The sequence below is a fragment of the Auraticoccus cholistanensis genome (assembly GCF_009742705.1).
Lineage (GTDB): Bacteria > Actinomycetota > Actinomycetes > Propionibacteriales > Propionibacteriaceae > Auraticoccus > Auraticoccus cholistanensis.
On record NZ_WPCU01000005.1, the window covers coordinates 335,961 to 450,872 of the forward strand.

The following is a 114,912-nucleotide window of genomic DNA, read 5'->3' on the forward strand; positions in this document are numbered from 1 at the left end:
TCAGCTCGTCGAGCCGGTCGTCGGTCAGCTCGTCGAGCAGCCGCTGGACGGTCCGGGCCCGGTCCTCCCGCAGCGCCAGCACCTGCGCCAGCTCCGGCCGGGCCTCCCGGTCGCGCGGGACGCCGGGCACGTCGGGCATCTCGTCGAAGGGCAGGTCGAGGGGGTGCCACGGCGCCGGGTCCTGCAGCAGCACCCGCAGCACCCAGGCGTCGGTGGCGAACAGCAGGTGACGCAGCGTCTCGACGAAGGACCACTCCTCGTCCACCTGCTCGTGCAGCAGCGCGGGGTCCAGGGTCCGGGCCTTCGCCACCGTGGCCGCCCACAGCCGTCGCAGCTCGGCCCAGGCGCGGCGGAACCCCTCCGCGTCGGACGGCCGCATCAGGACCCGCTCGGGGTGGCGTCGGTCGAGCTCGGCCTCCACCAGGGGCACCACGTCGATGCCGTAGATCCGCAGGTCGCGGATGTCGCCGCTGAGGTCGACGTCGGACAGCAGCGCCCCGCGGACCCGGGCGCCGGTGAGGTCGACGTCGGCGAAGCGGGCGCCGGACAGGTCGACCTGCCGGAAGGTGGCCCCCCGCAGGTCCACGTCGACGAAGGTGGGGGCCGCGGCGCCGCTGCGGGGCGTCTCGTCGCTCATGACCTGACGGTACGGCCTGTGGTGCCGCCCGTGACCATCAGCCCCGGGACAGCAGGGCCGCCAGGCCCGCCAGCAGGAGTCCGATGCCCACGACCACGCCGCCGACGACCTTGAAGAACCCACCCCGGTGGTAGAAGGTGTCGATCACGGCCCGCCGGGGGCGGCGCGGGTCGTAGCGGACGGGGACCGTCCCCGACTGCGTGAGGCCGAGGGCGTCCATCGACGGGAACACCCGGTGGGTGCTGCCGTCCTCGGCCCGGTACTCGACCTGCCAGGAGCGGCTCCACCTGCCCTCGAAGGGCACCCACCTCCCCTGGGTGCTCCGCCAGCCGGAGCGACGGCCCTTGCCGACGGCGAACCCGACGGTCCAGAAGACCAGCCCGAGGAGGCAGGCCCCGCCGCCGAAGCCCAGCAGGAGCTCGGTCACCGGCCTCATGGGCGCCCAGCCTAGAGCCGCCCGGTCCACCCCGGGCCTTCCCCGGCGCCCGGGTCGCCCGCGGACGACGGCCGCCGTCGCCTGACGGCGTACCGGGATCGAGCGTGCGCGCGGATGTGGTGACGGCCGCTGCTTCCTACCGTCGGAGCATGAACTCCACCACCTCGTCCCCACCGCACGCGACGACCTCCCGTCGCCCCCGCCTGGGCCTGTCCTGGCCGGCCCTCGTCGGGCTGGCCCTGCTGGCCGCGCCCCGTGTCGTGCTGCACGACCTGGACCTCATCCAGGAGGGCACCTCCGTCAACGCCCTGTTCGTCTTCGTGCCCCTGCTCATCTGGGTCGCGGTGGTGTGGGCGGCCCGGGTGCCGAAGCCGTTCCTCACCCTGCTCGTCGTCGGTGCCCTGTACGGCGTGATCCTGGCGGTGGGTCACCAGCTCCTGTGGGAGACCGCCGTCGGCGCCCGGCTGCCGGACGCCGCCAGCACGGGCATGTCCCCGGCCGCCCTCGAGCTGCTCGTGCGGGGCACCGGTGTGGTCTCCAGCCTGGTCACGGGCACCGTGGTGGGCGCCGTCACCGGGCTGGTGGCCTGGGGGCTGGCGGCCCTCACCGGCCGACGAGCCGGTGCCGCGGGTCGGGGACCGGCACCGCGTCCACCAGCTCCCGGGCGTAGCCGGTGACCGGCCGCGTCAGCACGCTCCCGCTGTCGCCCTGCTCCACCACCCGTCCGTGGCGCAGCACCAGCACCCGGTCGCTGACCTGGTGCACGACAGCCAGGTCGTGGCTGACGAAGAGGCAGGCGAAGCCCTGCTCGGCCTGCAGCCGGGCGAGCAGGGCCAGCACCGACGCCTGCACGGTGACGTCGAGCGCGCTGGTCGGCTCGTCGGCCACCAGCAGCGACGGCCGCAGCGCCAGCGCGCGGGCGACGGCCACCCGCTGGCGCTGACCGCCGGAGAGCTCGTGCGGCAGCCGGGAGGCCACCGCCCGCGGCAGCGACACCGACTCCAGCAGCTCGGCCACCCGGCCCCGGACCAGGGCCGGGCCGCCCCAGCGGTGCAGCTGCAGCGGCTCGGCGACGCAGTCGGCCACGCTGAGCCGCGGGTCGAGGCTGCTGGCGGGGTCCTGCTGGACCACCCCGATGCCCCGGCGCACCCGACGCAGTTCCTGCGACGACAGCCCGGCCAGCCGCTGCCCGCCGACCCGCACCTCCCCGCGCAGCGCGGGGAGCTGGCCCAGCACCACCCGGGTCAGCGTCGACTTCCCCGAGCCGGACTCGCCCACCACGCCCAGCACCTCACCGGCGCGCACGGCGAACGTGACGTCGTGCAGCACCGGGGTGCTGGCACGGCCGAACCGGCCCGGGTACTCGACGTCCAGCCCGTCGGCCTCGACCACCACCTCCCGCGGGTCCACCGCCCGCGTGTCGACCGCCGCGGCCGGGGCCGGCGCACCGGCGTCCGAGGTGGTCGGCAGCCGGGGCACCGAGGACAGCAGCAGCCGGGTGTAGGGCTGCTGCGGGCGGTCGAACAGCTCGTGCACGCCGCCGGTCTCGACGTGGCGGCCGTCGTGGACCACCTGCACCCGGTCCGCGAGGGAGGCCACCACCCCCATGCTGTGGGTGATGAGCAGCACGGCGGTGCCGAGCCGGTCACGCAGGTCGGCCAGCAGCTGCAGGATGTCCCGCTGCACGGTGACGTCGAGGGCGGTGGTCGGCTCGTCCGCCACCAGCGCCGCCGGCTGCTGGGCCAGCGCCAGCGCGATCACCACCCGCTGCTTCTGCCCGCCCGAGAGCTGGTGCGGGAAGCTGTCGACCCGCCGCCCCGGCTCGGGGATGCCGACCAGGTCCAGCAGCTCCACGGCCCGGCGGCGGGCGCTGCGCCGGTCGGTCCGGGTGTGCGCCCGCACCGCCTCGGCCAGCTGCCAGCCCACCGTCCGGACCGGGTTGAGCGCGGTCTGCGGCTCCTGGAACACCATGGCGGCGCACCGTCCCCGCACCTGCCGCCACTGCGACTCCGTGGCACCCACCCACTCCCGGTCCGGCACCCCGGCGACCTGCCAGCGCACCGACCCGGCCACCGTGGCGGTGCCGGGCAGCAGGCCGAGCAGGGAGCGGGCGGTCACCGACTTCCCCGACCCCGACTCCCCCACCAGGGCCAGCACCTCCCCGGGTGCGAGCTCGAGGGACAGCCCGTCCACCGCAGGACGCGGCTGCTCGGCGAAGTGGACCCGCAGGTCGCGGACCCGCAGCAGCGGCCCACGCTCCTCGACCAGGTGCTGGCCTCGCTCAGTCATGGATCCGTGCTCCTTCCAGCCACAGCCGGGCCAGCTCGCGGGGGTCCTCGGGGCTCGGGCGTCCCGGGGTGTAGGTGACGGCGTGCAGCACGCCGGTGAACGGGTCGTGGCGGCGGCTGAGGTGGCGCTCCCACTCGACCGGTCCGCCCCGGTCGGCGCCGACGCTGATCCCGGTGAAGGGGGCCATGCCCAGCAGCTGCGGGACGTCGCCGAGCTCGGCCTCGGCGCCGCCGGCGGCCAGCCGGAGCCGCCAGCGGAAGCCGGGGAGCGGCTCGAACCGCAGCAGCAGCCGCTGCGGCCCCAGCTGCAGCGCGAGCGGGCCGGTGCGGTGCACCCGGCCGTAGGCGTTGAGCACCAGCACCGCGGCCGGGCGGCCGTCGGGGAGCGGGTCGACGGCCAGCAGGTAGCCGCCGCCCTGGTCGCCGTGGGCCACCAGCACCCCGCGGTCGCCGGGACGCAGGGCCAGCTCGACCGTGACGTCGAGGTGGCGGTGCTGCAGCAGCCGCGCCGAGCGGACCCGTTCCAGCGTGGGCGTGCCCGGCAGCAGCCGGACCGGGTCGTCGAGGTGGTCGTCGGCCGGCCGGCGCAGCGCGGAGGCGGGGCCGTGGTCGTCGAGGGGGAACACCCGGTTGGCCCAGGCGGCCTCCTCCCAGCGGCGGGCCAGGTCGGCCACCAGCTCCGGCCGCCGGGCGGCGAGGTCGCGGGTCTCGGTGGGGTCCTCCGCCAGGTCGTGCAGCGCCCACTCCCGGTCGTCGAAATCCGTGCCCGGCAGGTGCCGGGTGACGATCTTCCACCGACCGGCCGTGTAGGACCGGTGGCCGCCGGACTCGGCGTACTGCTCGGTGTGGGTCGCGAGCGCGTCGGCGGAGCGCAGCACCGGGACCGCGCTGACCCCGTCGGGCGGCGTGGCGGGGATGCCGTGGCGGGCGGCCAGCCGCGGCACCCGGGCGAGCTCCAGCAGGGTGGGCGCCAGGTCGGTGGCGTGCACGTACTGGTGCCGCAGCCCCCGCTCGGGCAGCCCGGCCGGCCAGGAGACCAGCAGCGGTGCCCGCACCCCGCCGGCGTGGGTGTGGCCCTTGTAGAGCCGGAACGGGGTGTTGGACGCCCGTCCCCACCCCCGCGGGTAGTGCACCGCGGTCTGCGGGCCGCCCGCCAGGTCGAGGTCGCGCTCGACGTCGCGCTCCCACCGCTCGTCCAGCCCGGCCAGGTGCACGAACTGGCTGAAGTAGCTGCGGGTGCCGTTCACCCCGCCCTCGGCGGTGCCGCCGTTGTCGGAGGCGAACACGATGATCGTGTTCTCCAGGTCGCCGTGCTCGGCCAGCGTCGCCCGGAGCCGGCCCACGCTGTCGTCCACCGCCGTCACCGCAGCGGCGTAGACCTCCATGTAGCGGGCGAACAGGCGTCGCTGGTCGGGGCTGAGGGAGTCCCAGGCGGGGACGTCCACCCCCGGCTCGGGAGCGTCGGGCAGCCGGGTCCCCTCGGGGAACAGCCCTCGCTCGACCTGGCGGCGGAACCGCTCGGAGCGGACGTGGTCCCACCCGGAGTCGTAGACGCCGGCGTAGCGGTCGACGTCGCCGTCGCGGGCCTGGATGGGCCCGTGCACGGCGTGGTGGGCGAACCACAGGAAGAAGGGCTTGCGGGCGTCGCTGGACCGCAGCGCGCGGATCATGCCCACGGCCCGGTCGGTGAGCTCGTCGGTCAGGTAGTAGCCGTCGGGGTAGGAGTCGACCTCGTAGGGCGAGTTGTCCCACACCAGGCGGTGCGGCGCGTGCAGCGAGGTGAAGCCCTCGAGGCTGCCGAAGTAGCGGTCGAAGCCCCGCTGCAGCGGCCAGGACGACTTGTCCGCGGCGTCGTGCAGCAGCCGGTCGCCGGCCAGGTGCCACTTCCCGACCGCGAAGGTGGCGTAGCCCGAGGCCCGGAAGGACTCGGCCAGGGTGGGCGCGTCGTCGGGCAGCCGGAAGTCGAAGGCCGGGTGCCCGGGGTCTGAGTTCGCCGGGTAGGCGAAGCCGGCGCGGTGGGCGTTGACCCCGGTCAGCAGCGACGCCCGGGCCGGCGAGCACAGCGGCAGCGTGTGGTAGCCGGTGAGCTGCACCCCCTCCGCGGCCAGCTGGGCCAGGTGCGGGGTCTCGATCTCACCGCCGTAGGGCGCGGTGTCGGCGTAGCCCAGGTCGTCGACCAGCACGACCACCACGTTGGGTGCACCCGCCGGTGCCCGGACCTCCTCGGGCCACCACGGCCGCGACTGCGACATCGTGCGTCCCACCCGGCCCCCGAAGCCGTCGTAGGCGGCCGGCCGCGACCCGGCCCCCGCACCGGTGCCGGCCCCGGTGCTCACCGGACCCCCCGGGCGGCGCGGCCGAGGGCCTGGGCCACCAGCTGCAGACCGAGCACCACGACCACCACCACGACCAGCGGGGCCACCACGTAGGCCACGTTGGACTCGGCGTAGCCGATGCCGTCGGAGATCAGGCTGCCCAGCGAGGGCGCCGGTGGCCTGACGCCGATGCCGAGGAAGCTCATCGCCCCCTCGACGAAGACGGCCAGCGACAGCGAGAGGGCCAGCTGCACGGCCAGCGGGTCGCGGGCGTTGGGCAGCACGTGGCGACGCAGCACCCACCGCCGGGGCGCACCCATCGCCACCGAGGCCTCGACGTAGGGCTGGGCGGTGACGGTGAGCACCGCGCTGCGCAGCACCCGGCCGAACACCGGGGTCTCCAGCACCGCGATCACGGTCACCACCGTCCAGGTCCCGGGCCCGATCACCGCCGTCAGCGCGATCGCGAAGACCAGGGTCGGGAAGGACAGCAGCAGGTCGAACAGCCGCTGGACCGCGACGTCGACGACGCCCGACAGGGTTCCCAGCAGCGCCAGCAGGCTGCCGGCCAGGGCACCGAGGGGGACGCCGACGGCGAGGACCACCAGGTCGGCGCGGATGCCGTGCAGGGTGCGGGACCACACGTCCCGGTTGACCTGGTCGGTGCCGAGCAGGTGGTCCCCGCCCGGGCGCAGCAGGTTCGCACCGGGCACCTGCTGCAGCGGGTCCCAGGGCGAGAGCACAGGCGCCAGCAGCCCGGCCAGCACCACGAGGCCCAGCAGCACCAGCCCGACGAGCCCGCGGCCGCGGGTCAGCGCCCGCCAGCTCCGCGACCGGGTCCGGGAGGCGGCCGCGGCCTCCTCCGGGCGGTCGGGCTCGACCGCCGCCGGGGCCGGGACCACCGTCCCGTCCACGCCGGTGCGGGTCAGCAGCTCGGTCACGTCAGACCTCCGATCCGGACCCGCGGGTCCAACCAGGCGTGCACCACGTCGGTGGTCAGCTGGACCACCACGAACACCGCCACCGACAGCAGCAGCAGGACCTGGACCACCGGGTAGTCGCGGCGGTCGATCGCCTGGGCGGCGAGCTGGCCCAGCCCGGGCCAGCTGAAGATGGCCTCGACCAGCACCGCGCCGCCCAGCAGACCGCCGGCCTGCAGCCCCAGCACGGTCAGGTAGGTCGGCAGCGCCGCCGGCAGCGCGTGGGCCACCAGCAGCCGCGAGCTCCGGACGCCGGCGGCCCGCGCGGTGGTGACGTAGGGCGCGGCCAGCTCGGTCCGCAGCGCCTCGGTGAGGAAGCGGGTGAGCGCGGCGGAGGCGGGCAGCGCCAGGCAGACCGCCGGCATCAGCAGGTACTGCACGGCGATGTCGGGGTCGCGGGCGAACCCGGCCGGCGGCGTCCCCCCGGTGGGCAGCACGCGGAGCACGATGCCCAGCACCAGCACCAGCGCCACCCCGGTCACGAAGGTGGGCAGCGCCAGGGCCAGGGTGTTGACCGAGGTCAGCAGCGAGTCCAGCGGACCCCGCTCCACCCGGGCCCACAGCAGCGAGGTCACCAGGCTGCCCGCCACCGCCAGCAGCAGCGCGGCGGCGGTGAGCACCAGGGTGTTGACCAGGCCGCTGCGGACCAGGTCGGCGATCTGCCCGCCGATCAGGTAGGAGCGGCCGAGGTCGCCGGTGAGGACGTCGCCCAGCCAGGTCACGTACTGCGTCCCCAGCGGCCGGTCGAGACCCAGCTCGGCCCGGATGGCGGCCACCGCCTCCGGGGGCGCGTCCGCGCCGGCCAGCGTGGTGGCCGGGTCCCCCGGCACGAGCCGCAGCAGCCCGAAGATGGCCACCGAGGAGGCGAGCAGCACCAGCAGCGCGGACGGCAGCCGACGCAGGAGGTAGCGGCCCATCAGCCACCGCCGAGGTAGGCGTCGGTGAGCAGGATCTCGTTGCGCTTGGTCCAGTCCACGCCGCTGAGCCGGCGGGAGATCCCGTAGCGGGGCAGGACGACGGCGAGCTCGATGAGGAACAGCGCCTCGAGCAGGTCCTCCGACACCTCGCCGTAGGCCTCGACCGCCTCGGGCCCGGCCCCGTCGGGGATCCGCCAGGCCGCGTCGGCGTGCTCGGCGTACTCCTCCGACCGGTAGTTGGAGGCGTTCTTGGCGGCGTTGAAGGGGTAGGCGCTCACGGTCAGCGTGGAGGGCGTGTACTGCGCCCAGGAGTGGAAGGTGGTCCAGATGCCCTCGAGCTCGGCCCCGATCAGCCGCTTGGTGAACTGGGCCTGGTCGATCGGGTCGAGCTCGACGGTGATGCCGACCTCGGCCAGGTCGGCCTGCACGATCGCCGCCGTGGCCTCCACCAGCGGGTTCCCCACCGGGTAGGTGTAGGGGATGGTCTCGATCTCGCCGAGCTCGGCGACCAGGGCCCGGGCGGCCGCCACGTCACGGGCGTAGCGCTCGTTGCGGGCCTCGTCGAAGGCGCTGGAGTAGCGCGGCCAGGGCAGGTTGATGGGGTACCCGCCGCCCCGCAGCACCTCGTCCACCACCCGCTGCCGGTCGACGGCGTAGGCGATGGCCCGGCGCAGCCGGACGTCGGCCAGCGAGCCCGCCGTGACATCGGTGCCCACGTAGAGCTGCTGCTCCGCACCCTCGGCGGTGAGCACCTCGAAGGCGTCGCTCGGCAGGTTGTCCAGGTCGAGGTAGCTGAGGCCGTTGGCCAGCTGGATCTGCCCCGACCGCAGCGAGGACAGCAACGAGGTGGCGTCGGTGATCACCCGCACGTCCACGCCGTCGGCGTAGGGGCGCTCGGGCACCCAGTACCCCTCGTGCCGGTCGAAGGTGATGGCCGTGCCGGGCTCCCAGGAGGTCACCTTGAACGGGCCGGTCCCGACGAACGCCTCACCGGTGGCGAGCTGCTCCAGCGAGCCGGCGTCGACGACGGGGACGGTGTCGAGCAGGTCGAAGACGTTGCCCAGCGGGTGCTCGAAGCCGAGCGTGACCCGGTACGGCTCGCTGGTGTCGAAGAAGGTGATGGCCGCGGCCGTCCGCCGCAGCTGGCCGTTCCAGCGGGGGTCGGCGTAGGCCCGGATGGAGGACTCCACGTCGGCCGAGGTGAACTCGCGGCCGTTGTGGAACAGCACGCCCCGGCGCAGCTCGAGGGTGAGTGCGAGGCCGTCCTCGGCCAGCTCCCAGGAGGTCGCCAGCCGGGGCGTGGGCTCGACGGTGTCGTTGGGGTAGCGGATCAGGGACTCGAAGGCCAGCCCGACCACGGTGGTCACCCCGAGGGAGGAGTTGGTGAAGAAGTTGGCCGGCACCAGGTCGGTCAGGATGCCGGCGGCGATGCGACCGCCGTGGGTCGGTCCGCCGGCGGGTCCGGCGCTGGCCTGCTCGACCGCCGAGCGGCAGCCCGGCAGGGTCAGCAGCGTGGTGGCGAGGCCGGCACCGGTGGCGGCGAGGAAGGTCCGTCGGTCCAGACGGGTCATGGCTGTGTCCTCTCTCGGACGTGCGGGGGACGGTGGCGGCCGCCGCCGGGCGGCCGCCACCGTCGTGGGAGGGTCAGGCGACCTGGGAGAAGTGGCTGGCGTCGCCCTGGCGCGGGGTGGAGCTGACCCCGTCCACGCTGACCGGCACGTCGCCGGCCAGGGTGATGCGGTGCAGCAGGCGCTCCTGGTCGCCGTAGTCGGCGACGCCGTAGTGCTGGGTGGCGCGGTTGTCCCAGATGGCCAGGTCGCCCGGCCGCCACTGCCAGCGCACGGTGTTCTCCAGCCTGGTCACGTGGCGCTGCAGCAGCTGGAACAGGTCGTCGCTGTCGTGGGTGTTCAGCCCGACGATGCGGCGCACGAAGTGGCCGGCGAGCAGCACCTTCTCCCCCGTCTCGGGGTGGACGCGGACCAGCGGGTGCTCGGTCTCGAAGACCTGGCTGGCGAACTCGTCGCGGTAGGCCTGCTCCTGGACGTCGATGCCGCCGATGCGCTTCTCGTCGCGCTCGGCCACGTAGTCGTAGAGGTTGCTGTGGACGGCCCACAGCCGCTCGGCCAGGGCCTGCAGCGCCGGGTGCAGCGCGGCGTAGGCGGTGGCGGTGTTCGCCCACACGGTGCTGCCGCCGTGGCTGGGCAGCTTCACCGCACGCAGCAGGCTGATCGCCGGGATGCGGTCGACGAAGGTGACGTCGGAGTGCCAGCTGTTCGCCTTGCCGTGGCGGGAGTCGATCGGCAGCACGCCGGACTCGTTGCCCCGCACGGTCGGGTGCGGTGCGGTGGGACGCCCCAGCAGGCTGGCGAACTCGTACTGGGCGGTGTCGTCGAGGTGGTCCTGGCCGGAGAAGAAGACCACCTTGTGCGCCAGCAGCGCGCGGCGGATCTCGCCGACCACGTCCGGGTCGAGGTCGCCGCCGAGGCGGACGCCCTCGATCCGGGCGCCGATGTTCTCCCCGGTCCGTTGCACGCCGATCAGGCGGTAGCCGGCCTGGCCGGTCTGGGAACGGGCGGTCTGGGGCTGGGCGGTCTGGGGCTGGGCGGTCTGGGGACGGGCGTCGAGCAGGGTCATGGGAGGGTCTCCTCAGGTGGTGGTGTGGGCCCGGCGCACGGACGTCGTCGCCCTGCCGACGGCGGACGTCGGTGCGGGGGCCGGGGTGGAGCAGCCGGGTCACCGAGGGGTGAGCGGCGGTGACGCGTCGGGACGAGACGTCGGACGCGGGTGGTACCGGGGGCCCTGCTGCCCGGCAGCCGGGCTCAGGGCGAGCAGGTGGTCAGCGACAGCGACAACACGTGGCCGCTGGCTGGCAGACGCCGCTCAGCAGGACATTCCCGGTTTCCATGCTGGAACACTAGGGAATACCGCGAGGAGCTGTCCACGCCTGATCGGATCCTGAGACGGCGATCTCGTGCGGTCGCGGAAAACCGGGTGTGACCGACGCCGCAGGCCGCTAGCGTGCCGGCCATGTGCTCGGGTCCCGCGGCCGCTGCCGGCCGCCAGCTCACCGTTCGCGACCGCAGCGCCTGACGGCGCGGCGACGCACCTCGATCGCGCCGTCCTTCCGGATGCCCTCGGCACCCGGGAGCGGCCCGCTACGCCCGTACGGCCCCTCGGGTGCTCCACCTCGAACGACGGAGCACGTCATGCACGCCCGGTCCTCCTCCGGTGGCCGCCACGAGCTCGGCCAGAACTTCCCGATCCACCGTCCCACCATCCGCCGGGTCGTCGCCCTGGTCGAGCAGACCCACGGCCCCGTCCTCGAGCTGGGCGCGGGCGACGGCGCCCTCACCGTCCCGCTGGCCCGGCTCGGCCGCGACCTGCTCGCCGTGGACGTCGACGAGCACCGGGTCCGCGCGCTCGCCCGCCGCCTGCCCGGCGTGGCGGTGCGCCACGCCGATGCCCTCACCGTCCCGCTGGACCGGCCGGTCGTGGTGGGCAACATCCCCTTCTCGCTCACCACCCCGCTGCTGCGCCGGCTGCTGCGGTCGCCGGCCTGGCAGCAGGCGGTCCTGCTCACCCAGTGGGAGGTCGCCCGCAAGCGGGCGGGCGTCGGGGGGCGGCACGATGCTGACCGCCCAGTCCGCCCCCTGGTTCCGCTTCGAGCTGCACGCCCGGGTCGCGGCCCACCACTTCTCCCCCCGGCCGGGCGTCGACGCCGGGCTGCTGCGCGTGGTCCGCCGCGACCGGCCGCTGGTGCCGGCGGCCGAGCGGCGTCGCTACGAGGACTTCGTCCGCCGGGTGTTCACCGGCCGCGGGCGCGGGATGGCGCAGGTCCTCGACCGGCTGCCGGAGCGTCGTGCCGGGGTGGCTGGGCTGCTGTCGGCGGCCCGGGTGCCCCCGGGTGCGCTGCCCCGCGACCTCGGGCCGGAGCAGTGGGCGTCGCTGTGGGCGGGCCTCAGCGGGTCACGGCTCAGCGGGCGCCACCGGGACGGACCAGACCGGACTCGTAGGCGAGGACGACCAGCTGGGAGCGGTCCCGGGCGCCGAGCTTCGTCAGCAGCCGGCTGACGTAGGTGCGGGCGGTGGCGGGGCTGATGTAGAGGCTGGCGCCGATCTCGTCGTTGGACTCCCCCAGGCCGACCCGCGCCAGCACCTCGCGCTCCCGCTCGGTCAGCTGCTCGAGCAGCTCCGGCCGGGTCCGGCTGTCCGCGTGGTCGGCCACCACGGCCATCACCCGGCGGGTGACGGCCGGCGACAGCAGCGCCTCGCCGGCGGCCACGACCCGGATGGCCGAGCGCAGCTCGGCCGGGGTGACGTCCTTGAGCAGGTAGCCGGCCGCGCCGGCGCGGATGGCGGCGAGCACGTTCTCGTCCTCGTCGAAGGTGGTGAGCACGACCACCCGCACGGCGGCCAGCGAGGGGTCGGCCGCGACGGCGCGGGTGGCCGCGATGCCGTCCAGCCGGGGCATCCGGATGTCCATCAGCACGACGTCGGGCCGGTGCTGGCGCACGGCGGCGAGTCCGCTGCGCCCGTCGCCGGCCTCGGCCACCACCTCGATGTCGCCGTCGTGCTGCGCCAGCGTGCGCAGACCCGTCCGGACGAGCTCCTGGTCGTCGACCAGCACGATGCGGATCACGGCGACAGCCTCGCAGGCAGGCTGGCCTGCACCCGGAACCCGCCGGCCGGGCCGGGCCCGGTGGTCAGCGAGCCGCCGAGCAGCCGCACCCGCTCGGCCATCCCCGCCAGCCCGTAGCCGCCGCCGGTGCCGCCGGGCGGTGCGCCCCGGCCGTCGTCGGTGACGCTCAGCTCCAGCCGGCCCTCGCGTACCTCCGCCGTCACGCTGGCCCGGGTGGCGCCGGCGTGGCGCAGCACGTTGGTGATCGCCTCCTGGACCACCCGGTAGGCCGCCGCGTCGACCGGGGCCGACAGCTCCGCGGGGCTGGCGCCGACGGCGGTGGTCACCTCCAGGCCGGCCCGGCGGGCGCTGTCGACCAGCTCCTGGAGACCGGCCAGCGAGCGGACGCCGCGGCTCTCGTCGGCGGTGTCCTCCCCGGCCGAGCGCAGCAGGCGCACCATCGAGCGCAGCTCGCCGAGGGACTGCCGGCTGGCGGTGCCGATGCGCTCCAGCGCCTCGGCCACGGCGCGCTCGTCGCGGCCCACCGCCTCGGCGGCGACGCCGGCCTGCAGCGAGATCACCGACAGGGTGTGCCCGACGGTGTCGTGCAGCTCGCGGGAGATCCGCTCACGCTCCCCCTGCAGCCGCGAGGCGGCCTCGCGGGCCAGCTGGTCGCCGGTGAGCCGGGCGATCTCGGCCTGCTGCAGCGCCTGGATGCGGCGGCCGCGGACGCTGGCGCCGAGGGCGGTGGCCGCGGCGAACAGCGCCAGGTTGGACACCGTCTCGTAGCCGAGCAGGAAGCCGACGGCCTCCTCCCCGTCGCGCAGCCGGAAGAACAGCGAGACCACGAACACCACCAGCCCGCCGCCGACGGACCAGCGCAGCAGGCCGGCCTCCGCCACCGAGTACAGCGCGGGGACGACCGGGACGGCGACGCCGATCGGCGGGTAGTCGCGGGTGTAGTAGGCGAAGACCCCCAGCACGCTCAGCACCAGGACGGTGCGGGGCAGCCGGCGGCGCAGCAGCAGCAGCGCGCCGAAGCCGGCGGCGAAGAGGTAGGCGACCAGGTCGGGACGACGGGTGCCGCCCACCCCGATGGCGATGACGAGCGCGAGGGCGAGCGCGACGGCGGTGCCGAGCAGCGCGTCCACCACCCACGGCGGCGCCTGACCCGCGCCGCGGCCGTCCCGGGCGCCCGGGACCGGTGCCGCTGCCTCCTCCACGGTGCCCAGCGTAGGAGCCGGGCGGTCCGCGGTCATCGGCTCGCCGGCGGCGCGGCACGTCGCCTCTCGACGTAGCACGCCTGCGTCAGCGGTCGACCCGGGTCGAGCGCCGCAGCCGATGCCCGGCGAGGGCCCGCGACCCTAGCGTGACGGGCATGAGGACGCTCAGCTCGCTGCACTGGCCGCTCGTGGTGGGACTCGGTGCCCTGGCCCTGGTCCGCCCGCTCGTCAGCATCGTCGAGGACCAGCTCGGGGTCGGCGACCCGCCCGCCGTCCCCGTCGTCATCACGCTCGTCGTCTCCGCCGTCTGGGTGGCCGCCGTCGGGCTGGGTCGGGTGGCCCGACCCGTGCTGACGCTGGTCTGCGTCGGGCTGACCTACGCGGTGCTGTCGATCCTGCTCAGCGGCGTCCTCTCCCCCGTGCTGACCGGGCAGCTGCAGGGACCGCTGGCCAACCCGGTCGCGGTCGTCCCCGTGCTGGCCGTCAACGCCCTGTGGGGTCTGGCCACCGGCGGCCTCGCGCTGCTGCTGCAGCGCGCCCGGTCGGACCGCGGAGCCGGCGAGCACGCCCGGTCCTGACCGCCTCCCACCCCCGACCGGCGGAGCGCCGGCGGCCGGGAGAGCGGTAACGACCGGCCCGACGTCCACGGCGCGAGGTCGTCCACCTCACGGGTGCCGCGCAGCGCCAGGTGCAGCGGGACGGCAGCCAGCGTCAGCAGGGCACCCGAGACCACGAGCGTGGCACGTAGACCGAGGACCTCGCCGAGCACACCCCCGAGCAGGGCGCCGAGGGGAAAGCCGCCCATGACGAGGAAGCGCGTGCTGGCCGTCACGCGGCTGAGCAGCTCGTCGGGGCACAGCTGCTGGCGGAGGCTGGCGCTGGTGATGGCGTAGACCAGCTGGCCCGCACCACCCACCGCCGAGCCCACCACGGCGAGCACGGCGAGCCACCCCGGCTGTGCCAGCGGGGTGAGCAGGTTGACCGGTCCGGTCAGGGCCAGGGACAGCCAGATGGTGCGCGCCGATCCGAGCCGCCGCGACAGCCGCGGGGTGAGCGCGGCCGCCGCCATCGCGGCCACCGACCCCGCGGCGAGGAGCAGCCCGACCGTGGTGGGGCCGAGACCGAGGGTCCGCACCCAGAAGATGAACGTCACCGCGGAGGCGATCGCGAAGGCGACGTTGCTGGTCGCGCTGGTCGCGGCGGTCGCCCGCAGCACCGGGTTGCGCACGACGAAGGCGAGGCCCTCGCCGACCTGCGCCCGCAGCCGCACGCGTCCGGTGGCGGGTGCCGCCGGCGCCGGTTCGACGGTGCGGATGGCCAGCAGCGACGCCGCGGAGACCAGGAAGGTGCCGACCTGCACCAGGACGACCTGGGAGGCGCCCCAGACGCCGACCAGCCAGCCCCCGAGGGCGGGACCCACCAGCTCGCCCGAGGCCCGCACCGTCTCCAGCGAGGAGTTGCCGGCCAGCAGCCGGTTCCGGCCGACGACCGTGGGGGTGTAGCTCTGGTAGCCGACGTCGAAGAAGACCCGGGCGAACCCGGTCAGCAGCGACACCACCACGAGCTGGGTGATGCTGAGCAGCCCCAGCGCGGCGGCGACCGGGATGGTGGCCAGCAGCGCGGCCCGAGCCAGGTCGCTGGCGACCAGGACGGGTCGTCTGCGCAGCCGGTCGAGCCAGGCGCCGGCCGGCAGCCCGACCAGGGCGAAGGCCAGCGTCGAGGAGGCGGTGACCAGCCCCAGCTGCCAGGGCGAGGCGTGCAGGGTCAGGACGGCCAGCAGCGGCACGGCCACGCCGCTGACCTGGGCGCCGAGCTGGCTGGTGGTCTGGCCGAGCAGCAGGAGACGGAAGTCGCGGTGGGCGAGCAGGGACGGGGCGGGCACGAGGTACCTCCGGGAGCAGCGGGCGGGACGACCCCACCCACGTCAGCTCGACCGCGAGGCGTTGCTCGGGGGAGGACAGCATCGCCCGGTCCGGGCTCCCCCGTCAAGGCACCCGGACCGGTGGACCAGCCCGCCGGCTACTGCACCGCCTGGTTGTAGTTCTCGATGGTCAGTCCGACGTTCTGCCGGGCCTTGGTCATCGACTCCTGCGGGTCCCCGCCGATGAGGGCACGCTCCAGCCCGTCCTCGCTGGCCTTGCGTATCTGCGGCATCGACCCGGCGGCGCAGCCGGTTGAGGTCGGCGACAGCTCGGTGCGCCGCAGCGACTCGATGGCCACGGTGAAGCTGGGGTTCGCGGCCAGGTACTCCTTCTCCTGGGGCAGCTCGAGGGCGGCGGTGTTGATCGGGAAGTACCCGGTCTCGATGTGCCACTGCGCCTGGCTCTCGGGGCTGGCGAGGAACTGCACGAGCTGCCAGGAGGCCTCCTTCTCGGCCTCGGTGTGCCCGAGACCGGAGATCCACAGGCTGGCCCCGCCGATCGAGGGACCGGCGCCCGGGGCGAGCTCCCCCGACACCACCGGGTACGGCGCGACGCCCAGCTCGAACTTGCCCTCGGCGGCGGTGGCGAAGGACTTCAGCGCCCCGGTGGACTCCAGCGTGATGGCGGTCTGGCCGGCCTTGAAGGCGTCCTGGGCGTCCTTGGTGACCCGTCCGGTGTTCACCGCCAGACCGTCGGCGGTCATCTGCTGCCACCAGCCGACGGTCTCCACGACGGTGGGCTGGTCGAGCAGCGCCTGGGTGACCCGCTCGCCGTTGCGCCCGTTCTCGGCGTCGCACCACAGCTGCTGGGAGGTGGAGGCGAACTGCTCCAGCAGCCACCCGTAGATGGCCGCCCCGAAGCCGTACTGCACCGGGCCGCCGCGCGAGGCGCTCAGCCGCTCGGCCGCGGCGCGGATCTCGGCCAGGTTCCCGGGCGGGTCGTCCGGGTCCAGGCCGGCGGCCCGGAACGCGTCCTTGTTGTAGTACAGCAGCGGGACGGAGGAGTTGAGCGGCATCGACCACTGCCGTCTGGCCACCGAGTAGTAGCCGGCGATGTTGGGCTGGATCTGGTCGAGGTCGTAGCCGTCCCGCTCGGCGAAGTCGGCGATCGGCACCACCTGCCCGGAGTCGATCATGAACTGGGTGCCGATGTCGTACACCTGCACCAGCGACGGGGTGGTGTCGGACTGCACCGACGCCTTGTACTTGGTGATGGCGTCGTCGTAGGTGCCCTGGAAGACCGCGGTCACGTGGATGCGGCCGGCGTGCTCGGCGTTGAACTGGTCGACCAGCTTCTGCAGCGCGATCCCGTTGGTCGCGTCCATCGAGTGCCAGAAGGTGATCTCGGTCAGCCCCTGGGTGGTCTCCAGGGCGTCGGCCGCGGGGACGGCGGTGCTGCCCTCCGGGCGTCCGCCGCCGCAGCCCGACAGCGCCAGCACCACGGCGAGCACGGCGGCGAGCGCCGCCGCGGCCGTCCGGCTGAGCCGGTTCACCGCCCTGCTCCCGCCGTGAGCCCGCGGACGATGAACCGCTGCCCGAACAGCACCAGCAGCAGCGTCGGGAGCAGCGCCAGCGCCACCCCGGCGAGCACCATGCCGGGGTCGTTGGCGTCCACCGACTGCAGCTGGGTGATGCCGATCTGGATGGTCTGGTTCTCCGGTGCCTGGGTGATCAGCAGCGGCCAGAAGTACATGTTCCACGCCGAGAGGAACGCCCACACCCCCAGCGCGGCGATCGAGGGGCGGGTCAGCGGGGCCAGGATCCGCCACAGGAAGCCGAAGGTGCTGACCCCGTCCACCCGGGCGGCGTCGCGCAGCTCCATCGGGAAGGTGAGGAAGGCCTGGCGCATCAGGAAGACGCCGAAGCCCGCGGCCAGGTACGGCAGCGCCAGCGCCGCGATGGTGTTCACCAGCCCGAGCTCGGCCATCGCCAGGTAGTTGGGGATGATGATCGCCTCCCAGGGGATCATCATCGTGCTGAGCAGCAGGAAGAACCAGAAGGTGCGGGCCCGCAGCGGCAGGAACACCAGCGCGTAGGCGGCGCACACGCTGGTGACGAGCTGACCGGCGACGACCAGCGCGGCCACCACGAACGAGTTCAGGTACTGCCGTCCCAGCGGGATCACCTCGAGGGCGTTGGCGTAGTTCTCCGGGTGCAGCCCCGAGACCGGGAACAGCTTCGGCGGGAAGGAGGTCAGGTCCGCCGAGCCCATGAAGGAGCCCACCAGCCCGAAGTAGACCGGGAAGAGCAGCACCACGAACAGCACCCCCAGGCCGAGGTAGGTGCCCAGGGCCGACGGCGTCCGCCGACGGGTGCGGCGCTGCGGCGACGGGTCGTCGGTGGAGGTCGGCGGTGCGACGGTGGCGGTGGTGGTCATCAGCTGTAGTGGACCTTCCGCTCGAGGACCCCGAACTGGAACCCGGTGATCACCAGCACCACCAGCAGCAGGACGATCGCCTGCGCCGACCCGGCGCCGAAGTTGGAGTTGTTGTTGGCGAAGGCCACGTCGTAGATCGAGTAGACCAGCGTCGTGGTGGAGCGGTCCGGGCCGCCGCGGGTGAGGATGTGGATCTGCCCGAAGCTCTGCAGCGCCTGGATGGTGCCGGTGACGGCCAGGAAGAACAGCTGCGGGCTGATCAGCGGCATCACGATCCGGGTCTGCAGCCGCCAGCCGGTCGCGCCGTCGAGCCGGGCGGCCTCGAGGACGTCGTCGGGGACGGCCCCCAGCCCGGCCGAGAGCACGAGCAGGTTGTAGCCCACCTGCATCCACACCGAGGTCAGCGCCACCGACAGCAGCGCCCACGGCGGCTGGGTGAGCCAGCCGACCGGGCCCAGCCCCACCAGCGACAGCAGCCCGTTGAAGGCCCCGGTGGCCGGGTTCATCATGACCCCGAACAGCACCGCGGCGGTGGCCACCGAGTAGGCGAACGGCAGCGCGAACGCGGTCCGGAAGAAGCGGACGAAGCGGATGCGCTCCGACAGCAGCAGCGCCAGCACCAGCCCGATCAGCATGCTGGGGACCACGGTGAGCAGCACGAACGCGAACGTGGTGAGCAGGATGCGGCCGAACTCGCCGCTGGTCACCAGCAGCTCGTAGTTGCGCAGCCCGACGAACCCGTTGGGCCGGCCGAACAGGTCGCTGCGCTGGAACGAGAGGTAGATGGATCGGCCGAGCGGGAGGAAGAAGAAGGCGGCGAAGACGAGCAGCGCCGGCAGCAGGTACAGCAGCGCGACGGCGGACGAGCTGCGGTGCCGGACGCGTCGGACGGGGGTGGAGGCGACGGTGCCCATGGCAGCAACGTAGTTCACCTGCTGTTCACCTGGGCAGCCGCCCCGCCGGGGTGCCGGGACGGGCGGGGACGGCCGGGGCCGCCGCGGGTCAGCCGCGGGAGCTGACCGACCCCACCTCCGCGCCGTAGCGCAGCGACCACGTCGGGGACAGCGTGATCCGCCCGTCCGGCCGGGTGATCTCGTTGCCCAGCCGGTAGGTGGTGGTCCAGCTGCCCGCGGTGACGGTGTGGATGCTGAGCCCGTTGTACTGCGCCCAGCCCGCTCCCTCGCCGTACCCGTACGCCGCCAGGAACCCGGGTCCACCCTGCCCGGCCACGCGGACGGCCTCCCAGTTGTTGGCGCTGCCGCTGGTCATGGCCGCGTTGACGAACTCGGTGGCCACCGGCGTCGAGCTGACGTCGTCGGGGTCCCGCTGGACGTGGGTGACCATGGCGCAGTGGATGTCGCCCGAGAGCACCAGCGGGTTGAAGGTGCGCGGGTCGGCCTGCTTGCGGGCCAGCAGCGCCTCGGTCAGCCGGCCGCGGGTGCCGGCGTGGTCCTTCCACAGGCTGCCGAAGCCGGCGAAGCTGCTGATCGGGGTCTGCGTCCCGATGGCGGTGAAGCGGGCGGTGCTGGTGGTGACGAAGTCCAGCAGCTCGGCCTCCTGGGCGTCGCCGAGGAGGGTGTCGCGGCCGACGAACTGGCGCATGTCGGTGAGGAAGAGGTCGAGGGCGTCGCCCCACCGCACGCGCCGGTGCAGCGGCAGCCGCAGCCGTCCGCCCGCGTCGGGCTCGGGGCGTCCCCGCAGCGGCAGGTTCTCCCAGTAGGCGCGCAGGGCGGCGTTCCACCGCGGCGGCCGGGCGCCCAGGTTCCCGCCGCGGACGTCGTTGAAGAACTCGTGGTCGTCGGGCACCGCGTAGACGGGGAAGCGGCGGTGCAGCTCGCGCAGGCTCTCGCGGCTCTTGTACTGCCCGTAGCGGGTGCGGTAGCCGCCGAGGTCGTCCACCGGGGCCGGCGGCAGGTGCGCGGCCCGGCCGAACTCGTAGATGTAGTCGCCCAGGTAGACCACGAAGTCGACGTCGTGCGAGGCGACGAGGTCCGAGATCCCGTTGAAGTGCAGCTCGTTGTCCACCCCGGCCAGGTTCTGGCAGTTGATCACCGCGAACCGCACGGGGGTCGAGGTGCCGGCGGTCGGCAGGGTGCGGGTCTCCCCCACCGGGCTGCGGTGGTCCCCGACGAGGAACTGGTAGTGGTAGCGGGTCCGCGGCCGGAGCCCGGTCACCAGCGCGTGCACCGAGAACGCGTCGGCCCTCACCGCGGCGTAGGAACCGACGAAGACGCAGCGGCGCTCGTCGGCCAGCCGGTCCGCCGAGGTGGCGACGCGCAGCGTGACCGTCACCTCCTGGTGCGGGTCCATGCCGAACGAGGTCGCGCGGTCGGTGGGGTCCGGTGCCAGCCGGGTCCACAGCACCACCGAGGTGTCGTCGGCGTCGCCGGAGGCCACGCCGAGCCTGAAGGGGTCGGCGGCGACCGTCGCGTGCGCGCTCGCGGCCGGGGCCAGGGTGGCGGCCGCGAGGCCGACGCCGGCCGCGGACAGGAACCGTCGGCGGTCGAGCGAGGGGTCAGGGGATGTGGGGTGCATGGCGAGCCTTGCCGGTCGGCGGGCGGGGACGCCCACACCCTGCCCCTGCCAGGGGTCAGCCCGGCGACACCCGGGCGAACGTCCGGCGGCGGGACGACGACCTGCGGCCGACCTCGCGCCGGGCGGCACGCCGGCGGCTACCGCGGAGCCGGCCCCAGCTCCGCCACGACCGCCTGCCCACCGTCCCAGGTGGCGACCAGCGCCGGTCCCCGGCCCGCCGCCGGGCCGAGCTCGTCGGACACCCGCACGGTGCTCCGGTCGGCAGCCTCGGCCGTTCCCTCACCGGCGGCGACGGTCAGCGCGACCGTCGGCTCGCGGGTGCCGACGCGTTCCCCGTCGGCCCACAGCTCCAGGACCGCCTGCTCCTGCTCACCGAGGAGGGCGCGGCGGAAGCAGTCGAGGGCGACCGGGTCGGTGGTGCCGTCGTACACCCACCGCCGCCCGAGTGCGGAGTGCTCCATCGTGGCGACGAGCTGCGCGGCCGGGTCGTCCAGCGGGGCGCCGCGGTAGCTGAAGACGGTGTGCCGCAGCCGCCCGCCGGCCCGGACGACGAACGCCTCGACACCCACCTCGCCGGCGGGGTCGTCGAAGCGGTAGCTCCCCAGGATCTCGACGGGGCCGCCGAGGACGGTCTCGAGCAGCTCCTGCTTCGTCGGGGTGATCGAGGCCTGGTGGATGATCGCCATGGCAGCAGGATAGGAGGGCCGCGGTCAGCCGTCGGCGGATCGGAGCCGCGTGGTGTCGGAGCGCCGGCCGGAGCGGAAGGTCTCCAGCGCCTGGTGCGGCGGCACGGAGGAGGCGGCGAACAGCACCGACCCGTCCGCGGCCACGTAGAGGGTGCCGCCGCCCCGGACCAGGTGGGACACCGTCACCGCGCCGTCCTCTGGCAGCAGCCGGTACCCCAGCGGTGCGTCCTCGGGCACCATCCGCCGCCAGAGCGCGGAGCCCACCTCCAGCAGCCGCTGCTGCGCGGCGGTGGGCGTCGGGGCGTCACCAGCGGTGGACGGCTCGGGCCTCCCCGTTCCGGTCATCTCGTCCTCCACGTCCTCACCCCGCCGCCGGGGATCCCCTGCTCGCCTCGTCGAGCATGGTGCCGCACCGGCTCAGGTCAGCACCTCCCACAGCACCCCGAGGGACAGCATCGCCCCCGCGACGACGCCCAGACGGAGCAGCCACCGCCAGCTGGACACCGGCCGCAGCCGTCGGCCCTCCGCGGCGAGGTCGGGCGAGCCGGGCTGGCGCGGGTCGCACCACCGCGCCCAGGAGCCCACCGTGCCGCCGAGCAGCCCGACCAGCGTGGTGAGCCGCTGCCGGGTCGCCGGGTCCAGCGCCGAGACGGGACGGCGCACGTGCACCAGCAGCCAGTCGTCGACGACCTCCAGGTCGAAGGACCAGCCGTACTCGAGCACGACGGCCACCACGTCGGGGGTGAGCAGCTGCCGGGCGTCGTGCTCGTACCCCTGCGGGCAGTGCAGGGCGAACGTGGCGTCGAAGGGCTGCCCGAGCCGGAGCCGCTGGCCGCGGGCCACCCCCTCGGAGGCGTCGGTGGAGATGATCCCGCCGCCGCGGCGGTTCTCGAGCACGAGGTGGGGCAGCCGGCGGTCCAGCCGCACCGCGGCGAAGCCCCAGCTGGTGCGGTCACCGTTGCCGATCTGCCCTCGGGCGTCGCCGTACAGGACCTCGCGCGGTCGCTCCACCCGGTTCACCACCGTCACGACCGCCGTGGGGGCGTGCTCGAAGACCACCCCGGGCAGCGTCGGGACGGACGGGACGCTGCTCACCGCTGCCGCTCCTTCCTCAGGCTGTCATCCCATCCTGGCGGGCCAGCCGCGCGACCCGACGCCGGGGTCGGCGCGGACCGCTGCCGGCGTCACGCTCGGGCACGCGCCGGTCGACGTCCTCCTCAGCCGGGCCGTGGCTGTCAGGTCCGGGTCAGGTCGCGGCGCTGCAGCCCGAGTGCGCCGCCGACGGTGAGCGCGGCGGCCAGTGCGGTGACGACGAGGACGGGGGCGAGCTCGGGAGTCCCGGTGAGCAGCTGCGGGACCTGGGTGTAGGGCGAGATCCGCAGCACCTCCCCGTCGAGGTGGCCGAGCTCGACGAGGAGCTCGAGCAGGAGCAGGACCCCGAGGACGGTGTAGCTGACCGGGGCTGCGACCCTCGGCGCCCAGCCGTGGAGCAGCACCGCGATCGCGGTCAGCACCCAGATGGCGGGGAGCTCGACGAGGGTGGCGGCGACCATGAGGAGCAGGCCGCCCGGGTCCCCCGTCATCGCGGCGTAGCCGAGACCCAGACCCAGGCCGAAGGCGAGCTGGTTGACGGCGGTGCCTGCCAGGGCGGTCACGACCGATCCAGCCGCCCACCGGATGCGGGACACGGGTGCGGTGAGGACGTTCTCGGCCCGGCCGCTGGTCTCCTCACCACGCAGCCGCAGCACCGCCTGGATGCCGAAGACGGTCGCCACCTGGGCGAAGACGTAGACGACCAGGGCGATGAACCCGAGCGCCGGGTCGGGCCCGTCCGCGAGCCCGCTGAGGGCGCCGCTGTCCCGGAGCTGCCGCGCGGTGCTGTCGGCGAGGGTGGCGACCAGCGCTCCGAAGGCGAGCAGCGCGAGCGACCAGGCCGCCGACGTGCCGAGCTCCAGGCGGAGGGCGAGGCTGACGGGGCCATGCAGGCCCCGTCGCGCGCGGGGTCTGCCGCTCCGCCCGGGGAGCAGTCCGGCGCCCACGTCGCGGACGGCGAGCCGCGCCGCGGCGGCGAGCAGGCCCGCGGTGAGGGCGAGGGCCGGGAGGAGGGGGCGGCCGTCGTCGGCCGCGTAGGGCTCGACCGAGCTCAGCCAGCCGTAGGGGCTGGCCCACGCGAGTCCTGGCAGCCGGGCGGCGTCTGCGGTGCCGCGGACCACGTAGCAGGCGGCCATGACGACGACCGCGAGTCCGGTCGCGCCTCGCGAGGTGGCAGCGAGCATCGCGGTGACCGCCGCTACCCCGGTCATGAACGCACCGGCCGCGAAGAGCTGCGCGCCCATCCAGGACGAGCCGGCGGGAGGAAAACCCAACGCGGTGCAGCCGACCGCGATGGCGGCGCCGGTGACCAGGTTCGCGCCGACGGCGACGATCGCGGAGCCGGTCAGCGGGGTGAGGCGTCCGACGACGGCGCTGCCCATGAACTCCCGGTAGCCGTCCTCCTCGGCAGCCCTGGTGTGCCGGACCACGGTGGACGCGCTGGCGATGCCGAGGAGGAGCACGATGAAGCCCTGCACCCGCCACGCGGCCAGTCCCGGGACGGTGTCGGCGTCGATGCGGCCGATCATGAAGAGCTCGGCCGGGGAGCTGTTGATCTGCTCGGCGTATCCGGCCCGTGCGGCCTCGGTGGGATACGTCGCGCCGATGGAGGCGGCGATCCCGACCGCCAGCAGGACGGCGATGCCGTGCCAGAGCGCCAGGCGCAGGCGGTCGCGGCGCAGGACGAGGCGGACGAACGGTGCACAACCGGCCAGGACGTCCATCGTCAACGACCGTTCTCCGCTGCGGCGGGTGTCGTGTCGTAGAAGCGCATGAACAGCTCTTCCAGGGTCGGGGGCGCGACCGTGAGTGCCTGGATCCCGCCTCGTTCGAGCTCACCGAGCACGGCGTCGAACGAGTCGACGCGTAGCCGGACCCGGTGGCCGTCGACCTCGACGGAGGTGACCCCGGGCAGCTGGGCCAGATGGGGCGGGACCGTGGTGAGGGTCGCGGTGACCGACGTCGCGGTGAGGTGGCGCAGCTCGCCCAGCGAGCCGGACTCGACGACCCTCCCCGCACGGATGATGCTGACGCGGTCGCACAGCTCCTCGACCTCGGAGAGGATGTGGCTGGACAGCAGCACCGACCGTCCGTCTCGCTTCACCTCGGCGATCGTCTGCTTGAACACCGCCTCCATGAGCGGATCCAGACCGGACGTCGGCTCGTCCAGGACCAGCAGCTCGGCATCGGCGGCCAGGGCCGCGATCAGGCCGACCTTCTGCCGGTTCCCCTTCGAGTACGTCCGTGCCTTCTTGCTCGGGTCGAGCTCGAACCGCTCGACCAGCGCATCCCGGCGGGCCGGGTCGAAGCCGCCTCGGAACCGGCCCATCAGGTCGATGATCTCCCCGCCGGTGAGGTTCGGCCACAGGGCCACGTCGCCGGGCACGTAGGCCAGCTTCCGGTGCAGCCGGGTCGCGTCCTCCCACGGGTCCAGCCCCAGCACCTCGCAGCGTCCGCCGTCGGCGCGCAGGAGGCCGAGGAGGATCCGGATGGCGGTGGTCTTGCCCGCGCCGTTGGGCCCGAGGAAGCCGTGCACGGTGCCCTGCTCGATCTGGAGGTCGAGGCCGTCGAGGGCACGGGTGCGGCCGAACGACTTGACGACCGACGACATCGCGAGAACACTCTCCACGACCACAGGATACATATGGTTCACGAATTTTGTGAAAGGTGAACATCGATGCCGGATGCCGAGGAGCTGGCGGCCTTCGTCGAGCGGTACGCCGAAGCGCTGACGCTGGCCGGGTGGCCGCGCATGATGTCGCGGGTGTTCGCCCGTCTGATGGCCGCCGAGGGTGGCCGGAGCACGGCCGCCGAGCTCTCCCAGGCTCTCGGCGTCGGCGCGCCGGCCATCTCCGGCGGCATCAAGCCCCTCCTGCAGCTGGGCCTCGTCACCCGGGAGCGCGAGCCCGGCGACCGGCGCGACTACTACCGGGTCCAGGAGGACGCCTGGTTCCGCGCCGTCGCCGGCAACGACGCCACCCTGGCCCGCTGGCAGGAGGCGTCGGAGGCCGGGGTGCGGCTGCTGGGCACGGACACCGAGGCCGGCAGGCGGTTCGAGGAGACCCGACGCTTCTTCGCGTTCCTGCGTGAGGAGCTGCCCCGGCTGATGGACCGCTGGCACGACGCGCAGCGTTGAGCCGCAGTCGGCGGCGCGCGGCCGGTGCTCGACCAGCTCACCGACGTCGACGTGTCGCCCCGGCCACCGACCCCGGGGAACGTCCCGAGCACGACGAAGGCCCTGGTGAGAACCCCACCAGGGCCTTGACGTCGGGCTGACAGGATTCGAACCTGCGACCCCTTGACCCCCAGTCAAGTGCGCTACCAAGCTGCGCCACAGCCCGCCCGCTCCTCCGCATCACCGGCGGAGCGTCCGAAACACTACCGCAGGTGCCGCCCGGGCCACCAATCGACACCACGAGCCGGGCGGCGCCACCGATCACGTGGCCTAGCTGCGCTCCTTGCGCTTCTCCCGGGCGCGGACCTCGAGGTGGATCGGGGTGCCCTGGAAGTCGAAGTCCTCGCGCAGCCGGCGCTCGACGAAGCGGACGTACTGCGGCTCGATCTGGCCGGAGGTGAAGAGCACGAACGTCGGCGGACCGGCCTGGGCCTGGGTGCCGAACAGGATGCGGGGCTGCTTGCCGCTGCGGACCGGGTGCGGGTGGGCCGCCACCACGCGACCGAGGAAGGCGTTGAGCTTGCCGGTGGGGACCCGGGTCTCCCAGGCGGCGAGCGCGCCCTCGATGGCCACTCCCAGCCGGTCGACGTGGCGTCCGGTCAGGGCCGACATGTTGACGTGCCCGGCCCAGCCGAACTGCACCATGTCGCGCTCGATCTCGCGGTTGAGGTAGAAGCGGCGCTCGTCGTCGGTCAGGTCCCACTTGTTGAAGGCGACCACCAGCGCCCGGCCGGCCTCCTCGACCATGGTCAGGATCCGCAGGTCCTGCTCGGTGACCGGCGCGCTGGCGTCGATCACCACGATGCAGACCTCGGCCCGCTCGATCGCGCCCTGGGTGCGCAGGCTGGCGTAGTACTCGTGCCCCGAGGCCTCCTTCACCCGCCGCCGGATGCCGGCGGTGTCGATGAACTGGTAGGTGGTGCCGCCGATCTCCACCAGCTCGTCCACGGGGTCCACCGTGGTGCCCGAGGCGTCGTCGACCACCGCCCGCTGCTGGCCCGACAGCTTGTTGAGCAGGCTGGACTTGCCCACGTTGGGCTTGCCGACGATGGCCACCCGGCGCGGGCCGCGGGGCACCTCCTCGGCCTCCCGCGGCGCCTCGGGCAGCGCCTCCAGCACGGCGTCCAGCAGGTCGCCGCTGCCCCGCCCGTGCAGCGCCGACACCGGGTAGGGCTGGCCCAGCCCGAGGTTCCACATCGAGGCCGCCTCGGCCTCGGTGCGCTGGTCGTCGACCTTGTTCGCCGCCAGCACCACCGGCTTGCGGCTGCGGCGCAGCACCCGCACCACCGCCTCGTCGACGTCCTGCACGCCCACGGTGGCGTCCACCACGAGCAGCACGGCGTCGGCGGCGGCGATGGCCAGCTCGGCCTGCTCCGCGATCTGGGCGGCCATGCCCTGGGCGTCGGGCGCCCAGCCGCCGGTGTCCACCACCACGAACTCGCGGCCGTTCCAGCGGGCGTCGTAGGACACCCGGTCCCGGGTCACCCCGGGGACGTCCTGCACCACCGCGGCGCGGCGGCCGATGATCCGGTTGACCAGGGTCGACTTGCCCACGTTGGGGCGTCCGACCACGGCCACCACCGGACGCACGGTGGTGGTGCCCTGCTCCTGCTGCTCGTGCTCGCTCATCGTGCGACCTCCTCGGCCAGGGCCACGATCGTGTCGATGACCTCGTCCAGGCTCAGGTGGGTGGAGTCGACGAGGGTCACGCCGTCGGCGGCCTCGGTGAAGGCCGCGACGGTGGAGTCGTCGCGGTCGCGGCGGAGCACCTGGTCGGTGACCTGCTCGGTGTCGACCCGCTCCCCCAGCTCGGCCTGCCGGCGGGCCACCCGCGCCGCGGGGTCGGCCACCAGCAGCACCCGCACGGGGGCGTGCGGGGCGACCACGGTGGTGATGTCACGGCCCTCGGCGACGATGCCCCGGCGCGACTCGGCGATGATCTGCTGCTGGCGCAGCACCAGGTCGACGCGGACCTCCGGCACGGTCGCCACCCGGCTGACCGAGGCCGACACCTCCGGCTCGCGGATCGCCTGCGTGACGTCGGTGCCGTTGATGCTGATCCGCGGGTCGTCGGGGTCGGTGCTGACCCGCAGGTCGGCGCCGGTGACCACCGCGGCGATCTGCTCCGGGGTCTCGGCGCCGTCGCGGGCCGCCTGCCAGGCGCAGGCCCGGTACATCGCGCCGGTGTCCAGGAAGTCCAGCCCCNNNNCCGGGTTCTCTCGGTGTTCACGACCGACCAGCCTAGACGGCGACCCGCAGGCGGGGAGAATGCGAGCCCCGGCGCCGTCGCGTGGAGCTGCTCCCGCCCGGTCCCCGCGATGAGTCGCGACCACCTGCCGGGTCTGAGACGGCAGGTCCGCAGAGCCGGCGGACCCCCACCCACGGGATCTCAGGAGGAGCGGTCATGACGGAGCGGGGCAGGCAGGTCGCGGTGAACGGCGTCGAGCTCTGCGTGGAGACCTTCGGCGACCCGGCGGACCCGCCCGTGCTGCTGATCGGCACCACGATGATGAGCTGGCCCGACGAGCTGTGCACGGCGCTGTCCGGACGCCACGTCGTGCGCTACGACCAGCGCGACACCGGCCGCTCCACCGTCGTGGACCCCGACGCGCCCGCGTACGACCTGCGCGACCTGGTGGGCGACGCGTCGCAGCTGCTGACCGCCCTGGGGCTGCGACGAGCGCACGTGGTGGGGATGGGCGTCGGTGGCTTCGTCGCCCAGCTGCTCGCCCTCGACCACCCCGACCAGGTCGCGTCGCTGACCCTGGTCTCCACCCGCCCCGTCGCCCCCGGCCCCGTCGACCCCGACCTGCCCGGCCACGCGCCGCAGCTGGCGGAGCTGCTCGGCCGTCCGCAGCCGGACTGGACCGACCGGGACAGCGTGGTGGAGCACGTGACCGCCGCGGCAAGAACGCTGGCGGGTCCGCGGGGCTTCGACGAGCGGGACGTCCGGGCGGCCGCCGGTGCCGTCTTCGACCGGAGCCGGCCGACGGCGTCGGCGCAGCGCGCCAGCCACCTGGGCACGGTGTTCGCCGCCCTCGACTGCCGCCCCCGGTGGCGTGAGCGCCTCGGTGGCATCACCGCGCCGACCCTGGTGGTGCACGGCGACGAGGACCCGTTCTTCCCGCACGGCAACGCGGTGGCGCTGGCCTCGGAGATCCCCGGTGCCACCCTGCTCACCCTGCCCGGGACCGGCCAGGGTCTGCCGCGCGTCACCTGGCCGACCGTGGTGGACGCCCTGCTGCGTCACACCTCCTGACGCCGGCGGGCGCTGACACCGCGGCGTCGCCGAACCGCCGCCGACGCGTGGGGCTCGCGTCACGGTCCGTGCACCGCGACCTGAGGGCATGGGTGCCACCCCTACCCCAGGAGATCCCATGAGCACGAACCTGAACCGACGCCAGCTGATCGGAGCCGGTCTGGCCGGCGGGCTGGCCCTCACCTCGACCGCGACCCTGCCGTCCCTGGCCGACGAGAGCAGCGAGACCGACCTGTTCACCCTCGGCGTCGCCTCCGGCGACCCGCTGCCGGACTCGGTGGTGCTGTGGACGCGGCTGTGCCGCTCGCCGCTGGCCCCCGACGGCCTCGGCGGCATGGCGGCGCGCCGCTACCCGGTCCGCTGGGAGGTGGCCGAGGACGACGCCTTCCGCCGTGTCGTCCGTCGCGGCAGCACCGTCGCCGCCCCCTCGTGGGCGCACTCGGTGCACGTCGAGGTCGACGGGCTGCGTCCCGGGCGCGACTACTGGTTCCGCTTCCGCGCCGGCCGCCAGCTCTCCCCGGTGGGTCACACCCGCACCGCGCCGGGCTACGACGCCGACCCGGCCGCGCTCGCCTTCGCCTTCACCTCCTGCCAGAACTACCCGGCCGGGTACTTCACCGCGCTGCGGCACATGGCCCAGGACGACCTGGACGTCGTGCTGCACCTGGGCGACTACATCTACGAGGGCGGCGGCGGCGGCGCCCTGGGCCGTGCCCACGCCCCGGCCTCGGAGACCTTCGGGCTGGCGGACTACCGGGTGCGGCACAGCCAGTACAAGACCGACCCCGACCTGCAGGCGCTGCACGCCGCCCACGCCATGATCAGCGTCCCCGACGACCACGAGGTCGAGAACAACTGGGCCGGCGACATCTCCCAGGTCGACACCGAGCCCGACCAGGACCCGGCGGTCTTCCGGCAGCGCCGGGCGGCCGCCTTCAAGGCCATGTACGAGAACATGCCCTACCGGCGCGCCCAGCTGCCCGACGGCCCTGACATGCGGCTCTACCGCCGCGTCCGCTACGGCCGGCTGCTGGACTTCTCGATGATCGACACCCGCCAGTACCGCGACGACCAGCTCGAGGACTGCGTCGGCGACTGCGAGGCCCGCCGCGACCCCGGACGCACCATGCTGGGCGAGGCGCAGGAGCGCTGGCTGGTCGACGGCCTCGCCGACCCCGGCGCCGCCCGGTGGAAGGTCGTGGGCAACCAGGGCATCTCCTTCGAGGCCGACCGGGTGGCCGGCCCCGGGGTGGCCTACAGCCAGGACAACTGGGGCGGCTACGCCGGAGCGCGGCAGAGCCTCTACGACCAGGTCCACGAGGCCGGCGTGGAGAACCTCGTGGTGGTCACCGGGGACGCCCACCGCAACGCCTCCGCCGAGCTCAAGCTCGACTTCGCCGACCAGTCCTCGCCCACGATCGGCACCGAGTTCCTGGGCACCTCGGTCAGCTCCGGCGGCGACGGCGGCGACCAGTCCGCGCTGACCCGGACGTGGCTGGCGGAGAACCCCCACATCAAGTTCGCCAACGACCAGCGGGGCTACCAGCGGGTCCGGGTCAGCCGGGAGACCCTCGAGGTCGACTACCGGGTGCTGGAGTACGTCACCCGTCCCGGCTCGCCGGTCAGCACCCGGGAGACCATGGTGGTGGAGTCGGGGCGCCCCGGGATCGTCGCCGGCGGCCGGGTCTGAGCTCCTCCGCGGGACGCGGCCGGTCTAGTCGGTGGCCGGTTCCACCGACCAGCCGGCGTCGCTCAGCAGGGCGGCGAGGGTGGGCTGCACCTCGGCCTCGACGTCGAGAGACAGGTAGCCCACCCTGCGGGTCGGGTCGTGCTCGATGGTGATGTCCTCGACGTTGAGACCGGCGTCGCCGATGTCGGTGAACAGCCGGCCCAGCGCGTTGGGGGCGTCGGGGATCTCCACCACCAGCCGCGACCACTCGGTGTGCGCGCCGCCGTGCTTGCCCGGGATCCGCCGGGTGCCCTCCCGGCCCTGCTCGAGCCAGGCCACCAGGGCCTCCGGCCCCGACTCGACGGCCTCCCGGAGCCGCTCGAGGCGGCGCTGCAGCGACTGCAGCTCGACGCTGATCACGTCGGCGTTCATGCCCACGATCTGCTCCCACAGCCGCGGGTCGCCGCCGGCGATCCGGGTCACGTCGCGCACGCCCTGACCGGCCAGCGCCAGGTGCTCGGGCGGCAGGTCGGTCAGCCCGCCGGCCACCAGCGAGGACACCAGGTGGGGCAGGTGGGACACCCGCGCCACCGCGGCGTCGTGCTCGACCGGGTCCATCCGCACCAGGCGGGCCCGGCAGGCCTGCACCAGGGCCTCGACCGCGGCCACCGCCTCCGGCCGGGCCGAGGGGTGCTCGCACACCACCCAGGTGCGGTCGAGGAAGAGGAACGGGTCGGCGGCGACGGGCCCGGCGCGGTGCGAGCCGGCCATCGGGTGCGACCCGACGTAGCGGCCGAGGTCGACGCCGCGGCGCTCCAGCTCGGCCAGCGGGCGCGACTTCACCGAGCCGACGTCGGTGACGACCGCCCGCGGGAAGCGCTGCAGCGCGTCGGCGACCACGTCGGCCAGCAGCCGCGGCGGCACCGCCACCACGACCAGCCCGACGGCGTCGGGGTCGGCCGGCTCGGCGACCCCCGCGCCCAGCGAGGCGGCCACCTGCGCGTGCGTGGGGACGGCGTCCTCGAGGTGGACGCGGAAACCGGCCTCGGTCAGCGCGCACCCCACCGAGGAGCCCACCATCCCCGCGCCGACCACCACCACCGGCTGCGGCACCGCCGCGGCCCTGGCCAGCGCCCGGCTCACCCCGGCTGGCCCGGCCCAGCCAGCATCGGCTGGAGCACGCCGGCGGGCAGGCGACGGAACTTGCGGGTCCGGCTGCGGCTGCGGTCCAGCACCGCGACCTCGAGGGCCTCGGCGCCGATCGTCCGCGGCGGCTGCCCGGGCCCGGCGTCGGAGGCCAGCCCGCGCACGGCCAGCCGGACGGCGTCCTCCAGCGGCAGGTCGTCGGCGTGGGCGGCCGCCACGACCTCGGTGATCACGTCGGCCGAGCCGCCCATCACCGCCAGGTGCTGCTCGTCGCCGACGGAGCCGTCGTAGGTCAGCCGGTAGATCTGGTCCTCGCCGGGCGTGGCGCCCAGCTCGGCCACCACCAGCTCCACCTCGTAGGGCTTCTCGCCCGCGCTGGAGAAGATCGTCCCCAGCAGCTGGGCGTAGGCGTTGGCCAGCCCGCGGCCGGTCACGTCGGCCCGGTCGTAGGCGTAGCCGCGCATGTCGGCGTGCCGGATGCCGGCGATGCGCAGGTTCTCGAACTCGTTGTAGCGGCCCACCGCGGCGAAGCCGATGCGGTCGTGGATCTCGCTGACCTTGTGCAGCGCCTGCGAGCGGTTCTCGGCCACGAAGCAGATGCCGTCGGCGTAGCGCAGCACCACGACCGAGCGTCCCCGCGCGATGCCCTTGCGGGCGAAGTCGGCCCGGTCCTTCATCTGCTGCTCGGGCGCGACGTAGAACGGCGAGCTCATCAGATCACCCCCGCTGCCGGTCCGTCGGGACGTTCCATCCGGGCCTGCACCACCTCGGCGGCGATCAGGCTCGTCTCGGCCTCGCTGAGCCGGCTGACCCCCTCCTCGGTGGCCTGCATGACGATCGGGAAGATGCGCCGGGTCAGGTCGGGGCCGCCGGTGGCCGAGTCGTCGTCGGCGGCGTCGTAGAGCGCCTGGACCACCGCGGTGGCGCAGCTGTGGGCGTCCATGCCGGGCGAGTACAGCTTCTTCAGCGACCCGCGGGCGAACACCGAGCCCGAACCCACCGAGTGGAAGGCGGTCTCCTCGTAGCGGCCGCCGGTGGCGTCGTAGGAGAAGATCCGTCCCTGCCCCTGCGCCGGGTCCCAGCCGGCGAACAGCGGCAGCACGGCCAGGCCCTGCATCGCCAGCCCCAGGTTCTGCCGGATCATCGCCGCCAGCCGGTTGGCCTTGCCGTCGAGGGAGAGCGGCGCGCCCTCGATCTTCTCGTAGTGCTCGAGCTCGGTCTGGAACAGCCGCACCATCTCGACCGCGATCCCGGCGGCGCCGGCGATGCCGATCAGGGAGAACTCGTCGGCGGCGTACACCTTCTGGATGTCGCGCTGGGCGATCATGTGGCCCATCGTCGCCCGCCGGTCACCGGCCACCATGACGCCGCCGGGGAAGGTGCAGGCGACGATCGTGGTGCCGTGGGGGCTGAGCTCGGTGGCGTCGGTCACCGTCGTCCGGCTGGCCGGGGCCAGCTCGGGCGCGACGGCGGACAGGAACTCGCTGAACGACGACGACCCGGCGCGGAGGAAGGCCGGCGGCAGTCCGGCCCCGAAGGACCCGGCTCCGGAGGTGCTCACTGGCCCCCCTTCTGCACGAAGGAGCGCACGAACTCCTCGGCGTTGGACTCCAGCACCGAGTCGATCTCGTCCAGCAGGTCGTCGACGTCTCCGGACTGCTGCTGCGCGCGGGCCGGGGTGACGTCCTCCGGCTCGTCGTCGCGTCGGCTGGACCCGTGGGTCTGCTCGGACATGGCTAACTCCCTTCGCCTAGGCAGGGCCCAGCCTAGTGCTGGCCGGCGACGTCCCGCGGCGCCGGTCACGCCGCGCGGCGCGGACGCTCAGGACCCCAGCAGCGCCAGCAGCTCGCCGGCGTCGGCGGCGCGGTCGAAGAGCTCCCCGACGTGGGCCCGGGTGCCGCGCAGCGGGTCCGGCATCGGCAGCCGGATCCAGGACCGCTCCCGGTCGAGCTGGAAGATCACCGAGTCCCAGGAGGCCGCCACCACCTGGTCGGCGAAGCGGCGCATGCACTGGCCGCGGAACCAGGCCCGGGTGTCGGTCGGCGGGGAGGTGCGGGCGTGCTCGACCTCGGCCTCACCCACCAGCCGGCGCATCCGGCCGCGGGCCACCAGCGCGGCGTGCAGGCTCCGCCGGGGGTCGATGTCGGCGTACTGCAGGTCGACCAGGGCCAGCTTGGGGGCGTCCCAGGCCAGGCCGTCGCGTTCGCGGTAGCGCTCCAGCAGGTGCTGCTTGGCCACCCAGTCCAGCCGGTCGGCGCAGCGGGCGGGGTCGGTGCGCAGGTCGTCGAGCACCTGCTGCCAGCCGGTGAGCAGCTCCGCCGCCTCGGCGCCGGGGTCCTCCTCGGCCCGCGCCAGGTGGGTGCGGACGGCGTCCAGCACCAGCTGCTGCAGGTCGAGCCCGCTGAGCCGGCGGCCGTCGTCCAGCTCGACCGTGGCCCGCAGCGTCGGGTCGTGGCTGATCTCGTGCATGGCCCGCACCGGGTCCAGCAGCCGGGGTGGGTCGGGCCAGGTGCCGGCCTCGACCAGCGCCAGCACCAGCGCGGCGGTGCCCACCTTCAGCCATCCGGCGTACTCCGAGGAGCTGGCGTCGCCGGTGATGACGTGCAGCCGGCGCGAGGTGCGGGCGTCGGCGTGGGGCTCGTCGCGGGTGTTGATGATCGGCCGGTTCACCGTCGTCTCCAGGCCGACCTCGGTCTCGAAGAAGTCGGCGCGCTGGCTGAGCTGGAAGCCGGCCAGCTCGCTGCTCTGCCCGATGCCCACCCGGCCGGCGCCCACCACCACCGAGCGGGACACCAGGAAGGGGGTGAACTGCACGACCACCCGGGAGAAGGGGGTGGAGCGGTGCAGCAGGTAGTTCTCGTGGCTGCCGTAGGAGGCGCCCTTGCCGTCGGTGTTGTTGCGGTAGAGCCGGATCTCGCGCCCGAGCACCTCCGAGGCGGCCCGGGAGGCGAGCACCATCGCCTGGTCCCCGGCCCGGTCCCACAGCACCGCGTCGCGGGCCGTGGTGACCTCCGGGGTGGCGTACTCGGGGTGGGCGTGGTCGACGTAGAGCCGTGCCCCGTTGGTCAGCACCAGGTTGGCCAGGCCGGACTCCACGTCGGTCAGCTGCTCGGCGAGCGCGTCGCTGCGGGCCAGCTCGAAGCCCCGCTGGTCGGCCAGCGGCGACTCGGTCTCGTAGTCCCAGCCGGTGGGGCGCTGTGCGACGAGCTGGCCGTAGGCGCGGACGACGGCGTTGGACAGGTGCATGGGGTGCAGCTCGTCGAGCCGCTCCTGCAGCTCGGTCAGCGGGCCGCCGCCGGCGAGCAGGATGCCGTACTCGGTCTCCAGCCCCATCACCCTCGGGCGGTGGGGGTCGGGGTTCCGCTCGCTGGGGCTGGCCATGGCGGCGATGCTACGCGGCCACCCGGCCCCTCACTGGGAGCCTGTACGCCGTCGGCTGGCGACACCGCGACACGCCGCGACCCGCCGGGCGTGACCGCGTCGAGATACACGTGGGCAGGGGGCGGCGGGGGTGGTGGCTGGTGCGTAGGGTTCGGGCGTGAGACTCCTGCCCGTGGTGGTGGCCGACCTGGCCGCGGTGGTGCTGTTCGTGCTGGCGGGGGTGCGAACCCACGACGGCGGGATCGCCGCCGCCGACGTGGCCGCGACCGCGTGGCCGTTCCTGCTCGCCCTGCTGGTGGGCTGGGCGCTGGTGCGGCTGTGGCGGGCGCCACGGCTGCTGCCCTCGGGGCTGGTGGTGTGGCTGGTCACCGCGGCGGGCGGGCTGTGGCTGCGGGTGCTGCTGACCGAGGACACCGCCCGGCTCCCGTTCGTGCTGGTCACCCTGCTGACCCTGGCGGTGCTGCTGCTCGGGTGGCGGGCGGTCGTCGTGCTGGTCGGGCGCAGCCGCGCCCGGGGACGCTGAGGAGGGGCCGTGCACGGACACGAGCTGGAGCTGTCGCTGCTCGCGCTGGCGATGACGGTGATCCTGGTCGCCTCGCTGTCGCGACGCTTCGGGCTGCCGTCGCCGCTGGTCCTCACCGTGGTGGGCCTGGCGGCCTCCTTCCTGCCCTTCACCCCCGACGAGCCCTTCGACCCCGACCTCATCCTGGTGGGGCTGCTGCCGCCGCTGCTGTACGCCGCCGCGGTGCAGGTCTCGCTGATCGACTTCAAGCGGGAGAGCCGGGCCATCGTGGCCCTGTCCGTGGGGCTGGTGGTGTTCACGATGCTCACCGTCGGGCTGACCACCTGGTGGCTGCTGCCCGTCCCGCTGGCCGCCGCGCTCGCGCTGGGCGCCGTGGTGGCCCCGCCCGACGCCGTGGCCGCCACCGCGGTCGGGCGGCGCATCGGGCTCCCCCGCCGGCTGGTGACGGTGCTCGAGGGCGAGTCGCTGGTCAACGACGCCACCGCCATCGTGCTGCTCGGCGCCACCTCGGCCGCGATCGTCGGCGTGGTGACCCCGGTCGAGGTCGGGGTCGACTTCGCGCTGTCGGTGCTGGTCGGCGGGGCGGTCGGGATCGCGGTCGCGCTGCTGCTCGGCCAGCTGCACCGCCGGCTCCCCGACCCGCGGGCCAGCACCGCGCTCGCCCTGGTGACCCCCTGGCTGGCGTTCCTGCCGGCGGAGATGCTGCACGGCTCGGGCGTGCTGGCGGTGGTGCTGGCCGGTCTGCTGCTCGCCCACAAGGCCCCGGTCCAGCAGACGGCCACGGCGCGGCTCAGCCAGCGGATCAACTGGGCCACGGTGCAGTACTTCCTGGAGAACGCGGTCTTCCTGATGGCGGGGCTGCAGCTGGCGCCCACCCTGGCCGCGGTCCGCAGCTCCGAGCTCGCGGTGTGGCAGCTCGTCGGGGTGTGCGCCGCCGTGCTGGTGGTGGCGGTGCTGACCCGCCCGGTCTGGGTGGTGCTCACCGCGCGCTTCATCGCCACCCCGGGCCGCGACGGCGAGCGGCTGGGACGCGGCGAGCTGGCCGTGCTGTCCTGGGCCGGGATGCGTGGCGTGGTCACCCTGGCCGCGGCGCTCTCGCTGCCGGCCGCCACCCCGCACCGGGAGGTGCTGGTGCTGGCGGCCATGGTGGTGGTGGCGGGGACGCTGATCGGGCAGGGCGCGACCCTCCCCTGGTTCGCCCGCCGCACCGGGGTGCAGGCCCCCGACGCCCGCGCCGACTCGCTGGTGGCCGCCGAGGTGGCCGCCCACGCCGCGCGGGCCGGCCTGGCGGAGCTGGAGCGGCGCAGCACCGAGCGGTCGGCCGGCTACGACCCCAGCGCGGTGGACGAGCTGCGCCAGCGCAGCGAGCACCGGGTCAACATGCTGTGGGAGAGCGTCCGGGCCGGACGCCGGTCCGACCAGGACATGCCCGGCGAGACCTACCGGCGGCTGCGGCTGGAGATGCTGGCGGTGGAGCGGGCCGAGGTGCTGCGGCTGCGCGACTCCCAGACCGCGGAGTCGGCCGTGCTGCAGGAGGTCCTCGACGCCCTCGACCTGGAGGAGGCGAACCTGCAGGTGATGACCGCCCGGTTCGAGCGGGCCACCGAGGGCAGCTCCCGGGAGCAGGAGGAGGTCGCCCACACCGCGCTGCGGGACAGCTGCGAGCACCTGAGCGCCGCGGAGGGCCGTCCCGACCCCGAGCCGTCCGGCGAGACCTGCCTGGACTGCGTCCGCGAGGGCACGACCCCGGTGCACCTGCGCATCTGCCTCGGCTGCGGCAACGTGGGCTGCTGCGACTCCTCCCCCGGCCGGCACGCCACCGCCCACCACGAGCGCTCGGGCCACCCGGTGATGCGCTCCTTCGAGTCCGGCGAGTCCTGGCGCTGGTGCTACGTGGACGACCGGCTGGGGTGAGCGGTCAGCGCTCGCACGACGGCCAGCGCGTCGCGGCCCAGTCGGCCCAGCTCGCCCAGCCCGCCGGCGGCGCGGGGACGGCCAGCCCCGCCAGCTCGGCCTCGTCGGGCGGCTGGAGCTGCGCGCGCCACCGGTCGACGTCGGCCTCGGTGATCTCGAAGGTCAGCTGCGGCGTCTGCTCCTGACGTCGCCGGATCCGCTCCAGGTGCACCTCCCGGCTCACCGGCAGGTAGACGACCTCGCAGCCGGAGCCCTGCCCGGCAGCCAGCGCCCGCAGCGCCGAGCGCTCGTCACGTCCCCACAGCCCGAAGTCGAGCACCACGTCGGTGCCCAGCCGCAGCACCTCCAGCGCCAGGGCGATCAGCCGCCCCTCCAGCACGTCCCGCTTCCCGCCGGCCTCCGGATCGCCGAACAGCGGGATCATCCAGGCGTCGGGCGTCAGCCGCAGGGCGCGGTGCTCCTCTGCCAGCCGCCGGGCCAGCGTGGTCTTGCCGGCGCCGGGCAGGCCGACGACGAGGAAGAGGCACGCCCCGGTGCCGGTGCCGTGCTCCGTGGGTGGGCGGGTGGCTGCCGGCCCCACGGGAGCGGTCACAGGTACTGGCCGGTGTTGCTGATGGTGTCGATGGCGCGGGACTGACCGGGCTCCTTGCGGTTGACGAGGGTGCGGATGTAGACGATCCGCTCCCCCTTCTTGCCCGAGATGCGGGCCCAGTCGTCGGGGTTGGTGGTGTTGGGCAGGTCCTCGTTCTCGGCGAACTCGTCGCTGCAGGCCTGCAGCAGGTGCCCGATGCGGATGCCGCGGACGCCGGTGGCCAGCTGCTCCTTGATGGCCAGCTTCTTGGCCCGTCCGACCACGTTCTGCACCATCGCCCCGGAGGTGAAGTCCTTGAAGTAGAGGACCTCCTTGTCGCCGCCGGCGTAGGTGACCTCGAGGAACTCGTTCTCGGGCTCCTCGCTGTAGATCTGCTCCACGGTGCGGTCGATCATGGCCCAGCGGCAGCGCTCGGCGTCGCCGTCGAACTCGGCCAGGTCGTCGGGGTGCAGCGGCAGCGTGGCGGTGAGGTACTTGGCGAAGATCTCGCGCGCGGCCTCGGCGTCGGGACGCTCGACCTTGATCTTCACGTCGAGCCGGCCGGGACGCAGGATGGCCGGGTCGATCATGTCCTCGCGGTTGGAGGCGCCGATCACGATGACGTTGGCCAGCGACTCCACGCCGTCGATCTCGCTCAGCAGCTGGGGGACGATGGTGTTCTCCACGTCGGAGGAGACCCCCGTGCCGCGGGTGCGGAACAGCGACTCCATCTCGTCGAAGAAGATGACCACCGGCATGCCGTCGGAGGCCTTCTCACGGGCACGGGCGAAGATGAGCCGGATGTGGCGCTCGGTCTCGCCGACGTACTTGTTGAGCAGCTCGGGGCCCTTGACGTTGAGGAAGAACGAGTGCTGCCGGGTGACCTGCTCCCCGCGCTCGGCCGCGGCCTCCTTCACCTTGCGGGCCAGCGAGTTGGCCACCGCCTTGGCGATCATCGTCTTGCCGCAGCCGGGCGGACCGTAGAGCAGGATCCCCTTGGGCGGCTCCAGGTCGTACTCGGTGAACAGGTGCCGGTGCAGGAACGGCAGCTCCACGGCGTCGCGGATCTGCTCGATCTGCGGCCCGAGCCCGCCGATGCTGCTGTAGTCGATGTCGGGCACCTCCTCCAGCACGAGGTCCTCCACGTCGAGCTTGGGGACCCGCTCGAGGGCGACCCCGGCCCGGCGGTCGACGAGCAGCGAGTCGCCGGGGCTGGGCGGCTGGTCGCGGAGCCGGGCACCGAGCAGGACCACGTCCTCCTCGTCGCCACGGGCCACCACCACCGCCCGCAGCCCGTCGGGCATCACGTCCTTGAGGGCGACCACCTCACCGGACTCCTCGGAGTGGCTGGTGCCGATGACCACCATGCTCTCGTTGAGCAGCACCACCCGGCCGGGGACCAGCTCGGCGCGCTCGACCTCGGGGCTGACGCCCACCCGCAGCCGGCGCCCGGAGGTGGAGACGTCGACCAGGGTGCGCTCCCCCTCCGACACCACCTCGAGCACCAGCCCGAAGGAGCTGGGCGGCTCGCCGAGCGCCTCCAGCTCGGAGCGGAGCTCGACCAGCTTGTCGCGGGCGTCGCCCAGCGCCGCCACCAGCCGCTCGTTCTGACGGGCCTGGGCGGCCGCGTCGCCGCGGGCCTGCGCGAGCCGCCGCTCGGCCAGCTCGAGCTCGCGTGGGTGGCGCTCCACCTGGCGGCGGAGCCCGGCCACCTCGTCGGTCAGGCGGTACACCTGCGCCGCCAGCTCCTGGGGGCTGGGGCCGGCCTCCTCCGACGCCCGCCCGTGCTGCTGCTCGTCCATGTCGACACGGTACTCCGCGGCTCCGACACGACCGGCGGGTTCACCGACGGCGGGCGTGCCGCCAGGCGTGGCTGAGTGCGGCCACGTCACGGTGGCGACGGGCGGGATCGGGGTGGCAGGCCACCTCGACCACCTCGGCCAGGGCGGGCGGACCGACGAACCGGTCGCGGCGCTCCGTCAGCCGGGTGCCGAAGTGCCACACGAGTCGGCCGAGCGTGAACACGGTCGTCCGCTGGTCGATCACGGCACCCAGGACGTGCTCCTCCGGGGCCATGAACGTGTCGGAGCCGAACATCCGCCCCATCGTGTTGGTGGACGGGCCGCGGTGGTAGGTGTCGAGGTCGACGACCGTGAGCCGGTCGGTCCCGAAGTCGTAGAGCAGGCACCCGTCGTACAGGTCGCCGGCCACCCACCCCTGCTCCCCGAGCTCCCGGTGCAGGTCGATCAGCCGGTCGAAGACGCCCAGCAGCGTGCTGGTGGGGAGCCGGGCGAAGCGCTGGTACGGCGAGCGGGGATCGCCCCGCTCCGAGCTGGGGACGCGCACCAGCTCACCAGGGGCCCAGTCGTAGACCAGCGCCGGACCCTGGGGGGACTCGATGACGTTGCGCAGCCGAGCCAGTGCGGGGTGCCGGCACGACGCGGACAGCTCCACGGCTGTGCGCAGCAGCGCCACCCGTCCGGCGTGGTCGAGGTACGGCGTCGGCGCCCCGGGAGGCGGCACGGCCGGGCCGGCGGTCTTCACGAAGTAGCGCCCGTCGTCGGTGTCCACCGTCCACGACACGTTCCCGGAGCCCTGGGTGCGGTGGTCGAACACGGCCACGACGTCCCCGTGCTGCCGCAGGAAGTCCTCCCAGGCGCAGGCGACGGAGCTGGTGGTCGTCAGCGCTGGAGCCACCGGACGACCCTAGCGGGCGGTGAGCCGCTGGAGGCTGCGGGCCCGGCTCGTCAGGCCGTCGGGTGCGGTGGGCGGTCGCGACGAGCGAGCAGGGCGTGGCCAGCCGAACCGCCGCGGGACTAGATTCGCGCCCATGGACGCGGAGGACCTCGTGGTGACCAGCGTGGACGGCACCCGCATCGCGGCGACGCGGTGGCGGGCGACGGGGCAGGCGGTGGTCCTGCTGCACGCCGGCGTGGCCGACCGGCGCGCCTGGTCCGGCGTCGCGGCCGAGCTCGCCGGCGACGGGCTGGACGTGGTCGCCTACGACCGGCGCGGCTACGGGGACACCCCGCCGGCCGCCGACCCGGCCGCGTTCACCCACGTCGACGACCTGGTCGCCGTGCTGGACGAGCTCCAGCTGGACCGCGTGCTGCTGGTCGGGAACTCGATGGGCGGCGCGCTCGCCCTCGACGCCGCGCTGCTGCACCCGCAGCGCGTCGCGGGTGTGCTCCTCGTCGGCGCCGCGGTGTCGGGCATGACCGACGAGGACACGCCGTTCGACTGGGAGCCCGACGCCGCCTCGGCGCCCCTGCTCGAGCTCACCGAGGACCCGGCGGCGGAGCCGGACGCCAAGATCGCGGCGCTCGCCCGCCTGTGGCTCGACGGCCCCGCCGCTCCCGAGGGCCGGGTCGGTGGGGCGGCACGGGAGCTGTTCGTCGCGATGAACCGGCGGATCCTCCAGATCGGCGCCCCGGACGGCGCCGGCGACGCCGGTGTGGACGCCTGGGCCCGGCTCGGCGAGGTCTCCGTGCCGGTGCTGTGCACGTACGGCGAGCTCGACGTCCCGGCCGACCTGCCGTTCTACGAGGAGACCGCGCGGCGGCTCGGGCAGGCGCCGGTCCGCGTCCTCTCGGGCGTGGCCCACCTGCCCGGGCTCGAGCGGCCCGAGCTGGTCGCGGACCTGGTGCGGGAGGCGCTGCGGACCGCCGGCACGGCGTCCTAGCCTGCGGCCGGCTCCTCCGGCCCCTCCGACTCGGCCGGGACGTCGGCGGGGTGCGGCGCCAGGTTCCGCGGCCGCGGCCCGGTGTAGTCGGGGCCGTAGGCGCCGGCGGCGGGGCGGCGCTTGCGCTGCGGCGCCCTCACCCCGGGGGCCAGCCGCCGGGTGGTGACCAGGAAGCCGGTGTGGCCGGTGGTGGCGTGGGCGGGCCGGATCGCCAGCCCCTCGGCGTGCCAGCCGCGGACGGTGGTCTCGGTCGCCTCGGGCTCGGTGAAGGAGCCGTGGGCGCGGAAGGTGTCCACCACCCGTCCCAGCTGGGTGGTGGTGGCGACGTAGCAGCACACCACCCCACCGGGCACCAGCCGGTCGGCCACGACGTCCACGCACTCCCAGGGAGCCAGCATGTCCAGCACCACCCGGTCGACCGGCTCGGGCCCGATGGTCTCGACCAGGTCGCCGACCCGGACCTCCCAGGCGGGGTGCTCGGTGCCGAGGAACCCGGTCACGTTGCGGCGGGCCACCTGGGCGAAGTCCTCGCGCCGCTCGTAGGAGTACAGCCGTCCGGTGGGGCCGATGGCGCGCAGCAGGTACAGCGACAGCGCCCCGGAGCCGACGCCGGCCTCCACCACGCGGGCGCCGGGGAAGATGTCGGCCGCCACCACGATCTGGGCGGCGTCCTTGGGGTACACCACCGCCGCGCCGCGGGGCATCGTCACGCTGAACTCGTTGAGCAGCGGCCGCAGCGCCAGGAACTCCATGCCGCCGACCGAGCGCACCACCACGCCCTCGGGACCGCCGATCAGGTCGTCGTGGCTGATGCCGCCCTTGGTGGTGTGGAAGGAGCGGCCCTCGGCCAGCACCACCGAGTGGCGACGGCCCTTGGGGTCGGTGAGGGTGATCCGCTCCCCCGCCTGCAGCGGGCCGGTGCGGACGCCGGAGAGGTCGGGGTGGTGGCTGGAGGTCACGCAGGTCCTTTCGTGGTGGTGCCGGTCGTCGAGGAGGGCCGTCAGACCCGGCGCAGGCCCCACAGCCCCAGCTGCCAGCCGGGGCCGAAGGAGCCGGCGTCCCAGGTGGTCCCCTCAGCCAGGTAGATCGGCTCGTCGGCCTGCTGCACGGGCAGCACCACCGCGTCGGCGGCGGCCTGCTTCTGCAGCTCCGACAGCAGCCCCAGGGACTCGTCGGCGTCGGTGCTGGCGCGGTAGCGGTCCGTCAGCTCCTCCACCCGGACGGTGCTCCCCACGGCCGGGGCGTCGGTGTAGGTCTGCAGCCAGGCCAGCGCGGTCGGCGTCCACGCCTTGTCGTCGCTCAGGTAGAGGTCGGCGTGCTCGGCGTCGGCCTGGACCCGCACCGACAGGTCGCCCGCCGCCTCGATCCGCGAGCGGAGCACGTTGGCCACGTCGGCGCCGTCGAGCATCGTCGAGGGGTGGCTGAGCACGAGCGTGGTGCGCCCGGCCGCCTCCTTGGGCGAGGGCTGGCCACCGACGGCGAAGGAGGAGACGTAGCCGGCGATCGTCGGGGGGACGATGCTGTCCAGCGTCCGCTCCCCCTGCAGCGCCGCCGACACGGCCTGGCGGACGTCGGCGTCCGGGCGCGCGGGTGAGTCCGGCGACCAGCGCAGCCGCAGCACCCGGGCGCCCGGCAGCAGCAGCTCGGAGAACCCGGCGTCGCTGCGCTGGTCGGTCGAGGCCTCGATCTGGTCCCGGACGCGGGTCACCGCGGCGCTGGAGAGCCCCTGCCAGACCGCGTCGACCTCGCCGTCGATCATCGCCTGCTCCAGGCTTCCGGGGTCGGGGTAGGTCTGCATCAGCAGCGTCTGCTCCGCACCCGGGGTGGGGCCGACGTACTTGGCGAAGCGGTCGAAGCGGACCTGCTCCTCGCCCTGCTCGCTGATCCGGTAGGGGCCCGAGCCGACGACGTGCAGGTCGAGCGGACGCAGCTCGTCGGGGTCGTAGAGCTCCTCGTCGACGATGGAGGCCGCCGGTGCGGCCAGGGCGAACCCGAACTGGTAGTCGGGGCGGTTGAGCACGAAGCGGACGGTCAGCTCGTCGGGGGTCTCGATCCGCCGCAGCGTGTCCAGCAGCGCCACCGAGGAGCCCTCGACGTCGAGCCGCAGCGCCCGCTCGATGCTGAACTTGACGTCGCTGGCGGTGAGCGGGTGCCCGTTGTGGAAGCTCATCTCCGGGTTCAGGTCGCACTCGTACACCACCGGCGAGACGAACTGGCAGTCCCGCGCGGCCTCGGGCTTGAGCACCGCCGGGTTCTCCTCGCTGGTCGTCCCCGGGGGCACGGTCATCAGCCGCTGGAAGACGTTGACCACCACGCCGGCCGAGGCAGGCTCGGTCACCCCGGCCGGGTCGAGCTGGGTGGGCCGCTGGACGGTGCCGAGGGTGAGGAACTGCCGCGGGGTGGCGCTGGGGCTGACCGGGTCGACGGGGTCGGGAGGTGCCGTCTCGGTGCAGCCGGCCACGGTGAGCAGGGCGAGCAGGGCGGCCACCGCGGCCGCCGTCGCCCGACCCAGCCGCGCGCCGGCCGCACGGCTCACGCCGGTGCCCCGGGATCGGACGCGCGGGCGCGGCCGACGTGGGCGGCCAGCTCGTCCAGGCCGACGCCGGCCAGCGTGTCGAGCAGGACGCGGCGGGGCGCCGGCGGCAGCTCGACCATGTTGCGGACCCCGAGCACCACGGCGCCGGCGGCCGTCCCGGACGCGCAGCCGGGCACCGAGTCCTCCAGCACCACGGTGTCCTCGGGCCGGACGCCCAGCCGTTCGCAGGCCACCAGGTACGGCTCCGGGTGCGGCTTGCCGTGCACCACCTCGTCCCCGGCCACCACGGTGGCGAAGGTCCCCTCGGGCAGCCGCTCCAGGACGGCCTCGAGCAGCACCCGGTAGGAGGCCGAGACGAGCGCGGAGGGGATCCCGGCCGCGGCCAGCTCGGCCAGCAGCTCGCGGGCGCCCGGGCGCCAGTCGATCTCGCCGGTGCGCAGCGACACCACGACCTTCTGCACCAGCTGGTCCACCACGAACTCCGGGGTCAGGTCGTCGCGACCCACCACGTCGCAGATGTAGCGCCCGGAGGTGAGCAGCGAGTTGCCGACCAGGGCGTGGGCGTGGGCGTCCGACCACTCCCCGCCCCACTGCGGGATCAGCTCGAACTGGGCCTTCATCCACAGCGGCTCGGAGTCGACCAGGGTGCCGTCGAAGTCCCACAGCGCCGCGGCGGGCAGGACGGGCGCGGGCTCGGTGACGGCGTCGGGCAGGGTCTGGGTATCGGCATTCATGGCAGGGACATCCTGGCAGAGTCGGGCAACGGGGAAGGGCCGCCGGCGGGCGGCCCCGGTGCGGCGTCAGTCCTCCGGGTCGTAGCCCAGGTTCGCCGACAGCCACTTCTCGGCCTGGGCCAGGGTCCAGCCCTTGCGCAGCGCGTAGTCGGCGACCTGGTCCTGCCCGAGCCGGCCCACCACGAAGTACTGGGCCTGCGGGTGGGAGAAGTACCAGCCGGACACCGACGCCCCCGGCCACATGGCCATCGACTCGGTCAGCTCGATCCCGGTGCTGGCCCGCACGTCCAGCAGCTCCCACAGCGTCTGCTTCTCGGTGTGCTCGGGGCAGGCCGGGTAGCCCGGCGCGGGACGGATGCCGGTGTACTTCTCCGCGATCAGGTCCTCGTTGCTGAGCTGCTCCTCGGGCACGTGCCCCCAGAACTCGGTGCGGACCCGCTGGTGCAGCCGCTCGGCGAAGGCCTCGGCGAGCCGGTCGGCCAGCGACTCCAGCAGGATCGCGGAGTAGTCGTCGAGCTCGGCGCGGAAGGCGGCCACCCGCTCGGGCACCCCGAGGCCTGCGGTGACGGCGAAGGCGCCGACGTGGTCGGCCAGACCGGTCTCCTTGGGCGCGACGTAGTCGGCCAGCGACCGGTTCGGCACCCCCTCGCGGTGGTCGCCCTGCTGGCGCAGGTGGTGCAGCACCGCCCGGACCTCGCGGCGGCTCTCGTCGGTGTAGAGCTCGGTGTCGTCGCCGACCGCGTTGGCGGGGAACAGCCCGAAGACGCCGCGGGCGGTGATCCAGCGCTCGGCGACGATGCGGTCCAGCATGGTGCGGGCGTCGTCGTAGAGGCGCCGGGCCGCCTCGCCGGAGGCGGGGGCGTGCAGGATGTCGGGGAAGCGGCCCTTCATCTCCCAGGCGTTGAAGAACGGCTGCCAGTCGATGTAGCCGACCAGCTCGGCGAGGTCGTAGTCGTCGAGCACGTGGACGCCCGGGGTGCGGGGCGCCGGCGGGGTGTAGCCCTCCCACGGCACCGGGGTGCGGCGGGAGCGTGCCTCGGCCAGGGTGATCAGCCGGCGGTCCTGCTTGCCCGAGTGGCGGGTGCGCAGCGAGTCGTAGTCGCGCTTGACCTCGGCCATCAGCGCCGGGCGCTGCTCGTCGCTCAGCAGGGCGGCCGCGGTGGGGACGGAGCGGGAGGCGTCCTTCACCCACACCACCGGCCCGTCGTAGCGGGGGTCGATCTTGACCGCGGTGTGCGCCCGGGAGGTGGTCGCCCCGCCGATCAGCAGCGGGATGGTCAGCCCCTGGGCCTGCATCTCGGCGGCGAAGGAGGACATCTCCTCCAGCGAGGGGGTGATCAGCCCCGACAGCCCGATGATGTCGGCGTCGTGCTCCTTGGCGGCGGCGATGATCTTGTGCGCCGGCACCATCACCCCGAGGTCGACGACCTCGTAGTTGTTGCACTGCAGCACCACGCCGACGATGTTCTTGCCGATGTCGTGGACGTCACCCTTGACCGTGGCCATCACGATCGTGCCGTTGGTCTCCTTGCCGTCCGCGGCCTGGCTGCCGGCGGGCGCGGCGGCCTTCTCGGCCTCGATGAACGGGATCAGGTAGGCCACCGCCTTCTTCATCACCCGGGCCGACTTCACCACCTGGGGCAGGAACATCTTGCCCGCGCCGAACAGGTCGCCGACGACGTTCATGCCGTCCATCAGCGGTCCCTCGATCACCTCGATGGGCCGTCCGCCGCGGTCGGCGATGAGCTGGCGCAGCTCCTCGGTGTCGGCCTCGACGTGGGCGTCGATGCCCTTCACCAGGGCGTGGGTGATCCGCTCCCCGACCGGCAGGGCACGCCACTCGTCGGCGGCGCGCTCGGCGGCGGGGTCGGTGCTGCGGTAGCGCTCGGCCACCTCCAGCAGCCGCTCGGTGGCGTCCTCGCGGCGGGCCAGCAGCACGTCGGTGACCCGTTCGCGCAGCTGGGGGTCGATCTGGTCCACCACCACCAGCGCGCCGGCGTTGACGATGCCCATGTCCAGCCCGGCGGCGATCGCGTGGTACAGGAACACCGCGTGGATCGCCTCGCGGACCGCGTTGTTGCCGCGGAAGGAGAACGAGACGTTGGAGATGCCGCCCGAGACACGTGCCCCGGGCAGGTTGGCCTTGATCCAGCGCACCGAGTCGATGAAGTCCAGGCCGTAGCGGGCGTGCTCCTCGATGCCGGTGGCCACGGCGAAGACGTTGGGGTCGAAGATGATGTCCTCGGCCGGGAAGTCCAGCTCCTCGGTCAGGATGCGGTAGGCACGGGTGCAGATCTCGCGGCGACGCTCCACCGTGTCGGCCTGGCCCTGCTCGTCGAAGGCCATCACCACCGCGGCCGCGCCGTAGCGGCGGACCAGCCGGGCCTGGGCGCGGAACTGCTCCTCGCCCTCCTTCAGCGAGATCGAGTTGACGATGGGCTTGCCCTGCAGGCACTTCAGCCCGGCCTCGATGACCTCGAACTTGGAGCTGTCGACCATCACCGGCACCCGGCTGATGTCGGGCTCGGAGGCGACCAGCTTGAGGAAGCGGTCCATCGCGGCGACGCCGTCGACCATCCCCTCGTCCATGTTGACGTCGATGACCTGGGCGCCGTTCTCGACCTGCTGGGCGGCCACCGACAGGGCGGCGTCGTAGTCGCCGTCCTTGATCAGGCGGCGGAACCGGGCCGAGCCGGTGATGTTGGTGCGCTCGCCGATGTTGACGAAGAGGCTGTCGTCGTCGATGTTCAGCGGCTCCAGCCCCGACAGCCGCATCGCGGTGGGCCGCTGCGGGGGGACGCGGGGGCTGCGGCCGGCGACCGCGGCGGCGATGGCGGCGATGTGCTCCGGCGTGGTGCCGCAGCAGCCGCCGACCAGGTTGACCAGCCCGGCCTCGACGAACTCCCCCACCACCGCGGCGGTCTCGGCCGCCACCTCGTCGTACTCGCCGAAGGCGTTGGGCAGCCCCGCGTTGGGGTAGCAGGAGACGAAGGTGTCGGCGATCCGGGACAGCTCGGCCAGGTAGGGGCGCATCTCACGGGCGCCGAGGGCGCAGTTCAGCCCGACCAGCAGCGGCCGGGCGTGGCGGACGGAGTTCCAGAACGCCTCGGTGGTCTGCCCCGACAGGGTGCGCCCGGAGGCGTCGGTGATGGTGCCGGAGATGATCAGCGGCCACCGCCGGCCGTACTCGCCGAACACCTCGTCGACGGCGAAGACCGCCGCCTTGGCGTTGAGGGTGTCGAAGATCGTCTCGACCACCAGCAGGTCGGCCCCGCCCTCGAGCAGCCCGCGGGTGGCGGTCCGGTAGGCCTCGACCAGCTCGTCGAAGGTGACGTTGCGGGCGCCCGGGTCGTTGACGTCGGGGCTGATCGAGGCGGTCCGGTTGGTGGGGCCGAGCGCCCCGGCGACGAACCGCGGCCGGTCGGGGTCGGCGGCGGTGGCCGCGTCGGCCTCGCGCCGGGCCAGCCGCGCCGACTCCAGGTTGAGCTCGTAGGCCAGCTCCGACATCTGGTAGTCGGCCATCGCGATGGCGGTGGCGTTGAAGGTGTTGGTCTCGATGATGTCGGCGCCGGCCGCCAGGTACTCGCGGTGGATCTGGGCGATGATCTCGGGCTGGGTCAGCGTCAGCAGGTCGTTGTTGCCCTGCACGTCCACCGGCCAGTCCGCGAAGCGGGTCCCGCGGTAGCCGGCCTCGTCGGGGCGGTCCCGCTGGATGGCGGTGCCCATGGCGCCGTCGATGACCAGCACGCGCTCGCGCAGCATCGCGGTCAGCTGCTCGGTGCAGTCCGGTCGGAGACCCGTGCGGGTCCGGTGCGCCTCGGCGACGGACGTGGCCACGGCGGCTCCCTCCTGCAGGCGTGCACGGGCACCGGTCGGTGCCGCGTCGACCAGCGTAGGAAGGGGCCGAAGCGGCTCCCCGGCTGACCAGATCCTGACACCCCACCCCGACCGGTGCGGCCGTGTGCCCCGTCCACCGCCCTGCTGCCCCCAGGCGTCAGACTGGGGCCGTGGAGCTCGACCGCGACGCCCGCCGCAGCGCCCCCGCGGGCCGGGGGGCCGGCCGCACCAGCGGGCTGGTCCGGGCGCTGCTGGCCGGCTCGGCGCGCCGGCTCGGCGTACGTCGCGGGCAGCTGCGGGAGGTCCCGGTGCGGGCCTGGCCCACCTTCGCCGGCGTCCTCAGGCTGACGTCCGCCGCCGTGGTGGCCTACCTGCTGACGCTGGTGCTGACCAACGGGGCGATCGACCTCACCGGTGCGCTGACGGCCCTGCTGGTCGTCCAGGCCTCGGCCTACTCCACCCTGAAGATGGGGCTGGTGCGGGTCGGTGCGGTGCTCACCGGGGTGGTGGTGGCCATCGTGCTCTCCACCTGGATCGGGCTCACCTGGTGGAGCCTGGGGGCGGCCATCGCGGCTGCGCTGCTGCTGGCCAAGGCGCTCCGGCTGGGTGACCAGGCGCTGGAGACACCGATCAGCGCGATGCTGATCCTGGGGGTGACCAACCCCGACGTCGCCGCGGAGACCCGCGTGGTCACCACCCTGATCGGCGCCGGGGTCGGGGTCGCCTTCAACCTGCTGTACCCGCCCTCGTTGCCCTCCCGCTCGGCGGCTCAGGCGCTGGTGCGGGTGGCGGACTCGATCGCCCTGCCGCTGGAGGACGCCGCGCAGGCGCTGACCAGCGGCCCACCACCACGCCAGGAGCTGCAGCGCTGCCTGGACCGGGCGCGCTCGGCCACCCGCGAGGTGGCCGACGCCGCCGACGTGGTCGCCCGGCTGCGCGACAGCCGCCGGTTCAACCCGCGGGCCTTCGGCACCACCGACGTGGTGCCCGTCCTCAGCTCCGGGCTGGACACCCTGGAGCAGTCCCTGCTGGCCACCCGCTCGCTGTTCGCGGTGATCCTGGCCGAGGCGCCGTCACAGGAGCGCGCCGACGACCCCTACGGCCAGGAGCTGCGTGGCGCGTTCGCCGTGGTGCTGTCCGACGTCGCGGACTGCCTGCGCGCCTTCGGCCGTCTGGTGGTGGCCGAGGCCACCGGGCAGGAGGCGGAGAGCGAGCGGGCGCTGGCGGAGAGCCTGGACGTGCTGCGCGAGACCCAGGCGATCCTGACCGAGCTGGTCATCACCGACGCCCGGGACCAGGAGGGGTCGTGGCTGCTGCGCGCCTCGGTCCTGGCCGCCGTGGACCACCTGCTCCGCCAGCTCGACCTGGAGCAGCGGGCCCGCGTCCGCCGCGCGTGGCGCGAGGAGCAGGAACGGCGCCGCTCCTCCCGGCTGCCACCGCTGGTCAGCGGCATCCTGCCGCACCCCGAGCGCCCCACCGTCCGCGGGCTGGACCCGAGCTGGCGCCGTCACCGCGCCCGCCCGCCGGGGCGCTGAGCGCGGCGGCGCTGGATCTCACCGGACCACGTCGCCCCCCGGCGTAGGCTGGCGCCATGTCCGAGCAGCACTACATCCAGCTCCGGGATCTGCGGAACCCGTTGGTGGTCATGGCCTTCAGCGGCTGGAACGACGCGGGCAGCGCCGCCAGCCAGGCCGTGGAGCACCTCAGCGACGAGTTCGACGCCGAGCTGGCCTTCGAGCTGGACCCGGACGACTACTACGACTTCCAGGTGAACCGGCCCCAGGTGTCGCGTCCGGAACCCACCGAGCAGGAGATCACCTGGCCGACCACCTCGATCGAGGTGGCCCACCTGTCGCACCGGGACCTGGTGCTGATCACCGGTCCGGAGCCGAACATGCGCTGGCGCCAGTTCGCCCGCAACCTGGTGTCGATGATGCGCAGCTGGGACCGTCCGCAGGTGCTGGTGCTCGGCGCGCTGCTGGCCGACACGCCGCACACCCGTCCCATCCCGGTCAGCGGCACCACCTCCGACCTGGCGCAGGCCGAGGAGCTGGGTCTGGAGCTGTCGACCTACGAGGGCCCGACGGGGATCGTCGGGGTGATCCAGGCCGCCTGCGCCGAGGCCGGCATCAGCGTGGTCTCGTTCTGGGCGGCGGTGCCCCACTACGTCTCCCACGCCCCGAGCCCGAAGGCCACCCTGGCCCTGCTGACCCGGGTGGAGGACTTCCTCGGCCGGTCGCTGGAGCTGCGGGAGCTGCCCGAGCTCGCCCGCGCCTGGGAACGCGGGGTGGACGAGCTGGCCAGCGAGGACTCCGAGATCGCCGAGTACATCGCGACGCTGGAGCGCCAGCAGGACGAGACCGAGCTGCCCGAGGCGAGCGGCGACGCCATCGCGGCGGAGTTCCAGCGCTACCTGCGGCGCCGCGGGCAGTGAGCGTCGACGGGCTGCACCGCTACGCCGTGCAGGTCGAGTGGACCGGGGACCGCGGCACCGGGACGGCCTCCTACCGCGGGTACGGCCGCGACCACGTGGTCCGGGCCGAGGGGGTGGGCGAGCTGCTCGGGTCGGCCGACCCCACCTTCCGCGGCGACCACGACCGGTGGAACCCCGAGCAGCTGCTGCTGGCGGCGCTGAGCCAGTGCCACCTGCTGTCGTTCCTGCACGTCTGCGTCCGTCACGACGTGGTCGTCACCGGCTACCGCGACGAGGCCACCGCCACCATGCGGCTCAACCCCGACGGCAGCGGGGAGTTCGTCGAGGCGGTGCTGCACCCGCAGGTCACCGTGGCCCGCGGCGGGCCCACCGACCTCGACGAGCTGCACGCCGAGGCCAACCGGCTGTGCTTCATCGCCCGCAGCGTCGCCTTCCCCGTGCACCACGAGCCTGAGCCGGTGGTCGTCGCCGGCTGAGGGCGGCTGTTGGCCCAGCCGGCACCTGCACGACCCGGGGCGTTCGCCGGGCGGTCACCGGGCTGCGGCTGGATGGCACCGACCCGTCCCCTCTCCCCCCAGGTGGTGCCATGCCCGGCCTGCGCGTCAGCGTGCCCGATCTCGACCGTCGTCGTCTCCTCGCCCTCGCCGGGGTGGGGACGGTGGCCGCCCTCAGCGGCCGTGAGCTGCTGGCGGCCGCCTCGGCCTCCGCCGCCACCGCGGACCTCGACCCGTCCCCGTTCACCCTCGGCGTCGCCTCCGGCGACCCGCACCACGACTCGGTGGTGCTGTGGACCCGGGTGGTCCCCGACCCCTTCGCCGCCGACGGCGGCATGCCGGAGGGCAGCGTGCAGGTCCGCTGGGAGCTGGCCCGCGACGAGCGCTTTCGGGTGGGGCGCCAGTCCGGCACGGTGACCACCGACGCCGCCAGCGCCCACACCGTGCACGTCACCGTCGAGGGGCTGCGCCCCGACAGCTGGCACTGGTACCGGTTCAGCGTCGAGCTGGACGGCGAGCGCGTCAGCAGCCGCACCGGCCGCACCCGCACCCTCCCGGCCCCCGGCCAGCGGGTGGACCAGCTCACCTTCGCCTTCGCCTCCTGCCAGAGCTGGGTCGGCGGGCCCTACCCGGCCTGGCGCGACCTGGCCGAGCAGGACCTCGACTTCGTCGTCCACCTCGGCGACTACATCTACGAGACCAGCCTGGGCAGCCTGGCCGAGTTCCGCCGGCTGCACGCGCTGTACAAGACCTCGCCGGACCTGCGCGAGGCCCACGCCCGGTTCCCGTTCGTCACCACCTGGGACGACCACGAGGTGCAGAACAACTACGCCGACGAGGTGCCCGGCGCGGCCGGCGACGGTCGTCCCTTCCTCGAGCGGCGGGCCGCGGCCTACCAGGCCTACTTCGAGCACCTGCCGCTGCGGGCGGCGTCCGAGCCCGAGGGCCCCGACATGCTGCTGTACCGGCGCTTCGACGTCGGCCGGCTGGCCCGCTTCAGCGTGCTCGACACCCGCCAGTACCGCACCGACCAGCCCTGCGGCGACGGCCGCCGGGTGCCCTGCGCGGAGGTGGACGACCCGGCCGCCACCCTCACCGGCCCCGAGCAGGAGCGCTGGCTGCTGGATCAGCTCAGCAGCTCCAGGGCCACCTGGAACGCGATCGCGCAGCAGACGATCATGGCCCAGTTCGACTACGACCTGGGCCCCGACAAGGTGGTCAACCTCGACCAGTGGGACGGCTACCCCGCCGCCCGCTCCCGCATCCTGGGCCACCTGGCCCAGCAGCAGGTGAGCAACCCGGTGGTGCTGAGCGGCGACTGGCACACCTCCTGGGTGAACGACCTGCTGGCCGACTTCGACGACCCGGGGTCGCCGGTGCTGGCGACAGAGTTCGTCGGGACCTCGATCTCCTCCGGCGCCGGCTGGGACGCCGACGTGCGGTTGGGGCTGCCGGCCAACCCGCACGTCCGCTTCTACAACGGCACCTACCGCGGCTACGTGATGTGCTCGGTGACCCCGGAGCGGTGGCGCTCCACCTACCGGATCGTCCTGGACGCCCGCGACCCCGACTCCCCCGCCTTCACCCTCGGCGTCTTCGACGTCACCGAGGGCACTCCCGGTGCGGTCCGCGTCGACGACGGCGACGGTCTGACCGGGGCGGTCCGCGACCAGGACGGCGAGCCGGTGGGCCAGGCGGAGGTCGTGGTCAGCCGGGACGGCACGCGGCTGGCGACCACCTCCACCGACCCGCAGGGACGCTGGGTGCTCTTCGTCCCGGCCGGGGACTGCACCGTGACGGTGCGGGCGGTGGGCTACGAGGAGGCGGTCCGCGACGTCACGGTCGACGGGTCCGGCTCGGCCACCGCGGACGTGACCCTGCGCCGTCTCACCGGCGCCCGGGCCCGCACCGGTGCGCTGGTGCCGGGGCCGCGGCGGGAGGCCGGCGCGGGCGACGTGGTGCTCGAGAACGGCGAGCTGGCCCTGGCCGTCTCGGCGGCCACCCAGGACAGCCAGCTGCGCCCGGTCACGGTGGGCAAGCCGCTCGACCTGGCCCACCGGGGTGCCCTGGACCAGATCGACTGGATCAACCTGCCCTACGCCCAGCGGACCCAGCCGACCGGCACCGAGGCCTGGCAGTCGCTCTCGGTGCGCTCCAGCGAGGTCGGCGTGGTCACCGCGGGCGGTGACGTGGCCGAGGTGGAGACCGTCGGCGTGGTCGTCGGGGTCGAGCAGGTCTCGGTCCGCACCCGCTACCGGCTGGCCGCCGGCTCGCAGGACGTCGAGGTCACCAGCACCTTCCGCAACGCCGGCACCGACCCGGTGACCCTGTGGGTCGGCGACGCGATCGACCACGACGGCGCCGGGCAGCGCAGCGGGGTGCCCGGGCACGGCACCATCAGCACCCCCTACGGCTCCCCGGCCGTCTACGTCCCGACCGCGCCGTGGATGGGGATGACCGGCACCGACCAGCAGGTCTACGGGCTGCTCTACGACGAGGCCGGCTTCGACTGCTACGGCAACAGCAACTGGATCATGTCGCGCCGCCAGGTGACCGTCCCCGCCGGCGGCTCCTACGTGCTGGCCCGCCGCCTGACCGTCCGCCTCGCCCTCGGCACCGACCCCTGGCAGGTCCTGGACCGCGCCTGAGGGTCGGGCCTGGAGGTCGACCCTGCAGGGGAAGTGGTCGGAGACGACAGCGGGCAGCGGGATCTGAAGCGTGTCCCGCGTCGTCCCTGACCTCTTTCCCTCAGGCGCCGCGCTCGCGCAGGGCGCGGACCACCGCGTCGGGGTCGTCGGCGCCGAACACGGCCGAGCCGGCCACGAAGGTGTCGGCCCCGGCGTCGATGCAGCGCCCGATGGTGGCCTCGGAGATCCCGCCGTCGACCTGCACCCAGACGTCGCCGCCGAGCCGGTCCACCAGGGCGCGGGTGCGCTCGATCTTGGGCAGCACCAGGTCGAGGAACTTCTGCCCGCCGAAGCCGGGCTCGACCGTCATCAGCAGCACCATGTCGAGCTCGCCCAGCAGGTCGGCGTAGGGCTCGATCGGGGTCGCCGGCTTGAGGGCCATCGAGGCGCGGGCGCCGCGGCTCCGCAGCTCACGGGCCAGCCGGACCGGGGCGGCCGCGGCCTCGACGTGGAAGGTGACCGACTCCGCGCCGGCCTCGGCGTAGGCCGGCGCCCAGCGGTCGGGGTCGGTGATCATCAGGTGGATGTCGAGCAGCTTGTCGGTGCAGGCCCGCAGCGACTCCACCACCGGCAGCCCCAGGGTCAGGTTGGGCACGAAGTGGTTGTCCATCACGTCGACGTGGACGCCGTCGGCGCTGGGGATCCGGCCGACCTCCTCGGCCAGCCGGGAGAAGTCGGAGTTCAGGATGGACGGCGTGATGCGGATTCCCACGCCAGCGACCCTAGCCGTGCGCGGGCCGGGCGGTCACCCGGCGAACCGCGGCGCGGAGGCGACGGCGGTGGCGATCGGCACGTCGCCGGACACCACCTCGAACTGCGCGCCGACCGTCCCGGGGTCGGCCAGGCAGGCCGCGACCACCGCGGCCACGTCCGCCCGCGGGATGCTGCCGCGGGAGACGGTGACGCCCAGGTCCACCGCCCCGGTGGGCGGGTCGTTGGTGAGCGCGCCGGGACGCACGACCGTCCAGTCCAGACCGCTGTCGCGCAGGACCGCGTCGGCCTCCCGCTTGGCGGCCACGTAGGCGCGCCACACCGGGGCGGCGTCGCCGGGCACCGGCTGGTCGACCGACATCGCCGAGACCTGCACGAAGCGGGCGATCCCCGCGCGCCGGGCCGCCTCGGTGGACTTGGTGGAGCCCTCCAGGTCGACGCGCTGCTTGCGCTCGGCGTTGCCGTCGGGCCCGCCGCCGGCGGCGAAGACCACGGCGTCGCAGCCGGCGAAGGCCTCGACGAAGGCGTCCACCCCGGAGGCCTCGATGTCGAGCATCCGCGGCTCGGCGCCCAGGGCGGCCACCTCGCGGGCGTGGGCGTCACGGCGGACCAGCGCGACCGGGGTGTGCCCGGCGGCGACGAGCAGCGGGTGGAGCTGTCGGGCCACGGCTCCATGGCCCCCGACGACGGCGATACGGCTCATGCCCCGTTCCTACCCCACCAGCCGCCACCCCAGCGACCACCCGCCACACGGAGTTCCGGGTGGCACGCGCGGGCGGCCGCCGCGGGGCCGGCGGCGGGCGTCGTCAGCCCCGCGCCTCGACGCCTTCGAGCACCTCGACGGCCCGCCCCGTTCCGTCCTCGGCGCGGATCGCCTCCCCGATCGTTCGGGCGTCGTCGGCCAGGCGTGCGCTGGAGACCAGCTCGCGGATCCGTGCAGCCAGGGTGCTCGTGGTGGCATCTCGCAGCCGCAGCGGTGTCGGCCCCGCACCGAGGGCCTGGACACGCCGCCCCCAGAACGGCTGGTCACCCAGGACGGGGCAGACCAGCGTCGGCCGGCCAGCGCGGAGACCCGCCGCGGTGGTGCCGGACCCGCCGTGGTGGACCACCGCTGCCACGCGCGGGAACAGCCAGCTGTGAGGCGCCTCGTCGATCACCATGACGCTGCTGGACGACTGCGCACGCAACGCGCCCCACCCGGTCGAGACGACGGCACGCACCCCGGTCCGGGCGAGAGCGTCCATGACGACGCGGCCGCGGCGTCCGGCGTCGCGGCCGAATCCCATGCTGCCGAAACCCACGTAGATCGCCGGCTCGCCGTCGGCGAGGAAGGCCACCAGCTCGCGGGGCGGTGCCCACGCCGCCTGCTGCTCCTGCCGGAACCAGTAGCCGGTGACGTGCGCTGAGGCAGGGTAGTCGCTCGGCACGGGCACGACCCGGGGGCTGAACGGGTAGAGCACCGGCACCCGCTCCCCCGAGGTCGTGTGGAGCAGGTCGCTGAACCGGCTGATCCGTCGCAGACCGAGTGTCCTGCGCCGGAACGCGTTGATCATGCCGCCGTACGCGACGGCGGTGAAGCGGTTGAGCTGGTAGCTGAACCGGTTCACCCGGGCAGGCAGTGGGCGGGCCAGGAACGGGATCGGGAAATCACCGGTGGGGGTCAGGAACGGCAGCGGGAGTGAGGCGACCACGGGGACGCCCAGCCGTTCGGCCACGTGGAGTCCACCCAGCGCCTTCGGGTGCGCGACGACGATCGTCGGGTCGACCTGCCGGGCCGCGGCCCACTGCTGCTGCAGGGACAGCCGCATCGCCGTGGACATCCGGCGCGCCATCCGCAGCGCCTGCGAGGGCCCGCTCAGGTCGGCCATGCCGGCGCGCATGACCTCATCCATCTCCGTGGCGACGGGGAAGAAGCCGACGGGAGCCGGCACGGTGCCCCGGTACGCCTCCGGGGCGGCGAGGACGGCCTCGTGGCCGTGCGCGACGAGCCGCTCGGCCAGCGCGACGAACGGCTCGATGTCGCCACGGGTGCCGAACGTGCAGATGAGAGCCCTCATGCTGTCCTCCTGGTCGGTGATGACGTCGCCGACCAGGCTTCCCGGCACTCCGACCACACCATACCGCCGGAGCCCGGCCGCCCCCCCGTCCGGACGACCGTGGTGGGTCGCGCTCCCGCGCAGCATGGAGATCCGCAAGTGGTGCACACAGTTCATCATGTTCTAGAGTCACGATCGAGCCGGCGCAGCCGGACCACCTCGGAGGGAGACCCACCATGGGTAACGAGCAGCTGCTCGACGTCCTGCTGCGGATCACCGATGCACTGGCCGAGGACATGAGCAGCTACCTGCGCAGCCACGGCCTGACCACCGCCCGGGCCCACCTGCTGTGGACCCTGTACCACGGTGGACCGGCCATGCAGCGCGATCTGGCGCTGGCGCTGGGGCACAGCCCCCGACACGTCACCACCCTGGTCGACGAGTCGGTGACGGCTGGGCACGTGGTGCGACGCGACCACCCGGCGGATCGTCGGGCCGTGCTCGTCGAGCTCACTCCCCGGGCGGTCGAGCTGCTCGACACCATGGCGGCCTCCCACCGGGAGCTGGCCGACCAGCTCTTCGGCCACCTCACGCCGGGTGCCCGCCGCCAGCTGGGCACGGAGCTGGCACGCCTGGCCGAACGCCTGACGGCGGCACCGCGGTGAGCACGACCCGGGCACCGGACGTGCGTCCGATCCCCCGCACGGGTCCAAGGACCCTCCACCTGCTCCGCCGGGCGGTCCGCCTGGAGGCCGCCGGCTGGGCCAGCATCGGCCGAGCCCTCACCCGACGGCCGTGGGTACCTCCCGGCGCCACGGGCTTCCGCTACGACGGCGCCACCCGTGGCACGCTCGTCGCCTTCCTCTGCGTCAGCATCGTCGAGGTGGTCGCCGTCGACCTGGTCGTCCACCCGTGGCCCTGGGTCCGCTTCCCGCTCCTCGTGCTCGGGATCTGGGGAAGCGTCTTCATGCTCGGCATGCTGCTGGGCTGCATCACCCGCCCGCACGCCGTCGGTCCAGCGGGCATCCGCCTGCGCAACGGCGGCGAGGTCGACCTGGACCTCCCGTGGGAGGTCGTGCACTCCGTGACGCCACGGCGTCGCCGGGTCCCGGACGCACCCACGTTGTGCCTCAGCGGCCCGCCTGAGGACCAGACCCTCCACCACGTCGTCGACGGACGCACCGACATGGAGATCAGGCTCGAGCGGCCCGTCACCCTCTCACTGCCCCAGGGCACGGTCACCGTCACCCGGATCCACCTCGCCGTCGACGACCCCCGCGGCTTCGCCGAGGCCGTCCGACGTCACATCCCCTGAAGCTGGGTTCCGCCCTCAGCGGCGGCGCAGCAGGGCCAGGAACATGGCGTCGGTGCCGTGCCGGTGCGGCCAGAGCTGGAGGTAGTCGCCCAGGGCGGCGTCGGCGACCTCAGGCAGCAGCGGCGCCGCCGGCTCGGCGGTGACGTCGGTGCGCTCGGCCAGCACGGAGGCGACGACGTCGGCCGTCTCGTGCCGGTGCGGGGAGCAGGTCGCGTAGGCGGTGACGCCGCCGGGGGCGGTGCTGTCCAGGGCGCTGTGCAGCAGCGCCCGCTGGAGCTCGTGCAGCTGGTCGACGTCGGCGGTCGAGCGGCGCCAGCGGGCCTCGGGGCGGCGTCGCAGCGCGCCCAGGCCGGTGCAGGGCACGTCGGCCAGCACGCGGGCGAAGCGGCTGGCCCGCCAGGCCGGGCGGGTGCTGTCGGCGGTGAGGACGGTCGCCGGGCGCGGCAGCGCGCGGACGGCCTGGCGGACCAGCCGGGAGCGGTGCTGCTGACGCTCGACGGCCAGCACGGGCGTCCCGGCCGGGGCCAGCGCCGACAGCAGCGCGGTCTTGCCGCCCGGACCGGAGCAGACGTCGAGCCAGGGGCCGGCCGGAGCCTCGGCCCGGGTCAGGGCCAGCGCCACCAGCTGCGAGCCCTCGTCCTGCACGCCGGCGCGCCCGTCGCGCACCGCGGCCAGCTCGCCGGGCGGCCCCGCGAGACGCCACCCGAAGGGCGAGAGCCCGGTCGGCTCGGCACCGGCGGCGCGCAGCTCGGCGTCCTCGACCAGTCCCGGGCGCTGCACCAGGGTGGTGGTGGGGTTGGCGTTGTCGGCGGCCAGCGCGGCGGCGGCCTCGTCGCCGAGCAGGTCGGTGAAGGCCTCCACCACCCACAGCGGGTGGGCGGTGGCCAGGGCGAGCTGCTCCAGCGGCGGCAGGCCCTCGGAGAGCTGCTCCACCCACTCCTGCCAGCTCTGCCGACCCACCCGTCGCAGCACGGCGTTGACCAGCCCGGCGACCCGCTCGCCCACGGCCGCGCGGGCCAGGTCGACGGAGGTGGTGACGGCGGCGTGCACCGGGACGTCCATCCGCAGCAGCTGGTGGGTGCCGAGCCGCAGCACGTCCACCACCGCCGGCTGCAGGCTGCGCAGCGGACGTCCGGCCGCCGCCTCGATGACCCGGTCGTAGCTGCCCTCGCCGCGGCAGGTGCCGTGCAGCAGCTCGGTGGCGAAGGCGGCGTCGCGGCCGGTGAGCTGCCGCTGGCCCAGCAGGTCGGGCAGCACCAGGTTGGCGTAGGCGTCGTCGGCGTGGACGGCGCGGAGTGCGTCGTAGGCCACCCGGCGGGCGGCGTCGACCTGGGGGCGTCGCCTGGACGCGGCGGGGCGGGCAGGACGCCGGAGGCCGCTCACCGCGGGCCCAGCACCTCGTCGGGGGCCAGCTGCACCCCACGGGCCCAGTCGGCGGCCGGCATCGCCTTCTTGCCCGGAGGCTGCACCCGGCCGAGCTCGAGGGCCGTGGTGCCGGTGCCCACCAGCACGGCCTTCCTGGTCACCGCGATCTGCCCGGGGAGGAGGCTCTGGTCGGTGACGGTCGCCGAGGCGACCTTGAACCGCTCGCCGCGGAAGGTGGTCCACGCCCCCGGCGCCGGCTGGCAGCCGCGCACGACCCGGTCCAGCACCTCGGCCGGCTGGCTCCAGTCCAGCTCGGCGTCGGCGACGCTGATCTTGGGCGCCAGGCTGATGCCCTGCTCGGGCTGCGGCACCGGCCGGGCGGTGCCGTCCTCGATCTCGTCCAGGGTGCGGACCAGCAGCTCGGCCCCGCTGCGCGACAGCCGCTCCAGCAGGTCCCCGGAGGTGTCGCTGGGTCCGATCCGGTCGGTGACGGTGCCGAAGACGGGGCCGGCGTCCATCTCCTTGACCAGCCGGAACGTGGTGGCGCCGGTCTCGGTGTCGCCGTGCAGCACCGCGTGCTGCACCGGAGCGGCGCCGCGCCAGGCGGGCAGCAGCGAGAAGTGCAGGTTGACCCAGCCGTGGCGGGGGACGTCGAGGACGTGCTGGGGCACCAGCGCGCCGTAGGCCACCACCGGGCAGCAGTCGGGGGCGAGCCCGGTCAGCTCGGCGACGAAGGCGGGGTCACGGGGGTGCTCGGGCTTCAGCACCCGCAGCCCGGCGGCCTCGGCGCGCTGGGCGACCGGGCTGGGGGTCAGCCGCTTGCCCCGTCCGGCGGGCGCGTCGGGGCGCGTGACCACCGCCACCACCTCGTGCCGGGACGAGAGCAGGGCATCCAGGGAGGGCACCGCCACCTCGGGGGTGCCCGCGAAGACCAGTCGCACCCGCCGCAGTGTAGTGCGCGTCGACCGGCTCCCCTGCCCGCCGGCGGGACGCGCCCGTCAGCCGAAGGCCACCGGGTCCACCTGCACCCGCAGCGCCCCCTCGTCCTTGCGGGCGCTCCGCACCGACACCGCCTGCTTGACCGCCCGCACCAGGGCCCCGGCCGCCCGCGGCGGGCACCGCAGCACCAGCCGGTGCCGTGGCGCCTCGTCGCGCAGGTCGGCGCCCTCGAGCTCGACCGGCCCCAGCAGCTCGACCTCCGGCAGCTCGTCGAGCTCCAGCAGGGCGACCAGCTGCTCCAGCGCGGCCGGGCCGCCCTCCACCGTGAGCATCCGCCAGGCCGGCATCAGCCGGGCCTCGGCCCGCTCGGCCAGCTCGCGCTCGGCGAAGGTGCCCGGGTCGAGCCGGACCAGCGCCTGCAGGGCCCGCGAGCCGCTGGGCCCGACGGCGATCACCGAGCCGCCCTCGGCCCCGGGCCGGACCAGCGCGGTGACGTTGAGCCAGCGGCGCAGCGCCTCCTCGGCGGCGCGCAGGTCGGGACGCGACAGCAGCAGCGAGGCGTCGAGCAGCACCGCCGCCGCGTAGCCGGTGGCGGCGCGGGGCTCCGCGCCGGGGGTGGCCACCACCAGCCCGGCCTCGGGCCCGACCTCGGTGCGGACCTGGCCGCCGCCGGAGGACACCACCGGGGTCTGCGGGAACGCGCGGCCGAGCTCGTGGGCGGTGCGGGCGGCGCCGACGACCGGCGCCCGCCACCGTCCCGAGCCGCACTCGGGGCAGCGCCAGCCGCCCTGCAGCCGGCCGCACCAGCGGCAGCCCACCGGCTGCCCGGGGCCGGCGGCCTGCAGCGGTCCCGCGCAGGCCGAGCAGCGGGCGGGTTCGCGGCAGCGGGCGCAGACCAGGCCCTGCTGGTGCCCGGTGCGGGGCACCTGCACCAGCACCGGTCCCCGCGCCAGCCCGGCCCGGACCACCTCGAAGACGTCGTGCGGCAGCCGGGCGGCGTGGGCGTGGGGGTCGCGCTCGAGCGCCCGGTCGGTGTCGGCGGCGACCCGCACCGCCGGCGACAGGTGGCGCTGGGCCCGACCCGGCAGCGCGACCGGACGCAGCCACTGCTCCTCCAGCCACAGCTGGGCCTCCGCGCTGCGGCCGTGGCCGGCGACCAGCACCGCGGCCCGGGTGCCCGTCCGAGGCACGGCACGGAGGGCGAGGACGTCGCGCGCGTGCGGGTAGGGGGCGCGGGGTTCGGCGTGCAGGTCGTCCCCGTCGTCCCAGATGGCCACCAGGCCGACGTCGTGCACGGGGGCGAACGCGGCGGCCCGGGTGCCGATCACCACCCGCACCTCGCCGCGGGAGGCGGCCAGGAAGGCGCGGTAGCGGGCAGCGGGCCCGAGGTCGGCGGTCAGCCGGACGAAGCCGTCCGGGCCGAGCACCTCTCGGCAGGCCGCCTCGAGCAGCGCCAGGTCGTGCGCGTCGGGCACCACCAGCACCGCACCCCGCCCCGACCGCAGGGCCGCGGCGGCGGCGTCGGCGAACCCGCGGGCCCAGGAGCCGGCGGCCCCCGCGGTGGGGGCCACCTGCCAGAACGCCCGCGGCACCTCGCCGCGGGCCACCGCGTCCAGCCACTCCCGGCCCCACGGGTAGGCGGCCAGCGGCGAGTCGGCGGGCTGCCAGCCGCTGAGGTCGAGCGGCACCCGCTCGCGACGGGCGGCCTTCTCGGTGGCGGCGTGGCGCGGCGGCACCGCGAGGCGGACCACGTCGGAGAACGTCCCGGCGCAGTGGTCGGCGACGGCGCGGACCAGCCGGGCCACGTCGGGACGCAGCACCGGCTCGGCGGAGACCACCTTCTCCAGCCGGGCAAGAGCCCGCTCGGAGTCGGTCCGGTCGGTGCGCTCCAGCACCAGGCCGTCGCGCAGCCGGCCGGCGAACCGCACCCGCACCCGCGCCCCGGGCACCGCGGTCGCGGCCATCGCCGGCGGCACCTCGTAGTCGAAGGGGCGGTCCAGGTGCGGCAGCGCCACGTCGACGGCCACCCGGGCCACGTCCACCGGCTCGGGGGCCCGCGCGGGGCCGGCCGGGGCCGTGACGGCCGGGGCGGCGATCAGCGGCGTCTGGTCGGGCACGCCCCGATGCTAGGGGTCGGCCCTGACGCCACGCCGCGTCGCCGGGGTGGTCAGGAGCTCTTCCGGGGTCGTCGCCGGGGCCGGACGACCAGCACGGGGCAGGGCGCCGAGTGCTGCACCCGGGTGGCGGTGCTGCCGAGCAGGATCGTCTCGCTCAGCCCGCGTCCGCCCGCCGCGAGCACGATGAGGTCGGCCTCGAGCTCGCCGGCCAGCTTGTTGATCTCGGCGGCGGCCGAGCCGCTGCGGATGCGGCGGTGCACCGCCGGTCCCCAGCCCTCGAACTGCTCCATCACGACCGTGGTGGCGTCGTGGGCCTCCTGGCGGAAGCTCAGCGGCTCCTGGGTCTCCTTGGCCTTGCGGGCCAGCGGCCCGCCGAGGTCGTTGGCGAAGGAGACCGCGGCGAGCGGGCTGACCACGGCGACGACGGTGACGTCGTCGATGCGGCTCGGGTCCGCGATCCGCTTGAGCTCCTTGGCCGCCGCCAGGGACTGGCGGGATCCGTCGGTGGCGACGATGACGTGCATCTCAGACCTCCTGGTCGGCTTCGTGGACGTCCAGCGGGTCGCGGCGTCGGGTCGAGGTCAGCCGGGCCACCAGGTAGAGGGCGAGCCCGAGGGCCAGCAGACCGGCGACCCACAGCAGCGAGGACGGGTCGTCCACCACCACGTACACCAGCAGCACCGCGTTGGCCAGCAGCCCGAGGTACAGCAGCACGGTGTTCGCCCGGTAGGCCTCCCCCGTCTCGTCGTGGCCGCGGAGCTTCAGCGCCGAGACGATGACCAGCCCGTAGATGAAGAGCAGGAAGACCACGGTGACGGTGGCCAGCCGGTCGACCAGGTCGAGCTCGGGGTTGATCGAGAGCACCACCTGGCCGACGACGAGCAGCGTGGCCACCACGACACCGGAGAAGAGCAGACCGACCCAGGGGCTGCGGCGCACGAGGTGCAGGCGGGAGAAGATCCGCGGCACCACGCCCTCGCGGGCCATCCCGTAGAGGATGCGGGACTCGGTCACCACCGCGACGAGGGTGGTGTTGGTGATGGCCACCATGGCGATGATGGCGAACAGGATGATCATCATGCCCACCGGCAGCGGCAGGATGCCCGCCCGCACCGTCTCCAGCAGGGCGGCCTCCGAACCTCCGAGGACGTCGATGGGCACCACCAGGGCGGCGCTCATGGCCACCAGCACGTAGATGCCGCCGGCGGCGACCATGCCGCCGATCAGCGCCCGCGGGAAGGTGACCGCCGGCCGGACGGTCTCCTCGGCCACGTTGGCGGCGTTCTCGAACCCGGTCATGGCGAAGAAGGCCAGCGCGACGCCGGCGACCAGGGCGAAGACCGGGTTGCCCTCGGCGGTGAAGTCGGTGAGCACGCCCCAGCTGGCGTCGCCGCGGGCCACGTGCACGATGCCGATGACCAGCACCAGCGCCAGTCCGGCGACCTCGACGAGGGTCATCACCAGGTTGGCCACCACCGACTCGGTGATGCCGATGAAGTTGACGAGGCAGAGCAGGACGACGAAGAGCAGGGCGATCAGCAGCGGCGGCGGCAGCGGCACCACCTGGCTGAAGTAGCGGGCGAACCCGGTGGCCAGCGAGCCCGCCGCGGCGAAGCTGGCGCTGAGCATGCAGATGGTGACCAGGAACGTCAGCATGGGCTTGCGGAAGGCCCGGTGGACGTAGAGCGAGGCGCCGGCGGCCTGCGGGTACTTGGTGACCAGCTCGGCGTAGGCCATGCCGGTGATGGTGGCCACGGTGACGCCGGCGGCGAAGGCCAGCCAGAAGGCGCCGCCCACCGCGGCGGCGACCGCCCCGATGAGCACGTAGATGCCCGAGCCCAGCACGTCGCCGAGCACGTAGAAGAAGAGCAGCCGTCCGGTGATCGTGCGCTTGAGCTCGGTGTCGGACGTGTCTGCGGTGGAGCTGGCCGCCGTCATCACTGCACCTCCTGTGGAGTCCTGGCCTGCCAGGCCCCGGCACGGACCGGTGCTGGACGTCCGGCGCTCGAGCCCCGCCGGACGCACGGCCGCCCGCGACGGCCGTCGGCGGAGGGACGACTACCCCGTCACCGCGGGGTCACACCGGCCGTCCGCCGCGAGCGGGCCGCGACCGCCCCGGCCAGCGCGGCGACCAGGGCGGCCAGGGCGAGCCCCGCCAGGTCGGCCAGCAGGTCCAGCGGGTCGCCGGTGCGCCCGGTGGGGAGCAGGTGCTGCAGCAGCTCCGACAGCGGTGCCCAGGCGAGCAGCACGAGGAGCACCGTCGTGCGGGGCAGCGTGGAGAGCCACCCCAGCAGCCCGAGGACGAGGAACAGCCCGGCGTGCAGCACCTTGTCGCTCACCGGCAGCGGCGTGCCACCCGCGGACGGCCGCAGCAGCAGCCAGGCGCTGCCGGCGAGTGCGACCCAGAACACCGCCCGGGCCAGCAGCCGGGCGGCGGGGCGGGCGCCGGTGGCGTCCGCCGCGGGGACGGGCTCAGCCCTTGACGGCCGCGGCGAGGGCGTCGGCACGGTCGGTCCGCTCCCATGTCATGGTGGGCAGCTCGCGGCCGAAGTGGCCGTAGGAGGCGGTCGGGGCGTAGATCGGGCGCAGCAGGTCCAGGGCGTCGATGATCGCCGCCGGCCGCAGGTCGAACACCTCGAGCACGGCGTCCTGGATCTGCTCCAGCGGCACCTTCTCGGTGTCGAAGCAGTCGACGTAGAAACCGACCGGGTGGGCGCGGCCGATGGCGTAGGCCACCTGCACCTCGCAGCGCTCCGCGAGCCCGGACGCCACCACGTTCTTGGCCACCCAGCGCATCGCGTAGGCGGCGGAGCGGTCGACCTTGGAGGGGTCCTTGCCGGAGAAGGCCCCGCCGCCGTGCCGGGCGGCGCCGCCGTAGGTGTCGACGATGACCTTGCGCCCGGTGAGGCCGGCGTCGCCCATCGGCCCGCCGATGACGAACTGCCCGGTGGGGTTCACGAAGAGCTGGTAGTCGTGGTGGCCCAGGTCGTAGGCGTCCAGCACCGGCTCGACGACGTGGTTGCGCGCGTCGGGGGTGAGCAGGTTCTCCAGGTCGATGTCGGCGGCGTGCTGGGCCGACAGCACCACGGTGTCCAGCCGGACCGGGCGGCCGTCGACGTACTCCACGGTCACCTGGGTCTTGCCGTCGGGGCGCAGGTAGGGCATGGTGCCGTCCTTGCGGACCTCGGTGAGCCGCTCCGACAGCCGGTGCGCGAGGTCGATCGGCAGCGGCATCAGCGTCGGCGTCTCCGAGCAGGCGTAGCCGAACATCAGGCCCTGGTCGCCGGCGCCCTGGGCGTCGTAGCGGTCCTGGGCGGCGTCGCGGCGCTGCTCGTAGGAGGCGTCGACGCCCTGGGCGATGTCGGGCGACTGCGACCCCAGGGAGATGCTGACCCCGCAGGAGGCGCCGTCGAAGCCCTTGCTGGAGGAGTCGTAGCCGATGCCCAGGATGGTGTCGCGGACGATGCCGCGGATGTCGGCGTAGCCCTCGGTGGTGACCTCGCCGGCGACCACCACGAGGCCGGTGGTGACCAGGGTCTCCACCGCGACCCGGCTGGCCGGGTCGGCGCCGAGCAGCTCGTCGAGGATGCGGTCGCTGATCTGGTCCGCGATCTTGTCCGGATGACCCTCGGTGACGGACTCGGAGGTGAAGAGGCGAGACATCGACCGGGCTCCTGGCTGGGTGCGAGCGACGGGCTTCGGCGTCGCGGGACGGTGGTGGGCGCCGGGGTGACCGACCGCTCGAGACTAGTCGGCGGCCCTGAGGGAGCGGACGGCGTCCAGGATGTGATGGGCGACCGCGCCCTTGGGACCCTCGTGCTCGGCGAGGCTGCCGTCGCGGCCGAGGACGGCGACCCGGTTGTCCGGCTGGCCGAAGACGGCGCCGCCGGTGACGTCGTTGACCACCAGCAGGTCGCAGCCCTTACGCGCCAGCTTCTGCCGGGCGACCTCGAGCCGGCGGTCACGGTCGGCCACGGTCTCGGCCGCGAAGCCGACGACCACCTGGCCGGGGTGGCGGGCGGCCGACACCGCGGCCAGCACGTCGGTGGTCTGGCGCAGCTGCAGGGTCAGCCCCTCCTCGCCGCTCTTCTTGAGCTTGTCGCTGCTGTGCTGCGCCGGGGTGAAGTCGGCCACGGCGGCGGCCATCACCACCACGTCGGCGGTGGGCGCGAGGTCCAGCACGCGCTCGGCGAGGTCGGCGGTGCTGCTGACCCGGTGCAGCTGCACCGAGGAGGGCGGGGCCACCTCGAGGTGGGCGGCGACCAGGTGGACCTCGGCCCCGCGGAGGGCGGCGGCGCGGGCCACCGCCACGCCCATGCGTCCGGAGGAGGCGTTGCCGAGGAAGCGGACCGGGTCCAGGGCCTCGCGGGTGCCGCCGGCGCTGACCACCACGCGGCAGCCGGCGAGGTCGCGGCGGGCGGCGGAGGCGGCGGCGCCGGGTGCGGCCAGCAGGGCCTCGACCTGGCTGTGGAGCTCTTCGGGCTCGGGCAGCCGGCCCGGCCCGGTGTCGGCGCCGGTCAGCCGGCCGGAGTCGGGGTCCATCACGACCACGCCGCGGCGCCGCAGCAGCGCCACGTTGTCGACGGTGGCCGGGTGCTGCCACATCTCGGTGTGCATGGCCGGGGCCATCAGCACCGGTGAGGTGGTGGTCAGCAGGACGTTGGTCAGCAGGTCGTCGGCGCGGCCGGTGGCCGCCCGGGACAGCAGGTCGGCGGTGGCGGGGGCGACGACGACGAGGTCGGCGGCCCGGCCCAGCCGGACGTGGGGCACCTCCTCGGAGCCGGTCCACACGTCGGTGCTGACCGGACGTCCCGAGAGCGCCTGCCAGGTGTCGAGGCCGACGAAGTGCAGGGCGTTGCGGGTGGGCACGACGGTGACGCCGTGGCCGGCCTCGCGCAGCAGCCGCAGCAGCAGGCAGGCCTTGTAGGCGGCGATGCCGCCGGAGACGCCGAGCACGACCTCAGCCACGGGTCACCATGCGGGGGCTCGCGGTCCGGAGGTCGTGCTCGGGGAGGCGGTGCGGCTCAGGCGATGCCGGGGTCGTCGCCGAAACCGAAGTCGGTCTCGTCGGCGTCGGCCTGCGGCTGCGCGTCGGGGTCGATCGGCGTCATCTCGAGGACGCCGGCGTTCACCTCGCGCAGCGCGATCGACAGCGGCTTCTCCTGCGCGCCGGTCTCGACCAGCGGGCCGACGCTCTCCAGCAGGCCGTCGCCGAGCTGGGAGTAGTAGGCGTTGATCTGGCGGGCGCGCTTGGCGGCGAACAGCACCAGCTGGTACTTGGAGTCGACCCGGGTGAGGAGCTCGTCGATCGGCGGGTTGGTGATTCCCTCGGGAGTGTTGACGCTCAAGTCAGACCTTCTCTGGTGGTGGTGGCAGACCCGCCCATGTTACCCACCGACAGCAGGGCGACCAAGTCCCGCACGGCCTGGTCGACCTCGTGGTTGACCACCACGGCGTCGAACTCGGCGGCCGAGGCGAGCTCCTCGCGGGCGGTGGCGAGCCGGCGCTCGCGCTCCTCCGGCGCCTCGGTCCCCCGGCCCACGAGCCGCCGGACGAGCTCGTCCCAGCTGGGCGGGGCGAGGAAGACGAACTGGGCGTGCGGCCAGCTGGCACGGACCTGACGCGCCCCCTGCAGGTCGATCTCGAGCACCACCCGCCGACCGGCGGCCACCGCGGCCTCGACGGGCGCCCGCGGGGTGCCGTAGCGGTGCACCCCGTGCACGACGGCCCACTCCAGCAGCCCGCCGGCGGCCTGCAGCTCGTCGAACTCCTCGGCGGAGACGAAGTGGTAGTGGACCCCGTCGACCTCGCCGGGACGCGGCGGCCGCGTGGTGGCCGAGACCGACACCATCACCTCCGGGTGCTCCTGGCGGAGCCGGGACACCACGGTGCCCTTGCCCACGGCCGTCGGGCCGGAGACGACGGTCAGCCCGCCCGGCAGGTCGTCCGGGTGGGGCGAGGAGCCGCTCACCCGAACTCCCGGACCAGGCTCTGGGTCTGGTGGTGGCCGAGTCCGCGGAGCCTCCGGTTCGGGGCGATGTCGAGCCGTTCCATGATCGCCGCCGCCCGCTTGGTGCCCACCCGGGGCAGGCAGCGGAGCACGTCCACCACCTTGATGTGGGCCAGCACGTCGTCGGTCTCGGCCTGCTCCACCAGGGTGGACAGCGTCCAGTCGCCGGTGCGCAACCGGGACTTGGCCTCGGCACGACGGCCGCGGGCGGCCACGGCGGCCGCACGGGCCTGCTGCAGCTGCTCCTCGCTCAGCCGGGGGATGCTCACGGGTGCTCGAAACCTCCTGTCGGTCGTGCGCCCGACCCTAGCGCGACCCGGCGGGGCCGCCGCCGAGCACGCCGGCCTCCGACAGCAGGTCCGTGACCGCCCGCCGCAGCGCGGCCGCGTCGGGCCCGGCCGCCAGCACGCCGCGCGAGCTCGTGGGCAGCAGCAGGTCGGCGCGGGCGAAGGAGCGGGCGAGGTCGGCCAGGGTGGCTCCCTGGGCGCCCACACCGGGCACCAGCACCGAGCCGTTGAAGGAGCTGAGGTCGAGGTCGCCCTGGCCGTGGGTGCCCCCGACGACCACCCCGACCGAGCCGAGCCCGGAGCCGCCGCCGGCGGCCAGCTCGGCGGCGTTCTGCTCGGCGGCGGCGTCGCAGACCAGCTGGGCGACGGTGCGCCCGTCGGAGGAGGCCAGCTGCAGCCAGCCGCTGCCGGGGTTGCTGGTGCGGGCCAGCAGGTAGACGCCGCGTCCGCTGGCGCGGGCGGCGTCCAGGGCGGGGGCGACGGCGTCGAGGCCCAGGTAGGGGTTGACGGTGAGGGCGTCAGCGGCCAGCGGCGAGCCGTCGGTGAGGTAGGCCGCGGCGTAGCCGGCCATGGTGGAGCCGATGTCGCCGCGCTTGGCGTCCATCAGGGCCAGCGCCCCGGTGGCGGCGATGTCGGCCAGCAGCCGCTCCAGCACGGCCACCCCGGCCGAGCCGAACCGCTCGTAGAGGGCCGACTGCGGCTTGAACACCGCGACCAGGTCCCCCAGCGCGGCCACGGTGGAGCGCATGCAGCGCTCGACCGAGGCCACGTCGTCGTCCAGCCCCCAGCCCGCCAGCACCTGCGGGTGCGGGTCGAGGCCGACGCAGAGCCGTCCCCGCTCGGCGGTGACGCGGGCCAGCCGGCTCCCCCAGCCGGCCCGGCCGCCGTCCGCGGTGGTGGTGGTCGTGTCGGTCGTCATGCTCGCCTCCCCAGCGATGGTGTGCCTGCCGGCGCCTGCCGCCGCGCGTGCCGGGCGGTGATCTCGGCGACCAGCCCGGGTCCGGCGTAGATGAAGCCGGTGTAGACCTGCACGAGCCGGGCGCCGGCGTCCAGCAGCGCGAGCGCGTCGTCGGCCGTCATGATGCCGCCCACCCCGATCACCGGCAGCGCCGAGCGGGAGCTGACCCGGGCGACGACCGCGCGGGCCCGGTCCCGCAGGGGCGCGCCGGAGAGGCCGCCGGGCTCGTCGACCAGGCGCTGGTCCAGCCCGACCAGGCCGTCGCGGGAGGTGGTGGTGTTGGTGGCGATGATCCCGGCCGCGCCGGCGTCCTCGCAGACCTCCAGGACCTCGTCGAGGGCCTCGTCTCCGAGGTCGGGGGCGAGCTTGACCAGCACCGGCACCGGGGCCGCGGCGTCGCCCGCCAGCGTGCGGGTCTCGGCCACCAGGGCGGTGACGAGCTCGCGGAGGTGGCCGCCGTCCTGCAGCCGGCGCAGCCCCGGGGTGTTGGGGCTGGAGACGTTGACCGCGAGGTAGTCGGCGTGGGGGGCCAGCAGCCGCAGCGAGGTCAGGTAGTCCTCCACCGCCTCCGGCAGCGGGGTCACCTTGCTCTTGCCCAGCGAGATCCCCACCGGCACCCCGGCGGCGCCGTTGCCGCGGCGGACGCCGGCCCGGGCCAGCCGGTCGGCGACCGCGGCGGCGCCGTCGTTGTTGAACCCCATCCGGTTGACCAGCCCGCCCGAGAGCGGCGCCCGGAACACCCGGGGCCGCGGGTTGCCCGGCTGCGGGTGCGCGGTGACGGTGCCGACCTCGACGTGGGAGAACCCGAGCCCCTGCCAGGCGGTGACCGCCCGGGCGCCCTTGTCCATCCCGGCGGCCAGCCCGACCGGCCCGGGGAACCGGATGCCGGCGAGCTCCACCTCGGCGCCGTCGACGGCCGTCAGCCGCCGCAGCGCCCGGACCAGGTGGGGGTGGCGCCCCAGCTGCTCCAGCCGCTCCAGGGTGGCCTCGTGGACGGCCTCCGGGTCGCCGCCGGCGGCGGCGAAGAGCGCGGGCCGCAGCAGCCTGCGGTAGCCGGTGGACAGCACCGCCGGGCGGAGCCGGGCCACCGCAGACCCCCGGCCGGTCACTGCCGGCTCGCCCCCTGCAGCGCCGGCTGGCCGGGCCGCGGCGGGGTGATCACCTCGCTCCAGGACTGCAGCGAGCGGACCCCCGAGCGGCCGGCCCGGTCGGACTCGATGCCCTGCACCGCGGCGGCGAGGCCCTGCACCGTGGTGATGCAGGGGATGTTCACCCGGACGGCCGCGGTGCGGATCTCCCAGCCGTCGTTGCGCGGGCTGCCGTCGGTGCTGATGCCGTGCGGGGTGTTGAACACCAGGTCGACCTCACCGTCGGTGATGGCCTGCACGATGGTCTTCTCACCGTTCGGGCCCGGCCCCTGGCTGTGCTTGCGCACCTCGGTGACCGCGATGCCGTGGCGCCGCAGCACCGAGGCGGTGCCGGTGGTGGCCAGCACCTCGAAGCCCAGGTCGGCCAGCCGCTTCACCGGGAAGATGACGTGACGCTTGTCGCGGTTGGCCACCGAGATGAACACGCGTCCCTGCTGGGGCAGCGCGCCGGTGGCCGCGGCCTGGCTCTTGGCGAAGGCGGTGCCGAAGTCGTGGTCGAGGCCCATCACCTCACCGGTGGACTTCATCTCCGGGCCCAGGATCGAGTCGACGAAGGTGCCGTCGACGGTGCGGAACCGGTTGAAGGGCATCACCGCCTCCTTGACCGCGATGGGCGCCTCGGGCGAGGTCCAGGCCCCGTCGCGGTCGGCCCGCAGCATCCCGGCGGCGCGCAGGTCGGCGATGCTCTCCCCCAGCATCACCCGGGCGGCGGCCTTGGCCAGCGGGGTGGCGGTGGCCTTGGAGACGAAGGGCACCGTGCGGGAGGCACGCGGGTTGGCCTCGAGCACGTAGAGGATGTCGCTGGCCAGGGCGAACTGGATGTTGATCAGCCCGCGCACCCCCACCCCGGCGGCGATGGCCTCGGTGGAGGTGCGGATGCGCTTCACGACCTCCTCGCCCAGGGTCACCGGCGGCAGCGAGCAGGCCGAGTCGCCGGAGTGGATGCCGGCCTCCTCGATGTGCTCCATCACGCCGCCGATGTAGAGCTCGGTGCCGTCGTAGAGGGCGTCGACGTCGATCTCCACCGCGTCGTCGAGGAACCGGTCGACCAGCACCGGGTGGGCCGGGCTGACCTCGGTGGCGCGGTCGATGTAGCCGGCCAGGCTCAGCTCGTCGTAGACGATCTCCATGCCGCGCCCGCCCAGCACGTAGGAGGGGCGGACCAGCACCGGGTAGCCGATCTCGGCGGCGATGGCCGAGGCCTCGGCGAAGGAGCGGGCGAGCCCGTGCTTGGGAGCGGGCAGCCCGGCGGCGGCGAGCACCTGCCCGAAGGCGCCGCGCTCCTCGGCCAGGTCGATGGCCTCGGGGCTGGTGCCGACGATCGGCACCCCGGCGGCCTTGAGGGCGCGGGCCAGCCCGAGCGGGGTCTGCCCGCCCAGCTGGACGATGACCCCGGCCAGCGGGCCGGCGGCCTGCTCGGCGGCCACCACCTCCAGCACGTCCTCCAGGGTCAGCGGCTCGAAGTAGAGCCGGTCGGAGGTGTCGTAGTCGGTGGAGACGGTCTCGGGGTTGCAGTTGACCATCACCGTCTCGTAGCCGACCTCCGACAGCGCCAGCGAGGCGTGCACGCAGGAGTAGTCGAACTCGATGCCCTGCCCGATGCGGTTGGGGCCGCTGCCGAGGATGATCACCGCCGGACGCGTCCGCGGGGCCACCTCGGTCTCGGAGTCGTAGCTGGAGTAGTGGTAGGGCGTGGTGGCGGCGAACTCGGCGGCGCAGGTGTCGACCGTCTTGTAGACCGGCCGCACGTCCAGCGCCCACCGCACGCCGCGGACGACGTCCTCGGGGAGGTTGCGGAGCTGGCCGATCTGGCGGTCGGAGAAGCCGTGCCGCTTGGCCTGCCGCAGCACCTCCGCGGTCAGCGTGGGCGCGGTGCGGACGTGCTCGGCGACCTCCAGCTGCAGCACCAGCTGGTCGACGAACCAGGGGTCGATGCCGGTGGCCTGCACCACCTGCTCGGCGGTGGCGCCGGCGCGCAGGGCGTCCAGCACCAGCACGAGCCGGCCGTCGTGGGGACGCGACGCGCGCTGCAGCAGCTCCTCGGCGCTCTCGCGCAGCTCCCCGGCCCAGTCGTAGCGCAGCTTCGGGTCCTCCAGGCTGCGCAGCGCCTTGCCGAGGGCCTCGGTGAAGTTGCGCCCGATCGCCATCGCCTCGCCGACGCTCTTCATGTGCGTGGTGAGGGTGGTGTCGGCGGCGGGGAACTTCTCGAAGGCGAACCGCGGCACCTTGACCACCACGTAGTCCAGGCTCGGCTCGAAGGAGGCGGGGGTCTGCTCGGTGATGTCGTTGTCGATCTCGTCCAGCGTGTAGCCGATGGCGACCTTGGCCGCGATCTTCGCGATCGGGAACCCGGTGGCCTTGGAGGCCAGCGCGCTGGAGCGCGAGACCCGCGGGTTCATCTCGATGACGACCAGCCGGCCGTCGGCCGGGTTGACCGCGAACTGGATGTTGCAGCCGCCGGTGTCGACGCCGACCGCGCGGATCACACCGATGGCCACGTCGCGCATCCGCTGGTACTCGCGGTCGGTCAGCGTCATCGCCGGGGCGACGGTGATGGAGTCGCCGGTGTGGACGCCCATCGGGTCGAAGTTCTCGATCGAGCAGACGATGACCACGTTGTCGGCGCGGTCGCGCATGACCTCGAGCTCGTACTCCTTCCAGCCCAGGATCGACTCCTCGATCAGCACCTCGGTGGTGGGGCTGGCGGCCAGACCGGCGCCGGCGATGCGGCGCAGGTCGTCCTCGGTGTGGGCGAAGCCGGAGCCCAGCCCGCCCATGGTGAAGCTGGGCCGGACCACGACGGGGTAGCCGAGCTCGTCGGCGGCGGCCAGCACCTCCTCCATCGAGTGGCAGATCCGGCTGCGGGCCACCTCGGCGGCCGGCTGGCCGGGCAGGGCGCCCTCGACGTCCTCCAGGCCGAGCACGATCTGCTTGAACTGCTCGCGGTCCTCACCGCGCTGGATGGCCTCGATGGAGGCGCCGATCAGCTCCACGCCGTACCGCTCGAGGATGCCGCGCTCGGACAGCTGGACGGCCGCGTTCAGCGCCGTCTGCCCGCCCAGGGTGGCCAGCAGCGCGTCGGGGCGCTCGGCGGCGATCACCTTCTCGATGTGCTCGGGGGTGATCGGCTCCACGTAGGTGGCGTGGGCGAACTCGGGGTCGGTCATGATCGTGGCCGGGTTGGAGTTGACCAGGATGACCCGGAACCCCTCCTCCATCAGCACCCGGCAGGCCTGGGTCCCGGAGTAGTCGAACTCGCTGGCCTGGCCGATCACGATCGGGCCGGAGCCGATGACCAGGACGGACTTGATGTCGGACCGCTTGGGCATCAGCGCTGCTCCTTGCTGTCGGCCATGACCGCGCAGAAGCGGTCGAAGAGGTAGGACGCGTCGTGGGGGCCGGCGGCCGCCTCGGGGTGGTACTGCACCGAGAAGCCCCGCAGCCGCTGCTCGCCGTCGCGCAGCTCCAGGCCCTCGACGACGCCGTCGTTCAGGCAGTGGTGGCTGACGCTCGCGGTGCCCCAACGGGTGTCGGCCCGGTCGCCCGGAGGCGCCTCGACCGCGAACCCGTGGTTGTGCGCCGTCACCTCCACCCGGCCGGTCGAGCGGTCCACCACCGGCTGGTTGATGCCGCGGTGGCCGTACTTCAGCTTGGTGGTGCCCAGCCCGAGCGCGCGGCCGAACAGCTGGTTGCCGAAGCAGATGCCGAAGTAGGGCAGGCCGGCGTCCAGCACCTCGGTGAGCAGGGCGACCGGCTTGTCGGCCGCGGCCGGGTCGCCGGGGCCGTTGGAGAAGAAGACGCCGTCGGCGCCGCGGGCGCGGATCTCCTCGAGGGTGGTGGTGGCGGGCAGCACGTGCACCTCGATGCCGCGCTGGGCCAGCCGCAGCGGCGTCATGGTCTTGATGCCCAGGTCGACCGCGGCCACGGTGAAGCGGGTCTCCCCCACCGCGCGGACCACGTAGGGCTCGGGGGTGGTGACGTCGGCGACCAGGTCCGCACCAGCCATCTGGGCCTGGGTGAGCACCCGGCGGCGCAGCTCCTCGGGGTCCAGGGTCTCGGTGGAGATGCCGACCCGCATGCTGCCCCGCTCGCGCAGGTGCCGGGTCAGGGCGCGGGTGTCCACCCCGCTGATGCCCACCACGCCCTGGCGGCGCAGCTCCTCGGGCAGGCTGCGGCTGGCGCGCCAGCTGGAGGGCACCCGGGCCAGGTCACGCACGACGTAGCCGGCGACCCAGATGCGCGAGGACTCGTCGTCCTCGTCGTTCCAGCCGGTGTTGCCGATGTGGGGTGCGGTGGCCACCACCACCTGACGGTGGTAGCTGGGGTCGGTGAGGGTCTCCTGGTACCCCGACATGCCGGTGGAGAAGACCGCCTCGCCGAACGTCTCGCCGCGGGCCCCGAAGGACTCGCCGGTGAAGGTGCGGCCGTCCTCGAGGACCAGCACCGCCGGGACGGGCCCGGTCTGGTCGTCGGAGGAGCGGGGGTCGGTGACCGGGGTTGCGGGCGCGGGTGCGTGCATGAACCGTCCTTTCCTGCCTCACAGGACAGGTCTTAAAGGGGGGTTGTCCTCGTCAGGCTACCAGCCCGGACGCGGCTCCCCCGCCGGGCGAGACGCCGCGGCTCAGGCCTCCTCGGCCGCCGCCCGGGTGGTGGTGCCGCCCGGGGCGTGCTCGACCGGGGTGGTGCCGCCCGGGCTGTGCTCGACCGGGGTGGGGTCGACCGGGGTGGGGCCGCCGGTGCGGTCGGCGGCGATCGCCGAGAGCACCCCGTTGAGGAAGGCCGGGGACTCGTCGGTGGACAGGTCCTGCGCGAGCGCGACGGCCTCGGAGACGGCGACCGAGGTCTGGATGTCGGTGAAGTCGAGCTCGTAGACGGCCAGCCGGGCCACCGCGCGGTCGACCCGGGGCATCCGCTCCAGGCTCCAGCCGCTGCGCAGCACCTCGCTGATCCGCCGGTCGATCACCGGCCGGTGCGCGTCCACGCCGAGCACCAGCTCGGTGGTGAAGTCGCGCACCGGCGGGTCGGCGGCCTCGGCCCGCTCGGCCAGGGTCGCCTTGGGGTCGGCACCGCGCAGCTCGGCCTCGAAGAGGATGTCCACCGCGCGCTTGCGGGCCTTGCTGCGCGGGCTGAGTCGGGTCCGCGGCACGCTCAGCCCACGCGGCCCAGGTAGTCACCCGTGCGGGTGTCGACCTTGACCTTCTCGCCGGTGGTCAGGAACAGCGGCACCTGGATCTGCTTGCCGGTCTGCACCGTCGCGGGCTTGGTGCCGCCGGTGGAGCGGTCGCCCTGCAGGCCGGGCTCGGTGTAGGTGATCTCCAGCTCGACCGAGGCCGGCATGTCGATGTAAAGGGGGTTTCCGTCGTGCAGGGCGACGGTGGCCACCTGCTCCTCGAGCAGGTAGTCCTTGGCGTCGCCGACGACCGCGTCGCTCAGCGTCATCTGGTCGTAGGTGCTGGTGTCCATGAACACGTAGCCGTCGCCGTCGTGGTACAGGTACTGCATCTCGCGGCGGTCCACGTTGGCGGTGTCGACCTTGGTGTCGGAGTTGAACGTGCGGTCGACGATCTTGCCCGAGAGGACGTGCTTGAGCTTGGTGCGCACCACGGTGTTGCCCTTGCCGGGCTTGTGGTGCTGGAACCACTGCACCTGCCAGAGCTGGCCGTCCAGGTCGAGGACCATGCCGTTCTTCAGGTCGTTGGTCGATGCCACGGGTCTGCCTCTCTCGTCGTGCGGGGAACCACGGCAGTCTAGCCAGCGCGCCGCAGCCGGGCGAGCTGGCCCCGGCGGGCGACGCTGCGGGCGGGCGCCGCGGCGGTGCCGGTCGGCTAGCGTGCGGGGGTGCCTGCTGCTCCTCCCGCTCCCCGACCGCCCGCCGCGCCCCGGCTCGACGAGGAGCTGGGGGCGGTGCCCGACGGCTGGGACGTCGGCGACGACGACCTGGTCGGCCAGCTCGAGCTCGCCGGGGTCGACCTGGCCGGCGCCGACCTGTCGCTGGTCGACGTGCAGGGCTGCCGGATCACCGGCGCCCGGCTGGCCGGCAGCCGCTGGTACCGCGGCGGCTGGCGCGACGTGGAGGTCGCCGACTCCGACCTCTCCACCGCCGCCTTCCCGGACTCGGGCTGGACCCGGGTGGCGGTGCGGGCCTCGCGGCTGACCGGTACCAACCTGGCCGGCGATGTGCTGGAGGACGTCGCGGTGACGGGCTGCACCGCCGGCCTGGCCAACCTGCGCCAGGCCCGGCTGCGCCGGGTCGTGGTCCGCGACACCTCGCTGGTCGAGGCCGACCTCGGTGCGGCCCGGCTGGAGGACGTGCTCTTCGACGGCTGCGACCTGGGCGGCGCGCAGTTCTCGCAGGCCCGGCTCAGCCGGGTCACCTTCCGCCGCTGCCGGCTGGAGGGGCTGCAAGGGGTCGACGGCCTGGCCGGTGCGGTGGTGGAGCCGCTGGACGTCACCGAGCTGACGCTGCAGCTGGCGGCCGCCCTGCGGATCACCGTCCGCCTCTAGCCCGCCCGCCTGTCCGGGCCAGCTGCGCTCCCGGCCCGGCCGCGTCCAGCCCGGTCAGCGGCCGCCGAAGCCGAACGGGATGGGGATGGGGCCGCAGCAGCAGACGCCGCTGACGCGGCTGCCCACGACGCGGGCGGCGCGGCCGCAGCTGGCGAACTGCCCGGCGATCCGCGGCAGCGCCCCGAGCAGGCCCCGCTCGCGGACGAGGTCGAGGACCACCGCCGAGCAGGACAGCCCGTCGGTGGCCACCGCGTAGGCGCAGCTGAAGCCCTTGTGGGGCGACAGGTGGCGCTGGTAGGCGTGGATGGCCTGGATGGCGAGTGAGGTCAGCATCTGACGAGCCTAGGCCGACGGCTCCGCGGCGCCGGAGCCGGGTGGGTCGCGCAGCAGCGAGTCGAAGAACGTGGACTTGCGGTGCTCGTACTCGCCCTCCCCCAGCCGGGCCGCGGACCGCTTGAGCTGGTTGAGCCGCGACACGAGCTCCGGCTCGGCGGCCAGCACCGCCCAGCAGCGGGTGAAGCGGACGTCGTGCTCGGAGCCGAGCGCGGTCACCGCCAGCCCGGCCGGCAGGTCGACGTCCAGGCCTGGGGTGTCGGGTCCTGGGGTGTCGAGGGCGAAGGTGGCCAGCGAGCCGGGGCTCCAGATCTCGGGGTGCACCACCGGGTGCACCCGGCGCAGCGCGGCCACCGCGGCGTCGAACCGCTCGGGGGCCACCCGCAGGTGCAGGTCGACGTCGCCGCGGGTCAGCACCCCGGGCAGGCTGCTGGCGCCGGTCAGCACCAGCTCGCCGGGGACGCCCAGGGCGGCCAGCCGCTGCTGCTCCACGGCCAGCACCCGTCGGGCCAGCGGCAGCACCTCGTCGGACCAGCGCAGCGGCAGCACGGTCTCAGCCGGCGACGCGGCGGTGGGCCTCGCGCAGCGCCGCCTCCTCCGGGCCGCTGAGGATGGTGGGGACCGCGAGGTCCTCGAGGGCGACGAAGCGCAGCGTGCTGCCGCGGGTCTTCTTGTCCAGCCGCATCGCCTCCAGCAGCGCCTCGAAGGAGGCCCCGGAGTAGCGGGTGGGCAGCCCGAGGGTGGTCAGCACCGAGCGGTGCCGGTCGCGCAGCGCGGGCTGCTGCAGGCCGACCACCTCGGCCAGCTCGGCCACGTACACCATCCCGACGCTGACCGCGTCGCCGTGGCGCCACCGGTAGCCCTCGACCCGCTCCACGGCGTGGCCGAAGGTGTGGCCGTAGTTGACCAGCTCCCGCCCGATCGCGCGCCCCTGCGAGGTGGACTCGCGCAGGTCGGCCGAGACCACGGCGGCCTTGACCGCGATGGCCCGCTCCACCAGCTCGGCCAGCCGGGCCGAGCCCGGGTCCTGGGCGTCGGCCGGGTCGTCCTCGACCAGGCTGAGGATCTGCGGGTCGGCGACCAGCCCGCACTTGACCACCTCGGCCAGCCCGGCGCGGACGTCGGCCGCCGGCAGCCCGGCGAGCAGGTCGAGGTCGCACAGCACCCCGAGCGGCTCGTGGAAGGCGCCGACCAGGTTCTTGCCGGCGGGGAGGTTGATGCCCGTCTTGCCCCCGACGGCGGCGTCCACCATGCCGAGCACGGTGGTGGGCACCGTGACGAAGCCGATGCCGCGGGCCCAGGTGGCGGCGACGAACCCGGCCAGGTCGGTGGTGGCGCCGCCGCCGAGGCCCACCACCACGTCGGAGCGGGTGAACCCGGCCGCGGCCAGGGTGTCCCAGCAGGACTGCAGCACGGCCGCGGTCTTGGCCTGCTCGGCGTCGGGGACGGTGATGTCGGTGACGCGGGCGTCGAGGCCGGCGGCCAGCTCGCGGGCCTGGCCGCTGAGCACCTGCGGGTGCACCAGCGCCACGCGGTCGGCCCCGGCGACCAGCTCGACCAGCTCCGAGCGGACCCCGGCCCCGATCCGCACCCGGTAGGGACGTTCGGCGGAGACCTCGACCGTCCTCACGGCCGTCCTCCCCCGCCGAGCTGGTCGAGGATCTCGACCACCACCTCCGCCGGCTCCCGGCCGTCGGTGTCGACGGCGTGGGTGGCGGTGGCGGCGTAGACCGGCAGCCGCTCCTTCAGCAGCTGCGCCAGCCGTCCCCGGACGTTGCCCAGCAGCAGCGGCCGGGCCACGTTGAGACCCACCCGCGCCGCGGCCACCGGCGCCGAGACCTGCAGCCAGACCACCGTCTCGCCGGCCAGCGCGTGGCGGGTCTGCTCGGCCAGCACGGCGCCCCCGCCCAGCGAGACGACACCCGCTCGGGTGAGCGCCTCGGCGGTGGTGCGGACCTCCAGCTCGCGGAACCAGGGCTCGCCGCGGGTGGCGAAGATGTCGGCGATCGACTCCCCCGTCTGCTGCTCGATGAGCTCGTCGACGTCGTGGTGGGCGGTTCCCAGCCGCTCGGCCAGCAGCGCCCCGACCGCGCTCTTGCCCGAGCCGGGGGCGCCGATGAGCACCACCCGCTCCGGGACGGCGGGCCGGGTGGCGTCGGCTGCGGTCACGACCCGATCCGCAGGCCGCGGGCCTCGACGTCGGCCAGGTAGGCCCGGTGGTTGCGCTGCACCTCGGCGACCGAGTCGCCGCCGAACTTCTCCAGCACCGCCTCGGCGAGCACCAGGGCCACCATCGCCTCGGCCACCACGCCGGCCGCCGGCACGGCGCAGACGTCGGAGCGCTGGTGGTGGGCCACCGCCGCCTCGCCGGTGGCGGTGTCCACCGTCCGCAGCGCCCGCGGGACGGTGGCGATGGGCTTCATGGCGGCGCGGACGCGCAGCACCTCGCCGGTGCTCATCCCGCCCTCGGTGCCTCCGGAGCGCCCGCTGGCCCGGCGGATGCCGTCGGCCTCCCGGGTGATCTCGTCGTGGGCCAGGCTGCCGCGGGTGCGGGCCAGCTCGAAGCCGTCACCCAGCTCGACGCCCTTGATCGCCTGGATGCCCATCAGCGCGGCGGCCAGCCGGGCGTCGAGGCGGCGGTCGCCGGTGACGTGGGAGCCCAGGCCCGGCGGGACGCCCCAGGCCAGCACCTCGACCACACCGCCCAGGGTGTCTCCGGCCTTCTGGCACGCCTCCACCTCCGCCACCATGGCGGCGCTGCCCTCGGCGGAGAAGCAGCGCACCGGGTCGGCGTCGATGGCGGGCAGGTCGGCCGGTGTCGGCAGCGCACCGACGGGGGCGCGCACCGGACCCAGCTCGGTGACGTGGCTCAGCACGCTGATGCCGACCGCCTGCCGCAGGAACGCCGCGGCGACCGCACCGATGGCCACCCGGGCGGCGGTCTCGCGCGCCGAGGCCCGCTCGAGCACCGGGCGGGCCTCGTCGAAGCCGTACTTCTGCATGCCGACCAGGTCGGCGTGCCCGGGGCGCGGTCGGGTCAGCGGGGCGTTCCGGGCCAGCCCGGCCAGCACCTCGGGGTCGACCGGGTCGGCCGACATCACCTGCTCCCACTTCGGCCACTCGGTGTTGCCGACCTGGATCGCCACCGGCGAGCCGAGCGTCTCGCCGTGGCGGACGCCGCCGAGGATGGTGACCTGGTCGGCCTCGAACTTCATCCGGGCACCGCGGCCGAAGCCCAGCCGGCGCCGGGCGAGGGCGGCGGAGACGTCGTCGCTGGTGATCCGGACGTGGGCCGGGAGGCCGTCGACGGTGGCCACCAGGGCCGGTCCGTGCGACTCACCGGCGGTCAGGTAGCGCAGCATGGGGGGAAGTCTGTCACCTCCCGGCGCGCGCCCCGATCGCTTCCCGACCGGCAGACATCAGCACCTCGGCCGGCACGGTGCTGCCGGTCATCAGCTCCACCTGCAGCACCGCCTGGTGCACCAGCAGGTCGAGTCCGCTGGCCACCGCCCGGCCGGCGCGGGCGGCGGTGGCCGCCAGCACGGTCGGCCAGGGGTCGTAGACCACGTCGAAGACGACCGGCGCCGCGGCCACCACCTCGGCGGCCAGCTCGTCGGCGGCGCCGGCGACCACGGTGGACACCGCGACGTCGGCCGCCGGCAGCGACACGTCGGAGACGGCCTGCGCCCAGGGCAGCACCTCCACGTCGGCGCCGAGGGCGGCGGCCTGCTCGGCCAGCGGCCCGGCCCGCTCGGGCCGGCGGGCCACCACCAGCAGCCGGCGGGCGCCGAGCCCGGCGAGCGCGGCGACCGCCGAGCGCGCGGTGGCGCCGGTGCCGAGCAGCAGCGCGGTCCCCACCTCGGTGGCGCCGGCGGCGCGCAGCGACCGCTGCAGACCGCCCACGTCGGTGTTGCGGACCTGCGGCCGGTCGCCGAGCAGCAGCGTGTTGGCCGCGCCGACGGAGCGGACGACGTCGTCGGGCTCGCCGAGCTCGAGCACCGCCTCCTTGAGCGGCATGGTCAGCGACAGCCCCCGCCAGCGCCCGTCCAGCCCGGCCACGAAGGCGGCCAGCCCGGCGGCGTCCACCCGGTGCCGCTGGTACTCCCAGTCCAGCCCGAGGTGGCGGTAGGCCGCACCGTGCAGCACCGGGGAGAGCGAGTGCTCGATGGGGTCACCGAGGACGGCGCAGACCCGTCCGCCGGCGGTGGCGGCCACCGGTCAGCACCCCGAGGGGTTGTCGTTGGCCTCGCACCAGTCGCGCCACTCCTGCACGTTGCGCTCGTGCTCGGCCGGGTCGGCGGTGAAGCGGGTCTCGCCGGTGTCGAAGTTGACCGTGACGAAGTACAGCCAGTCGCCGTCGGAGGGCCGGGCCGCCGCCTCCATCGCGGCGCGGCCGGGGGCCGAGATCGGACCGGCGGGCAGCCCGTCCACCTTGTAGGTGTTGTACGGGCTCTCGGGCGGGCCGCTGGGCTCGAACGCGCCGGCCGGCTGCTGCTCGGGCGGGTAGACGCCGGTGGCGTAGTAGACGGTGGAGTCGAACTGCAGCCGCATCCCCTGCTCGAGGCGGTTGTAGATCACCCGGGCCACCTTGGGCCGGTCCTCGGCGATCGTCACCTCCTTGTCGATGATGCTGGCCACGATCGCGATGTCGCGGGGGGTGAGGCCCAGCTCCTGGGCCGCCCCCTCGAAGTCGAGGTCCTCCGCCACGTCGTCGTAGCGCCCGGCCATCTGCCGCAGCAGGTCGCCGGCGGTGGTGTCGTCGTCGAACTCGTAGGTGTCGGGGAACAGGAACCCCTCCGGGGAGCCCTCGGCGTACGGCACCAGGTCCAGGTCGTCGGGGCGCTTCAGCGCCTTCTCGAAGTCCTTGGCCGGGATGCCGCTCTTGGCCAGCGCCTCGACCTGCTGGGACAGCACCAGCCCCTCGGGGACGGTGACCCGGGTGACCTGCAGCCGGTCGGTGTCGAGCAGGTACTCCAGGGCCGTGGCGGCGGGCAGCCGGGTCTTCATCGCGTAGGTGCCGGCCTGGATGGTGCTGGCCTCGGGGTCGGAGGCGACCGCCGCCTGCCAGGCCTCGGTGGAGGCGATGACGTCGTTGTCGTGCAGGATGTGGCCGATGTCGGTGACCGAGGCGCCCTGGGGCACCTCGATCTCGATGTCCTCGGCGCCGTTGCCCTCGTAGTCCTCGGCGGCCGCCGCGGTGAAGAACCCGGTCACCCGGCTCTCGACCACGTCGAACACGGCGTACCCACCGCCGACCAGCACGGCGAGGGAGACCGCCACCGCCAGGTACCCCTTGATGCGGTGCCACGTCTCCCGACGCCGGGTGCGGTCGGTGTCCATCATGCTCACAGGCAGGTGCCTCCTGGTCGGCGGTCGGCGGTCAGCCTACCGGGAGCGCGCCACCAGCTCCCCCGGCGCGCGTCCGGTGCGTCGCTCCGCGTCGAGAGCGCGTTCGAGGATCTCCACCGCGGCGGCCTGGTCGATCACCGACCGCTGCCGGCGGGCGTCGCGGCCCCGCTCCCGCAGCCCGCGGGAGGCGGTGACGGTGCTGAGCCGCTCGTCGACCAGCCGGACGTCCACCGGCAGCCGGTCGGCCAGCCGGACCGCGTGCCGGCGGACGTCCTGCGCCGCCGGCCCCTCGGTGCCGTCCAGCGCGATCGGCAGCCCGAGCACCACCTCGACCGCCTCGTGCTCGGCGACCAGCTCGGCCACCCGGGCGTAGCTGTCCCGGTCGGCCGGCACGGTGGTGACCGGGACGGCCAGCGTGGCGGCCGGGTCGCAGCGGGCCACCCCGATGCGGGCCCGGCCCCAGTCCAGCCCCAGCCGGACGCCCGTCCTCACCGCCGGCTCAGCCGCGGGTCAGCCCGGCGACCGCGGCCTCGATCGCCGACAGCGCCTCCGGGGCGCCGCCGACGTCGGTGCCGCCGCCCTGGGCGACGTCGGCCTTGCCGCCGCCGCGGCCACCCAGCCGGGGGGCTCCGACGCCGACCAGCCGGCCCGCGTCGGCGCCGAGGTCGCGGGCGGCCGGGGTGGTCGCCACCACCAGCGCCGCCTTGTCCTCGCCGCCGCCGACCAGGGCCACCACCCCGGGCCGCTGCCCGAGCCGGCCACGGACGTCCAGCGCCAGGGTGCGCAGGTCGTTGCCGGCGACGCCCTCGACCCGGCGGCCCACGAAGGCGATCCCGCCGACGTCGGTGGCCGCGGCGGCGAACTCGTCGGCACGGGCCAGCAGCTGGGCCGACCGCATCGCGGCGACCTCCTTCTCCGCGGCGCGCAGCTGGCTGACCAGCCGCTCCACCCGCTCGGGCAGCTGCTCGGGCTGGACCTTGAGCAGGTCGGCCAGGTTGTTCACCATCGCGCGCTCCTTGGCCAGGTGGTCGAACGCGTCGGCGCCGACGAAGGCCTCGACGCGCCGGACACCGGAGCCGATGGAGGACTCCGCGGTCAGCGTCAGCAGGCCGATCTGGGCCGAGCTCTGCACGTGGGTGCCGCCGCAGAGCTCGCGCGACCACGGCCCGCCCATCTCGACCATCCGCACGACGTCGCCGTACTTCTCGCCGAACATGGCCATCGCGCCGAGGTCCTTGGCCTTCTGCAGCGGCATCTCGGTGGCGGTCACCGGCAGGTCGGAGCGGACCGCCTCGTTCGAGACGCCCTCGATCTCCTCCTTCAGCCCCGGCGTGAGGGTCTGGGTGGCGTTGAAGTCGAAGCGCAGGTACCCGGGACGGTTGTAGGAGCCGGCCTGCACCGCGGTGGGGCCGAGCAGCTGGCGCAGCGCGGCGTGCACCACGTGGGTGGCCGAGTGCGCCCGGCAGCTGTCCATCCGCGCCCGGGCGTCGACCTGGGCCCGCACCCGCATGCCCTGGGCCACCTCGCCGAAGGTGATCCGCACCCGGTGCACGACCAGCCCGGGCAGCGGGCGCTGCACGTCGAGCACCTCGGCGCGCAGCCCGTCGGCCACGATCTCGCCGCTGTCGGCGTCCTGGCCGCCGGACTCGGGGTAGAACGGGGTGGCGTCGAGCACCAGCTCGACCACCTCGCCCTCGCCCGCGCTGGGCCGGTTGGCGCCGTCCAGCACGATGCCGCGGATGCGGGTCTCGGTCAGCAGGTCGGTGTAGCCCAGGAACGGCGTGTCGCCTTCGCCACGCAGCGCGCGGTAGGCCTCGATGTCGGCCGGGCTGCCCTTCTTGGCCTTGGCGTCGGCCTTGGCCCGCTCCCGCTGCTCCTGCATCAGCGAGCGGAAACCGGCGGTGTCCACCTGCAGGCCCTGCTCGGCAGCCATCTCCAGGGTCAGGTCGTAGGGGAAGCCGTAGGTGTCGTGCAGCTGGAACACCTGCTCCCCGCCCAGGCTGGCCCGGCCCTCGTCGCGGGCCCGGCGCACGGCCAGGTCGAAGATCTGGGTGCCGGCGGTCAGGGTGCGCCGGAAGGCGTCCTCCTCGGCGTAGGCGGCGGCGCTGATCCGCTCCCACGCGGCGCCGACCTCGGGGTAGGAGGCGCTCATCAGGTCCCGGCTGACCGGCAGCAGCTCCGGCAGCACCCGGTCGCCCACGCCGAGCAGCCGCATCGCCCGCACGCTGCGGCGCAGCAGCCGGCGCAGCACGTAGCCGCGGGCCTCGTTGCCGGGGGTGACGCCGTCGGTCATCAGCATCAGCGCCGAGCGGACGTGGTCGGCCACCACCCGCAGCCGCACGTCGTCCTCGGCGTCGGCGCCGTAGCGGCGCCCGGCCAGCTCGCCGGCGCGCTGGATGACCGGGTAGACCTCGTCGATCTCGTACAGGTTGTCGACGCCCTGCAGCAGGTAGGCGACCCGCTCCAGACCCATCCCGGTGTCGATGTTGGGCTTGGGCAGCGGGCCGCGGACGTCGAAGTCGTCCTTGGCCCGCACCGAGGCCAGCTCCTGCTGCATGAAGACCAGGTTCCAGATCTCCAGGAAGCGGTCCTCGTCGGCCTCGGGGCCGCCGTCGGGCCCGTACTCGGCGCCGCGGTCGACGTAGATCTCGCTGCAGGGCCCGCCCGGTCCGGGGACGCCCATGTGCCAGTAGTTGTCCTTCAGCCCGCGGGGCTGGATGTGCTCGGCGGGGACGCCGACCGCGCGCCAGTGGGCGACGGCCTCGGTGTCGCCCTCGGGGTAGTCCGGGTGCACCCCGGGGCCGAGCACGGTGACCCAGATCCGGTCCGGGTCGAAGCCGAAGCCGCCCTCGGCCTGCGGCCCGGTGACGAGCTCCCAGGCGTAGCGGATCGCCTCGGCCTTGAAGTAGTCGCCGAAGGAGAAGTTGCCGTTCATCTGGAAGAACGTGCCGTGGCGGGTGGTCTTGCCCACCTCCTCGATGTCGAGGGTGCGCACGCACTTCTGCACGGTGGTGACGCGCGGCGCCGGCGGGGCCTCCGAGCCCAGGAAGTAGGGCTTCATCGGCACCATGCCAGCGTTGACGAACAGCAGGGTGGGGTCGTTGTAGAGCAGCGAGGCCGACGGCTGCACCAGGTGCTCGCGGGCGGCGAAGAAGTCGAGGAATCGCTGGCGGATCTCGGCGGTCAACATGTTCGGTGGTGTCCCTCGGGAGAGTGCGGGTCGGTCGGGCGGTCGCGCGCTGGTCGCCGTGCTCGTGCGAGCGCGGGCGATCAGCGCCCGGCAGCTCGCCGCGCCCGGGGCTCGCCGACGGCTCCGGCCTCGGCGGCCGCCTCGGTCTCGCCCTCGTCCATGCCCAGCGCCTCGCGGAGCTCGGCCTCGCGCTCGTGCATGGCGGTGGTGAAGGTCTCGGTGAACTCCGCCACCCGCTCCCCCAGGCCGGCCTGGGCCTGGGTCACCCGCTCACCCACCCGCTCGGCCACCGCCTCGGGGGTGGCGCGGCGCAGCAGGTCGCGGACCTTGAGCACCAGGAAGACGCCCAGCAAGGTGCCGAGCACGAAGGCCAGGAAGCGCCCGATCATCGTGCCGACCCCCCGCCGCGGGAACGGCGGCCGCGGATGGCCTGGCGGACGCCGTAGCTGATGGCGGCGGTGCGCACCAGCGGACCGCCGAGGGTGGCGCTGAACAGGGTGGCCAGCTGGGCCGCGTTCTCGGTCACCACGGTGGCGTGGCCGGTCACGCGGGCGGCGTCCTCGGTGACCACGCCGACCTTCTCCAGCTCGGAGTTGACGCCGCGGACGGTGCCCTGCAGCTCGGTGAGGATCGGGGTGGTGCCGTGGCCGATGTCGCGCACGGCCAGCCGGGTCTCCTCCAGCACCCGGCCCAGCTTGAACATCGGGACCGCCACGACGGCGACCAGGGCGACGAAGGCGATGGCGGCGATCAGTCCCGCGACGCCGCCCAGGGTGATGTCCATGTGTGTCGCTCCTCGTGTCGTCCTCGTCGGTGTGAGCCGGCTGCCGGTGGCGCCGACGAGCCTAGTGCAGCCGCGCGCCGGCACCGAACCCGTTCCGGTGCTCCGGTCTCAGTCCTCGCGGCGGCGCCCCAGCAGCTCCTCGATCCGCTCCAGCCGGGCGGCCACGTGCGCCTCCGCGCCGTGACCGGTCGGGCGGTAGTAGCGGGCTCCCTCCAGCTCGTCGGGCAGGTACTGCTGGGCGGCCACGCCGTGCGGCTCGACGTCGTGGGCGTAGACGTAGCCGGTGCCGTGGCCCAGCTTCGCCGCACCCGGGTAGTGGGCGTCGCGCAGGTGCACCGGCACCTGCCCGATCCGCCCGCCGCGGACGTCCTCCAGGGCCGCCCCCAGTCCGGCGTAGGCCGCGTTCGACTTCGGCGCCATCGCGCAGGCCACCACCGCGTGGGCCAGGTTGATCCGGGCCTCGGGCATGCCGATCAGCTGCACGGCCTGGGCGGCGGCCACGCACAGCGGAAGGATGCTGGAGTCCGCCATCCCGATGTCCTCCGAGGCCAGCACGACCAGCCGGCGGGCGATGAACCGGGCGTCCTCGCCGGCTTCCAGCATCCGCGCGAGGTAGTGCAGCGAGGCCTGCACGTCGGAGCCCCGCAGCGACTTGATGAAGGCGCTGATGACGTCGTAGTGCTGGTCGCCGTCGCGGTCGTAGCGCACCGCGGCCCGGTCCACCGCCTGCTCGAGCACGGCGGTGCCGATCTCGTCGGTGCCCACCGCGGTGGCCCCCGCCGCGGCCTCCTCCAGGTAGGTCAGCGCCCGGCGGGCGTCCCCGCCGGCCATCCGCAGCAGGTCGGCGCGGGCGTCGGCGGTGAGCCGGTACAGCCCGTCGTCGGGGGTGCGCAGCCCACGGGGGTCGCTGAGCGCCCGGTCGAGCAGGGCGGAGATGTCGTCGTCGGTGAGCGGGCGCAGGGTGAGCAGCAGCGAGCGCGACAGCAGCGGCGAGATGACCGAGAACGACGGGTTCTCGGTGGTGGCGGCCACCAGCGTCACGAGCCGGTTCTCCACCGCCGGCAGCAGGACGTCCTGCTGGGCCTTGGAGAAGCGGTGCACCTCGTCGACGAAGAGCACCGTGGAGGTGCCGCGGGCCAGCTCGCGGCGGGCCCGGTCGAGGACGGCGCGGACCTCCTTCACCCCGGCGGTGACCGCGGAGATCTCCACGAACCGGGAGGCGGTGGAGCGGCTGACCACCGAGGCGATGGTCGTCTTGCCCACGCCGGGCGGGCCCCACAGGAAGACCGACATCGCCGCCTCACCGGAGGCCAGCCGTCGCAGCGGTGAGCCCGGGGTGAGCAGGTGCTGCTGGCCGACGATCTCGTCGACCGTGGTGGGACGCATCCGGACCGCCAGCGGGGCCTGCCCGTGGGCGGCGCCGCTGAGGCTGCCGCCGGTGCCGGCCGGCTCCTCCAGGTCGGTGTTGCCGAAGAGGTCCTCGCTCATCGCTGCGCTGCTCCCCTCACTCGCAGACGTACTGGCGGCCGTCGAGCTCGTGGCTGCCGGGACCCAGGATGGCGCAGACGTCGGACGTGGCGTCGGACAGCAGCAGCGTGCCCACCAGCGCGGAGCCGCCGACGACGAGCCAGACGAGCGTGGCGAGCCCGCCCACCACGACGCCGACCACGGCAAGGGTCCCGGGGTGACCGGCGCGGCGCGACCGCCGCAGCGCCACCAGGCTGATCACCAGCCCGACCACCCCGAAGCAGGTGAGGGCGGTGACCAGCCCGACCACGGCCGGCGTGCGGCCGGGGTCGGGCCGGACCTCGCTCACCGGACGTCCACCCCGGCCTCCTTGCGCTGCTGCGCGGTGATCGGGGCGGGGGCCGCGGTCAGCGGGTCGTAGCCGCCGCCGGACTTGGGGAAGGCGATCACCTCGCGGATCGAGTCGGCCCCGGCCAGCAGCGCGACGATGCGGTCCCAGCCGAAGGCGATGCCGCCGTGCGGGGGCGCGCCGAAGGCGAAGGCGTCGAGCAGGAACCCGAACTTCTCCTGCGCCTCCTGCTGGCTCAGCCCCATCACGGCGAACACCCGCTCCTGGATGTCGCGGCGGTGGATACGGATGGAGCCGCCGCCGATCTCGTTCCCGTTGCACACCAGGTCGTAGGCGTAGGCCAGCGCCTCACCCGGTTCGGTGTCGAAGGTGTCGAGGAACTCCGGCTTGGGCGAGGTGAAGGCGTGGTGCACCGCGGTCCAGGCGCCACCGCCCACGGCGACGTCACCGGAGGCGCGGGCGTCGGCGGCCGGCTCGAACAGCGGCGCGTCCACCACCCACAGCAGCGACCAGGCCGACTCGTCGACCAGCCCGCAGCGTCGCCCGATCTCCAGCCGGGCCGCGCCCAGCAGCGCCCGCGCGGCCTTGGGGGTGCCTGCGCCGAAGAAGATGCAGTCCCCCGGCTGGGCGCCGGTGTGGGCGGCCAGGCCGGCCGCCTCGCTCTCGGAGATGTTCTTGGCCACCGGGCCGCCCAGGGTGCCGTCCTCGGCCACCGTGACGTAGGCCAGCCCCTTGGCGCCGCGCTGCTTCGCCCACTCCTGCCAGGCGTCGAAGGTCCGGCGGGGCTGCGAGGCACCGCCGGGCATCACGACCGCGCCGACGTACTCGGCCTGGAACACCCGGAACGGGGTGCTGGCGAAGTAGGCGGTGCAGTCGACCAGCTCGCAGCCGAAGCGCAGGTCGGGCTTGTCGGTGCCGAAGCGCTCCATCGCCTCGCGGTAGGTCATCCGCGGGAACGGGGTGCTGAGCTCGACACCGACCAGCTGCCACAGCGCGCGGGCGATCGCCTCGCCCAGCTCGATGACGTCGTCCTGGTCCACGAAGCTCATCTCGATGTCGAGCTGGGTGAACTCGGGCTGGCGGTCGGCCCGGAAGTCCTCGTCGCGGTAGCAGCGGGCGATCTGGTAGTACCGCTCCAGACCGGCCACCATCAGCAGCTGCTTGAACAGCTGCGGGCTCTGCGGCAGGGCGTACCAGGAGCCGGGGGCCAGCCGGGCCGGCACCAGGAAGTCGCGGGCGCCCTCGGGGGTGGAACGGGTCAGCGTCGGGGTCTCGACCTCGACGAAGTCGCGCTCGGCCAGCACGGCGCGGGCGGCCTGGTTGACCTTCGAGCGCAGCCGGATGGCCCGGGACGGGCCCGGACGGCGCAGGTCGAGGTAGCGGTGCTTGAGGCGGGCCTCCTCGCCGACGTCGGTGCGCTCGTCGATCTGGAACGGCAGCGGCGCGGAGGGGTTGAGGACCTCCAGCTCGCGCACCGAGACCTCGACCTCACCGGTGGGCAGGTCGGGGTTGGCGTTGCCCTCGGGGCGGGTCTCCACCACCCCGGTGACGGCGATGCAGTACTCGTTGCGCAGCTCGTGGGCGCCGGAGGCCTCCAGCACCTCGTCGCGGACGACCACCTGGACGATGCCGCTGGCGTCGCGCAGGTCGAGGAAGGCGACACCGCCGTGGTCGCGGCGGCGGGCCACCCAGCCGGCCAGGGTGACCTGGTCGCCGGCGTGCTCGGCGCGCAGGCTGCCGGCTTCGTGCGTTCGGATCATGGTCGCGGTCCTTTCGGGTCGGGTCCCGAAGGGGGGCACCTCCGGGACGAGGAGCCCAGGAGGTGTGGGCGGGGGCCAGATCGCGGTGCCACCACACCTTCGCCGCGCACCCCGGGGACCGGGGACGGGCCTCTCGTCGGTACGCCGGACGCGCGGTCACCGGCTGCCCCGCGGGCGGGCGGGTCGTCACTCCGCCACCGGTTCCGTCCGTCACTGTAGCCGCCTCCCCGGGTGCCCGCGAACCGGTTCGCGGGGGGCCGCCGGACGGGTGTTGGATGGGTCGGTGACCGCCGCTCCGACACCCCCTGCCGACGAGCACGCGAGAGGTCTGGTCTTCACGACCGCGGCCTACCTGCTGTGGGGCGCGATGCCGCTCTACTTCGTGCTGCTGGTCCCGGCGACCGCGATCGAGATCGTGGCCCACCGGGTGCTGTGGAGCCTGCTGGTGTGCCTGGCGCTGAGCGCGCTGGTGGGGCGGTGGCGCCGTCGTCGCGGCGGCCTGGGGATGCTGGCCACGCTGCGGCGGCTGGGCACCCGGTCGTGGCTGCTGCTCGGGCTGGCCGGGGTGCTGGTGGCGGCGAACTGGGTGATCTACGTGCTGGCGGTCAACTCCGGGCACGTGGTGGAGGCGGCGCTGGGCTACTTCATCAACCCGGTGCTCAGCGTGGTGCTGGGAGTGGTGTTCCTGCGGGAGCGGCTGAGCTGGGCCCGCTGGCTGGCGGTGGGGATCTCGGTGGTCGCGGTGCTGGTGCTGGCCGTCGGCTACGGCCGTCCGCCGTGGATCTCGCTGGGGCTGGCGGCCTCCTTCGGCCTCTACGGGCTGGTGAAGAAGACGGTGCCCACCGACGCGGTCACCTCGCTGTCGGTGGAGACGGCCTGGCTGACGCCGGTGGCGGCGGTGACGCTGCTGGTGCTGGGGCCGGCGAACACGTTCGCCGCGCTGGGGGTGGGGCACGCGCTGCTGCTGGTCTCCTCGGGGCTGGCCACCACCATCCCGCTGCTGTTCTTCGGCGCCGGCGCGCGCCGCATCCCGCTGTCGCTGGTGGGGCTGCTGCAGAACCTGACCCCGGTGATGCAGTTCGCCATGGGGGTCTGGCTGTTCCACGAGGCGATGCCGTTGGTGCGCTGGGTCGGCTTCGCCCTGGTCTGGGTCGCCCTGCTGGTGCTGATGGGCGACATCCTGGCCCGCGGGCGGCGCCGGGGCCTCCGGCGGCGCGAGAGCGCCGCGCCGGAGCCCACCGGCGCCTGAGCCTCAGTCGGTGAGGACCCGGGGGCGCAGGTCCTCCGCCGGCGGTTCCCAGCGGCGCGCGTCGGCGTCCAGCTGGTCGCCGGAGCGGATGTCCTTGACCTGGCCCTCGACCCCGCCGAACCACACGAAGGGGATGCCGCGGCGCTCGGCGAAGCGGATCTGCTTGCCGAACCGGTCGGCGCGGGGTGCCACCTCGCAGCTGATGCGGCGGGCCCGCAGCGCGGCGGCCACCTGCTCGGCGGCGCCGCGGGTCTCCTCCGTGTCCACGGCGACCAGCACCGCGCTGGGGACCGGGCGGGAGGCCCGCAGCGCGTCGCGGGCGAACAGCGGGGCCAGCATCCGGGTGACCCCGAAGGAGAAGCCGACACCGGGGTAGGTGGTGCGGCCGTCGCTGGCGAGGGAGTCGTAGCGTCCGCCGGAGCCGACCGAGCCCATCGACTCGTGCCCGGCGAGCTCGGTCTCGTAGACGGTGCCGGTGTAGTAGTCCAGGCCGCGGGCGATGCTGAGGTCGGCCACCAGCCGGCCCGGCACGCGCTCGGCGGCGGCCGCGACCAGCGTCGACAGCAGCTCCAGACCCTCCTCCAGCAGCGGGTGCTCGACGCCGAGGGCGCGGACCCGGTCGACGAAGCTGCTGTCGGGGCTGGTGATCTGCGACAGCTGCAGGCAGGCGTCGGCGGCGTCCTGGGCCAGGCCGACCTCCTCGACCAGCAGCGCGCGGACCTTGTCGGCGCCGATCTTGTCCAGCTTGTCGACCCGCTGCAGCACGGCGGCGGGCTCGGTCACGCCGAGGCCGCGGTAGAAGCCCTCGGCGAGCTTGCGGTTGTTGACGCGCATCCGCACCGCCGGCAGCCCCAGCTCGGTGTGCAGCCGCTCGAAGGCCTCGAGGGCGACCAGCGGGATCTCCAGGTCGTGGTGGTCGGCCAGCCGCTCGGCGCCGACCACGTCGATGTCGGCCTGGGTGAACTCGCGGTAGCGGCCCTCCTGCGGGCGCTCGCCCCGCCAGACCCGCTGGATCTGGTAGCGGCGGAAGGGGAAGGACAGCCGTCCGCCGAACTCCTGCACGTAGCGGGCGAAGGGGACGGTGAGGTCGTAGTGCAGGCCGAGCTGGTCGGGGCCGGTCGCCGCCTCCTCGTCGGTGGCGTGGAGCCGGCGGACGACGTAGATCTCCTTGTCGATCTCGCCCTTGCGGGCCAGCTGGCTCATCGGCTCCACCGCCCGGGTCTCGATCGGTGCGTAGCCGTGCAGCTCGAAGGTCTCCCGCAGCACCTGGAGCACCTGCTGCTCCACCATGCGCTGGCCGGGCAGGAACTCCGGGTAGCCCGACATCGCCGACAGACGGCTCATCACTTCACTCCGAACGACTCGAGGGTGGTCTGCTGCAGGAAGGGGTTGGTGGCGCGCTCGCGTCCGATGCTGGTCTGGCCGCCGTGGCCGGGGAGCACCGCCAGGCGGTCGTCGAGACCGAGCACGACCTCGCGCAGGGTGCGGGCCATGGCGCCGGGGTCGGACCCCGGCAGGTCCACCCGGCCGACGGAGCCGGCGAAGAGGACGTCGCCGGAGAAGAGCACCCCGCTGACGGACTCGTCGGGGTGGTCGGCGCTGAGCAGCACGCAGCCGGCGGTGTGGCCGGGTGCCTCGGCCAGCCGGAAGGAGATGCCGGCCAGCTCGACCCCGGAGCCGACCAGGTCGAGCACCTCGGGCGGCTCGCTCATCGGCCGTCCCGAGGTCAGCTGCTGCAGCAGCGGTGCGGCGGCGGGGCCGATGCCGGCCAGCGGGTCGGTGAGCAGGTGCCGGTCGGCCGGGGAGATCCACAGCGGCGCGTCGAGCTCGCGGCACAGCGTCGTGGCGTCGAAGACGTGGTCGAGGTGGCCGTGGGTGGCCACCACCGCCGTGGCGGTCAGCCGCTGCTCGGCCAGCACCTGGCGGACCAGGTCGGCGGAGCCGGGACCGGGGTCGAGCACCAGGCAGTCGCCGCCCGGCTCGGCGGCGACCACGTAGCAGTTGCTCTGCCACGGCCCGACGGCGAAGGAGGCGATCAGCACATCGAGCACCCTACCGAGCGCCGCCCGGCCTGTCGGCGCAGTTCTCGTGGGCTCCGCGGCGACCCGGTGGCGCTGGGCGATAGGGCAAGATGGCCCCATGACGCAGACACCAGGTCCGGAGTCCTTCGGCCGTGTGGCCGAGGACATGACGGTCTACGTCCGCACCGCTGACGGTGAGCGGGCGGTCGGTCAGGTGCCCGGCGTGACGCCGGAGGAGGCCCTGGCCTTCTACGTGCGTCGCTTCCAGGCGCTGGAGCTGGAGGTGAACCTGCTGGTCGCCCGGGTGCGGCAGGGGACGCTCTCCCCCGACGAGGCCCGCAAGTCGATCGCCACGGTCCGCAGCTCGCTGACCAACGCCTCCGCCGTCGGCGACCTGGCCGCCCTCGAGGCCCAGCTCGACAGCCTGGCCCCGGCGCTGGCCGAGCAGGCCGAGCAGCGTCGCGCCGCCCGGGCCCAGCAGGCCGAGGCGACCCGCACGGCCAAGGAGAAGATGGTCGCCGAGGCCGAGAAGCTGGCCGCCGGCAACGACTGGCGCGGCGGGGTCAACCGGTTCCGGGCGCTGCTCGAGGAGTGGAAGAGCCTGCCCCGGATCGACCGGGCCACCGACGAGGCGCTGTGGCACCGCTTCTCCAGCGCCCGCACCACCTACACCAAGCGCCGCAAGGCCCAGTTCGCCGAGCAGGCCACGCGCCGGGAGTCCGCCCGCGTGACCAAGGAGCGGATCATCGCCGAGGCCGAGAAGCTGGCCACCTCGACCGAGTGGGGGCCGACCAGCGCCGCGTTCCGCGACCTGATGCAGCAGTGGAAGGCGGCCGGTCCGGCTCCGCGCGAGGTCGACGACAAGCTGTGGAAGCGGTTCCGCGGTCTGCAGGACCAGTTCTTCGGCGCCCGGCAGGCCGAGCAGGAGGCCCAGGACGCGGAGTTCACCGGCAACCAGCAGGCCAAGGAGGCGCTGCTCGCCGAGTACGAGCCGCAGATCGTGCCGGTGGAGGACCTGGAGCGGTCCCGCGCCGCCTACCGCGCCCTGCTGGAGCGCTGGAGCGAGATCGGCAAGGTCCCCCGCGACGCCATCCGCCCGCTCGACAACCGGATGCGCCAGCTGGAGACGGCGATCCGGACCGCCGAGGAGGAGCAGTGGAAGCGGACCGACCCCGAGGCCCGCGCCCGGGCCGAGGAGACCGCCGCCAAGCTGCGCGACCAGATCGCCACCCTGGAGGCCCGGGCGGCCGAGGCCGAGGCCCGCGGCAAGGACAAGGACGCCCAGCAGGCCCGGGAGGCCGCCGAGACCTACCGCTCCTGGTTGGAGCAGGCCGAGCGGGCGGTCCAGGACTTCAGCGGCTGAGCCGTCCGGGTGCCGGGACCGGGTGGAGCCTGAGGAGCAGGACGCCCAGGTACCGGTCCATCCAGCGGGACGGCGTGATCGAGGTGCAGGAGCACCACGACCTCACGCACCCCGGGGGTCAGCGGGAGATCAGCACCTATGTCTTCCGGATGCGTCCGTGGACGGTCGCCGAGCTGCGGCGAAGGCTCCACCGGGCCGGGATCGACCGCGTCTCAGTCGCGTCAGGATCCGGGGGGACGGTCGCACGACCGGCTGCTCGTCGTCGCCCGGCGCACGGACCGGTAGGGGTTCAGGCGCATCCGGTCGGACGCGCTGCACGGGCATCGACTCCGATGGGTGATCGAGTTGAGCGATCTCCGGCCTGAACAGGCTGACGACGCCTGGCTGCGGCCCGGAACTGTCAGACCCGGTCCGTAGATTCGGGGCATGTCGACCAGCAGTGACGCCACCGCCGCGCTGCTGGCCGACGCCCGGGCGCACCAGGCCGCCGAGCAGGCCGCCGCCGCGGCGCTGCTGCGCACCGCAGCCGACTGGGCCGATCTCCACCCGCCGGTCGAGGACGTCGCCGAGGCCACCTGGCAGGGCAGCCCCAGCGGGGTCCCGCTCGCCGGTCCCGGTGCCCCGGCCGTCGACGGGGCCTGCGTGGCCGAGCTCGCCGCAGCGCTGCGCTGCTCCACCGACGCCGGCACCGCGCTGATCGGGCAGGCGCTCGAGCTGCGCCACCGGCTCCCCCGGCTGTGGGAGCTCGTCCACCGCGGCGAGGTCCCCGCCTGGCAGGCCCGCCGCGTCGCAGCCCGGACGATGGCGCTGACCCCCGAGGCCGCCGCCTACGTCGACGCCCAGGTCGCCGCCGTGGTGGGCCGGGTCGGTCCCACCCAGCTCGACCGGCTCATCACCACCGCCATCCTGCGGTTCATGCCCGCCGAGGCCGAACAGCAGCGGCTGGCCGCCGCCGACGGCCGCCGCTTCGACATCCACCACGACCGCGACGGGACGAGCTCCGGCCTCGCCGAGGTGACCGGCTGGCTCGACCTCCCCGACGCCCTCGACCTCGACGCCGCCGTCACCGACGGCGCCCAAGCCCTGGCGGAGGCCGGCTGCCACGCCTCCCTCGACGTCCGCCGGTCGATGGCCGTCGGCGAGCTCGCCCGCCGCCAGCCCGCCTTCGACCTCACCACCTCCTCCGACAGCGAGCCCGCCACTCCGTCCGAGGGTGCTGGGGCGCCGGTACCGCGACCGCGGGTGCCCGTGACGCTCTACCTGCACCTAACGGCGGAGTCCCTCGGGTCAGGCACCGCACCCGGGTGGGTGGGAAACACCGGTACCCCGGTCACCGCCGGGCAGATCCGCGACTGGTGCGGCCGCCCCGGCAGCCGCATCACCGTCCGCCCGGTCATCGACCTCAACACCGACCAGACCGTGCCGGGCTACCAGGTCCCCGAGCGGATCCGTGAGCACATCGCCCTGCGCGACCGCACCTGCGTCTTCCCCTGGTGCAGCCGACCCGCTCACCCCCGACCACTCCGCACCGCCCGCAGCGACGGCGAACCCGGCTGGTCCACCGACGCCGACCACATCGTCCCCTTCGGCGCCGGCGGACCGACCGCCACCGACAACCTCGCTCCGCTGTGCCGCCGCCACCACCGGCTCAAGACCTTGCACGGCTGGCGCTACCGACGCACGGCCCCCGGCCGCTACCTGTGGACCAGCCCGCACGGGCTGCACTTCACCCGCGGCCCCGACGGCACCCCCCCCGGCAGCACCACCGGCCCGCCACCAGCAGCCGCGACGGCACCACGCACCTGGACGATCACGCTCCCACCCGACGCCCGCCCACGAGAACGCGACCCGGTCCCCACCGGCTGAGCCCAGCCGTCCACCCGCACACTGGTCCCACGCCACCTCTCCAGCCGTCAGCCGTGCCCGAAGACCGGGCACGGCTACGGGCGCGCGTGGTCAGAGGGTGCCGGTCCCCGTCCTCAGCAGCCAGGTGGCGTAGAAGACCGCGACCGCAGCCACCGCCCCCAACGCGGAGATCAGCCAGAACCGGACGGTCACCGTGGTCTCGGACCAGCCCTTCAGCTCGAAGTGGTGGTGCAGCGGCGCCATCTTGAACAGCCGCTTCCCACCGGTGAGCCGGAAGTAGTACCGCTGCAGCAGCACCGAGGACGCCACCATCACGTACACCACCCCGATCACGGGCAGCAGCAGCTCGGTGCGGGACAGGATGGCCAGCGCCACGAGGAACCCGCCGAGGCCGAGCGAGCCGGTGTCGCCCATGAAGATCTGGGCCGGGTAGCAGGACCACCACAGGTAGCCAGCGAGGTTGCCCAGCAGGGCGCAGGTCACCACCGCCAGGTCGTGGGCGTCGACCGTCTCGAAGCACCCTGCGGTGAGCACCCCGGCGCAGGAGTTGCGGGCCTGGAAGAACAGGATCAGTGCGTAGGCGGAGAGGCTGGCGATCGCGCAGCCGGTGAGCAGCCCGTCCAGGCCGTCGGCGATGTTCACCCCGTTGGTGGTGCCCACGGTCAGGAAGGCGTACCAGACGAGCGCGAGCACCACGGCCACCACCGGGCCGAACCGCGCGAGGTCGAGCCAGCCGACGTCACCCACGAACGTGATGTGGGAGGACAGCAGCGGACGGCCTGCACGCTCGCTCCCCCACAGCACCACCGGGACCAGCGCCCCGATGACGAGCAGCTGCCCGAGGATCTTGGCGCGTTCGGGCAGTCCACCCGAGTTCTGGTGGTGGGTCTTCAGGTAGTCGTCGACGAACCCCACCGCCCCCATCCCGGCCATGCTCAGCAGCACCAGCAGCGCCGACACGGTGACCGGCTCCCCGGTGACCAGGTGCGCGGTGCCGTAGGCCACCACCGTGCCGAGGCCGAACACCAGACCGCCCTTGGTCGGGGTGCCCTTCTTGACCAGGTGGGTCTGCGGGCCGTCCGCGCGCACGTACTGCGACCAGCCCAGCCGCTTGAGGACCGTGATGGCGGGCCGCACCAGCAGCAGGCAGAACAGCACGCCGACGCAGAAGGCGACGATGGCCGCAATCACTCGTTCGCCTCCGGGAAGCCGTGGGATGTCGGAGGGCACGACGCTAGCGGCTCGGCCCGTCCGCCCCGGGGCAACGCGCCGTCAGCCGGTCCGCAATCGGCCGCCGCGCGCCCCCACCCGGACGACGCGCGGCGGGAGGCCGTACGGGGAGTAGGTCGTCACCCGCTCACCCGGGTGCAGCCGCTCGTCCTCGCGGTAGCGCGCCGACAGCTCGGCCTCGGCACCCTCGTCCCCGGCGTCCGCGGCCACCAGCAGACGGGCCAGCTCGTCGGTCAGGGCCAGGTCCGGCGGGTCCTCCTCGATCGCTCCCCAGCCGTCCCACAGCAGCATCTCGTCGCCGTAGCGGTGCGCCACCTCGAACACCACGTAGCCGCGGACGAAGTCGGGCCCGCAGAGCCCGGACTCCGGGGTGACGCCGTAGCGGGACAGGTCGCGGTCCCCGGCCCGCCAGCCGAGCCAGGCCTCGGCGGCGGTCTCGAAGGGCGCCTCCGGACCGGTCGGCAGGTCGTGCTCGTCGAACCCCCGCTGGGGCCCGAGCTCGGGGTCGGACCGCCGCCAGCGACCCTGAGACCAGTGCTCCACCACCACGTGGTCGGCCGCCCACCCCGCTGCGAGGTAGTGGGCGAAGCCGATCCGGGTGCGCGCCGGCAGCCCACGCTGCCGCAGCGCCCCGACCACCAGCAGCGAGTGGTCCCGGCAGCAGCCGGCCACCCGCTCCTCCGGCGGCCGCGGCTGGTCCAGGCCCGCCGGGTGGCGCTCCCGGTCCAGCTCGAGCACCGCCTCCAGCCACCGGCTGTCGACCTCGCCGCGGCGCTCCTCGGGCAGATCCGGCAGCTCGGCGCGGTAGTGGGCGATCACGTTGCGCGAGGCGGCGGACAGGCTGGCGACGTCCCCGGGCAGCGCCGCCAGCCGGTCGGCGTGCCGCCCGGGCGACGAGTAGGGGCTCTGCCGCACGAACCGGTCCAGGTCGCTCACCGTCGCACCTCCCCCGGACCAGACGCCGCCCGGGCTCAGCCGGCGGCGCGCGTCCTCACTGCTTGACGCGGTAGACGTCGTAGACGCCGGGGATCCGCCGCAGCCCGTTCACCAGGTGGTCGAGGTGCTTGGGGTCGGGCGTCTCGAAGGTCAGCTTGATCTTGCACAGCCGGTCCTTGGTGGTGTTCACCTGCGCGGCCTGGATCGACACGTGCTGGTCCGAGATGGACCGGGTGATGTCGGACAGCAGCCCGTGACGGTCGATCGACTCCACCTGGATGGCCACCAGGAACGAGCTGGCCGCCGTCGGCGCCCAGCTGACGTCCACCAGCCGCTCCGGGTGGCGCTGCAGGTCCGCGGCGTTGGTGCAGTCGGTGCTGTGCACCGACACCCCCGACCCGCGGGTGATGAACCCCAGGATCTGGTCCCCCGGCACCGGCGTGCAGCACTTGGCCAGCTTGACCCACAGGTCCGTCGCCCCGTGCACGGCCACCCCGGTGTCGTCCCCGCCCGACACCCGCCGGCGCGGCGTGATCGGCCGGTCCTCGTGGGTCTCGTCCAGCGCGCCGTCCTGGTCGCCCTCGGTGCCGATCAGCCGGCTCATCACCGCCTGCGGGGCCACGTGGCCCTCCCCCACGGCGGCGTAGAGCGCGGTGACGTCGGGCACCCGGAAGTCGGCGGCCACGGCCGTCAGCCGGTCCAGGGTCAGCAGCCGCTGCAGCGGCAGCCCGGAACGGCGCATCTGGCGGGCCAGCGCCTCCTTGCCGGCGTCGATGGCCTCCTCCCGGCGCTCCTTGGTGAACCAGTGCCGGATCTTGTTCCGGGCCCGCGGGCTCTTGACGAACTCCAGCCAGTCCCGGCTCGGACCGGCGTTCTCGTCCTTCGACGTCTGGATGTCCACCACGTCACCGATGGCCAGCACCGACTCCAGCGGCACCAGCCGGCCGTTGACCTTGGCCCCCACGCAGCGGTGCCCCACCTCGGTGTGCACCGCGTAGGCGAAGTCGACCGGGGTCGACCCCTGCGGCAGCGCGATGATGTCGCCGCGCGGCGTGTAGGCGTAGACCTCGGAGGAGTTGATCTGGAACCGCAGCGACTCCAGGAACTCACCGGGGTCGGCGGTCTCCTTCTGCCACTCCGTCAGGTTCTGCACCCACGACAGGTCGTCCGGCGTCTGGGTCCGGCTGCTGCCGCCCATGGCCTTGTACTTCCAGTGCGCCGCCACGCCGTACTCGGCCTTGCGGTGCATGTCCCAGGTGCGGATCTGCAGCTCGACCGGCGCGCCCTGCGGACCCATCACGGTGGTGTGCAGCGACTGGTACAGGTTGAACTTCGGGCTGGAGATGTAGTCCTTGAACCGGCCCGGCAGCGGCCGCCAGCGGGCGTGCAGGATGCCCATCACCGCGTAGCACTGCTGCTTCTCCTCCACCAGGATCCGCAGCGCCACCAGGTCGTAGATGTCGGAGAAGTCGCGGCCGCGCACGACCATCTTCTGGTAGATCGAGTAGTAGTGCTTCGGCCGCCCGGTCACGGTGGCCTTGATCTTGGCCGCCTTCAGGTCGGCCTCGATCTGGGCGGTGATCTGGGCCAGCACCTTCTCCCGCTGCGGGGCCCGCTCGGCCACCAGGTGCACGATCTCGTCGTAGACCTTGGGGTGCAGCACCGAGAACGCGAGGTCCTCCAGCTCCCACTTGATGGCGTTCATACCCAGCCGGTGGGCCAGCGGGGCGAAGATCTCCAGCGTCTCGCGCGCGATCCTCGTCTGCTTGTCGTGGCGCAGGTAGTGCAGGGTGCGCATGTTGTGCAGCCGGTCGGCGAGCTTGATGACGAGCACCCGGATGTCACGGCTCATCGCCACGATCATCTTGCGGATGGTCTCGGCCTGCGCCGACTCCCCGTACTTGACCTTGTCCAGCTTGGTGACGCCGTCGACCAGCTGGGCGACCTCGCTGCCGAAGTCGCGGGTCAGCTGCTCAAGCGTGTAGGGGGTGTCCTCCACGGTGTCGTGCAGCAGCGCGGCGACCAGCGTCGGCTCGGTCATCCCCAGCTCGGCCAGGATGGTGGTGACGGCCAGCGGGTGGGTGATGTAGGCGTCCCCGGACTTGCGGGTCTGGCCGCGGTGGTAGTGCTCGGCCGTGCGGTAGGCCCGCTCCACCATGGCCACGTCGGCCTTGGGGTGCGCGGCGCGCATCGCGCGGAACAGCGGGTCGAGGACGGCCGTCTGCGGCTGGCGGGCGGCACCGAGCCGCGCCAGCCGGTGCCGCATGCTCAGCCGGGGCTGCTCCGGGCCGCTGCTGAGCCGGTCCGGGGTCGCGGCCGCGCGCGTCTGGGCCGTCTCGCGCTCGCTGACCTTCTCGCTCACCCGTCCCCTCCCACGTGCCTCTGGTCGGTCAGTCTATGCCGCACCGACCCCGCGCCCTCGCACCCGGGCGCCTCACCGACGTCAACGCCCGCGGACCGCCCGTGCTTCCCGGCTCACCAGCCCCCGTCGTCGGGCGCCGGCTTGCTGCGCTCCTTGCTCGGCAGCGACTCGGTGGTGATGTCGCTCGAGCTGCGGCGCACCACCACCAGCATGTCGCCCGGCTCGAGCTTGGCCACGGTCGGGTCGTAGTAGCGGCGCAGCGTCTGGTTGCGGACGACGGCCACCACCCGCTCCCGCTCGACCGCGCTGGGCGGGCGCCCGACCTCGTCCGCGGTCACCTGCCGCTCGGCGATCTCCAGCCCCTCACCGGACGACAGCAGGTCCTCGATCACCGTGCCGATGGAGGGGTTCACCGCCGACAGGCCCAGCAGGCGACCGACCGCGTCGGAGGAGGTGACCACCGAGTCCGCACCGGACTGGCGCAGCAGCGAGACGTTCTCGTGCTCGCGCACCGAGACCACGACGTGGGCGCTGGGGTTCAGCTGGCGGACGGTGAGGGTGGCCAGGATGGCGGAGTCGTCGCGGTCGAGGGTGATGACCACCTCACGGGCCCGGCTGATCTCGGCCCGGCGCAGGATGTCGCGGCGGGTGCCGTTGCCCTCGATCGCGGCCAGGCCGTCGAGGTTGGCGTCCTGCAGCGCCGTCGGGTTGCCGTCGATCACGACGACCTTCTCCATCGGGATGTTGTTGCGGCGCATGGTGGCCGCGGCGGCACGTCCCTTCGTGCCGTAACCGATGAGCACCACGTGGTTGCGCATCTGCTTCCTCCAACGGGCGTCGATGATGATGCGGCGGCCCTCGGTGGCCAGCACCTCGATGGTGGTACCGACCAGGAGCACCAGGAAGGCGACCCGGAGCGGGGTGACGACCACGGCGTTGATGATCCGCGCGTGCGGGGCGAGCGGGACGATGTCGCCGTACCCGGTGGTCGACATGGTGACCGTCGAGTAGTACAGCGCGTCCAGCAGGCTGACGCCGTCCTTGCCGGTCTGGTCGACGTAGGCGTCGCGGTCGAACCACACCAGCAGCGTGGCGAAGACCAGCAGCCCCAGGGCCATCGAGCCGCGCAGCAGCAGGGTGCGCCCCGGGGAGCTCGCCCGCGCCGGCATGCGCACCAGCGGCTGGTAGCGCGTGCTGCGGAACCCGCTCTCGGCCACCGAGGACGCCTAGTCGGTGGTGACCAGCGAGGTCACGTCGACGCCCAGCTGCTGCAGCCGCTGGCGCCCGCCGAGGAAGCCGAGCTCGAGGACCACCGACACACCCAGCACCTCGGCGCCGAGGCGCCGGAGCAGGTCGACCGTCGCGGCCACCGTGCCGCCGGTGGCGAGCACGTCGTCGACCACCAGCACCCGGGCCCCGGCCGGCACCGCGTCGGTGTGCACGGCGAGCGTCTCGCGGCCGTACTCCAGCTCGTAGGACTGGGAGTAGGTCTCGCGCGGCAGCTTGCCCGGCTTGCGGACCGGGACGAAGCCGGCGCCCAGCGCGAGCGCGACCGGCGCGGCGAACAGGAAGCCGCGGGCCTCGGTGCCGACCACCAGGTCGACGTCCCCCGGCGCCCCCGACACCAGCTCGGTGACGGCGGCGGAGAAGCCGCCCGGGGAGGCCAGCAGCGGGGTGATGTCCTTGAAGGTCACCCCGGGGGTCGGCCAGTCCGGGACGTCGACGATCAGGTCGGCCACCAGCCGGCGGTGCATGGCCGAGCGGTCCACGAGCGCGGTCACGGCCGCCTCCGGTCGCTGCGGCTGGTGCGGCGCGGCTGTGGACGCCGGCTGGCGCCCTCGCTCAGCGGCCGGGCACCGGCACCGGCCCGCACCCGGTCGCGGCCGGCCGCGGCGGCGGACCCGTCACCGGCGGCGGCCGGGGAGGCCGGGGAGCCGGCGGACACCGGCACCGCCTCGGGACCGGGCTGCTCCTGGGCCTTCTGCTCCTTGGCCAGGCGGCGTTCCACGTTGCGGCGGTGCTCGGCCATCGCCGGCTCCCGCTCACGCAGCTTCGCCAGCACGACCGCGGCCAGGAAGATCGAGGAGTAGGCACCGGCGACCATGCCGACGAACAGCGCCAGCGCCAGGTCCTTCAGCGGGCCCTGGCCGAGGACGGCCGCCCCGGCGATCAGCAGCGCGACCACCGGCAGCACGCCGATGATCGTGGTGTTGAGCGAGCGGGCCAGCACCGCGTTCAGCGCCGCGTTGGCCGCCTGGGTGTAGGTGCGGCGCTGGTCGCGCAGGCCGACCACGTTCTCGCGGACCTTGTCGAAGACCACCACCGTGTCGTACAGCGAGTAGCCGAGGATGGTCAGCACGCCGATCACCGTGGCGGGGGTGACGGTGAATCCGGACCAGGCGTAGATGCCGATGGTCACCACCAGGTCGTGCAGCAGCGCCGTGATGGCCGCCACCGACATCTTCCAGTCCTTGAAGTAGATCCAGATGACCAGCATCACCAGGACCAGGAAGACCCCGAGCGCGATCAGCGCCCGCTCGGTGATCTGCTCGCCCCAGGACGCCCCGATCAGGGAGTAGGCGACCTCCTCCGAGCCGATGCCCACCTGCTGGGCGATCGCCTCGCGGACGGTGACCACCTCGTCCACGCTCAGCGTCCGGGTCTGCACCCGCACGGTGGAGTCGCCGATGGTGGTGACGGTGGTGCCGTCGAGGTCGGGCAGGTCGGTGGCCTCGACCGCGGCGCGCATGTCGTCGACGGTGCTCTCGGTGACGGTGGTGGCGGCCTGGAAGTCGGCACCGCCGCGGAACTCGATGCCGAGGTTGAGCGGGCGGACCACCAGACCGAGCACGCAGAGGGCGAGCACGACGCCGCTGATGACGAACCAGCGCCGCCAGCGACCCAGGAAGTCGTAGTCGAGGGTGCCGGTGTTCAGCCGGTTGATGAAGTGGCGCATCATGCCTCCTCGGCGGGGCGGGCGGTGCGACCGCTGGCGCTCTCGACGACCCGCTCGGCCAGGGCCTTCGCGGGGGTGAGCGGGCGGCGGCGGGGACGGCTCCCCCGGACCCCGATGTGCTCGGGGTCGAGCCCGGACCAGCGGCGGCCCGAGGTGAAGAAGCGGGTGCGGGCCAGCAGCGACATCAGCGGCTTGGTGAAGTAGAACACCACGACGATGTCGATCAGCGTCGTCAGCCCCAGGGTGAAGGCGAAGCCCTTGACCGAGCCGACGGCGAGGGCGAACAGCACCACCGCCGACAGCAGCTGCACGGCGTCGGCGATCAGGATGGTGCGCTTGGTCGCGTGCCAGCCCACCTCGACCGCCGAGCGCAGGCTGCGGCCGTCGCGCATCTCGTCGCGGATCCGCTCGAAGTAGATGACGAAGCTGTCCGCCGTCATGCCGATGGCCACGATCGCGCCGGCGATGCCGGGCAGGTTGAGCGCCATCCCGACCGACTCGCCCAGCAGCACCAGCAGCGCGTAGGTCAGCGCGGCCGCCACCACCAGGGAGCCGATCACCACCAGGCCGAGGCCGCGGTAGGCCAGCAGGCAGAACCCGACCACGAGCGCCAGGCCGATGGCGCCGGCGATGAAGCCGGCCTCCAGCTGCTCACCGCCCAGGGTGGCCGAGACGTTGTCCACCGAGGACACCTCGAAGGCCAGCGGCAGGGCGCCGTAGCGCAGCACGTTGGCCAGCTGGTTCGCGGTCTCCTGGTCGAAGCCGCCCTCGATCTGGGCCCGGCCGCCGGGGATGGCGGAGTCCACCGAGGGGGCGGAGATGGATCGGGCGTCGAGCACGATCGCGAAGCGGTTCTGCGGGTCGGTGCGCTGGGCGAGCTCGCCGGTGGCGTTCTCGAACAGCTCCGCGCCCTCGGCGTCGAACTCGAGGTTCACCACCCAGCTGAACTGGTTCTGCGGGATCCCGGCCGAGGCGTCGGCGAGCTTGTCGCCGTCGACCAGGGTCGGGCCGAGCAGGAACTTCTGGGTACCGGTCTGGTCGCAGGCGATCAGCGGCTGGTCGGAGACCTCGGGCATCTGCTGGTCGCAGGTGAAGGCGGCGAAGTCGGCCTGGTCGCGCTCGCTCGGCTGCCAGTTGATCGCCTCCGCCGGCGGGGTGCCGCTGCCGGGCTCGGTGGGCCGCGGGGTGGGCGGTGCGGTGGGCAGCTGGACGGGCGGGCGGCCGTCCCCGGTGGGCGACGGCACGGCACTCGGGTCACCCGGCTCGGCGCTGGCCGAGGGCTCGCCCGAGGGCGCGGCGGAGGGGTCGGTGCTGGGCTCGCCCGAGGGCGCCGGCGTGGGCTCGAGCGGCGGCTGCACGGCTGCCACGTCGTAGACGGCGCGGAAGGACAGCACGGCGGTCTGCCCGACCAGCCGGACGAGCTCGTCCTGCTGCACGTTCGGCACCGAGACGATGATCTGGTTGCCGTTGGCGGTGGTGACCTCGCTCTCGCCGACCCCCAGCCCGTTGACCCGCTGCTCGATGATGTCGCGGGCCTGCTCCAGGCTGTTGGGGTCGACCGAGCCGCCGCCGGTGGTGTTGGAGGCGGTCAGCGTGATGGTGGTGCCACCACGCAGGTCCAGACCCAGCTTCGGGCTCCAGATGCCGAACGCGGCCATCAGGCCGAACAGGCCTGCGATGACCGCGAACAGCACCACCAGGGTGCGTCCTGGGCGTGGGTGTCTGCTCGCCACGTGCTCGTCCTCGGGGGTTTCGGTGCGCCCTTGCGGGCGCGGGAGTTCAGGTGGGGGTCAGGAGTCGGTGCGGGGGGTGCCCGGCGAGCGCCGCTCGTCGCCGTCGGCGTCCAGCCCGGGCTCCAGGGGGTCGGGCTCCAGCGTGTCGGGCTCCACCCGGTCGGGCTCCAGCGCGGCCGGGTCGCTCCCGGCGGGGACGACCTGCACGACCGCCTGCTTGACCACGAAGCTGCTCAGCCCGGGGGCGAGCTCGACCTCGACGACGGTGTCCTGCACCTCCACCACGGTGGCGTAGAAGCCGTTGGCCAGCAGCACGCGGGTGCCCGGCGTCAGGGCCGAGAGGGTCTCACGCTGCGCCCTGGCCCGCTTCTGCTGCGGCCGGATCATGAGGAAGTAGAAGGCTGCCACCATCAGGACCAGCAGCAGAGGTGTGGTGAGTTGTTGTGGCATGGCTCCGCATCGCGCTCGAGGTTCGTCCGACCTGCGGTGCGCACGCCGGGAGGCGGGCGCGAGCGATCACCGCAAGTTGCTGACCGCGGGAGTCTAGCCCGCCGTCCTGGGAAACGGCGACCGACGCGCTCCGGCCCTCCGGCGCACCCGGCGGCGCCCCCGGATCAGGAGAACAGGTCGTCCCCGGAGCCGGGAGCCCCCCGAGGCGCGGTCAGCCCCAGGTGGGACCAGGCGGCCGGGGTCGCCACCCGTCCGCGCGGGGTGCGCATCAGCAGCCCCTGCCGGACGAGGAACGGCTCGGCCACCTCCTCGACGGTCTCCGGCTCCTCCCCCACCGAGATGGCCAGCGTGGAGAGCCCGACCGGACCGCCCGCGAAGCGCCGGCAGACGGCCTCCAGCACCCCGCGGTCGAGACGGTCCAGGCCGAGGTGGTCGACCTCGAACAGCTCCAGCGCCTCCTGCGCGAGCCGCAGCGTCACCCGGCCGTCGGCGCGTACCTGCGCGAAGTCGCGGACCCGGCGCAGCAGCCGGTTGGTGATGCGGGGGGTGCCCCGGGAGCGGCGGGCGATCTCGGCCGCCGCGTCGGGCACCACGTCGACGCCGAGGGTCTGCGCGGAGCGCAGCAGGATGTCGCGCAGCGCCGTGTGGTCGTAGAAGTCCAGCTGCGCGGTGAACCCGAACCGGTCTCGCAGCGGCCCCGGCAGCAGCCCGGCACGGGTGGTGGCGCCGACCAGGGTGAAGCGGGGGATGTCGATCGGGATCGCGGTGGCGCCCGGACCCTTGCCCACCACCACGTCGACCCGGAAGTCCTCCATCGCCAGGTAGAGCAGCTCCTCGGCCGGGCGCGACATCCGGTGGATCTCGTCGAGGAAGAGCACCTCGCCCTCGCTCAGCCCCGACAGGATGGCGGCCAGGTCGCCGGCGTGCTGGATCGCCGGGCCGCTGGAGATCCGCAGCGGCGCCGACATCTCGGCGGCGATGATCATGGCCAGCGTCGTCTTGCCCAGCCCCGGCGGGCCGGAGAGCAGCACGTGGTCGGCCACGGCGTCGCGCTGGCGGGCGGCGGCCAGCACCAGCCCGAGCTGGTCGGAGACCCGCGGCTGGCCGTTGAACTCGGCCAGGCTGGCGGGGCGGAGCACGGCCTCGGCGGCGCGCTCGCTCTCGTCGGCGTACGGGTCGACGGTGCGGTGGGGCTCGTCGGTCTGTCCGGGCACGTCGGACCTCACTTCTTGGCCAGGCTGCGCAGGGCGGCGCGCATCAGCTCGGCCACCGGCGGCTGCGGCTCGGCGGCGGCCAGCTCGCTGATCCGCTCGCAGGCGGCCTCGGCGTCACGGGCGGACCACCCCAGCCCCTGCAGGCCGCCGGCCACCTGCTCGCGCCACAGCTCGCGGGCGCCTGCGGCGGCCGGGACCTCCGGCGGTGCGGTGGTCAGCGCGAGGGCGTTGATCTTGTCGCGCAGCTCGATGCAGATCCGCTCCGCCCCCTTGCGACCCACGCCGGGGACCCGGGTGAGCGTGGCGAGGTCCTCCGAGGCGATGGCCTGGCGCAGCTCGGCCGGGCTGAGCACGGCGCAGGCGGCCTGGGCGATCCGCGGCCCCACGCCGGAGGCGGTGAGCAGCAGCTCGAAGCAGTCCCGTTCGTCGGTGGAGGCGAAGCCGTAGAGGGTGAGGGAGTCCTCGCGCACCACCAGGCTGGTCTGCAGCGTGGTGGTCTGCCCCAGCCGCAGGCCGCTGGCGGTCTGCGGGCTGCACTGCACCAGCGTGCCGAAGCCGTTGACGTCCAGCACGGCGGCGGTGGCGCCGACGGCGGTCACCGTCCCGGTCAGGTGGGCGATCACCGGGCCACCCGGGTGCCGCGGGCGTGGCCGGCCGGGCGGGCCGGACGGGCGTGGGCGGCCACCGCCTCGGCGTAGCGGTTGAGCGTGGGGCCCCGCCAGACGTGGGCGATGGCCAGCGCCACCGCGTCGGCGGCGTCGGCCGGCTTCGGCGGGGCGTCCAGCTTGAGGATGCGGGCGACCATGATGCCCACCTGTGACTTGTCGGCCCGGCCGGACCCGGTGACGGCGGCCTTGACCTCGCTGGGGGTGTGCAGCACGACCGGCTGGCCGTGCCGGGCGGCGACCAGCATGGCCACCCCGGCGGCCTGGGCGGTGCCCATCACGGTGTTGACGTTGTGCTGGGCGAAGACCCGCTCGACGGCCACCACCTCCGGCCGGTGGGTGCGCACCCACTCCTCGACGGCGACCTCGACCATCACCAGCCGGCGGGCCACGTCGAGCTCGGCCGGCGTCCGCGCCACCCCGACGTCAACCAGGGTCGGCGCGCGGCCGGGGACGCCCTCGACGACCCCGAACCCGCACCGGGTCAACCCGGGGTCGATCCCCAGCACGCGCACCCGCACACCTCCACGCAGTCGAACAGACGTTCGGAGCCTACCGGCCGGGCGCCCCCGGCGGCGGGAGGCGGCTCCGGCGGGTCAGAGGGAGGCGAGGACCTCGTCGGAGGCGTCGACGTTGGTGTAGACGTTCTGCACGTCGTCGCAGTCCTCCAGCGCGTCGACGACCCGCATCAGCTTCTCGGCCACCTCGGCGTCGACGGACTGGGTGTAGTCGGGGACGAAGGAGACCTCGGCCGAGTCGTAGTCGAGCCCGGCGTCCTGGATGGCGGTGCGGACGGCGACCAGGTCGGCGGGGTCGGAGATGATCTCGAACACCTCGCCGAGGTCGTTGACGTCCTCGGGGCCGGCGTCGAGGGTGGCCTCGAGCAGGTCGTCCTCGCCGAGGGTGCGCCCGTCCTGCTCCTTGCTGACCACCACCACCCCCTTGCGCTGGAACATCCGGGCGGTGGAGCCGACGTCGGCCATGGTGCCGCCGTTGCGCGTCACCGCGACCCGGACCTCGGAGGCGGAGCGGTTGCGGTTGTCGGTGAGGCACTCGATCAGCAGGGCGATGCCGGCCGGGCCGTAGGCCTCGTAGTACAGCGTCTCGTAGTCGGCGCCGCCGCCCTCGGCCCCCGAGCCGCGCTTGACCGCGCGGTCGATGTTGTCGTTGGGCACCGAGCTCTTCTTCGCCTTCTGGATGGCGTCGTAGAGGGTGGGGTTGCCGGCGGGGTCACCGCCGCCCAGCCGGGCCGCGACCTCGACGTTCTTGATCAGCTTGGCGAACAGCTTGCCGCGCTTGGCGTCGATGACGGCCTTCTTGTGCTTGGTGGTGGCCCACTTGGAATGCCCGCTCATGACAGCCAAGGCTACAACGACGAGCCGGTGCCCGGTCCGCCGTGACCGCGCCCGGGCCTGGGACGTCAGCGGCCGTCGTCGACCAGCTCGTGGCGCAGCACGCTGTCGGCCACCGTGTAGCCGAGCTCGTCGTAGGGCTGCAGCGGCCCGGAGACCCGGTCGGTGTCGACGCCCAGCCCCGCCGCCTGCAGCCCGGCGGCGGCGAAGGAGCGCATCGAGGACACCAGCAGCGCCCGCGCCACCCCGCGGCCGCGCCAGGGCCGCCGGACGCCCAGCCGGTCGGTCCAGCCCTGGCTGAAGCCCTGCGCCGCCCACTCCTCGGTGCTGGCGGAGTTGATCGCGTAGCCGACCACCTCCCCGCTGGCCCGGTCCAGCGCCACCCACGACCACTGCGGGCGCGCGGCCTCGCGGGCGTGCGAGGCGGCCCACTCCTCCTGGGTGACCTCCCGGGCGCGCCAGACGTCGGAGAAGGCGTCGTTGTGGGCCAGCCGCACCGCCTCGCACAGCTCGTCCGACCAGGGCACGAGGTCGACCCCGGCCGGCAGCGGGACGTCGGGGACGTCGCCGGAGAGCGGGCGGTACAGGTCGAGGTGGCGGCGCACCGGGACCAGGCCGACCCGGCGGTAGAGACCCCGCCGGCCGGTCGACTTCTCGTCGCAGTGGGCCACCACCAGGCACTGCGCGCCCGCCTCACGCCGGCTCTGCACGTGGGCGCGCGCCTGCTCCAGCTGCCAGGCCAGCAGCCGACGCCCGATCCCCAGCTGGCGCCAGCTCGGGTGCACCCCGCCGGAGAGGAAGACCTGCTCGATGCCGTCCCGGGCCTCGCTCAGCAGGTTCCAGCCGAACGCCACCGCCGTGCCGCCCTCGAACCCGATCGCCGTCCCGGCCGCCGTCCGCTCGACGGAGGACATGTTGACGTCGAGCTCGTCGAGGCTGTGGCGCTCGGCGGCGTCGTCGTGGAGCTCGATCGCGGTCAGCAGCTCCGCCACGGCAGGGACGTCCCCCGGCTGCACGGCCCGCCACCGCAGCGACGTCACCGAGTCCAGGGCGTGCGTCACCGGGTCGACTCCTTCGTCGTGCCGGGCGGTTCCGGCCGTGTGCTGCTGCTGTACCCCGGGTGGGGTCCGACCACGCTACCGCCAGATCCGTCGCTCGCCACCCCGTCCGCCGGCGGCGGCCGGTGCGGTGGCGGCCCAGATCCGCCGCCAGGTGGCGGCGGGGGCCGGCTGCGGAGGTGCTCCGACGAGCCCCTCCCACCAGGTGCGGGCGTCCTCGTCGAGCAGGTCGACCACGGCCTGCCGCAGCCGCTCGGCCAGCTCGGCGTCGGTGCCGCCGGTCGCTGCCACGGGGGCGGCGAAGCGGACCGACACCCGCGGCGGGGTGCCCTCGAGGGCGCCGCCCACGGTGCGCCGCGGGCTCGGCAGGGCGAAGGTGCCGCGGACCGCCACCGGCACCAGGTCGGCGCGGCGCCGGCGGGCCAGCTGCACCACCGCCGGGTCGAAGGGACCCACCGTGCCGTCCAGGCTGGGCGCCCCGTCGCCGAAGACCAGCAGCACCCGCGAGCCCACCGTCACCGCGGCGGGCAGCCGCGGCATCCGGGCGGCCGCGTGCAGGGCCCGGGGGCCGAGCACCAGCGTGGCCCGGGCCAGCGGCTCGGGCAGCGCGGCCCGGACCAGGTCGGCGTCGCGCAGGTGCTGGTGGTTGGCCACCAGCACGAGGGCCCGCTCGGGGTCGAGGTGTCCGGCGCCGACCACGTGCAGGTCGGTGCCGACCGCCATCAGCGGCCGGGTCAGGTGGGTGTGGCGCCACTCCCGCAGCACCGAGGGTCCGCGACGGGGACGGGTCAGCACCCGGCGCCCCTCCGGGTCGCGGGACCAGCGTGCCCGCCGCACCAGCGCCAGGTCGGACCCGGCGCCGCTCAGCCGGCGCGCCAGCGAGGGCCGGGACGGGGAGGTCGCCCAGGCCGCCGGGGTCCGCTGCTGCTCGGCCACCTCAGCCGGCCCTCACGTCGGTGACCAGCCCCGGCGGGGTGTGCAGGTAGCGGATCCGGGGGCTGCGGCCGACCGTGTCGGCGGCGATCTCCAGCGCGTCGGCCAGGGTGGTGGCGGCCCGGAAGCCCATCCGCTCGGCGGCCGAGCGGTCGGCCCCGACCCAGATCACCTGCTCGACGCCCTGCCGGGCCGCGGTGAGCTCGGCCCACAGCTGGAAGGGCAGCACGCCGGCGTGCGCGTGCTGGTGCCGGTAGAGGTTCTGGTACCAGTCGTCGTCGGCGAAGCGCTGCTCCGCCCCGGCCATCTCGGCCGGGTCGGTGGTCTGGCTGAGCACGTCGGCGAAGAAGTCGGCCGAGGAGGGGTGCACCCGTCCGGAGAACGCCGGCCGCAGCGGGTGGAAGGCGATCACCACGCCCCCGTCGCGGACCGCCCGGGTGCCGGTGGTGGCGCCGAGCGCGCCGGCGAGCGCGGACCAGGCGGCGAGCAGCGGGTCGATGGCGGCGTCGGGGTTCCACGGCGTGCGGTGCGGCACGCCGGTGACGAGCACGTCGGCCTGGCCGTCCACCGGCACCGTCTCCTGCTCGCCCAGCCGCTCGGCCGTCCAGCCGGCCACCGCCGCCGCGGTGCCCGAGGCCACGGCCACCACGCCGCGGTCGGCCGGGGCCTGCAGCAGGCTGCGGCGGGTCTGGTCGGGGGTGAGCGCCGCCAGCCGGCGCAGCCCGAACCAGGTGGCCCGGTCCCGCAGCGTCCACTCCCACTCGCGACGGCCCAGGAACTCCAGCGCGGGCGGGTGCGCCACCTGGTCGAGCACGGCGCGCACGCAGACCAGCGGCAGGGCGGCCACCGCGGCGAGCACCCGGGGGTCGTCGTCGGCCGCGTCGCGGAACCGGCGCTGGGTGTCGAGGGAGGACAGGTTCTGCACCAGCGCACGACCGGGGTCGACCCGGTCGCGGGCGGCCACGGAGACGTCGACCACCAGGTCCGACTCCGCCAGCCGGGCGTTGAGCTCGACACCGGGGGCCACCTCGACCAGCTGGTCGCGGTCGTGGACGTCGTGGCTGCGCAGCCGTCCCTCGACCAGGAAGGAGCGCACCACCCGCTCCCCCAGCAGCTCGTGCAGCTGCTGGTCGGTCGGCCGCGGCCCGATGCCGTTGGCCACCAGCACCACCACGTCGTCCACGCCGGCCGAGGCGGCCAGCTCGAGGACCTGCTCGACCACCCGCTGGCGGACGTCCATCCCGCGCGCGACCGGCTCGGCCAGCCCGGTGACGGTGATGGTCAGCCGCTGGCCGGGGGCCAGCCGGCCGGCGAGCGGGTCGGTGTCGAGGGCGTCGGCGAGCGCCGCGGCGACGGCCGCGTCGGCGTCCACCCGGCGTCCGCTGGTGTCGCTGGGGTAGACCACCTCGGTGCCGCGGGGGAAGGTCTGCAGCCGCAGACCCCCGCCCTCGGCCACCAGCAGGGGTGGGGTGCGGTCGTCGACGGTCAGGACGAAGCCCGGGCGAGCCATCAGGCCCTCGCTTTCTCGTGCTCGGTGCAGCGTTCGCGGGTGCGGGTCACGGCGGTGGTGGCGGGGCGGGGGCTCACCGGCGCCTCGGCAGGCTCCAGCGGGGCAGCTGGGCGCTGGCCCGCCACTCCACGATGGACCACTGCTGGGCGTTGGCGGCCCGCATCAGCGCGACGTCGGGGCTGACCACCACCGGGTTGCCGACCACCGACAGCATCGGCAGGTCGACGTGGCTGTCGGCGTAGGCGTGGCTGCGGCTCAGGTCGATGTCGTTCAGCGCGGCGTAGTGGCGCAGCCAGGCGGCGCGGGACTCCCCCACCATGGGCGGGCCGGTGAGGAAGCCGGTGCAGCGCCCCGAGTCGTCGGTGGCCAGGTCGGAGGCCACCACGACGTCGAACAGCGGCTCCAGCGGCCGGGTCAGCGGGCGGATCGCACCGGTGATCAGCACGGTGGTGTGCCCGGCGGCGCGGTGCTCGCGGAGCCGGCGGACGGCGTCCGGGGACACCCGCTCGAGGATCCAGGAGGCCATCGTGGTGTCGACGAACTGCTCCAGCTGGGCCAGGTCGGCGCCGGCGTAGCGGCGGTAGACCGAGCGCAGGAAGGTGCCGCGGTCGCGCCGCTCGGCCCGCAGCCACATCGGCAGCCGCCGGGCCACGTCGCCCACCTCGCGGGCGCGGGCCAGCGGCCCCAGCTCGGGCAGCCGGGCCCACAGGTAGGTCTCGACCACGTTGCTGGCCATCACGGTGCCGTCGAGGTCGAAGGCGGCCAGCACGCGGGCGCCGTCCGGCTCGCCGCCCAGCTCCTTGTAGGTGCGCGGGCGCTGGCCCCGGCGGCGGCGGACGGAGTCCATCCGGCGCACCGGCTCGGTGATGGAGGGGCAGTGCACGTCCTGCAGGTAGGTGCGCCAGTCGTAGGCCGCGGAGTCGAAGGCGAAGGCCTCCACGTCGTCGGGGTGCAGGCTGCGGTGCAGCGCGAGGGTGTTGTCGTCGACGAAGTGCAGCTCGGACTGGCCGTACTCGTTGTACAGCGACAGGTAGCGGCGCAGGAACGTCAGCTCCTTGGTGGTGCGGTCCAGCCCCTGGGCGAGGGTGCGGATCCGCTTGGAGCGGGGCGCCAGCGAGATGGCCCGGTGCGCCACCGAGGCGGCCCGCTCGGAGGTGAACAGCAGCCGCTCGACCGAGGCCGCGCCCGGGAAGTCCCACTCCGGCAGCCGCGCCGCCCCGCGCGGGCCGCCCTCGAAGGGGTGCTGCAGGAAGTACTCGCGGACGTGGGAGTAGAGGTCGCGGAAGTTCAACGGGTTCCGGGCGCCGGAGCTGGAGTGGTAGTAC

At 74.3% G+C, this 114,912-nt stretch carries 102 protein-coding genes, 1 tRNA gene and 2 pseudogenes (2 of these 105 running past the window's edge); 18 read left to right on the forward strand and 87 right to left on the reverse strand.

All coding sequences use genetic code 11. The features are described from left to right. Both GC722_RS07480 and GC722_RS07485 read right to left on the reverse strand, forming a co-directional pair. On the reverse strand, positions 1-637 hold the 5' portion of the coding sequence (locus tag GC722_RS07480) for a DinB family protein (protein ID WP_156609376.1). Its footprint begins 152 nt before the window's first position; the window shows 637 of its 789 coding nt (coding positions 1-637); the start codon lies at positions 635-637; the stop codon falls past the left edge of the window. A 37-nt stretch (positions 638-674) separates the two neighbouring features. Then, positions 675-1,073, reverse strand: a complete 399-nt coding sequence (locus GC722_RS07485) for a DUF3592 domain-containing protein (protein WP_156609377.1) — start codon at positions 1,071-1,073, stop codon at positions 675-677. A gap of 149 nt (positions 1,074-1,222) precedes the next feature. Between GC722_RS07485 and GC722_RS07490 the strand changes: the two genes are divergently transcribed. Further along, complete coding sequence (locus tag GC722_RS07490) at positions 1,223-1,750, forward strand: hypothetical protein (protein WP_156609378.1); 528 nt, start codon at positions 1,223-1,225, stop codon at positions 1,748-1,750. Here the strand turns inward: GC722_RS07490 and GC722_RS07495 are convergent. From GC722_RS07495 to GC722_RS07520, 6 genes are all read right to left on the reverse strand, one after another. Next, on the reverse strand, positions 1,677-3,362 hold the full coding sequence (locus GC722_RS07495; RefSeq protein WP_156609379.1) for a dipeptide ABC transporter ATP-binding protein: 1,686 nt from the start codon (positions 3,360-3,362) through the stop codon (positions 1,677-1,679). The genes GC722_RS07490 and GC722_RS07495 overlap by 74 nt on opposite strands. Then, positions 3,355-5,697, reverse strand: coding sequence for an arylsulfatase (locus GC722_RS07500; RefSeq protein ID WP_331714504.1), 2,343 nt, complete (start codon positions 5,695-5,697; stop codon positions 3,355-3,357). Before GC722_RS07500 ends, GC722_RS07495 begins: the two co-directional genes overlap by 8 nt. Further along, positions 5,694-6,617, reverse strand: coding sequence for an ABC transporter permease (locus GC722_RS07505; protein ID WP_331714505.1), 924 nt, complete (start codon positions 6,615-6,617; stop codon positions 5,694-5,696). Before GC722_RS07505 ends, GC722_RS07500 begins: the two co-directional genes overlap by 4 nt. Further along, the gene (locus GC722_RS07510) at positions 6,614-7,573 is read right to left on the reverse strand and encodes an ABC transporter permease (RefSeq protein ID WP_156609380.1); all 960 of its coding nucleotides are present in this window, start codon (positions 7,571-7,573) and stop codon (positions 6,614-6,616) included. The genes GC722_RS07505 and GC722_RS07510 overlap by 4 nt, the downstream gene beginning before the upstream one ends. After that, positions 7,573-9,144 carry an ABC transporter substrate-binding protein gene (locus GC722_RS07515; RefSeq protein WP_156609381.1) on the reverse strand — a complete coding sequence of 524 codons (1,572 nt, stop codon included), beginning with the start codon at positions 9,142-9,144 and terminating at the stop codon, positions 7,573-7,575. The genes GC722_RS07510 and GC722_RS07515 overlap by 1 nt, the downstream gene beginning before the upstream one ends. A gap of 73 nt (positions 9,145-9,217) precedes the next feature. Further along, the gene (locus tag GC722_RS07520) at positions 9,218-10,207 is read right to left on the reverse strand and encodes a TauD/TfdA dioxygenase family protein (protein WP_156609382.1); all 990 of its coding nucleotides are present in this window, start codon (positions 10,205-10,207) and stop codon (positions 9,218-9,220) included. A gap of 572 nt (positions 10,208-10,779) precedes the next feature. On the opposite strand from GC722_RS07520, the pseudogene erm reads away from it, so the two are divergent. Next, a pseudogene (erm, locus tag GC722_RS19475) lies at positions 10,780-11,644 on the forward strand (23S ribosomal RNA methyltransferase Erm). Here erm and GC722_RS07530 read toward each other — a convergent pair. The 12 genes from GC722_RS07530 to GC722_RS07590 form a co-directional block, all read right to left on the reverse strand. Beyond that, the gene (locus GC722_RS07530) at positions 11,547-12,212 is read right to left on the reverse strand and encodes a response regulator transcription factor (RefSeq protein ID WP_331714506.1); all 666 of its coding nucleotides are present in this window, start codon (positions 12,210-12,212) and stop codon (positions 11,547-11,549) included. The pseudogene erm and the gene GC722_RS07530 overlap by 98 nt on opposite strands. Beyond that, the gene (locus GC722_RS07535) at positions 12,209-13,414 is read right to left on the reverse strand and encodes a sensor histidine kinase (protein ID WP_197429894.1); all 1,206 of its coding nucleotides are present in this window, start codon (positions 13,412-13,414) and stop codon (positions 12,209-12,211) included. The genes GC722_RS07530 and GC722_RS07535 overlap by 4 nt, the downstream gene beginning before the upstream one ends. Positions 13,415-13,790: 376 nt before the next feature. Beyond that, positions 13,791-15,296 (reverse strand): MFS transporter, encoded by a 1,506-nt coding sequence (locus tag GC722_RS07545; protein ID WP_331714507.1) that lies wholly within the window; start codon positions 15,294-15,296, stop codon positions 13,791-13,793. 137 nt (positions 15,297-15,433) lie between these two features. Next, positions 15,434-16,828 (reverse strand): ABC transporter substrate-binding protein, encoded by a 1,395-nt coding sequence (locus GC722_RS07550; RefSeq protein ID WP_331714508.1) that lies wholly within the window; start codon positions 16,826-16,828, stop codon positions 15,434-15,436. Continuing rightward, positions 16,825-17,712 carry a carbohydrate ABC transporter permease gene (locus tag GC722_RS07555; protein WP_156609385.1) on the reverse strand — a complete coding sequence of 296 codons (888 nt, stop codon included), beginning with the start codon at positions 17,710-17,712 and terminating at the stop codon, positions 16,825-16,827. Before GC722_RS07555 ends, GC722_RS07550 begins: the two co-directional genes overlap by 4 nt. After that, positions 17,712-18,626 carry a carbohydrate ABC transporter permease gene (locus GC722_RS07560; RefSeq protein WP_156609386.1) on the reverse strand — a complete coding sequence of 305 codons (915 nt, stop codon included), beginning with the start codon at positions 18,624-18,626 and terminating at the stop codon, positions 17,712-17,714. The genes GC722_RS07555 and GC722_RS07560 overlap by 1 nt, the downstream gene beginning before the upstream one ends. An 88-nt stretch (positions 18,627-18,714) precedes the next feature. Next, complete coding sequence (locus tag GC722_RS07565; protein ID WP_156609387.1) at positions 18,715-20,247, reverse strand: alkaline phosphatase D family protein; 1,533 nt, start codon at positions 20,245-20,247, stop codon at positions 18,715-18,717. 137 nt (positions 20,248-20,384) lie between these two features. Continuing rightward, positions 20,385-20,933 carry a maltokinase N-terminal cap-like domain-containing protein gene (locus tag GC722_RS07570; protein WP_156609388.1) on the reverse strand — a complete coding sequence of 183 codons (549 nt, stop codon included), beginning with the start codon at positions 20,931-20,933 and terminating at the stop codon, positions 20,385-20,387. A gap of 24 nt (positions 20,934-20,957) precedes the next feature. After that, positions 20,958-21,278, reverse strand: a complete 321-nt coding sequence (locus GC722_RS07575) for a hypothetical protein (RefSeq protein WP_156609389.1) — start codon at positions 21,276-21,278, stop codon at positions 20,958-20,960. Positions 21,279-21,350: 72 nt separating this feature from the next. Further along, entirely contained in the window at positions 21,351-22,028 is a 678-nt protein-coding gene (locus GC722_RS07580) for a hypothetical protein (RefSeq protein WP_156609390.1), read from the reverse strand. A 140-nt stretch (positions 22,029-22,168) separates the two neighbouring features. Beyond that, positions 22,169-23,755: an ABC transporter permease gene (locus GC722_RS07585; RefSeq protein WP_156609391.1), complete on the reverse strand. Its 1,587-nt coding sequence runs from the start codon at positions 23,753-23,755 to the stop codon at positions 22,169-22,171. After that, positions 23,752-24,654: an ABC transporter ATP-binding protein gene (locus tag GC722_RS07590; protein WP_197429895.1), complete on the reverse strand. Its 903-nt coding sequence runs from the start codon at positions 24,652-24,654 to the stop codon at positions 23,752-23,754. Before GC722_RS07590 ends, GC722_RS07585 begins: the two co-directional genes overlap by 4 nt. Positions 24,655-24,702: 48 nt before the next feature. On the opposite strand from GC722_RS07590, the gene GC722_RS07595 reads away from it, so the two are divergent. Continuing rightward, positions 24,703-25,161 carry a GbsR/MarR family transcriptional regulator gene (locus GC722_RS07595; protein WP_156609393.1) on the forward strand — a complete coding sequence of 153 codons (459 nt, stop codon included), beginning with the start codon at positions 24,703-24,705 and terminating at the stop codon, positions 25,159-25,161. Between the two features lie 131 nt (positions 25,162-25,292). Here the strand turns inward: GC722_RS07595 and GC722_RS07600 are convergent. The 3 genes from GC722_RS07600 to GC722_RS07610 form a co-directional block, all read right to left on the reverse strand. After that, positions 25,293-25,366: transfer RNA gene (locus tag GC722_RS07600), tRNA-Pro, on the reverse strand. Positions 25,367-25,470: 104 nt separating this feature from the next. Continuing rightward, positions 25,471-26,829: a ribosome biogenesis GTPase Der gene (gene der / locus GC722_RS07605; RefSeq protein WP_156609394.1), complete on the reverse strand. Its 1,359-nt coding sequence runs from the start codon at positions 26,827-26,829 to the stop codon at positions 25,471-25,473. Continuing rightward, positions 26,826-27,470, reverse strand: a complete 645-nt coding sequence (locus GC722_RS07610; RefSeq protein ID WP_408609306.1) for a (d)CMP kinase — start codon at positions 27,468-27,470, stop codon at positions 26,826-26,828. Before GC722_RS07610 ends, der begins: the two co-directional genes overlap by 4 nt. Positions 27,471-27,604: 134 nt before the next feature. Here GC722_RS07610 and GC722_RS07615 point away from each other — a divergent pair, with 134 nt between their 5' ends. After that, positions 27,605-28,459, forward strand: coding sequence for an alpha/beta fold hydrolase (locus tag GC722_RS07615; RefSeq protein ID WP_156609396.1), 855 nt, complete (start codon positions 27,605-27,607; stop codon positions 28,457-28,459). Positions 28,460-28,577: 118 nt separating this feature from the next. Further along, positions 28,578-30,149 (forward strand): alkaline phosphatase D family protein, encoded by a 1,572-nt coding sequence (locus tag GC722_RS07620; protein WP_156609397.1) that lies wholly within the window; start codon positions 28,578-28,580, stop codon positions 30,147-30,149. Positions 30,150-30,173: 24 nt separating this feature from the next. Here the strand turns inward: GC722_RS07620 and GC722_RS07625 are convergent, their stop codons facing one another. From GC722_RS07625 to dop, 5 genes are all read right to left on the reverse strand, one after another. Further along, entirely contained in the window at positions 30,174-31,271 is a 1,098-nt protein-coding gene (locus GC722_RS07625; RefSeq protein WP_331714510.1) for a prephenate dehydrogenase, read from the reverse strand. Next, positions 31,268-31,987 carry a proteasome subunit alpha gene (gene prcA / locus GC722_RS07630; protein ID WP_156609398.1) on the reverse strand — a complete coding sequence of 240 codons (720 nt, stop codon included), beginning with the start codon at positions 31,985-31,987 and terminating at the stop codon, positions 31,268-31,270. Before prcA ends, GC722_RS07625 begins: the two co-directional genes overlap by 4 nt. Next, positions 31,987-32,835: a proteasome subunit beta gene (gene prcB / locus GC722_RS07635; protein WP_331714511.1), complete on the reverse strand. Its 849-nt coding sequence runs from the start codon at positions 32,833-32,835 to the stop codon at positions 31,987-31,989. Before prcB ends, prcA begins: the two co-directional genes overlap by 1 nt. Further along, positions 32,832-33,008, reverse strand: coding sequence for a ubiquitin-like protein Pup (locus tag GC722_RS19480; RefSeq protein ID WP_156609399.1), 177 nt, complete (start codon positions 33,006-33,008; stop codon positions 32,832-32,834). Before GC722_RS19480 ends, prcB begins: the two co-directional genes overlap by 4 nt. Before the next feature lie 87 nt (positions 33,009-33,095). Then, positions 33,096-34,655, reverse strand: a complete 1,560-nt coding sequence (dop, locus tag GC722_RS07645) for a depupylase/deamidase Dop (protein WP_156609400.1) — start codon at positions 34,653-34,655, stop codon at positions 33,096-33,098. 157 nt (positions 34,656-34,812) lie between these two features. Between dop and GC722_RS07650 the strand changes: the two genes are divergently transcribed. Together GC722_RS07650 and GC722_RS07655 are read left to right on the forward strand one after the other, a co-directional pair. Beyond that, on the forward strand, positions 34,813-35,178 hold the full coding sequence (locus tag GC722_RS07650; protein WP_197429897.1) for a DUF3054 domain-containing protein: 366 nt from the start codon (positions 34,813-34,815) through the stop codon (positions 35,176-35,178). Between the two features lie 9 nt (positions 35,179-35,187). Next, positions 35,188-37,092: a Na+/H+ antiporter gene (locus GC722_RS07655; protein ID WP_331714512.1), complete on the forward strand. Its 1,905-nt coding sequence runs from the start codon at positions 35,188-35,190 to the stop codon at positions 37,090-37,092. A 4-nt stretch (positions 37,093-37,096) separates the two neighbouring features. Here GC722_RS07655 and GC722_RS07660 read toward each other — a convergent pair whose 3' ends face one another. Genes GC722_RS07660 through GC722_RS07670 form a run of 3 tightly spaced genes read right to left on the reverse strand, consistent with a single transcriptional unit; the run spans position 37,097 to position 40,360 of the window. After that, entirely contained in the window at positions 37,097-37,672 is a 576-nt protein-coding gene (locus GC722_RS07660) for an AAA family ATPase (protein WP_331714513.1), read from the reverse strand. Positions 37,673-37,680: 8 nt separating this feature from the next. After that, the gene (arc, locus tag GC722_RS07665; protein WP_156609402.1) at positions 37,681-39,465 is read right to left on the reverse strand and encodes a proteasome ATPase; all 1,785 of its coding nucleotides are present in this window, start codon (positions 39,463-39,465) and stop codon (positions 37,681-37,683) included. Positions 39,466-39,505: 40 nt separating this feature from the next. Beyond that, entirely contained in the window at positions 39,506-40,360 is an 855-nt protein-coding gene (locus GC722_RS07670) for a serine/threonine-protein kinase (protein ID WP_156609403.1), read from the reverse strand. A 133-nt stretch (positions 40,361-40,493) separates the two neighbouring features. Between GC722_RS07670 and GC722_RS07675 the strand changes: the two genes are divergently transcribed. Beyond that, entirely contained in the window at positions 40,494-41,345 is an 852-nt protein-coding gene (locus GC722_RS07675) for an alpha/beta fold hydrolase (RefSeq protein WP_156609404.1), read from the forward strand. On the opposite strand, the pseudogene GC722_RS07680 reads toward GC722_RS07675, so the two are convergent. The 4 genes and pseudogenes from GC722_RS07680 to metH form a co-directional block, all read right to left on the reverse strand. Beyond that, positions 41,342-42,292 (reverse strand): annotated as a pseudogene (locus tag GC722_RS07680) (tRNA (adenine-N1)-methyltransferase); the annotation flags it as partial. The gene GC722_RS07675 and the pseudogene GC722_RS07680 overlap by 4 nt on opposite strands. A gap of 53 nt (positions 42,293-42,345) precedes the next feature. After that, entirely contained in the window at positions 42,346-43,881 is a 1,536-nt protein-coding gene (locus tag GC722_RS07685; RefSeq protein WP_156609406.1) for an ABC transporter substrate-binding protein, read from the reverse strand. Beyond that, positions 43,878-44,615: an HAD family hydrolase gene (locus GC722_RS07690; RefSeq protein ID WP_156609407.1), complete on the reverse strand. Its 738-nt coding sequence runs from the start codon at positions 44,613-44,615 to the stop codon at positions 43,878-43,880. The genes GC722_RS07685 and GC722_RS07690 overlap by 4 nt, the downstream gene beginning before the upstream one ends. 66 nt (positions 44,616-44,681) lie before the next feature. Then, complete coding sequence (gene metH, locus GC722_RS07695) at positions 44,682-48,377, reverse strand: methionine synthase (protein WP_156609784.1); 3,696 nt, start codon at positions 48,375-48,377, stop codon at positions 44,682-44,684. A gap of 245 nt (positions 48,378-48,622) precedes the next feature. Between metH and GC722_RS07700 the strand changes: the two genes are divergently transcribed. The 4 genes from GC722_RS07700 (at position 48,623) to GC722_RS17705 (ending at position 54,028) form a co-directional block, all read left to right on the forward strand. Beyond that, complete coding sequence (locus GC722_RS07700; RefSeq protein WP_156609408.1) at positions 48,623-49,987, forward strand: FUSC family protein; 1,365 nt, start codon at positions 48,623-48,625, stop codon at positions 49,985-49,987. Between the two features lie 56 nt (positions 49,988-50,043). Then, positions 50,044-50,886 (forward strand): PAC2 family protein, encoded by an 843-nt coding sequence (locus GC722_RS07705; protein WP_156609409.1) that lies wholly within the window; start codon positions 50,044-50,046, stop codon positions 50,884-50,886. Further along, positions 50,883-51,362: an OsmC family protein gene (locus GC722_RS07710; protein WP_331714515.1), complete on the forward strand. Its 480-nt coding sequence runs from the start codon at positions 50,883-50,885 to the stop codon at positions 51,360-51,362. Before GC722_RS07705 ends, GC722_RS07710 begins: the two co-directional genes overlap by 4 nt. A gap of 110 nt (positions 51,363-51,472) precedes the next feature. Beyond that, a complete protein-coding gene (locus GC722_RS17705; protein ID WP_197429899.1) occupies positions 51,473-54,028 on the forward strand; it encodes an alkaline phosphatase D family protein in 2,556 nt (851 codons plus the stop codon). Between the two features lie 100 nt (positions 54,029-54,128). On the opposite strand, the gene rpe is transcribed toward GC722_RS17705, so the two are convergent. From rpe to GC722_RS07730, 3 genes are all read right to left on the reverse strand, one after another. Continuing rightward, the gene (gene rpe, locus GC722_RS07720; protein ID WP_331714516.1) at positions 54,129-54,779 is read right to left on the reverse strand and encodes a ribulose-phosphate 3-epimerase; all 651 of its coding nucleotides are present in this window, start codon (positions 54,777-54,779) and stop codon (positions 54,129-54,131) included. Between the two features lie 33 nt (positions 54,780-54,812). Continuing rightward, positions 54,813-55,481, reverse strand: coding sequence for an SDR family oxidoreductase (locus GC722_RS07725; RefSeq protein ID WP_156609410.1), 669 nt, complete (start codon positions 55,479-55,481; stop codon positions 54,813-54,815). A 103-nt stretch (positions 55,482-55,584) separates the two neighbouring features. Continuing rightward, positions 55,585-56,835 (reverse strand): glycosyltransferase, encoded by a 1,251-nt coding sequence (locus tag GC722_RS07730; RefSeq protein WP_197429900.1) that lies wholly within the window; start codon positions 56,833-56,835, stop codon positions 55,585-55,587. A gap of 215 nt (positions 56,836-57,050) precedes the next feature. On the opposite strand from GC722_RS07730, the gene GC722_RS07735 reads away from it, so the two are divergent. Both GC722_RS07735 and GC722_RS07740 read left to right on the forward strand, forming a co-directional pair. After that, positions 57,051-57,479, forward strand: coding sequence for a MarR family winged helix-turn-helix transcriptional regulator (locus GC722_RS07735; RefSeq protein ID WP_156609412.1), 429 nt, complete (start codon positions 57,051-57,053; stop codon positions 57,477-57,479). Continuing rightward, positions 57,476-58,129, forward strand: coding sequence for a hypothetical protein (locus GC722_RS07740; protein ID WP_156609413.1), 654 nt, complete (start codon positions 57,476-57,478; stop codon positions 58,127-58,129). Before GC722_RS07735 ends, GC722_RS07740 begins: the two co-directional genes overlap by 4 nt. 15 nt (positions 58,130-58,144) lie before the next feature. Here the strand turns inward: GC722_RS07740 and GC722_RS07745 are convergent, their stop codons facing one another. From GC722_RS07745 to efp, 17 genes are all read right to left on the reverse strand, one after another. After that, positions 58,145-59,512: an RsmB/NOP family class I SAM-dependent RNA methyltransferase gene (locus GC722_RS07745; protein WP_331714517.1), complete on the reverse strand. Its 1,368-nt coding sequence runs from the start codon at positions 59,510-59,512 to the stop codon at positions 58,145-58,147. Next, positions 59,509-60,435, reverse strand: a complete 927-nt coding sequence (fmt, locus tag GC722_RS07750) for a methionyl-tRNA formyltransferase (protein WP_331714518.1) — start codon at positions 60,433-60,435, stop codon at positions 59,509-59,511. The genes GC722_RS07745 and fmt overlap by 4 nt, the downstream gene beginning before the upstream one ends. Positions 60,436-60,492: 57 nt before the next feature. Beyond that, positions 60,493-62,550, reverse strand: a complete 2,058-nt coding sequence (locus GC722_RS07755; RefSeq protein ID WP_156609415.1) for a primosomal protein N' — start codon at positions 62,548-62,550, stop codon at positions 60,493-60,495. Between the two features lie 50 nt (positions 62,551-62,600). Further along, complete coding sequence (locus GC722_RS07760; RefSeq protein WP_156609416.1) at positions 62,601-63,074, reverse strand: universal stress protein; 474 nt, start codon at positions 63,072-63,074, stop codon at positions 62,601-62,603. A 1-nt stretch (position 63,075) separates the two neighbouring features. After that, a complete protein-coding gene (locus GC722_RS07765; RefSeq protein ID WP_156609417.1) occupies positions 63,076-64,488 on the reverse strand; it encodes an APC family permease in 1,413 nt (470 codons plus the stop codon). A 128-nt stretch (positions 64,489-64,616) separates the two neighbouring features. Further along, positions 64,617-65,057 (reverse strand): hypothetical protein, encoded by a 441-nt coding sequence (locus GC722_RS07770; RefSeq protein WP_156609418.1) that lies wholly within the window; start codon positions 65,055-65,057, stop codon positions 64,617-64,619. After that, positions 65,023-66,213, reverse strand: coding sequence for a methionine adenosyltransferase (gene metK, locus GC722_RS07775; RefSeq protein ID WP_156609419.1), 1,191 nt, complete (start codon positions 66,211-66,213; stop codon positions 65,023-65,025). Before metK ends, GC722_RS07770 begins: the two co-directional genes overlap by 35 nt. Before the next feature lie 84 nt (positions 66,214-66,297). Next, positions 66,298-67,518 (reverse strand): bifunctional phosphopantothenoylcysteine decarboxylase/phosphopantothenate--cysteine ligase CoaBC, encoded by a 1,221-nt coding sequence (gene coaBC / locus GC722_RS07780; protein ID WP_331714519.1) that lies wholly within the window; start codon positions 67,516-67,518, stop codon positions 66,298-66,300. Positions 67,519-67,574: 56 nt separating this feature from the next. Next, positions 67,575-67,898 carry a DNA-directed RNA polymerase subunit omega gene (gene rpoZ, locus GC722_RS07785; RefSeq protein ID WP_156609420.1) on the reverse strand — a complete coding sequence of 108 codons (324 nt, stop codon included), beginning with the start codon at positions 67,896-67,898 and terminating at the stop codon, positions 67,575-67,577. Beyond that, on the reverse strand, positions 67,895-68,521 hold the full coding sequence (gene gmk / locus GC722_RS07790; RefSeq protein ID WP_331714520.1) for a guanylate kinase: 627 nt from the start codon (positions 68,519-68,521) through the stop codon (positions 67,895-67,897). Before gmk ends, rpoZ begins: the two co-directional genes overlap by 4 nt. Then, complete coding sequence (gene mihF, locus GC722_RS07795; protein ID WP_331714521.1) at positions 68,518-68,829, reverse strand: integration host factor, actinobacterial type; 312 nt, start codon at positions 68,827-68,829, stop codon at positions 68,518-68,520. The genes gmk and mihF overlap by 4 nt, the downstream gene beginning before the upstream one ends. Before the next feature lie 37 nt (positions 68,830-68,866). After that, a complete protein-coding gene (pyrF, locus tag GC722_RS07800; protein ID WP_156609421.1) occupies positions 68,867-69,766 on the reverse strand; it encodes an orotidine-5'-phosphate decarboxylase in 900 nt (299 codons plus the stop codon). Next, positions 69,763-70,893 carry a quinone-dependent dihydroorotate dehydrogenase gene (locus GC722_RS07805; RefSeq protein WP_331714522.1) on the reverse strand — a complete coding sequence of 377 codons (1,131 nt, stop codon included), beginning with the start codon at positions 70,891-70,893 and terminating at the stop codon, positions 69,763-69,765. Before GC722_RS07805 ends, pyrF begins: the two co-directional genes overlap by 4 nt. Positions 70,894-70,910: 17 nt before the next feature. Beyond that, a complete protein-coding gene (gene carB, locus GC722_RS07810; protein ID WP_156609422.1) occupies positions 70,911-74,282 on the reverse strand; it encodes a carbamoyl-phosphate synthase large subunit in 3,372 nt (1,123 codons plus the stop codon). Then, complete coding sequence (gene carA, locus GC722_RS07815) at positions 74,282-75,472, reverse strand: glutamine-hydrolyzing carbamoyl-phosphate synthase small subunit (RefSeq protein WP_156609423.1); 1,191 nt, start codon at positions 75,470-75,472, stop codon at positions 74,282-74,284. The genes carB and carA overlap by 1 nt, the downstream gene beginning before the upstream one ends. 102 nt (positions 75,473-75,574) lie before the next feature. Next, positions 75,575-76,099, reverse strand: a complete 525-nt coding sequence (gene nusB, locus GC722_RS07820; RefSeq protein WP_331714523.1) for a transcription antitermination factor NusB — start codon at positions 76,097-76,099, stop codon at positions 75,575-75,577. Between the two features lie 2 nt (positions 76,100-76,101). Further along, the gene (gene efp / locus GC722_RS07825) at positions 76,102-76,662 is read right to left on the reverse strand and encodes an elongation factor P (protein WP_331714524.1); all 561 of its coding nucleotides are present in this window, start codon (positions 76,660-76,662) and stop codon (positions 76,102-76,104) included. 129 nt (positions 76,663-76,791) lie between these two features. Between efp and GC722_RS07830 the strand changes: the two genes are divergently transcribed. After that, positions 76,792-77,457 (forward strand): pentapeptide repeat-containing protein, encoded by a 666-nt coding sequence (locus GC722_RS07830; RefSeq protein WP_156609425.1) that lies wholly within the window; start codon positions 76,792-76,794, stop codon positions 77,455-77,457. Between the two features lie 54 nt (positions 77,458-77,511). Here the strand turns inward: GC722_RS07830 and yidD are convergent, their stop codons facing one another. The 14 genes from yidD to aspS form a co-directional block, all read right to left on the reverse strand. After that, positions 77,512-77,790 carry a membrane protein insertion efficiency factor YidD gene (gene yidD, locus GC722_RS07835; RefSeq protein ID WP_156609426.1) on the reverse strand — a complete coding sequence of 93 codons (279 nt, stop codon included), beginning with the start codon at positions 77,788-77,790 and terminating at the stop codon, positions 77,512-77,514. A gap of 9 nt (positions 77,791-77,799) precedes the next feature. Further along, on the reverse strand, positions 77,800-78,339 hold the full coding sequence (locus GC722_RS07840) for a hypothetical protein (protein ID WP_197429901.1): 540 nt from the start codon (positions 78,337-78,339) through the stop codon (positions 77,800-77,802). Between the two features lie 4 nt (positions 78,340-78,343). After that, on the reverse strand, positions 78,344-79,420 hold the full coding sequence (gene aroB, locus GC722_RS07845; RefSeq protein ID WP_331714525.1) for a 3-dehydroquinate synthase: 1,077 nt from the start codon (positions 79,418-79,420) through the stop codon (positions 78,344-78,346). Continuing rightward, positions 79,417-79,959, reverse strand: coding sequence for a shikimate kinase (locus GC722_RS17710; RefSeq protein WP_331714526.1), 543 nt, complete (start codon positions 79,957-79,959; stop codon positions 79,417-79,419). Before GC722_RS17710 ends, aroB begins: the two co-directional genes overlap by 4 nt. Next, entirely contained in the window at positions 79,956-81,152 is a 1,197-nt protein-coding gene (gene aroC, locus GC722_RS07850) for a chorismate synthase (RefSeq protein ID WP_156609428.1), read from the reverse strand. Before aroC ends, GC722_RS17710 begins: the two co-directional genes overlap by 4 nt. A 13-nt stretch (positions 81,153-81,165) precedes the next feature. Further along, positions 81,166-82,005, reverse strand: coding sequence for a shikimate dehydrogenase (locus GC722_RS07855; protein ID WP_331714527.1), 840 nt, complete (start codon positions 82,003-82,005; stop codon positions 81,166-81,168). Between the two features lie 3 nt (positions 82,006-82,008). Continuing rightward, the gene (mltG, locus tag GC722_RS07860) at positions 82,009-83,133 is read right to left on the reverse strand and encodes an endolytic transglycosylase MltG (protein ID WP_156609429.1); all 1,125 of its coding nucleotides are present in this window, start codon (positions 83,131-83,133) and stop codon (positions 82,009-82,011) included. A 42-nt stretch (positions 83,134-83,175) separates the two neighbouring features. Then, positions 83,176-83,631, reverse strand: a complete 456-nt coding sequence (gene ruvX, locus GC722_RS07865; protein WP_331714528.1) for a Holliday junction resolvase RuvX — start codon at positions 83,629-83,631, stop codon at positions 83,176-83,178. Positions 83,632-83,638: 7 nt separating this feature from the next. Next, a complete protein-coding gene (alaS, locus tag GC722_RS07870) occupies positions 83,639-86,329 on the reverse strand; it encodes an alanine--tRNA ligase (protein WP_156609430.1) in 2,691 nt (896 codons plus the stop codon). An 80-nt stretch (positions 86,330-86,409) separates the two neighbouring features. Beyond that, positions 86,410-86,718, reverse strand: coding sequence for a hypothetical protein (locus GC722_RS07875; protein ID WP_156609431.1), 309 nt, complete (start codon positions 86,716-86,718; stop codon positions 86,410-86,412). After that, positions 86,715-87,113 (reverse strand): DUF948 domain-containing protein, encoded by a 399-nt coding sequence (locus GC722_RS07880; protein WP_156609432.1) that lies wholly within the window; start codon positions 87,111-87,113, stop codon positions 86,715-86,717. Before GC722_RS07880 ends, GC722_RS07875 begins: the two co-directional genes overlap by 4 nt. Before the next feature lie 108 nt (positions 87,114-87,221). Continuing rightward, entirely contained in the window at positions 87,222-88,601 is a 1,380-nt protein-coding gene (locus GC722_RS07885; RefSeq protein ID WP_156609433.1) for a replication-associated recombination protein A, read from the reverse strand. A gap of 16 nt (positions 88,602-88,617) precedes the next feature. Beyond that, positions 88,618-88,929, reverse strand: a complete 312-nt coding sequence (locus GC722_RS07890) for a hypothetical protein (protein ID WP_156609434.1) — start codon at positions 88,927-88,929, stop codon at positions 88,618-88,620. Continuing rightward, the gene (gene aspS / locus GC722_RS07895; RefSeq protein ID WP_156609435.1) at positions 88,926-90,689 is read right to left on the reverse strand and encodes an aspartate--tRNA ligase; all 1,764 of its coding nucleotides are present in this window, start codon (positions 90,687-90,689) and stop codon (positions 88,926-88,928) included. The genes GC722_RS07890 and aspS overlap by 4 nt, the downstream gene beginning before the upstream one ends. A 283-nt stretch (positions 90,690-90,972) precedes the next feature. Here aspS and rarD point away from each other — a divergent pair, with 283 nt between their 5' ends. Then, a complete protein-coding gene (gene rarD / locus GC722_RS07900; protein ID WP_331714529.1) occupies positions 90,973-91,938 on the forward strand; it encodes an EamA family transporter RarD in 966 nt (321 codons plus the stop codon). A 3-nt stretch (positions 91,939-91,941) separates the two neighbouring features. On the opposite strand, the gene hisS is transcribed toward rarD, so the two are convergent. Both hisS and GC722_RS07910 read right to left on the reverse strand, forming a co-directional pair. After that, on the reverse strand, positions 91,942-93,282 hold the full coding sequence (gene hisS, locus GC722_RS07905) for a histidine--tRNA ligase (RefSeq protein ID WP_156609437.1): 1,341 nt from the start codon (positions 93,280-93,282) through the stop codon (positions 91,942-91,944). Beyond that, the gene (locus GC722_RS07910; RefSeq protein WP_331714530.1) at positions 93,282-93,980 is read right to left on the reverse strand and encodes an MBL fold metallo-hydrolase; all 699 of its coding nucleotides are present in this window, start codon (positions 93,978-93,980) and stop codon (positions 93,282-93,284) included. The genes hisS and GC722_RS07910 overlap by 1 nt, the downstream gene beginning before the upstream one ends. Positions 93,981-94,077: 97 nt before the next feature. Here GC722_RS07910 and GC722_RS07915 point away from each other — a divergent pair, with 97 nt between their 5' ends. Both GC722_RS07915 and GC722_RS07920 read left to right on the forward strand, forming a co-directional pair. Then, positions 94,078-95,322 (forward strand): DUF349 domain-containing protein, encoded by a 1,245-nt coding sequence (locus tag GC722_RS07915; RefSeq protein ID WP_156609439.1) that lies wholly within the window; start codon positions 94,078-94,080, stop codon positions 95,320-95,322. A 426-nt stretch (positions 95,323-95,748) separates the two neighbouring features. Beyond that, positions 95,749-97,188 (forward strand): HNH endonuclease signature motif containing protein, encoded by a 1,440-nt coding sequence (locus GC722_RS07920; RefSeq protein ID WP_156609440.1) that lies wholly within the window; start codon positions 95,749-95,751, stop codon positions 97,186-97,188. Positions 97,189-97,278: 90 nt separating this feature from the next. Here GC722_RS07920 and mraY read toward each other — a convergent pair whose 3' ends face one another. From mraY to GC722_RS08000, 16 genes are all read right to left on the reverse strand, one after another. Next, positions 97,279-98,379 (reverse strand): phospho-N-acetylmuramoyl-pentapeptide-transferase, encoded by a 1,101-nt coding sequence (mraY, locus tag GC722_RS07925; protein ID WP_197429902.1) that lies wholly within the window; start codon positions 98,377-98,379, stop codon positions 97,279-97,281. Between the two features lie 81 nt (positions 98,380-98,460). Continuing rightward, a complete protein-coding gene (locus GC722_RS07930) occupies positions 98,461-99,354 on the reverse strand; it encodes a transglutaminase domain-containing protein (protein WP_331714531.1) in 894 nt (297 codons plus the stop codon). A 55-nt stretch (positions 99,355-99,409) separates the two neighbouring features. Further along, positions 99,410-101,620, reverse strand: a complete 2,211-nt coding sequence (locus tag GC722_RS07935) for a RelA/SpoT family protein (protein ID WP_156609796.1) — start codon at positions 101,618-101,620, stop codon at positions 99,410-99,412. A 209-nt stretch (positions 101,621-101,829) separates the two neighbouring features. Continuing rightward, complete coding sequence (locus tag GC722_RS07940; protein WP_156609797.1) at positions 101,830-102,885, reverse strand: potassium channel family protein; 1,056 nt, start codon at positions 102,883-102,885, stop codon at positions 101,830-101,832. Positions 102,886-102,942: 57 nt separating this feature from the next. Beyond that, entirely contained in the window at positions 102,943-103,470 is a 528-nt protein-coding gene (locus GC722_RS07945) for an adenine phosphoribosyltransferase (RefSeq protein WP_156609798.1), read from the reverse strand. Positions 103,471-103,493: 23 nt separating this feature from the next. Beyond that, positions 103,494-104,672 (reverse strand): protein translocase subunit SecF, encoded by a 1,179-nt coding sequence (gene secF / locus GC722_RS07950; RefSeq protein WP_231747550.1) that lies wholly within the window; start codon positions 104,670-104,672, stop codon positions 103,494-103,496. Then, positions 104,672-106,405, reverse strand: a complete 1,734-nt coding sequence (secD, locus tag GC722_RS07955) for a protein translocase subunit SecD (RefSeq protein ID WP_331714532.1) — start codon at positions 106,403-106,405, stop codon at positions 104,672-104,674. Before secD ends, secF begins: the two co-directional genes overlap by 1 nt. A gap of 57 nt (positions 106,406-106,462) precedes the next feature. After that, complete coding sequence (gene yajC / locus GC722_RS07960; protein WP_156609442.1) at positions 106,463-106,855, reverse strand: preprotein translocase subunit YajC; 393 nt, start codon at positions 106,853-106,855, stop codon at positions 106,463-106,465. Between the two features lie 164 nt (positions 106,856-107,019). After that, positions 107,020-108,069 carry a Holliday junction branch migration DNA helicase RuvB gene (gene ruvB / locus GC722_RS07965; protein ID WP_331714533.1) on the reverse strand — a complete coding sequence of 350 codons (1,050 nt, stop codon included), beginning with the start codon at positions 108,067-108,069 and terminating at the stop codon, positions 107,020-107,022. A gap of 8 nt (positions 108,070-108,077) precedes the next feature. After that, positions 108,078-108,692, reverse strand: a complete 615-nt coding sequence (gene ruvA, locus GC722_RS07970; RefSeq protein ID WP_331714534.1) for a Holliday junction branch migration protein RuvA — start codon at positions 108,690-108,692, stop codon at positions 108,078-108,080. Next, positions 108,689-109,240: a crossover junction endodeoxyribonuclease RuvC gene (gene ruvC, locus GC722_RS07975; RefSeq protein WP_197429963.1), complete on the reverse strand. Its 552-nt coding sequence runs from the start codon at positions 109,238-109,240 to the stop codon at positions 108,689-108,691. The genes ruvA and ruvC overlap by 4 nt, the downstream gene beginning before the upstream one ends. A 90-nt stretch (positions 109,241-109,330) precedes the next feature. Then, entirely contained in the window at positions 109,331-110,089 is a 759-nt protein-coding gene (locus GC722_RS07980) for a YebC/PmpR family DNA-binding transcriptional regulator (RefSeq protein WP_156609444.1), read from the reverse strand. A 65-nt stretch (positions 110,090-110,154) separates the two neighbouring features. Beyond that, positions 110,155-111,147, reverse strand: coding sequence for a GNAT family N-acetyltransferase (locus tag GC722_RS07985; RefSeq protein WP_156609445.1), 993 nt, complete (start codon positions 111,145-111,147; stop codon positions 110,155-110,157). Between the two features lie 75 nt (positions 111,148-111,222). Then, entirely contained in the window at positions 111,223-112,080 is an 858-nt protein-coding gene (locus GC722_RS07990; protein ID WP_156609446.1) for a lysophospholipid acyltransferase family protein, read from the reverse strand. Between the two features lies 1 nt (position 112,081). Then, on the reverse strand, positions 112,082-113,587 hold the full coding sequence (locus GC722_RS07995) for a lactate racemase domain-containing protein (RefSeq protein WP_156609447.1): 1,506 nt from the start codon (positions 113,585-113,587) through the stop codon (positions 112,082-112,084). A gap of 73 nt (positions 113,588-113,660) precedes the next feature. Then, positions 113,661-114,912, reverse strand: partial view of an HAD-IB family hydrolase gene (locus tag GC722_RS08000; protein WP_331714535.1) — the 3' portion only. The gene runs 1,121 nt beyond the window's last position; only the last 1,252 of its 2,373 coding nucleotides appear in the window; its start codon lies off the right edge, out of view; the stop codon is at positions 113,661-113,663.

Excerpts from the sequence above, each read along its gene's own strand:
- carA (WP_156609423.1), bottom strand. The coding sequence starts at position 75,472 with ATGCACGCACCCGCGCCCGCAACCCCGGTCACCGACCCCCGCTCCTCC.
- arc (WP_156609402.1), bottom strand. The coding sequence starts at position 39,465 with ATGGACGAGCAGCAGCACGGGCGGGCGTCGGAGGAGGCCGGCCCCAGC.
- GC722_RS07555 (WP_156609385.1), bottom strand. The coding sequence starts at position 17,712 with ATGACCACCACCGCCACCGTCGCACCGCCGACCTCCACCGACGACCCG.
- GC722_RS19480 (WP_156609399.1), bottom strand. The coding sequence starts at position 33,008 with ATGTCCGAGCAGACCCACGGGTCCAGCCGACGCGACGACGAGCCGGAG.
- carB (WP_156609422.1), bottom strand. The coding sequence starts at position 74,282 with ATGCCCAAGCGGTCCGACATCAAGTCCGTCCTGGTCATCGGCTCCGGC.
- GC722_RS07885 (WP_156609433.1), bottom strand. The coding sequence starts at position 88,601 with ATGAGCGAGGACCTCTTCGGCAACACCGACCTGGAGGAGCCGGCCGGC.
- GC722_RS07875 (WP_156609431.1), bottom strand. The coding sequence starts at position 86,718 with ATGATCGGGCGCTTCCTGGCCTTCGTGCTCGGCACCTTGCTGGGCGTC.
- dop (WP_156609400.1), bottom strand. The coding sequence starts at position 34,655 with ATGGCCAGCCCCAGCGAGCGGAACCCCGACCCCCACCGCCCGAGGGTG.
- pyrF (WP_156609421.1), bottom strand. The coding sequence starts at position 69,766 with ATGACGACCGACACGACCACCACCACCGCGGACGGCGGCCGGGCCGGC.
- GC722_RS07980 (WP_156609444.1), bottom strand. The coding sequence starts at position 110,089 with ATGAGCGGGCATTCCAAGTGGGCCACCACCAAGCACAAGAAGGCCGTC.
- GC722_RS07935 (WP_156609796.1), bottom strand. The coding sequence starts at position 101,620 with ATGCGGCACCGGCTGGCGCGGCTCGGTGCCGCCCGCCAGCCGCAGACG.
- GC722_RS07515 (WP_156609381.1), bottom strand. The coding sequence starts at position 9,144 with ATGACCCGTCTGGACCGACGGACCTTCCTCGCCGCCACCGGTGCCGGC.
- aspS (WP_156609435.1), bottom strand. The coding sequence starts at position 90,689 with ATGATCCGAACGCACGAAGCCGGCAGCCTGCGCGCCGAGCACGCCGGC.
- GC722_RS07485 (WP_156609377.1), bottom strand. The coding sequence starts at position 1,073 with ATGAGGCCGGTGACCGAGCTCCTGCTGGGCTTCGGCGGCGGGGCCTGC.
- GC722_RS07675 (WP_156609404.1), top strand. The coding sequence starts at position 40,494 with ATGGACGCGGAGGACCTCGTGGTGACCAGCGTGGACGGCACCCGCATC.
- GC722_RS07760 (WP_156609416.1), bottom strand. The coding sequence starts at position 63,074 with ATGCACGTCATCGTCGCCACCGACGGATCCCGCCAGTCCCTGGCGGCG.
- metH (WP_156609784.1), bottom strand. The coding sequence starts at position 48,377 with ATGCTGCGCGAGCGCGTGCTGGTCATCGACGGCGCCATGGGCACCGCC.
- secF (WP_231747550.1), bottom strand. The coding sequence starts at position 104,672 with ATGCGCCACTTCATCAACCGGCTGAACACCGGCACCCTCGACTACGAC.
- GC722_RS07575 (WP_156609389.1), bottom strand. The coding sequence starts at position 21,278 with ATGACCGGAACGGGGAGGCCCGAGCCGTCCACCGCTGGTGACGCCCCG.
- GC722_RS07735 (WP_156609412.1), top strand. The coding sequence starts at position 57,051 with ATGGGTAACGAGCAGCTGCTCGACGTCCTGCTGCGGATCACCGATGCA.
- GC722_RS07940 (WP_156609797.1), bottom strand. The coding sequence starts at position 102,885 with ATGCCGGCGCGGGCGAGCTCCCCGGGGCGCACCCTGCTGCTGCGCGGC.
- der (WP_156609394.1), bottom strand. The coding sequence starts at position 26,829 with ATGAGCGAGCACGAGCAGCAGGAGCAGGGCACCACCACCGTGCGTCCG.
- GC722_RS07495 (WP_156609379.1), bottom strand. The coding sequence starts at position 3,362 with ATGACTGAGCGAGGCCAGCACCTGGTCGAGGAGCGTGGGCCGCTGCTG.
- metK (WP_156609419.1), bottom strand. The coding sequence starts at position 66,213 with ATGTCTCGCCTCTTCACCTCCGAGTCCGTCACCGAGGGTCATCCGGAC.
- GC722_RS07765 (WP_156609417.1), bottom strand. The coding sequence starts at position 64,488 with ATGACGGCGGCCAGCTCCACCGCAGACACGTCCGACACCGAGCTCAAG.
- GC722_RS17705 (WP_197429899.1), top strand. The coding sequence starts at position 51,473 with ATGCCCGGCCTGCGCGTCAGCGTGCCCGATCTCGACCGTCGTCGTCTC.
- prcA (WP_156609398.1), bottom strand. The coding sequence starts at position 31,987 with ATGAGCTCGCCGTTCTACGTCGCGCCCGAGCAGCAGATGAAGGACCGG.
- GC722_RS07880 (WP_156609432.1), bottom strand. The coding sequence starts at position 87,113 with ATGGACATCACCCTGGGCGGCGTCGCGGGACTGATCGCCGCCATCGCC.
- mltG (WP_156609429.1), bottom strand. The coding sequence starts at position 83,133 with ATGATGGACACCGACCGCACCCGGCGTCGGGAGACGTGGCACCGCATC.
- hisS (WP_156609437.1), bottom strand. The coding sequence starts at position 93,282 with ATGAGCCGTCTGTCGGCGATGTCGGGCTACCCGGAGTTCCTGCCCGGC.
- yajC (WP_156609442.1), bottom strand. The coding sequence starts at position 106,855 with ATGCCACAACAACTCACCACACCTCTGCTGCTGGTCCTGATGGTGGCA.
- GC722_RS07915 (WP_156609439.1), top strand. The coding sequence starts at position 94,078 with ATGACGCAGACACCAGGTCCGGAGTCCTTCGGCCGTGTGGCCGAGGAC.
- GC722_RS07560 (WP_156609386.1), bottom strand. The coding sequence starts at position 18,626 with ATGGGCACCGTCGCCTCCACCCCCGTCCGACGCGTCCGGCACCGCAGC.
- GC722_RS07520 (WP_156609382.1), bottom strand. The coding sequence starts at position 10,207 with ATGACCCTGCTCGACGCCCGTCCCCAGACCGCCCAGCCCCAGACCGCC.
- GC722_RS07725 (WP_156609410.1), bottom strand. The coding sequence starts at position 55,481 with ATGAGCCGTATCGCCGTCGTCGGGGGCCATGGAGCCGTGGCCCGACAG.
- alaS (WP_156609430.1), bottom strand. The coding sequence starts at position 86,329 with ATGTTGACCGCCGAGATCCGCCAGCGATTCCTCGACTTCTTCGCCGCC.
- GC722_RS07565 (WP_156609387.1), bottom strand. The coding sequence starts at position 20,247 with ATGCACCCCACATCCCCTGACCCCTCGCTCGACCGCCGACGGTTCCTG.
- GC722_RS07615 (WP_156609396.1), top strand. The coding sequence starts at position 27,605 with ATGACGGAGCGGGGCAGGCAGGTCGCGGTGAACGGCGTCGAGCTCTGC.
- aroC (WP_156609428.1), bottom strand. The coding sequence starts at position 81,152 with ATGCTGCGCTACCTGACCGCCGGTGAGTCGCACGGACCGGCCCTGGTG.
- GC722_RS07595 (WP_156609393.1), top strand. The coding sequence starts at position 24,703 with ATGCCGGATGCCGAGGAGCTGGCGGCCTTCGTCGAGCGGTACGCCGAA.
- GC722_RS07995 (WP_156609447.1), bottom strand. The coding sequence starts at position 113,587 with ATGGCTCGCCCGGGCTTCGTCCTGACCGTCGACGACCGCACCCCACCC.
- GC722_RS07920 (WP_156609440.1), top strand. The coding sequence starts at position 95,749 with ATGTCGACCAGCAGTGACGCCACCGCCGCGCTGCTGGCCGACGCCCGG.
- GC722_RS07570 (WP_156609388.1), bottom strand. The coding sequence starts at position 20,933 with ATGGCGATCATCCACCAGGCCTCGATCACCCCGACGAAGCAGGAGCTG.
- GC722_RS07510 (WP_156609380.1), bottom strand. The coding sequence starts at position 7,573 with ATGGGCCGCTACCTCCTGCGTCGGCTGCCGTCCGCGCTGCTGGTGCTG.
- GC722_RS07730 (WP_197429900.1), bottom strand. The coding sequence starts at position 56,835 with ATGAGGGCTCTCATCTGCACGTTCGGCACCCGTGGCGACATCGAGCCG.
- GC722_RS07945 (WP_156609798.1), bottom strand. The coding sequence starts at position 103,470 with ATGCACCGCCGGCTGGTGGCCGACCTGATCGTCGACGTCCCGGACTGG.
- GC722_RS07490 (WP_156609378.1), top strand. The coding sequence starts at position 1,223 with ATGAACTCCACCACCTCGTCCCCACCGCACGCGACGACCTCCCGTCGC.
- GC722_RS07705 (WP_156609409.1), top strand. The coding sequence starts at position 50,044 with ATGTCCGAGCAGCACTACATCCAGCTCCGGGATCTGCGGAACCCGTTG.
- GC722_RS07620 (WP_156609397.1), top strand. The coding sequence starts at position 28,578 with ATGAGCACGAACCTGAACCGACGCCAGCTGATCGGAGCCGGTCTGGCC.
- yidD (WP_156609426.1), bottom strand. The coding sequence starts at position 77,790 with ATGCTGACCTCACTCGCCATCCAGGCCATCCACGCCTACCAGCGCCAC.
- GC722_RS07690 (WP_156609407.1), bottom strand. The coding sequence starts at position 44,615 with ATGAATGCCGATACCCAGACCCTGCCCGACGCCGTCACCGAGCCCGCG.